Origin of the sequence: Methanothermobacter wolfeii, from assembly GCF_025397995.1 — an archaeon.
Classification (GTDB): Archaea; Methanobacteriota; Methanobacteria; order Methanobacteriales; family Methanothermobacteraceae; genus Methanothermobacter; species Methanothermobacter wolfei.
This window is the reverse complement of sequence record NZ_CP104550.1, coordinates 454070-566845: the sequence shown is the minus strand read 5'-3', so window position 1 is coordinate 566845 and position 112776 is coordinate 454070. Positions and strand designations below refer to the sequence as shown.

Genomic DNA, 112776 nt, shown 5'->3' with positions numbered 1-112776 from the left:
TGACACAGCAGCCATCACCTGGTTTTCAACATAATAATCAGGGTCATAGTCCATTCCGGCGGCGTCCTCAACAGGAACCGCCCTCTGACTTATGGGACCCCTCCCCTTCACAATGATGTATCTAACTATGGAGCCCGGTTCGATGCGTCTTCCCCTCTCAAGGGACCTCTTTGCGGCTATCACATGGGGGCCTATCTGGCGGTACTCAGAGAGCTTCCTTGTGATCTGGGTGTGGATAACAAGGTCATCCATCTCAATCTCACCGCTCTTTATCCTCTTTACAACTTCCCTTATGATTTTCCTGGCCTTTTCAGGTGAACCATCCTTTAGAAGTGCCAGAAGTACTTTTCTCTGAGTCTTTTTAGCTATGGGTGCCCAGTCACGCCTTACAAGTTCAAGTCCCTTTGCAACAATCGTGTCATCTTCAATGAGGGCGTACCTCTTCTTGGTGACAAAGAAGCCCCTCCTGTAGAAGCCCTCGAACTCTAGCTCCATACCCTCGGGGAGGTTGCTGTTGATGTAGCTGAGAAATTTTTCAACCTGGGAGAGTATTTCACCCTCCAAGTCTTCCCTCAAAATAAACACCCTGCAGATTCAGAACACTGGAGAGTATTTACACCCTCCACTGCCTATTCCCTGATGAGAACCCCGTTTATAACACCGTCCTGGCCAGGCCTTGATGTTACCCTGACGTTTCCAAGGTCTGTTTCAACAACAGCACCCTTTGTTATGATGTTCCTCCTTACAAAGTGGGGGTTTGCGGTGTTCTCTATAACATTCCTTATCTCTGCAACCTCAACCTTTCCTGTTTCAGGGTCAACGACGTTTATCCTTGTATCGGCTGCAAGCCTCACCTTATGGTTACCTCCACGTGTCCTTATCATCCTGACGCGCCTGTCACCAATCTTTGTCTCGGCAGGCTCTCTGCCCAGTTCATATTTCCTTTTACCACGGTTCATCTTGGCTCTTCCGCCGCTTGGTTTTTTCATTGACTTACCTTGCCAAATTGCCATTATTTCACCTCATAATCATTCTATGTCAGAATCAGTAAAACTGAGTTGAGCTTCTGGCTCAGTATAGTATAATATAAATCCCTCATTTAAAAAGATTGTGCTTCCATGAAAGGTTTTATATCATCAGCAAGATACCTTAATCAGCAAGAGATGCAAAGGTGAATCTATGAAAATCGGCATGTCCCATGGTGCAGGCGGAGAACTGATGCAGGACCTGATATCAGATATAATATTATCAAACATCAGGAATACAAGGGTTAACGGGGGAGTGGGCCTCGAAGACCTTGATGATGGTGCAAGCATACCCCTGGGTGAATATGAAATAGTCATAAGTACAGATGGTCACACCATTGACCCCCTCTTCTTCCCTGGAGGGGATATTGGTAAAATAGCTGTTGCAGGGACCGTGAATGACATATCTGTGATGGGTGCAAGGCCCATTGCAATTGCAAGTGCAATGGTCCTCAGTGAAGGTTTCAGGGGCGAGGAACTTGAAAGGATAGTCCGGTCCATGGATGCCGTCTCAGAGGAGACCGGTGTATCCATCATCACAGGCGACACCAAGGTCATGGAGAAGGACAAACTCGACAGGATGATCATAACAACCACAGGGATAGGTGTTGTGAAGCGTGGCGAGATAGTAAGGGACTCTGGACTGCGGCCAGGTGACATGATAATCCTCACCGGAAGCGTCGGGGACCATGGGATGGCCCTCATGGCATTCCGTGAAGGCTTCGGCTATGACACCGAACTCGAATCAGATGTTGCGCCGGTATGGGAGATGGTTGAAGCCGCCCTCAGCACCGGCGGTGTCACCGCAATGAAGGACCCCACCAGGGGTGGTATAGCCAATGCACTCAATGAACTCGCAGAAAAGTCTGGTGTGGGTATGGTTGTTGAGGAGGAGAGGATCCCTGTTAAGGAGGAGGTCCTGGCTGTTTCGGAGATGCTGGGTATAGACCCCTATGAGGTTGCAAATGAGGGCAAGGTCATCATTGGCGTTGACCCTGAATATGCTGATGAAGTCCTCGATGCAATCAGGAAGACCAGATATGGAGGGGAGGCCCAGATAATCGGTGAGGTTAACAGCGAGCGACATGTGATCCTTGAAACACGCCTTGGAGGCAGGAGAATCCTTGAGGCCCCCGTGGCCGATCCGGTGCCGAGGGTCTGTTAAGTTTTATGGTGGTGTCTTCATGGAGGAACTTACAAAGAGAAGGGCCTATGCATTCATCATAGATTTCCTGATTGTAACCCTGATTATGTACGCCCTGACCATCATAGTCTACCCCTTGGTGCTCCTGGGAGGCTTTTTTTCAGTCTACGGTTACTGGTTTATCCTCCTGGGGATTGTCACACTCCTATACTTCAGCTACCTTGAGTACCGTGGAGGCACCCCTGGTAAGAGGCTGCAGAAGCTTACCGTTGTCTCAGAGGAGGGTGAACTGAAACCCTGGCAGGTGGTTGTAAGGAACCTTTCAAAGGTGCTCTGGATTCCTCTCATCCCTGATATCCTCATTGGATACTTCACCTCCTCATTGAGGCTGATGGACTCCCTAGCAGGCACAGGGGTTGTGATGGCTGAAAGGGTTAAGTAAATTGGGAGAAAGCCTCATGGGCTGGGTGAAGAGGATAAAGTGTGGATCATGCCACCGATCCATGGCCATGAAACTGAAACCAGCTGAAGGGAGATGGGATTGAAGGAAAAGGTTGATCTCCGCGGTTACATCTGGGATCTTCTGAAGAGGAGGGGTATTAGCAGAAGACCCCATGGCCGCATACCAGACTTCACCGGATCATGGGATGCTGCCCGGAGGCTTTCAAGGACCATCGAATGGAAAAGGTCTGTTAGGGTGTTTTCATCCCCTGATTCTGCACAGCAACCTGTAAGGGAGCTTGCCCTGAGGTGTGGAAAGGACCTTATAATGCCAACACCCAGAATAAAGGATGGGTATCTCTTCATATCCCATGAGGTCCCTGATAAGCGTGCTGCGTCAACCATACAGGGTGCCTATCGTTACGGTTCATCCATTAGGGATTTCCCCAGGGTTGATCTTGTGGTTGAGGGATCCGTGGCCGTTGATCTGAGGGGTAACCGCCTTGGTAAGGGTGGTGGCTACGGCGACCGGGAGCTCCATGAACTGAGATCCCAGGGCGCCATTGACAGCAGGACACCCGTGGCAACCACCGTTGATGAACTTCAGATAGTTGAATCGGTGCCCTCCGAGGAGCATGACGAGAAAATAAACATGATCGTAACCCCCCTGAGGGTTATAAGATTATTCCTTGATGAGAGGATACCCATCGTGAGGTGAAAACGTTATTACCCTAAGAAAACCGGTGGATGCTCATCATCAGATGGTTATTAAGATACGGATGCCCCCACATATAAACCATCCACTCCAACAATCCCATGATACCGGGAATCCGGGAGAACATGGAAAAAATGCTCTACTTTAAATACCAGCAGATACAATATCATACTGTGCTGATTTTTAATTATTTTTCTGCGGTGGCAGGAATAGTTGACAGTCCGGTCAGGTCCTCAATTATACTCTGCCAACTGGCAGTTTAATAATTGATAATCGATTTTTAAGAATTTAAGGAAGATAAAATGATAGGATTAGAATTCAGTGAATTTGACATCTCAGGGGAGGTTAACAGGGCCCTTGAGGATATGGGATTTGAGAGGACAACTCCGATCCAGTCAATTACGTTACCTGTTACACTTGATGGTATGGACGTCGTTGGAGAGGCCCAGACAGGGACCGGGAAGACCGCGGCATTCTCCATACCTATACTTGAAAATCTTGAACCTGAAAGGGTTGTCCAGGCCCTTGTGCTCTGCCCGACCCGTGAACTCTGTCTCCAGGTCTCAGAGGAGATCAAAAGGATAGGGAAATACATGAATGTCAGGGTGCTTGCTGTTTACGGTGGTCAGAGCATAGGTAACCAGATATCACAGCTCAGGAGGGGTGTCCATGTGGTTGTTGCAACACCCGGAAGACTCCTGGATCACATTGAAAGGGGCACCGTGGACCTTGGAAGTGTCTCAATGCTGGTGCTTGACGAGGCAGATGAGATGCTCAACATGGGCTTCATTGATGATATTGAAAGGATACTAAAGAATGTCCCTGAAAAGCGCCAGACAATGCTCTTTTCTGCAACCGTGTCAAAACCAATACTCAGGATCGCCGATAGGTACATGGACAAACCTCAGGTCATGCGTGTTGAGAAGAAGCACAGCCCTAGAATAGAGGAGTTCTACTTCAAAACGAGGGAAGAGGATAAAATCGAACTCCTTGACTGGATAATCTCATCAAATGACATTAAAATGGGCCTGATATTCTGTAACACCAAGAAGAGGGTTCAGAGACTGCGGAAGCAGCTGGAACGTATGGGTTACTCTGCAGATGAGATCCATGGGGATCTTTCACAGTCCAGGCGTGAGCGTGTCATGGACCGGTTCAAGAAGGGACGTTTCAACCTCCTTGTTGCAACTGATGTTGCAGCCAGGGGTATACATGTACCCGATGTTGAGGCCGTGATAAACTATGATCTCCCCTTTGAGAACGAGTACTACCTCCACCGTATCGGGCGTACCGGACGTGCAGGTTCAAGCGGAAAATCATTCACCCTTGTTGTTGGAAGGGAGGTTCACCGACTCAGGAGAATCCAGTCCTTCACAGGAAACAGGATAAAGAGGAAGAACATGCCTACGAGGGAGGAGATACGGAGGGACTATGAGAGGGACCTGAGGGAGATCCTCAGGAAGAACCTTGAATCAAAGAGTTACACCGACTCTGAACTCATAGGCGACCTCAGGGGTGAGGGCTACAGTTTCAGGGATATCTCCCATGCCCTCCTGGATGTACTTGAATCCTCAAAGTGAACTCCCCCCAACCCCTTTCATCCCGGGATTAACAATCAACCGGTTGACAATCACCACCCCCTACTTATTTTTCATGCGCCCATGAGCCTCCATGACAGGTTAACGGCAGATAGTATTACTTTTTCCATGAATACCTCCTGAGAGTAATAAAAGATTTTATATATTGAAGATTCAAAATGGTTCTAATGGTGATGATATGAAAAGGGTTCTAATGGTGATGATATGAAAAGGTTCCTTATACTCCTGATTGCCGTGGCACTGGTACTCAACATTTCAGGTCATTCAGTGGCGCACCCGGGCCACGGATACTACATTGAAGAGCCATCCGACCCAGGTGATAAGACATCAGACACATCAACTTCAACGTCCTCAGGCACATCAAAGAACTCTGCTACATCAACAACCGGCAGGTCTTCATCCTCAAAACCGGCCACCGTCAGCCATGAAACAGGTTCCACAGTTAAAGATCCGGTGGAGGTTTCAGATCACGGAGAGCAGAGCAAAAAGAACGAAACTTCCTCAGATAGGAATGAGAGCCGTGAAGAAAACATCACAAGTGATAATAACCATGTAAATGGCGGCTATGGATTTATACCTGCTGTAGCAGGGCTCTGCCTTGTTTTTGGTTTAACCGCCCTGAAATTTCCAAGAAAATGAAACATCCCCCTCATGGAGGTTGATTGATTGCATATACCCGACGGAATCATACCATTATGGCAGTCCGCAGTCTACTGGGCTGTGGCCCTCATTAACATAGGCATATTCTTCTATATATTCTCAGATAAACCCGGAAAGGATAGGAGAATGGTTGCAACAGGACTCTTCGCGGCTGCAGCGGCGGCTGTCTCCTCAGTATCTGTACCCTCACCCCTGGGTGTCCCGGTGCACTTCTTCCTCATACCCCTTGCAGCCATAATCCTCGGCCCCATGACAGCGGTCCTTGTCGCCACACTCTGCCTCATCATCCAGTTCTTCATACTGGGGATGGGTGGAATCACGAGTATGGGTGCCAACATCCTCACAATGGGTATCGGGCTTGGAATAGGCACATACGCTGTTTACAGGGTTGCCAGTGAACTTGACGGTACACTGGCCGTCTTCTCAGCCACATTCCTAGGTATAATGGCTGCAGCCGCACTTCATATCCTGATACTCCTTGCAGCCGGTGTTGCCGGTCCTGAGATACTCATGGCAACCCTGATACCCTTCTACATATTCGTGGCTGTGGTTGAGGGCGCTGCCAACATATTCATAGTCTCATTCCTTGAAAGGGTGAAGCCGGACCTAATAGCAATGGAGAAGGTGTAGGTGATTGGATGAAAGAGGCGTTCACTGTACTTTTAATGTTCCTCCTTGTTGGTGGCGTGGCTGCCCATGGAATCGAGATAACACCCGAGTCCTTCATTGTAATAGCCGATAACTCAACAGGAAAACTGGCGCGTTCAGTGGCCGATGAAACAGGGGTCAACGTAACCGTCTACAGGTTCCAGAGCGCCGCAGACGTTGAACATGAACTTGAACATGCCCTGGGAAACCCCAACAAGAAGATACTTGCAGTTGCCTACCAGGAGACGGTTAAAGAATTCCTCAACAGGCACCCTGAGCTTTCCGACCGTGTGGCCTACTGCAGTGCAGATGAAAACTCCATAAGGGAGAACCTCCTTAAACTGGACTCTGCAGATGTGGGTGCCGGGAGTGACTTCCTCACACCCTTCTCATCAGGGGCCCTCATAGGGGTTATACTCGGGATGGTCCTAGGTGCCCTGTGGATGAAGAGGAAGATATCATGATGTTTATTCAAGGCCCCACTTCCTTCTGAATTTAATTTTCTCCTCAGCATTCATCCAGTGGCTGCCATCACAGAAGGGCTTGTTTTCAGATAGCCCGCAGCGGCAGAGGGTGACCCTGTTCCTCACCTCATAGATGGTTCCATCGGATGATTCTATGGGTATGCCCCCGCGGACCCAGAGGGGCCCCTCACACTTCTTCTGCCTGTCATGTACAACCACGATGGACTTTTCAAAGTCCCTCTCATAGGGTTTTCCTGTTTTCCTGTCCCAGAGGACCAGCCTCCCGGATGGACAGATCATGGCCTCCTCGATGGCCATCTGGATGCTCTCAGGGTCTCCCTTCTTTAAAAGTTCCCTTATACCTCCTGCCCTGAGACAGAACCTTGAGTGGTCGCAGAGTTCCGGGACATCTGTAAGTTCAAGGTCCCCTGAACTGAAGACCCTGGCCCTTTCAATGTAGGGCTTCCTTGATGCGGTCTCTGTACCGTCAAAGCCTGTTTCAAGGTGTGTACCGTCACAGTAGGGTTTGTTACCTGATTTTCCGCATCTGCAGAGAACATATTTCTCCTTCAGGGGGAACTTTCGCTTTTCAACAAATTCCCTTGTATGTCCCGCCTCATCGGTTACTATAACCTCCTCGTAGAGGGGCACCGACCCCTCAACAAGGTATGGTCCGTCCTTAAGAACCTTTATCCTTTTCATGCGCATCATTCCTCCTGGCTATTGCGGCGAATATGCCTATAAAGCACAGGACACCAAAGATCAGGAAGCATATCCTGGTGCTCTTTATAAGGAGCTCATAGTTGGCGGGTGAGATGGGGACCCTTCCTATGAGGAAGGCGAAGATAAGTGTAACAATACCTATGCTGAAGGCCTGACCGATAAGCCTCATTGAACTCACGGTTGCAGATGCTATTCCATAGTCCCGCCTCTCAACGGACCCCATTATCGCATTGGTGTTGGGTGATGAGAAAAGTCCAAACCCGAGGCCAAGGATCAGCAGTGACAGTATTATCATGGCAACGGGGGTTCCCCTTCCAAGGAGGCTCAAGCTTATAAGGGCCACCGATATTATTGCCATGCCCAGACCTGCAAGTGTCTGGGGGTTGAACCTGTCAGAGGCCCTCCCTGCAAGCGGTGCAACCAGGGCCATGACAACAGGCTGTGTTACGAGTATAAGGCCGCTTGAACCCGGGTCAAGTCCCTTGATGTACTGGAGATGATAGCTTAGAAGGAGGGAGACTGCAAATGTGGCGCTGTAATTTATAAGGGCCGCGAGGCTTGAGAAGGCGAACCTTAAATTTTTAAATAGTCTGACATTGAAGACAGGGCTTCCTGAGGCAAGCTCCATCCTCAGGAACACCAGAAATGCCACAACACTCATAAGTATCATTATCGCCCCAATCATATCAGGGAGGGCTGAGAAACCGTACATGAGGAGGAAGAGGAATATGCAGTAGGTGATTGAACCCGGGACATCGAATCTTTCACCTGCAGCATCTGCCCACTCACCCCTGATCCTGAAGACCGTCACCGCAAGCACCAGCAGTGTTAAGGGAATAGTTACAAGGAATATGCTCTGCCAGCCAAGGAACCTTGTGAGGAAGCCTCCAAGGACCGGACCCAGTGATAGGCCTATGTAAACCGCCGCCGTGTTTATACCTATGGCCTTACCCCTCTCCATTGGCGGGAAGACCCTTGTGAGTATGGCAAGGCCCGTTACGAAGATCATTGCAGAGCCCACACCCTGAATTGCCCTGAATATTATGAGGGCGACCGCAGAGGGTGAAAGGGCTGAGAGTAGTGACGCCAGGGTGAATATGATGTTGCCGTAGATGAATATCCTCTTCATGCCATAAATCTCGGATAACCTACCAAAGGGGACCGCAAATATGGCCGCGGCAAGTAAAAATGCCGTGGGTATCCATGTCTGGAGTATGGCATCAATCCGGAACTGAAGCGCTATAACGGGTAGAGCCACGTTGATGGAAGAGCCCATGAAGGGTGTTAGAAATGATGAAAGGGTTGCCGCAATAAGAACGTAAAGTCTGAGTGATCCCTCAGTTTCGCCATTCAAATGTAATCCCTCCAGATGAAACTGGTTATTACTATCAGCCGGGGCATTTAAATAATTTCTCTGGAGGTGAAAAATAGAAAAATTTAAAAAAGAAGTTGGAATCCTGATAATTTCCCATTCTAAAATAAAAGGTGGTTAGAATCTGACGGGGGCCTCCATACCCGCCATCTTAACCCCTGTGAGGGCCGATGCCTCAACGGTAAGGGCCCTGAGGTCATCCTTTTCAAGTTTGCTCACGTCTGTGTTACCTGCCTGCTGGGTCAGCATGCAGACCTCCTCAGTCATGGCCTCTATGTAGCGTGCAACGTTCTTACCTGCCTCCACATAGTCAAGGCGCTTCCTGAGGCCAGGGTCCTGAGTTGCGATACCCTTCCTGCATGTTCCCGTGTAGCACATCTGGCAGACCCGGCAGCCGATTGATACAAGGGCTGCTGTTCCTATGTACACTGCATCAGCCCCCAGGGCTATGGCCTTTGCAACATCCGCCCCGCTCCTTATACCTCCAGCTGCAACGAGGCTGACCTCATCCCTGAGGTTGACCTCCTTGAGGGCCTCGTCGGCCTCCACAATAGCGGCTATGGTGGGTACGCCTGAGTGCTCGGTTACAACGTCGGGTCCGGCACCCGTACCCCCCTGCATACCGTCCACCACGACGATGTCTGCACCCGCCTTTGCAGCTATCTTTACATCGTCACTCACACGACCGGATGTGAATTTGACCATTATAGGGACCTTCCAGTCTGTTATCTCACGGAGCTGGGATATCTTCATGCTCAGGTCTTCGGGTCCAACGATGTCCATGTGCCTTGCGGGGCTGAGGGCATCTGTGCCCTCGGGTATCATCCTTATCCTTGACACCTCGGCAGTCACCTTCTCTGCAAGGAGATGGCCTCCCATACCTGACTTGGCACCCTGACCTATCTTTATCTCAATGGCGTCTGAACTGTTAAGGTACTCTGCCGATACACCGAAGCGTCCTGATGCATACTGTGCAATTAGCTTTGATGCGTACTTCCTCTCTTCAGGGAGCATTCCGCCCTCACCGGTGTTTGTCGCGGTGCCGGCGAGGCTTGCGCCCATTGCAAGGGCTATCTTGGCCTCCTTGCTCAGGGCGCCGAAGGACATGGCGGCTATCATTATGGGCGTGTCAAGTTCAAGGGGTTTCTCAGCGAACCTGTCACCCAGGACGACTCTGGTGTTGCAGGGCTCCCTGTACTTGTCTATCGGTGGCCTTGAAACCTGTGCCGGTACAATGACAAGGTCATCGAAGGTTGGTATGCGCCTCACGGCACCGCAGCCCCTGACCTTGTAGGTGCCCTCCCTTGACTTGCGCTGTATCTCAAGGAGGTCTGTGAAGGACCAGACGTTTCTCCTGTCCTCGGGTACAGCGTTAACCTCTATGGCCTTGTTTGGACACATCTCTTCACATATACGGCACCCTACACAGTTTTCATGTCTTAAGGGTACAGGTTCACCGTTTATTATCTCGTAAACATCATGCGGACAGTTATTGTAGCATGAATAGCAGTTTGCGCAGAGTGACTCGTCCCTGTTGTCGCACATGTACCAGCAGCAGCCGGGACGGTCAAAGTTCCTCTTACATACCTCTTCCTTTCTCTCAACTTTAAAAGGCATATCAATCCCCCTCCTCCTTCAGGACCCTGAAGATAGGACATGCTGAGTACTTTGTGCCTGCAGCCCCCACTATATCCTCAGGATCCTCTGCCAGTTTCGGTACCGGTTTCCATGGTCTCTCAGCCTCTTTATCAACCACGATGGCTCCGTCAACCATCCCTTCCTTCACTGCAAAGGCCAGCAGTGCCGTTGCAACACCACCATCCTGTCCCCTGAACATGGGTGCCCTTGCAGAGAGTACCTCCATGTACTCGCCCAGGGGTTCTGATGCGGATTCACGGCTTACTATGCTGTCGGGTACATAGGTCCTTGGACAGGCAAGGTAGCAGATGTTGCAGCCCGGCGGGCATTCTCCCCTGACCTCCGGTTTCCTGTCCTCTATCCCTATTATGTCCTCGGGGCATGATGCCAGGCAGGCCCCGCAGAGTACGCATGCACCCACATCGATTACATCAGAGCGGAGGTCATCGAACTGGTAGTCCTTCACCTCCTCGGTGTATTCATCGTCGGGCATCACGCGCCAGTACATGACCGGCCTTGCAACGGACTCCCTCATCTTTATCTCCTCAAGGTTCTCCTCCTTCTTTCCTGCTGCAAGCTTCTCAAGGAGTCTGAGTCCGCTGTCCTTTATGGGTTCCGTCTCGATGTACCCTGCCTTTCTTGCCTTTTCAACAAGTTCAAGGCCCTTATCCGTCCTTATTATGATGGTTGACCATCCCTCGGGTGAGCCAACTGACCCTACTGATATATCTGACTGTTCTGATGCGAAGTCCATGCATACCGCGCAGCTCTTCCTCATTGCGGACCTTGCCCTTTCAAGGGGCACCGCCACGGTGCTTCCATCATTGAGCCTGAACCAGAGCTTCCCCTTCTCTATCCTGCACTCTGAAACATCAGCCAGATCCACACCCTCCTCCATGGCAAGCTGACTGAGGTAGGTGTATGAGAAGTTCTCCATGCAGAAGAGCCCTATTTTGATTTCAACAGGGAATTCTTCGGTGTAATTTTCCATGAGGGCTGCTGCGGTTATCTGGCAGGGTGTCCCAGCCATCGCATACCTTGATTTGCTCATTATCCTTCCTCCGATTCTTCACCATAAAATGGCCTTTTACTCCTTGGAACTATCTTTCTGAAGGCCCTGTAATCATCATCCTCCAGGTCGAAGCCATATCCTGACAGTAGTTCCCTCAGTTCATCCTCCTCCTCAGGGGTTATCCCTTCAACCTTCGCGTTCTTACCGAGGCTTTTGATCTCTCCGCGGACATAGATCTTCCCCCTTATGATGGATTCCCCTGCATCCTCTGCAAGGTCCCCCAGGACCACTATCCTGCCGCCCATCATGAAACGACCTGTCATGAAGCTCGAGTTACCGCCGATTATGATGGTGCCGTTCTTCATTATCTCCCCGGTCCTTGAACCGGCATCTCTCCTTACTACTACGGTTCCGCCGTATATTCCCTGACCTGCACCGTCACCGGCGGAGCCCTCGATGATGACCTCACCCTCTGTCATGTTATCTGCAGGGAACCATCCTCCATTACCCTTTATGGTCACCCTTGGACCGTGGATCATTGTGGCGGCGAAGTATCCTGCCGATCCATCAATGATGAGTTCAACATCCTCTGTGAGGCCGGCTCCCAGGTAGTGCATTGCATTGGGGTTTCTGACTATTATCCTGTCATGGTTCGGTGCAAGGCTCTTTATCTCCCTGTTAACCTCCCTGGGGGTCTTTGATTCAGCATTAATTATGGCTTCCATCATACTATCACCTATATCTCGTACACCCTCACCTCTCCGGGGGATATCTGTTCAACCTCGGTGGTGTCCATTACCTCCCTGAGGGATACCTCCTCGGATGCCACGGCAAAGACCTCATCGTTTTCTGCCATGACCCCTGGCCTGAGGCCCAGCTGGTCCTTGGCTATTCCAACACCCTGAGGTGTCCCTACAATGTATGAGAAGGGACCGTCCATGTCCTTCACGGACTGTTCAAGGGCTTCTTCAAGGCTGTAGCCTGATGCCAGTTTATCTGCCACGTAGTGGACTATGCACTCCGTGTCGTTGTTTGTCTCGAATATGTGGCCCTTCCTCTCAAGGGGTTCCCTTATCTTCCAGTAGTTTGTGATCTGGCCGTTGTGGACAACTGTTATGTCAGGGATTATGTAGCTCTGGAAGGGGTGTGCATGGTAGCGGTCGACTATGCTCTCTGTTGAGAACCTTGTGTGGCCTATTGCATGTGTCCCCTTCTTTGACCATGTATCGTATCTGTCAGCTATTTCAAGGACCGATCCAACGTCCTTTATCATCTCAAAGGAGTGGCTTCCATTGAGGACCATGACGTCTTCAAGTTTATCTATGTCCATTATGAGTGGTTTGAGCTGTGAGAATGATTCGAGCTGGATCCTGCAGCGGTATATTATGTAGTTTTCAACTGATGGGATGATCTCATCTGCCCTGATGGGGCTTACCGTTTCAACAGCTTCCCTGACAGTGTCTAGGAGGCCTGGTTTTTCCCTGACCTCAATGTTAAGAAGGTACTCGTTTTCCTCAAGTCCGAGTCCCCCGTATATTGAGAATCCTGCTGAATCAGGTCCCCTGTGCTGCAGTGCATGGAGCATCCTTGTCATGTCTGCTCCCACAGGGTGAAGTTTCCCATCCTTGTAGACCACTCCTGCTATTCCACACAATTTAATACCTCCTTTATAAAGTATTCATGAAGCCCTGTGTCCTCTCCAAGTTCAGGGTGGAAGGCCAGCGCCATGTTGCATCCCTCCTTCACGGCGATGATCTTATCGTTGAGCCTTGACAGTACCTCAACTCCCTCACCGGTTTCGGTGACGGCAGGTGCCCTTATGAATATTCCCCTGATTTCCCTCCCAAGTATCTCTATTTTTTCTTCAAAGGAGTCCCTCTGTCTTCCGAAGGCGATCCTCTTAACCTTCATGTCTATGAGTCCCAGGAGGGGCTGCTGGTAGTCTGTTTCCCTTGCAAGGAGGATCAGCCCTGCGCATGTTCCCATGACTGGTTTCTTTTCCCTGATTATGACGTCCTTTATTCCTGTCTCCTCCATGAGCTTCCCTATGACGGTGCTCTCGCCCCCGGAGATTATTATTGCATCGGATGATGAGGCTTCGCTGGCTGTTCTCACCCTCACGGCCTCTGCATCTATACCCATCCTTTCAATGGCCTTCCGGGTCATCTCGAGGTGTTCAGAAACATCTCCCTGCAGATCAAGAATACCTATCCTTATCATGCTGTCTCCTTTTAGAGTTTTTAAGTAATCTTTTAAACACAGGACCATATAAAACTACCGGAAAATAATTGCCGGCTACTGTTTTTTTCTGAACTTCAGATCCCACAAAGAAACTCGGATGTGCAATGTTCAGAAATCAGGTCTTGAATAAACTTATAATTGAACAATTATATAAAAGTTTCCATGGGCCTCTTCCATCAACGGTATGATATGCCATAGATACATTCTATGGATGTAATAAAAAAACTGATGAACCGACCATCAACAGTATGATGTGCCATAACCCCGCCAATGGTTAAGGGATGAAGGAAAAATCGGATCATCACAGGACATCCAGAAAGGGAACCATAAAAATACCAAGGAGCAGAGTTTCAGTGACTCCTCCTTCCACTAACGCGCCTCTGACGGAACCATAAGAAAAACGGTATTAGCACCCATAAACAACCGGAAGGGCAAGTGGATGAAGAGCCCGCCCCCTACAGTGACAGTGTTATCCGCACAGAACATGAAGGGTCAGGGAGGGTCAGGGGGAGGGGAAACTCAGAGTTCATCTTCAAGAAACTCCATCACCCTGTAGGTGGAGCTTTTAACATAATCAGCAGCCTCCCTGAAGGCTTCCCTCTCATCCCTGTCCATTAACACAGGTACAACACCCTCAATACCTTTTTTGCCAAGTTTAACAGGGATCCCCAGGCACACGTCCCTTATACCATCAATTTCACCCTCCATGAGGGTTGATACCGTGAGTATCCTTCTCTCATCATTCAGTATTGTTTTAACTATGTTTGAGATTGCAAAGGCAGGTCCGTACTCGGTGGCCCCCTTCTTACTTATGATGTTGCTCCCTGCATTGATGACCTTATCAATGGTCTTTTTAAGGTCAAATCTCTTGTAGCCAGAGAAGTAATCCCTGCTGGAATAGTGTTCAATTGGTATTCCTCCAATGGAGGTGGAGCTTATCAGGGGGACCATGTAGGGGCCGTGCTGCCCTATAACCCTAGTGTGGACCTCACTGACATGGACGTTGAAGTGCCTGGCCATGTAGTTCTTTAGGCGAAGGGAATCCAGGTGGTTGCCAAGGCCAAAGACCCTGCTTGGATGGAACCCTGAATACCTGAGGGCCACATATGTCATCACATCGACGGGGTTGGTGACGACAAGTATAATTGAATCGGGGGCGAACCTTGCTATCTTCCTTGCGTATTCTGCCACTATTTTTCCATTCTGAAATCCTAGGTCATCCCTGTCCATCTCTGCCGTCCTTGGAACCCCAGCTGTTATTACAACTATCCTCGAACCATGAATGTTCTCAATATCTGCGGAGTTCTCAAGTTTGACAGATACGCCCTTGGCTGCAAGGGCATCGCTCATATCAAGAACCTCTCCGATGTTCTGCTCGAGGCTCTCCTCCCTTGATATAAGGTGAAGGGTATTGACGGCCTCTTCCTCTGCAAGACAAAGTGCTGTTGCCCTTCCAACACGCCCTGTTGATCCAATTATACTAACCTTCAAATAAGCGCCTCCTAATGTGTTTCAAGGTAATTAATGGCCACATTTTTTGCAAAACCGCTTCCAGTCTCTGCCAGTTTCTCCATTTCAACCTTAACCTTCTCTCCACCGATTTGTTCAAGTGAACGGGCGGCTCCACTCCTTACAAATCCACTGTCATCTTCAAGGAGCCCGACAAGGGGTTCAATGGCCCTTTCATCCTTAAAGTTCCCTATGATCCATGCTGCAGCGCCACGTATCTTCCAGTCATCACTTGAAAGGCTCTCAAGGAGAGGTTCAAAGGCCTCCTCCCCCATCTTTGAGAGGGCAGTTGAAACTTCACGCCTCACCCACTTGTTCTCATCTTCCAGTGCCCTGATAAGTGGCTCCACGGCCCGGGGGTCGCCTATATTACCCAGGGCAGCTGCAGCACCCCTCCTTACAAGTTTATTCTCGCTGTCAAGGGCCTCAATGAGCTGATCAACCGCTGGTTCACCTATCTCTGAGAGAAGCTCAACAACCTGCACCCTCATATGTTCATCATCTTCCTTCAGCTGCTCAATGATCCTTTCAATGTTCTCTCTCCTCTGCATATTATCAACCTCATATGAATTATGTTAAAATCTATACAAATAGTTGCCGTGAAGTACTCAAAACAGGAAATGGGATCCTGATGAACTAACTACATCCTGCTGAGGGTGTTTATGATCTTCATGGTAACCCTCTCGGCATCATCAAGTTCCAGAGATCTGAATGTTGCAAGGGCCTCCTTAAAGACCCGGTAGAGGTTTTCACGTTCATCCATGATGAAAAGTACTATCCCTGTTATAACACGCGAAACAGCAAGTCCCTTCATGTCACCGGTCTCCTTAAAGAGCCTGCTGGACCTTTTAATGAACCTCAGGGCATCATCAATCCCTCCCTCCTCGAGTTCATGCTTTCCAGTAAGCAGGTTGAGGACGGCCCCTGATGAACCATCACCAATGACCGCCGCAGATTCAAGGTTATCCCTCAGGAAATCCATGTCCCTGCAGCTCCATGCATCCCTGTATGTTTCAAACCCATCCACGAATTCAAGGAGTTCATCAGAAAGCCTGAACAGGGTCTCTGCTTCAGATGAGACCTCCATGGCAAGTTTATCCTCAGCAGAGTCCTCAGATTCATTTTCATCTTCAATGGAGGATATGGCCTCCCTGATCTTACCTGCCTCGTATATCTTCTCCCTGATGTCATCTGCAAGTGGAGATCTGATCTCAGAGTAGATTGACAGAACATCAGAGTAGCATGAAAGGGCCCTTTCAAAGTCCCTCATGACCATGAACGAATCCCCGAGGAGTTCTGATGCATAGGCAATACCCTCCGGGAAATTAAGTTTCCTGTAGTTTTCAAGTGCGGCCTCAAAGTTCTTCGCAGCCTTCTGTGGCTCGCCACGATCAAGGTAGATCACACCTATATCTATGAGAACCTCGGCTTCATGTTCCTGATACTCATGGAGCTTCTGCTTGTAATGTTTGAGGGCCCCCCCTTTATTCCTGAGCGAATCAAATATGCTTAAAAAATTCAGCCGAAACATGCAAATCCCCCAGTCTATATTTATCAGGACGGAGTTAAATAGATATTCTATCTTTACTGTAGAGTACTTGAAGGACTTCAAAAAGATGCATGAATTTCCCCCAGTAGATCTTGAAGGTGTTATTAATGTACAGGATTACGGTTATACCCGGTGATGGTATTGGCGGTGAGGTTATGGATGCTGCCCTCACCGTGCTGGACGCTGTTGACCTTGAATTTGAATTTACACTGGCAGAGGCAGGAGACGGGTGCTTCAGGAGGTGCGGTGAGACAATACCCGATGAGACCATAAGGCTTGTGAGGAAGGCTGATGCAACACTCTTCGGAGCAGTTACCACCGTGCCGGGGCAGAAAAGCGCCATAATCACCCTGAGGCGTGAACTGGACCTTTTTGCGAATTTAAGGCCTGTAAGGTCTCTTCCAGGGGTTCCGTGCCTTTATCCGGACCTGGATTTTGTGATTGTCCGTGAGAACACCGAGGATCTCTATGTTGGTGATGAGGAGTACACGTCTGATGGTGCTGTTGCAAGGCGTGTTATAACCAGGGCTGCCTCCGAGAGGATTGTGAGGTTTGCCTTTGATTACGCGGTGGGTGATGGCCGCGGCGGTGTTACGGCCGTCCATAAGGCCAACGTCCTCAAGAAGACAGACGGCATATTCAGGGAAGTCTTCTACGAGGTCGCCTCCAGTTACCCCCAGGTGGAGGCCAATGACTACTATGTGGATGCCACAGCCATGTACCTCATCACACAGCCCCATGAATTCGATGTCATCGTCACAACCAACATGTTCGGAGACATACTCTCAGACGAAGCCGCAGCCCTGGTCGGAGGCCTCGGAGTAGCACCATCAGCAAACATAGGCGAAAAAAACGCCATATTCGAACCAGTACACGGATCAGCACCACAAATAGCCGGAAAAAACATAGCCAACCCCACAGCAATGATACTATCAACAGCACTCATGCTAAAACACCTCAAAAAACCACAAGAAGCCCAGAAAATACAGGAAGCACTTGAGAGGGTTCTGAAGAAGGGTGTCATGACCCCTGACCTGGGCGGGACTGCAACCACATCCGGGATGGCCGATGCTGTGAGGAAGGAAGTCCTTGAGCTGTAATCCTCAATGGATACTGTGGACAGTTACTGCCCCTGAATCACCGTGATTAAAAGGAAACCGTATTTTTCATCATCAAAAGAAGTTATAAAAAAGGGATATGCTGGAAGCTGCATATCACATTGAAAGGCATGAGATACCGCTTCACCCGGTTATCATGGTGCCTATTCCCTTCTTTGTGAATATCTCAAGGAGGAGGGAGTGTTTAACCCTTCCATCGATGATATGGGCTGATGAAACACCCTCATTGATGGCCTTTATGCATGTGAGGGTCTTGGGGAGCATCCCGCCCTCTATAACACCACTCTTTACAAGGTCGCTCAGTTCATCAACGCTTATCCTCCTTATGAGGGTTTCAGGGTTCGATGGGTCCTCAAGTATACCAGGGACATCCGTGAGGACTATTAGTTTCTCAGCGCCTATACCCGATGCTATCTCACCTGCAACGGTATCAGCGTTCAGGTTGAGGGTGTTGACGTTCCTGTCAACACCTATAGGGGATATGACAGGGATGTAACCGTTCTCCGTTAACATGTCGATTATTCCGGTGTCAAGGGATTCGATCTCCCCTACCAGTCCAAGGTCTATCTCCCTCTTCTCACCGGTCTCATCATCCCTGATCACGTGGGGCGCCTTCTTCCTGGCCAGGAGGAGGCTGCTGTCCTTACCTGAGAGGCCAACGGCCCTCCCGCCATGGTAGCATATCCTTGACACGATGCTGGTGTTTATCTTACCAACCAGGACCATCTTAACTATCTCCATTGTCTCCTCATCCGTAACCCTGAGGCCCTCAATGAACTCTGGCTGCTTACCCATCTTGTTCATGGCCCTTGAGATTTCGGGTCCTCCGCCATGGACAACAACAGGTTCCATGCCCACATACTTCAGCAGGACGGTGTCGCGGGCTGTTGAGTCCATGGCTGCATTATCTATCATGGCGTGGCCGCCGTACTTGATCATTATCTTCTTCTTATGGAATTTCTTGATGTAGGGCAATGCCTCCACAAGGATATTTACTGTTTTCATTTAAACACCTGATAGAATGATTCCGGTAAGTTAATCTAAATTACGTTGTATATTCTGCATTTATCCTCACATAATCATATGTGAGGTCACATCCATATGCTGTCGCGCCTGAACTTCCCGCTGCAAGGTCAACGATAATCCTTATCTCCTTCTCCTTCATTATCTCCTCTGCAAGTTCAAGTTCCCCTGTATCCTCAAAGGCAAGTATTTCACCCCTCCTGACCACCGTGACCGAACCCGCATCTGATTCCAGGGACACGCTGATATCATCAGAGTTAAATTCCGCGCCCGAGTAACCTGCAGCCGCAACTATACGCCCCCAGTTGGGGTCCGCTCCAAATATGGCTGTTTTAACAAGGGATGAACCTGCAATTGCCCTTGCAGCTTTACGTGCATCTTCACTGTCCTTTGCATTTACCACGTCCACCATGAAGGACTTTGTGGCTCCCTCCCCGTCCCTGGCCATCATCCATGCTAGTTTCCTGCATACCACCTTGAGGGCCTCCTGGAAGTTCCCATCCATCCTCCCTGACCTGCAGGTGGATGTTATTATTACCATGTCGTTGGTGCTCTCATCACCATCGATGATGAGCATGTTGAAGCTCTCATCAGCAGCCCTCCTGAGGGCCTTTTTAAGCTCGGAGGGTGTTGCATCAACATCCGTTGTTATGAATGCCAGCATGGTCGCCATGTTGGGGGCTATCATCCCTGATCCCTTGGCAACCGCACCTATACGTGCCTTTTTGCCATTTTTAAGTTCGAATTCCACTGCCACTTCCTTTGGATATGTGTCTGTGGTCATGATGGCTTCAGCAAGTTCACGGGATGCCCTGGGAGAATTTTCAAGTCTCCCTGCAGCATCATCTATGAGCCTCTCTATGATTTCCAGTGGCATCCTCCTTCCGATGACACCGGTGGATGCAACGGCAACATCATCCATGTCAACCGAAGCAGCCTCCGACACCCTCTCTGCCATCCGGACAGCGTCATCCATCCCCTCCTTTCCTGTGAAGCAGTTGGCATTACCGCTGTTTGCAACGATTGCAGAGAGTTTACCGTCCCTCATGACCTTCTCTGTGAGTTTAACCGGCTCAGCCCTGACGGTGTTTGATGTGAATATGGCTGCTGCATTTGAATCTTTACTGATGATTATTCCAACACCGTATTTGCCTTCACGGCAACCCGATGCAAGCACGCCATCAACGGCGCACACTCCACCATCTATAAACTTCAGTTCCATAAGCATCACTACCCTTTAAATCATACCCTTCAGCTTCAGGACAGGGTCGCGTGAACATCACCCCCCTGAAAAAAAGTTCACCGGGACCCCCATGTGTCAGTATGTTGTGTTGTTGGCGGATCCCTGTTCATTGACAACGTTGACTTCCCCATCGCCCCTGGCAGCATCCATTCCACGATCCTTTATACCCGTCATCGGCAGGGTGTTGGTGTTGCTGGGCACGAGCTGAGGGTTATCATTGCTAGAACTATTATTGACAGCAATATCCATAACGGTGCCATTGGAAAGACCTATTGCAATGCCCAGACCTGAGCCACAGCCAAAGGCGATGAGGGAAATCAGAAAGCCGATTATTATTCTGGCCTCAGTTTCAGGTCTCATTTTAACTCCCCTTATTAGTTTCAATTTAATATCTTAAATAGATTTCCAGCATCAAGCAGTTACAGCGTAGATGACAGCCAGTAGAATGGCTATTAAACCGAACTCCCAGTGTCCCATATTCCAGCCAAGGAAGGTCGCCGTGAATACGAATATGAATATCAGGAGCACAGCTGCCTTCCTGTTCATGAGGAAATCCATAACCGACCGTGTGAAGGGGGATGGGATAAAGTAGCCATAGATCCCATCTGCAACATCAAAGACCATGATGGATGTGGGGTTCCACAGCTTTATGTTATCTGCAAGCTGGGCCCTCTCCCCAGCCTCCCTCCGAGTCCTTCCTATACCCACCCTTATGTTGGCGCCGCTGTCCATCGCATGCCACGCAGAGTCGATACCCGCCCTGAGAGCCATGTCCTTGGTGGGGAAATTGGCGATTAGGTCATCCCCACCCTCCCTGTAGCCCTCTATCTTCCCGTGGCACTTCTTTTCCATGTAAACCTTTATATCATTCATGATCTCAACCAGGGTGTCGCGTCCATGCTCCTCTATGAACCCTGTTGAGTCCATCACGTCTATGAAGAGGTAGTTGTCCCTGTAGGAGGGCTCACCCCTGGAGGGTTTGAATTCGTTTGTGAATATTATTGCAAATTCCCCTCCAAGCTTTGTGAAGCCCACCCCCGGAACCTCACCTATCTCCCTGTTGAGGTTTATGGCCCGTTCAATTGCAGCGGCACCTGTCATCCCGGCAGCAGCCCTTACATTTATCCCCCTCTGGCTCCCTGCCCCTATAATCTTTATAGCTACCCTTATGGCGTCGTTCTTTGACAGGAACCTTGCAAGGACTTCCTTCGGGCTCTTCTCTATTATCTTCCCATGTTCACCGGTGATTATCTCTGCGAAGTCATCGGTTATGCGCCCGCCATCGAACACCTCAATGTAGAGGTAACGGTCGCTTCCCATGATTATATTGCTCAGGAGGGCGTATTCATCCACCCGGTTCTCTGCAGGTTTCAGTTCAATGAACTTCCGGTTCTCAGGCAGGTTTTCTGTTCCGATTTCCTTTGTGAGGTTGTCGAAGATGTTGCTGGTGTTTATATGGGCCCTTTTAATTTCTATGAGCATCGTCTTGGTGTAGTTCAGCATTTCAACGTATTCCCGTTCCGTGCTGTTCGTTGGCATGTACTTTGTGCCTATGCTCAGGACCCTGTATCCCAGGAAAAAACCAAGTACCTTGCGCATCAGGTAATCCATGACCATCAATCATTGCCTCCCTTCTCCAGAACTACCTCGAATTCTCCGGGTTTCTCAAGAAGCATGCTTGGTTTAACAGAGACTATGGGGAACCTCCAGGACCCTATCCTTGCAGCGATGGTGCTTGCTATGTTCCTTGAGTTCTTCTTAACGAAGCTGTAGTCATGGTCATTTATGGTTATGTTAACGTTGTGGGGGGCCTCCTCCATGACATCCTCAGAGTACATTATGTTGAGCTCAAAGGTCCCTGGTTTGAGGAATATGTCGTTCCTCACGGCCACCAGGGGCGCGTGGTCAAGCTTCAACCTGTCACCCACAGTCACCGCAATGTTTCCCGCATACTTTATGGCGTCCCTGTAGTCCCTTGGATGGACCAGGACGAATATTATGTAGTTGCTTGTCCTTTCAACCTCCTCAACCATGCTCATGAACTTCTCAAAGAGGGGGAGCTTCATGAATATTCCTTCAAGTTTGGGTTCAAGACCCTCCTCCTGGCTCCGGCTTATACGTTCAATTGCCTCCCTTGCTATGGCTATGCCGCTGAGTTTTTTACCCCTCTTAACCCTGTATGAGTCAATCCTTTTCTTCTCAAATTCCCTGAGGGCCTCGTTACATATCTTCTGAAGGATATTTTTAACCTTCTTTGGCTTTCCCGAGGTGCCTATGAGTATCTTCCCGTCCCTGAAGCTGTAGGGTATCCTCCTGCTGTTTATGTCCTGGAACTCATCTGTGTATTCCCTGAAGATGTCATTGGAGAGTATCTTCGCGTCCTCCTCCTCAGCCATCTTCAGTATGAAGTGGTCCGCGTTTGTACCTGAGGGTACCTGCTGGAATCTTCCCTCATCCAGAAGTTTTTTGAACCTTTCCTTATCATCTATCTCGTGTCTCAGTGATGCATCGGCAATGATGACCGGTTCATAGCCCAGTTTTTCAAGTTCTTCCACCGCTGCCAGTATGTTGTCTATACATGGCCTGTCCTCATCATTCTTCCTTGAATGGGCGACGTTTGATGCATCTATAATGACCCTCAAGTAACCACCTTTAAGATTATTGTGAACCCTTCAATCCCCTTAAATGCTGCGGGATGCCAGTTCCCTGCTCTCCCCCTGCACCTCATTGAGAACTATCCTTATGGAATCATCGGTAATATAATATGTATTGTATGAATTAATATCTTTACCCCTGAGTTTGAGGGATGATACTGTACCTGCAGTTACAAAGAAGGTGTCTTCAACCCTCCAGGCGTGGGGTACATGTTTATGGCCTGATATCACAAGGTCAGCGGCGCCATTTATTATTGACTGGAGCACGTCACCGGCATCTGCAAGGACGTTCCTCTCACGCCCCGTCTTCGGTACGGGTATTATGTGGTGGTGGAGTGCTATGACAGTCCTGTGATTCCTCCTGGAGGCCTTTTCAAGTTCCTCCTCCATCCATATCTGCTGGGACCTGCCTATCTTCCCGTAGTCAAGGTCAGGTTCGCTGCTGTCAAGGCCTATTATGGTGAGGTCATCCAGTGTGAAGGTCCCCTTCCTGTAGGTGAAGACCTCCTCGAAGGTCTCATTACCAACGTGCCTTGCATCATGGTTGCCTGGGACAAATATGTGGGGCCCCCTGAGGTCCTTGAGGTACTCGGCGGCCTGAAGGAACTCAAGGTAGTATCCGTTATCTGTAAGGTCACCGCTGATTACGGTGACATCGGGTTTAAGGTTGTTTATCTGCCTTATTGCCTCAAGGAGTATGTCCTCCTTGAAATTGGGTGCGCCCACATGCAGATCCGAGATATGGGCAATTAAAATCATCAGCTCAACCTCATAATGGCCTCTGCCAGGTCCCCTCCTGTTTCCTCAAGGACCCTGACAGCGTCCTCACGGCTTGCACCGGTCTGGTTCATGACAAGTTCAATGTCATCCTCAGGTATCTCGGGTTTCTCCTCAAGGGAGCGTTCCTTTGCCTTACCTGTAACCTGATAGGTCTTCTGTCCCATGAAGTCCATCACGTTGACCTTGGGGTTCCTGATCACGATCTCCTTCTTCTTGAGTTTGATTACAACCTCTTCAACGCCACGAAGGTCCTTCATGTCCATTCCCATCTGCTTCATGGCCCTCTGCATCTGTTTGAGCTGCTTGGGGTTCATCCCCATTCCGGGTATCATTAAAATCCTCCTTTCCTTGTTTTAACAGCCTGGCCATAGTTGAGGTCCATCATCTCCTCGGCGCAGAGAAGTGCCCTGCCCGTGGCCAGGAGTTCGTCACCTGCACTGACAATTAGAACTTCATCACCCGCCCTTATATTGACATCACAGTCTATTATAAATTTTGCAAATATACTTTTACCATTCCTTGCGAAAGGCTCGGAATCCTCATTCACCACAACCCTGTTGGCAGGGTACCCTTTCCCCCTGTGGAGCCTCACCGCCCCCTCCGCTGAAAGTACGAGGAGGCCGTCGGAGGCCCTCATGGTGCATATGAGCTTCTCATTCGTGTAGATATGTCTTATCTTCCCTGTCTTCCTGCTCCTCTCAATCCTCACATCATCATCAAAGAGTGCTTCCCCTGCACCCTCACCGAACTGGTAATCTGCAATCATCCTTATCCTCCTGAGGTCATCCACCAGGACATCGGCCTCCCCTCTGTACCCCGATGGAAACTCAACACCCAGATCCCCCATCAGAGACTCCTCAAGGGCAATCTTATCCCGGAACTCCGTGATGAGTTTCCTCAGGAATTCCTCTGAGTCAAGGTCCCTTAAGAGGGGGGCATCATTCTGTGCAAGGGGGTAGACCTGGTCAAGTTCAAGGGGGATGATACCGAAGGGTATGTCCAGAAAGGCGAAGTTCAATGAATCATCATTAAGGGGTTTCTCTGAAACGTACTTCACCTTCCCTAAGGAGAGATTTGATGAGTATGGCTTCTCAGGGGCCCTCATGATGAGGGTGCCGTCCCTGAGGTTTTCCCGGACCCAGCTGATGTGCCTGTGGACCTCCACGCGTCCAAGGGACTCTGGCCCAGTGTAGAAGAAGGCTGACCTCTTTGATCTTGGCTCAAACTTCTCAATGAGGTCAGCGTATGCTGACATCCTCCTGTACCCGTCAAGGAGTCTTGGATGGGCCCTGCAGCGCTCCTCAACAAGTTCCATGAGGCTGCCGTCGTATACCGCCTGTCTGACCTTCCTTATCTCAGCGAAGCTCACATGGAGGTTGTGTTCTGCTATGAGGTTTCTTCTATCCTCCTTATCCATCCCCATGAGTTCCTGGGGCGTGTGATCCATGCATACACTGCATGAGCATGGCATCTCCTGCATGTTCTCAAGTTTATGGGTGCCCTCGGTACTGAGGAGTCTGTCATCCTCTGCATAGAGTATGTATGCTGCTGAATCAAAGAGGTCGCAGCCCATTGAAACCGCCAGGGCGAATATCATTGGATGGCCCGCCCCCATGAGGTGCCTGGGCCTTGATGGTGGAAGCTCTGAAACCGATGAGAGGACCGCGTCCACGAGTTCCCTGTAACGGTAGGACTCCATTAGGGGTACGACGGCGCCTATTGGGTGGACTTCAACCGGCAGCTCTGCAAGGCGTGATGCGCAGTAACTCCTGAGGTCCGGGTGTGTTGATCCCTGAACCACCGCATTCAGCATCATCCTCTCACGGTATTCAAGGGCCTCCTCTGCCCTCTGAAGTGTAACCTCCACCTCCTTAAGGGCCCTCCTGTGGCTTACCCCTGGGGGTGTGGGTATGTCAAGGGAGGTCCCTATATCTGTTCCTATCTCATCCTGGAACATCACTATCTCATCATTGGTTACATCTATCTCACCGTACTCTGAAAGCTGAAAGGAACCTGAATCTGTCACCACAGGCCCCTTGAAGTTTATGAGTTTATGTACACCATCCCTGAGGGCCTTCTCCCTCAGTTCAGGGTTCCTGTAGATTATATACGAGTTTGTTATTACTATCTCGGCTCCATGAGCCCCGACATCAATTGTCTGTTTTCCAGGGTGGATTACTGGCATGAGGGCCGGTGTTTTAACCTTCCCATGCCCTGTTTCCAGTACACCTGTCCTTCCAAGTCCATCCTTAGATTTTATCTCAAACATCAGCATCAGTCCATGAAAACGTTAATCACGTATATCCGTTTTAATTGGCACAGCTCAAAGTGCCATCACATATATCGGTTCCATACTCAAACATCACAGCTCAAATCTCAAACTTCAAGTATCTATTTCATATCTCAAACATCAGCTACCTCAAAGATCTTAATCATTAGGGTATCTGTTTCCATAGGTAAAAGGTATCATCTAATTAAACACCCATAACCTCTTCAAGTCTCCGTCTCATCATGATGATCCTCTCCCCTGAATTCAGGGGCCCTTTCTCCCCGCAGCCACATATACATTCAGGGGACTGGGGACATATAATGTAGCATGCCTCCCTCCCCATACTATCCATTATACCTGCCCTTTCAAGGTTTCTTCTGACTCTACGCCCGTTTCTGTCCTCAGGGACGTTCCTTCCAAGGTATAGGGGTGTTTTGACGGCGGATGATAGTCTGGTAAGGTTTCTTGCAGCCATCCTATCCCTCCTCCGAATCTCAATTATTTCATCAGGGGCCCGTGAGAGTTCCGGGTCCCTGAAGGGTATTCCCGCATCACTGAGGGCTATCATCCTCTCATCAGCCCACCCCAGTGGTGTCTTTATCATCTCAGGGTCATGGGATGCCAGCGTACCCCCCGACCTTCTACCGAATACCGGACCTCTGCCCACATAGAGACCTGCCTCAAGGAGGGCTGCCCTGAAGGGGGCTGCTGAGGTGTAGGTTGCAATGACACCATCAGATTTTAAGAGCTCCGCCAGTATGCTGATGAATTCAACCGTGTAGAGTTCAGGGGCCCTCATGGGACTGAATGCATCAAGGAATATTGCGTCGTAGGATCCTGCTTCAAGTTCAGCCACCACCCTCCTTGCATCATCATTGTGGACCCTGATATGGATATTCTTAGGGACCCCCATGGTGGTCCTCACACATACAAATCCCCTCTCTATAAGAAACTCTTCATAGGCGCTCCTTACGATTTCATGGGCCTCTATGGGGGATGGTACAAGGAGGGCTGCTGCCATTGTTTCAGCTGAGATCTCTACCATGTCCACCTCAACCTCCGATGCCCCAGTATGGTCAAGGAGGGCTGCTGTATTGTAGCCGAGGCCCGAGCAGAGGTCAAGGACCCTGATCCTCTCAGCATCACTGGGGACTGCTGGTTTCACGAATTTTTCAAGGGATTCTGTTATTGCGCCGCTCCTCGTGTGCATTGCCTCGCCACCTGGTGATGATTCAAGGGTCCATGAGCCATCAGGTGTCCTTATAAAGTCCCCTGAAATCTTCCTCCATGCATCCTTCCTCCTGCTGACACCATCCCTGCATTCAAGTTCAAAGTAGTCCCTGATGGATTCAAGGACATCCCTCCTTGGTGTTAATGGCTCCATGGTATAATCCACCATCTCAAATAATAGGGCATCAATATAAAGGACCCCAAGATACCTCCTCCAGAACCAGTAAAAAAGCTGGATGAACTAGATTCTGGGCCTGTAGTGTGAAACTGAAAATTTTATCCTGAACTCGGTCCCGTCACCAACGGATACCTCCAGGTCCCCATCGAGCTGGTCCACAAGTCCCCTTACAAGCTGCAATCCAAGGGAATCTGATTCCTCTATTATGAAGTTTTCCGGCAACCCTGCACCGTTATCTGCAACAGTAAGAGTATATTTATCATCACCTTCAAGTTTAATAAGGATTTCGCCCCTGCCCCTGAAGGCATGTTTAAGTGAATTGGTTATGAGCTCGTTTATTATGAGTCCCAGTGGTATGGCGGTTTCAATGGGGACATTCAGCCGGGCAATTTCAGTTCTGTATCCTATATCCTCTGACCTGTAACCGTCCATGATGGAGGATACCAGCCTCTCAATATAGGTTCTGATGTCTATGCTGCTGATGTCCTCCGATTCATAGAGGAGTTCATGGACCAGTGCCATGGAATGGATCCTCCTTTGAAGATCCCTGAGGGCTGTTTGATCTGCGGTGTTCGCTGCCTGGAGGTTTATGAGGCTTGAGATTATCTGGAAGTTGTTCTTGACCCTGTGGTGAACCTCCCTGAGCAGAGCCTCCTTCTCATGGATGGTACCTATGAGTTCATCCTCATACTGCTTCCTGATGGTTATGTCATCGCATATCATCACAATGTCGCCTGTTGAGATCCTGTAGACCTGGACCTCAAACCACATACCCCTATATTCAACCTCCTGGCAGTGAAGCGGTTCCCCTGTTTCCCTGACCTTCCTCAGGGCGTCCATGAGAACCGATCCCCCTATTCCCGGGAGGGCCTCCGCAACAGGGTCCCCCTTTATATCCTCACATACAGCACCCATCATCCTCTCTGCGGCAGGGTTCATTGCCGTGACCCTGAATTCCCCTGGCTCCAGGGCAACTATGGCGCTGTTCATGTTCCTGAAGAGTTCCCTGAATTTCTCCCTGCTTAACATGAGGGCTTCCTCTGCAATTTTATGTTCATGCACATCCCTTAACCCGAAGACATAACCCATGATATCACCATCATGATAGATGGGTCTATCCACGTATTCAAGCCACCGGTATGATCCATCAGGTCTCCTGAGCCTGAATGTCACCTTGTGACCCTCATTTTTTCTAATTATAAGTTCCCGGATCCTTTCCCTGTCATCGGGATGTACGTATTCAAGGAATTCCAGGGCTGAGAGGCCCATGAGATGTTCATAGCCGTAGCCTGTGACCTTTTCTATTGAGGGACTGAGGTATCTGAATCTGAATTCACTGTCAAATTCACCGAGGCCGTCTGCCATGTGCTCGGTTAGAAGTGTGAGTCGGTCCTCCCGTCTCCTGAGTTTCTCCTCCATCTCCTTTATCTGGCTTATATCGGATCCTGTGAAGATTATTCCCACATTCTGTCCCCGGTCATCATTTATGTATCTCGCTGAGACCACCACAGGTATCCTGGTGCCGTCATGGACCCTTATCATGGATTCAACGGTTGAATCAATCATCCAATCTATTCCATCGGACTCGAAGAGATCGCTGACCTTCATGCCCTGGAGGGACCTGAAACCCGTTATCCTCTCCGCTGAGGGGTTTGCATAATTTATATTCAAGTCATTATCTGCAATTATGAGGAAATTATTCATGGTCCTCACAATATCCTCTGCAGCGGTTCTGGGGCTCAGGATGGGTATCTTGAACCTCATAACACCATAGGCTATGATTAAAACACCTATGGCTGCTGCGAAGCTGGTGAGTGAAGGAACAATGTATCCTATGATTGGAAGGAAGAAATCCGTTGCAAAACCTGAAAAAATTGGTATCATGAGACCCATGAAGAGGTATAATGTCTCACCCCTCCTTGAGGCAGGCGCATCAGCATAAAATTTTGCTGTCAGAAGGATGGCAAGGACACCAACAGAGAATCCCCAGAGGGTTGCAAGATCATAGAGAATTTTGTCCTCAGGGACCATGAAGGTCCATCCCCATGGACTCATAACAGGGCCTCCACTTATGAGTGGTGTTAAAAGTTCAATGGCTGCTATGATAAAGGATGGGACGTAGACTGCAGTAATGGCCCATCGGTTCATTCTACCCGTGAATACAAGGACCGCGTGCAGTATAACCGGTATTACAAGTGGCCAGAGGAACCCCATCTTAACCCAGAAGTAGGCCATCTTGTAGGACTCTGCCAGGTAGAGTCCAAGGTCAGTCAGTGAAAGGTATGATATGAGTACAGCGAAAATAAAGAGGAGCCTGTTAAACCTTGAATCAGGGTTCTTTACAAGTATATAGATCCCTGATGCCAGTGAAATCACAAAACCAGCTACTGAGATAGGGGCCATGAAGCTCATCAGGATACCTTTCAAGACTTAATTATGTCATTATTTATTTTTTCATAGATATATAAGTAAACCATCCACACCAGAGTTTAAACAGTGTTACTCTCTTATCACCGGGAGTAGAGTTCCCCAAGAAACATGAAAGGCTGATAAATATTATAAAAATGAACTCCTAATAAAATGAATAACAGTATTAAAAGTGAATCCCATGAAAATACTTATAGTCTCGGACTTCTTTGTACCGCATTACAGTGGAGGAGGAGAAAGAAGGTACTTTGAGATAGCCAGAAGACTTGTTGAAAGGGGACATGAAGTTGATGTGATAACAATGAGAATTAAGGGTGTCCCTGACCACGAGAAAATCCATGGAATCAATGTTTATCACCTTGGACCCGAAATCCATGCCCCTCCTGTAAGATCATCCATTGACTTTATCAGGTTCATGTTGGCAGTTTTCATGTGGATAATTAGAAGAAAATATGATATAATCGACGCTCAGACCTATTCACCCCTCATTCCATCCTTTCTTGCTTCAAAGTTAAGGAGAATCCCCATGCTTGCAACGATACACGATGTGAGTTCAGAAGGTCATGATCAGTGGATCCAGTCTTCATGGATAGCATCTTTACTTGAAAGGATCCTCATGAGGCTACCATATAATGGTATAATAACCGTTAGCGAGAGCACTGCCTCGGCCATCAGGGGGTTCCATGGCAGAAAAAAAGATGATATCCATGTTCTGCCGAATGGTGTTGACCTTGACCTCATAGATTCTGTAAGGGCGGATGAAGATAACAGCATAATATTCGTGGGTCGCCTAGCCCCACACAAGCATGTTGACCACCTAATAAATGTTTTCAGGGGCCTCAGCGCTCAATTCAAAGACCTCAACCTCAGAATAATTGGGGATGGGGTGGAGCGAAACAGACTCCTGAAGATGGTGGAGGATCCTGGTCTGGGTGAAAGGGTTTCCTTCCAGCACAGCCTCAGCTACCCGGAGGTTATCTCCAATATTAAAGGATCAAAGGTGCTTGTACTGCCATCCACAAGGGAGGGATTCGGCATCGTCCTTGCTGAAGCAGGGGCCTGTCGTGTTCCAGCAGTTGCATACAAATCAGGGGGTGTGGTTGAGGTCATCAAGGACGGAGTTAACGGTTTCCTGGTTGAACCCCTCAACATGGAGGAACTCCATCACAAAATAAGGAAACTCCTTGAAGATGATAAACTGAGGGAAAAGATGGGTGAGAATGGAAGAAGAATAGTTGAAGAAAGGTTCATATGGGACATCATCGTTGATGGCCTTGAAGAAATCTACATGCAACATATATAGGGTGACACGATGCCATCCGCCTATGTTATAACACCTAACTATAATGGACTTAAATTCCTGAGAAACTACTTCAGGTCATTACTTGAACAGACATACTCTGATTTTCGTATAATATTCATCGATAATGCATCCTCTGATGGATCCGTTGAATTCATAAAAAATGATTACAGGGAATATGTGGATGAAAGGATAGTTCTAATTGAGAATGATGCGAATATTGGTTTCGCAGCCTCAAACAATCAGGGGATAAGACTCGCCATGTCCGACCCTCAATGCAAATATATTGTCTGTCTCAACAATGACACAGTCGTGGACAGGGATTTCCTCAGAAACCTCATCCTGATGGCTGAACAGATAAAAGATGCTGGCAGCGTCCAGGCGAAAATGATATGGGGCTCCAGACCCGACCTGATCGATTCAGCTGGACTTGAGTACTCCATTAATGGTCTTGGGTTTAACAGGGGCGCCTATGAGCCGGCTGAAAAATTTGAATGGGAAACAGAAATATTCGGATGCTGTGCTGGCGCATGTTTATATAAAAGAGAAGCACTTGAAGATGTTGAGGTCGACGGGGAATACTTTGATGAGGACTTCTTTGCATACTATGAAGATTTTGATCTTGCCCTGAGACTGAGAATGGCAGGCTGGAGCTCATGGTATGCCCCTAAATCCACTGTCTACCACCATAAAGGGGGTACAAAAACATTTGTAAGTGATTTTACGATTTATCACAACTGGAGAAATTGCACCTGGACCTTCCTGAAAAACATGCCTGCCTCGCTAATTATAAGATATATTCCATTTTTCTTGCTTTCTGAGGTGATTCAGGTACTCATAAACCTTAAAAGAGGGAAAACTATAATACTAAAAGCCAAGTATGATGCATACCGAAATCTGGGGAGAATTATCAGGAAAAGGAAAAATATAAAGAGGACCTATGAATCTAACCTAAAAGAATTCCTTAAACTGAAGTGGAGGGTGAATGTACCCAAAAACTGAAAAGTGATCTGATTTTTTCACATGCCTTTCACAAAGAAAAAGAAACCAACCTCAAAACCACACCTATCCAAAAGTGTATGTGGAACCGCTGAATGTATAAAATCGAACCCTGAAAAGCTGTGAATTAAACCACAGTAACACACTTTGCAAGGTTCCTTGGTTTATCAGGGTCTATTCCGCGCTCAACACTCACATAATATGATAGGAGCTGTAGGGGCACTATGTAGACCAGTGGTGATATAACCTCATCCACACCCGGATCCATGCCTATAAAGTCATCCACCTCATTCCTGAGTGAAGCATCATCCCTGCTGCCGACGCCTATGACCCTGGCTCCCCTTGCCTTAACCTCCTCAACGTTGCTGAGGGTCTTATCATGGCACGGCCCCGGGGGTGCGACTGCAACGACAGGGACACCATCATCTATAAGTGCAAGGGGTCCGTGTTTGAGTTCACCTGCAGCATAACCCTCACCATGGATGTAGGTTATCTCCTTAAGTTTCAGGGCACCCTCAAGGGCTGTTGGATATGAGAACCCGCGGCCTATGAAGAAGAAGTCCTCAGCCTCAGAGTAGGCCCTTGCCATCTCCCTTATACCATCCTCATCCCTGAGTATCTCCTCCATGATGTCAGGGACCCCCTCAAGTTTCTCAACCAGATCATCAAGTCCCCCCATGGCAGCCACAAGCATGTAGATGACTGTGAGCTGGCTCACATAGGTCTTGGTGGCTGCAACACCTATCTCAGGACCTGCCCTTGTATAGAGGACGTGCTGGGCCTCCCTTGTGGCCGAGCTTCCGAGGACGTTCACTATGGCAAGGGTCCTGGCCCTTGAGTTAGCCGCCCTGATGGCGTTGAGGGTGTCTGCTGTCTCCCCTGACTGGCTTATGAAGACCGCAAGGGTGTCCTCGGTGAGGGTCCTTACGGAGTAGTTGAATTCACTTGCAAGGATGACATCGGTGGGGATTCCAAGGAGGCTCTCAAAGAGGTACTTTCCTACAAATGACGCATGGTAGGATGTTCCGCAGGCAACAAAACACACCCTTTTAACCTCACCGATCTCACTGACGATCCTCCTGACATCATCCATTTCCATGAGGGTGTCCCTGACGGCCCCTGGCTCCTCATGTATCTCCTTAAGCATGAAATGGTCATAGCCGGCCTTCTCCGCCATCTCGGGGCTCCAGTCAATGACATGGATATCCTTTCTGATGATGTTGCCCTCCATGTCCCTGACCCTGATCTCCGTGTCGATGATGGCCATCTCACCGTCATCAAGGTAGATGACCCTGTCCGTGTGGTTGAGGATCGCCGGCACGTCCGATGCGAGGAAGTACTCACCATCCCCCAGACCCGCTATGAGGGGACTCTCCTTCCTGGCCCCTATGATCCTCCCGGGTTCCCTTGATGATATCACTGCAATGGCGTAGGCACCCCTGAGCTTCTTTATGGCTGTGGCTGTTGCGGCTTCAAGATCCATCCCCTCATCCATGTATTTCTCTATGAGGTGGGGTATGACCTCGGTGTCTGTCTCTGACCTGAACCTGTGGCCCTCTGCCTCCAGCTCCTCCCTGAGCTCAAGGTAGTTCTCAATTATGCCGTTGTGGACAGCAGCTATCTCCCCTGTGCAATCAGTATGGGGATGGGCGTTCTCAGAGGTTGGGAGTCCGTGGGTTGCCCAGCGTACATGGGCGATGCCCACTTCACCTGGAAGGTCAGCCAGGTCCAGCCTTTCATCCACCTCATCGATTTTACCGCTGTCCTTCTTGATTTTTATTGATGGGTCAGCCGTTGCAATACCCACAGAATCATAGCCCCTGTATTCAAGCCTCCTGACGCAGTCAAGGAGCACCGGGGCGGCCCTGCCATCCTTAAGTATACAAGCCACAATGCCACACATTATTTCACCCTAGAAGCATGATAAATATAAACTGAATCGTGATATAACTCTAATAAGATTTACACCTATATAAGTCTTAGACAATAAATTAAATTTAAAGACTTAACCCGCGGCCGCCGTGTCCGGGAGAATCTCTTAACCCCAAGTGATAATATGAATGTGAAGATTAAAGGTCTGCTCTACAGTGGTAAGGCAAAGGATATCCTGGAGACAGATGACCCTGAAGTTGTTGCCATACGATTCAGGGATGATATAACTGCAGGTGACGGTGAAAAGAAGGACACCCTGGAGATGAAGGGGTACTACAACTCCCTCATATCAGCCAAGATATTCGAGGTACTTGAGGATGCCGGTGTGGCAACCCAGTACCTTGAACTCCATGAACCCGGATGTATCCTCGCAAGGAGGCTTGAAATGATCCCCCTGGAGGTCATAACAAGGAACATTGCAGCCGGGAGCATAGTAAGGAGGTTTCCCTTCAGGGAGGGTCAGGAGTTCAGACCACCCCTCATCCAGATGGACTATAAGAGTGATGAACACGGGGACCCCATGCTCAACGATGACATAATACTGGCCCTTGGCCTTGCAACCCGGGAGGAACTTGATGAGATACGGAGCATAACCCTAAGGATAAATGATGTGCTTACAGAGTTCTTCAGGTCCAGGAGCCTGGTGCTCCCCGACTTTAAACTTGAATTTGGGAGGGACAGTAATGGAGATATAAGGCTTGGGGATGAGATAAGCCCCGACACCTGCAGGCTCTGGGACATGGCCACCGGAGAACCCCTTGATAAGGACATATTCCGTCGCGGAGAGTCAGGTGTGGTCAGCGCCTACCGGAGGGTTGCTGAGATGATCCTCGACCCCGAGGACATTGAAAGGTGGAAGGTCAAACTGTAGAAGGTGATTCATGTGAAATTTCATGTTGAGGTCAGGATAAAACTCAAGAAGGGAATGCTGAACCCTGAGGCATCAACCATCCAGAGGGCCCTGGCCCTCCTAGGATACAGTGTTGAGGATACAGACACCATTGACATCATAACCTTCACGGTGGATGAAGACAGCCTTGAGGCCGTTGAGAAGGAGGTTGAGGATATGTGCCAGCGCCTCCTCTGCAACCCCGTGATACATGACTATGAGGTCAGCATAAGTGAGATGGAAGGTTGAAGGATGAAAGTGGGAGTTATAAGGTTTCCAGGGTCCAACTGTGACCGTGACGTCTACCATGTCCTGGAACTGGCAGGGGCCGAACCAGAGTATGTCTGGTGGGATCAGAAGAGCCTCGGACACCTTGACGCTGTTATAATCCCCGGGGGATTCTCATACGGGGACTACCTCCGTGCAGGTGCAATAGCCGCGATAACACCTGTTATGGACGCTGTCAGGGACCTTGTGAAGGAGGAAAAACCCGTCCTTGGAATCTGTAACGGAGCCCAGATACTGGCAGAGGTCGGCCTGGTGCCCGGTGTATTCACGGTCAACGAGCATCCCAAGTTCAACTGTCAGTGGACAGAACTGAAGGTGAAGACCACAAGGACGCCCTTCACCCGTCTCTTCAGGAAAGATGAGGTTATAAGGATGCCTGTTGCGCACGCCGAGGGCAGATACTACCATGATAACATCCAGGAGGTCTGGGACAACGACCAGGTGATCCTCCAGTTCCATGGTGAAAACCCCAACGGCTCCATGGATGGTATAACAGGGGTCTGTGACGAGTCAGGGCTGGTATGTGCTGTCATGCCCCACCCTGAAAGGGCATCAGAGGCGATACTGGGATCAGAGGATGGATTCAAATTCTTCAGGGGTATCATGAAGATCTGAGGTGATACCATGGTCGTTTATCTTGTGGGTGCAGGGCCAGGAGACCCTGAACTCATCACACTTAAGGCCATCCGTGTCCTTGAAAGGGCCGATGTTGTTGTCTATGACAGGCTTGCAGGTGAGGAGATCCTTGAATACGCCCCTGATGACGCCAGACTCATATACGTGGGCAAAAAACCCGGCGAGCACCATAAAACCCAGGAGGAAATCAACAGGATACTGGTTGAAGAGGGAAGCAGACACGAGACCGTTGTAAGACTCAAGGGTGGAGACCCCTTCGTATTCGGGAGGGGTGGTGAGGAGATCCTGGCCCTCAGTGAGGCAGGGATAGAAACCAGGGTCATCCCCGGGGTGACTTCAGCCGTTGGCGTCCCGACATCAGCAGGACTCCCGGTCACCCACAGGGGCGTTGCAACATCCTTCACCGTGGTAACTGGACACGAGGACCCCACCAAACCCGAGAGACAGGTGCACTGGGACTACAGGGCGGACACCCTCATAATACTCATGGGTGTAGGTAACCTGCGTGATAACATGGAGGAGATCATGAAGCACCGACCAGGGGACACGCCGGTCTGTGTAATCGAAAAGGGCACGACAAGTGATGAGAGGGTCGTCTTCGGGACGGTCAGTGACATAGCAGATAAGGACATCAGGCCTCCGGGAATCATAGTCGTGGGTGAAGTGGTCAATGTCTACAGGAGAATCATTAACTCCATGGAACCATGAAGGAAGGGTGTGGGAGAGACTATATCCCGGCCAGAGGTGAGAGAGACCATGCCAGAAGAAAAACCATTAAGCCTAAAGGGTATGAGGGTCGCGGTGACAAGACCTGCTGAGAGGTCAGCAGAGGCTGTTAAGATAATAGAAGATGCAGGTGGGGTGGCGGTTGTGGCACCAACCCTTGAACTGAAACCCGCAGCCACAGAATCCCTCCTTGAGGTATGCCAGAGGGCATCTGAATGGGACTGGATCATATTCACCTCACCAGCAGCCATCGAATCCCTCCTTGAGGCCTGCAGCGACTTCCCCCAGAGGCTTAATGAGAAATGCATGGTGGCCGTCATAGGGCCAAGGACAGGGGATGTGGCCTCTGAACATGGCATGAGGGTGGACCTTCTACCGGAGGATTACACTGCAGAGGGCCTCCTTGATGCCCTCTCAGAGCATGAACTTAAAGGTAAGAGGGTTGCTGTTCCAAGAACACTCTCAGCAAGGAAGGTGCTCCCTGAGGGTCTTGAGGAGATGGGTGCTGATGTATTCGTTGCAGAGGCCTACCGTTCAACCCTGCCCTCTGACAGGGGCCCTGCAGACGAACTCATCGATGGTATAATCAGGGGTGAGGTTGATGCGGTGACATTCACAAGCCCCCTTACGGTTGAAAACCTCTTCAGGATCGCCGGTGACCGGAGGGATAAACTCCTAGAGTCCATGAAGGGGATACATATAGCAGCCATAGGCCCCATAACCCTAAGTAAACTCTCAGAGTACGGGCTGGATGCCCTGACACCCGGGAGGTACACCGTTAAGGACATGATAACCGAACTTGCAAGGGCAGTGAATCAGTGAAATGCATGGTATGAGGGATGATAGGATGATAATATGGCCAGCTTATATTGATTCCAGAAAGTCAAGGAGTGAAGGTCGCAGGATACCCCTGGAGGATTCGGTTGAGGCCCCCAGTTCCGGTGAGATACTGAGGGCGCTCAGGAAGCTCCAGCTGGATGCCCGGATGGAGTCTGATAAATCCTACCCTGCATCATGGTGGGAATCCTCTGGAAGGGTGATCGTTGAATATGATGGCAGGAAAAAGGACATCCTCCTTAAGGTTGCAAGGCTGATAAAATCCCAGAAGAAGAAAAATAAATAGAATGACTCCAGGACCATAATCCACGAAGTAGGGAGAGATAAACTAGATGGACATCCAACTGAAAAGAGGCTTCTCAAGGGCAAGGGAGATGATTGAATCCTCAGAGAATGTAACCGTCTACAGTCACACCGACTGTGACGGTATAAGCGCGGCGACAATACTCATGAAGGTCCTTGAGAGGCTCGGGAAGGACCATGAGATAAACATAATCAACATCAACGAGATACCCGACATCGAACCAGGACCCGACCTCACGGTCTTCGCAGACCTTGGATCCGGTCAGAGAATCCAGGACATGATGAGGTCAGGCTCCAGGATACTTATACTGGACCATCATCCCCCCCTGAGGAAGAAGGACTTCACGGCACCGGCAGGTGAGCTACTGGAACTTAACCCCCTATTCTATGGTATGGACGGCTCAACCCATATCTCAGGTGGGGGAATGGCATACCTCCTTGCAAGGGAATTCGGTTACCGTGACCTGAGCTGGATCGGGCTCCTTGCAGCCGTGGGCGACATGCAGAACATCACCGAGGGTGCTATGGTTGGCCTCAACAGGGAGATACTCCATGACAGCATGGAGGCCTGTGTTGAATCATGGAAGGACCTCACCATATACGGGAGGCACACAAGGCCCATCGTGAATGCACTCTCATACTTCGGTGACGTGACCCTCCCAACAACCAACAACCCCAACGAGTGCATCGCAAGGCTCAGGAACCTCGGGATACCCCTTACGAATGGGGACTCCCAGAGGAGGCTCTGTGACCTGACAGATGAGGAGAAGAAGAAGCTCTTCAGGGAGATATATCAGATGATGGTCAACGAGGTCCCTGAAAGGTACCAAAGGTATATCCCGAGGCTCATACTGGGGGAGATCTATGAGCTGAGCTCTGAGGAGAAGTACAGTCCCTTCAGGGACCTTACAGAGTTCTCAACTGCGGTGAATGCCTGCAACCGGAACCATGAATGGGAGCTTGCGGTTGAGATCATTGGAGGTGACCGTGAAGGTAACCTTGAACGCCTCCAGGAAGTCCTGAGGGACCACAGGGCCTACCTTGCAGAGACAATGGAACGTATCATCCACGACGACCTCATAAGGAGCATGGAGAACCTCCAGTACTTCCACGCCCCTGATGTGAAGGTGTCGGTGACAGGGACAATCGCCGGCATGATACTCAGCTACGGTGACTGGAGAAAACCCATGATAGGTTTCAGTGAAACAGGAGACGGCCTTAAGGTTTCACTGAGGTGTTCACGTCTCCTTGCATTTGACGGCATCCACTTCGGTTCAATCATAAGGAAGGTTGCTGGTAAGGTGGGGGGTAGTGGCGGTGGCCATGCAACGGCCTGCGGCGCCTACATCCCTGCTGAAAAGGATTCGGAATTCCTTAGACTATTTAACAGAGCCATAGAAAATGAGAAGGTGAATAAATGAGGGCTTTCAGGAAGAAAGGGGATCTTACACGTTTTCAGGTGCTTAATGAAATAGCCCAGAACCAGCCCTATGTAAGGCAGAAGGACATTGCAGATAAGCTCGGGATAACCGTCCAGGCCGTGTCCGAGAACATAAAGGGCCTTATAGAGGACGGGCTTGTGGAAGCCGGCGGCGGGAGATCCCATTACAAGATAACCAAGAGGGGTGTTGAGAAGCTGAGATCTGAGGCGATGGCCCTGAGGAAGTACGCCGATGACGTGCTTGAGGCCATGAGCTCCTACAGGTCCGTGTGGCCGGCCATTGCATGGGAGGACCTCCGTGAGGGTGACCATGTGGAGCTCTTCATGGAGGGCGGGACACTCTACGCCCGTAGGAACGGGGATGGTGAGGCCTACGGTGTGGTCCTCCATGATGCCAGTGAGGGGGAGGATGTTGCCCTCTATGACCTTGGAGGCCGAATAAAGCTTGAAAGGGGGAAGGTCACCGTTGTCATCCTCCCGGGGATAGCCGACGGTGGCTCAAGGATGGTGGACCTTGAAAGGCTTAATGAAATATTAAAGGACAAGTACGACCGTACCGGTATAATGGGGACGGTTTCAAGGGCAGTTGCAGATAAACTCAAACTTGATGTTGACTTTGAATTTGCAACTCCCCATGCAGCCCTTGCAGCCGCTAAGAGGGGGCTTAACGTCCTTGTGCTTGCTGTTGGTAAGATGAGCCGCAGCATAACAAAAAAACTTGAGGATGAGGGTATAGAGTACTCCATTGAGGATGTCAGGAAAAAGGAATGATGTTATCAGGAAAAATCAGAGCCTGTAAACCTCATCAGGAGGCACCAGGCGGATTCCTGCATCCCTTAAAGTCCCTTCAAGGGTTTCAAGGTCCTCCGCACTCATGAAGAGTATGGCCTTATCCTTCTTCTCATGTACAAATGCATATATGTAGTCCAAGTTTATGTCAGAATCCTTCAGGACCTCCAGGATGGATGCAAGGCCCCCTGGCCTGTCATCCATCTCAACCGCAACAACCTCCTTCATTTTGACAACAAAGCCCCTCTCCCGAAGAACCTCTGCAGCGGTTTCTGGTTCGGGTACTATGAGTCTGAGTATCCCGAATTCAGACGTGTCTGCAAGTGAAAGAGCCCTGAGGTTTATACCAGCATCTGCAAGTGTGCTGAGGGCCTTCCACAGTCTTCCCTTCTTGTTCTCAAGGAATATTGATATCTGTTTAACCTTCATAGAATCCACCTTAAAGATTCCCCTTATCTATAAACTGTTCAACAACCACAGGATCACCTTAACTAAAGCTTCCTCTTATCTATAACCCTCACAGCCTTTCCCTGGCTTCGGGGTATGGTTCCTGGTTCAACCAGGGTAAGTTTAACCCTGAGACCTATCTCGTTCTCTATGAACTCCTCAATCCTGTTTCGTGTCTCCACCATTTTCTTTATATCATCTGAGAAGAGCTCCGGTGAAGTCTCAACCCGGACCTCCATTTCATCCATGAGGTGTGGCCTTGTAACTATGATCTGATAGTGGGGTTCGAGTCCATCTATCTTAAGGAGGGCCTTCTCGATCTGTGATGGGAACACTGCCACTCCACGGACCTTTATCATGTCATCCACTCTTCCGGTGATCCTTGATATTCTTGCAAGGGTCCTTCCGCAGCCGCATGGTTCATAGTCAATGGAGGTTATGTCCTTTGTCCTGAACCTGATGACCGGCATCCCAACCCTTGTGAGGGTTGTGAGTACCAGTTCTCCGCGTTCACCGGGTCCCAGCCTCTCACCATTCCCATCTATTATTTCAGGTAAGAAGTGGTCCTCTGCAATGTGAAGGCCGTTCTTCATGCTGCACTCCATTGCAACGCCGGGTCCCATGATCTCTGTAAGGCCATAGATGTTGAATGCAGGTGCCCTGAACCTTCTCTCTATCTCGGCCCTCATCTCCTCTGTCCACATCTCGGCCCCGAAGCCTATGGCCTTTATCTTTGATTTTTCAGGGTCAAATCCCTCCTCCTCTGCAATTTCAGAGAGGTAGAGGCCGTAGGAGGGTGTGAATATCAGTACCGTGGTGCCGAAGTCCTTCATTATCTCTATCTGTCTCCTTGTCTGGCCCGTTGAGATGGGGATCACCGTTGCACCTATCTTCTGTGCACCGTAGTGTACGCCGAATCCTCCTGTGAAAAGGCCGTAGCCGTGGGTGTTCTGTATAACATCGTCCTCGGTGAGGCCCATCATTGTAAGCCCCCTGGCAACCACCTCACTCCATATTTCAATGTCCTCCCTTGTGTAACCTGAAACCACTGGTTTTCCGGTGGTCCCTGATGATGTGTGGACCTCAACTATTTCACTCCTTGGAACGGCGAACATTCCAAAGGGGTAGACCTCCCGCAGATCATCCTTTGTTGTGTACGGGAGTTTAACTATATCTTCAAGGGTTTCTATGTCCTCGGGGTGGACGTTGTTCTCATCAAACTTCTCATGGTAGTAGGGAACGTTCTCGTAGGCCCTCTTCACGGTATCCTGAAGTCTTTTAAGCTGCAGTTCCTCGAGTTCATCCCTTGATATGCATTCCATTTCCCTATTCCAGATCATTCGAATCAATCCTGAATCAGTGCAACTGTAATGGTTTATGGTGCCCCTGAAAATAAATCTTACCCCGGGCCATAAGATCCCCAGGAGTATGGATCCCCTAAAAATGAACCATAAAAGACAGGTAGGGTACAGTTAAGCGCCCTGAAAGTGCCCATCAAAAAAAAGAAAGTTTTTTATTAAAAGAGGTCCTCGAAGCGCTTTTCAACTTCCTTCCAGTTGACTATGTTCCAGAAGGCTTCAACGTAGTCGGGCCTTACATTCTTATAGTCAAGGTAGTAGGCGTGCTCCCACACATCAAGGACCATTATGATCCTGAAGTGGGGTATCACGTTGACATTGTGTTTCTCTACCTGCATTATGAACAGCCTGTCGGTCCTCTGGCAGTAGGTCAGAACGGCCCATCCTGAACCCTCTGCACTTATAGCTGCCTGTGAAAACTCCTTCCTGAACCTTTCAAAGCTTCCGAAGTCCTTTTTGATGTATTCCGCAAGTCTTCCTCCGGGTTCCCCTCCGCATTCAGAGGCGGGTCCCATGTTGCCCCAGAAGAAAAGGTGCAGTACGTAGCCCCCTACGTGGAATGAGAGTTCCTTGAGGGCTGCCTTGATGTCCACCTCTGAGTCGTTCTCCCTTGCCCCGTCAAGTTTCCTGAGGAGTGCGTTGGCACCATCAACGTAGGCCTGGTGGTGCTTCTGGTGGTGCACCTTCAGCTGCTCCTCTGATATGTAGGGTTCAAGGGCATCATACCCATATGGCAGTTCAGGTAGTTCATAGAATTTTTTTCTCCATCATATCACCCCCATCATATTTCCCGGTGGCAGAGCCACCAGTCATAGCATTCGTATTCCTCCTTCCTCTTCCTTGCGGTTTCAACATCAGAGGCAGGAGGTACTATTACGCGTTCACCTATCAGCCCGTTATCAGGCCAGTTGGCGGGTGTTGCAACACCCTCCTCGTCTATGACCCTGAAGGCCCGGATCATCCTCAGGATTTCAGGGATGTTCCTTCCAAGTTCCTGTGGATAGTAGAGTATGGCCCTTATGATCCCCTCAGGGTCCACCACGAAGACGGCCCTCACCGTGTTTGTGGGCCTTGCAGGGTGTATGAGTCCCAGGGTGTCTGCAACCCTCCCTGTGTCTGCAATAACAGGGAACTCGATCTCAACTTCAAGGTTTTCCCTTATCCATTCGATCCATTTTATGTGGGAGAAGACCTGATCAACGCTCAGGCCCACAAGTTCACATTCCATCTCCCTGAGTTCAGGGTATGCCTCCTGGAATGCCAAAAACTCCGTTGTGCATACCGGTGTGAAGTCTGCAGGATGGCTGAAGAGGATGAACCAGCGTCCACTGAATTCCTTGGGGAGCTTCATCATCCCGTGGGTTGTCTGAACCTCCATTTCAGGGAACCTGTCACCTATGAGGGGCATCCCCCTCCCCTCTTTCTTTATCTTTCTGAGTTCGTATATCTTCTCACCCATAGATTAACCCCCATCATTCATCTGCTGATTATCCTATATATCCTTTTCTGTTTGTTTTTGTTCCCATAGATTAACCCCCATCATTCATCTGCCGGTTGGTTATAGACTCGCTGGCCCAGTTCAGAGTCCAGCATGAGGAGTGCGCTTGGTGAGTCCGCTGCAAGGCGTACCTTCTGGAGGACCGCCCCTGCAGATTCCTCCTCCTCAACCTGTTCAGCCACAAACCACTGGAGGAAGTTGTTTGTTGCATGGTCCCTCTCAGAGACCGCCAGGTCCACCAGGTCGTTTATGAGTCCGGTGACCTTCCTTTCATGTTCAAGGACGTGCTTTGACACCTCAAGGGGGGACTCCCATTCGAAGGGTGGTTTCTCTATCTCATCAAGGACAACCCTGGCCCCCCTCTGGACCAGGTAGTCGTAGAACTTCATGGCATGGGAGAGTTCCTCCTGTGCCTGTACGCGCATCCAGTTTGCAAATCCTGGCAGGTCTGAGGCCTCATAGTAGGCTGCCATTGCAAGGTAGAGGTATGCTGAGTAAAGCTCAGCGTTTAGCTGCCTGTTAAGGGCCTCCTGCATACTTTCACTTACCAAAATATTCACCCCCTAATTCACTTATCTTAAGTGCAAGTTCATCCAGTCCCTCAAGGTCTTCATCCCCTGGAAGGCCCTTCACAAGGACCGGGTCAAGGTATTCAAGGTTAAGGCGGGAGAGTATGCCCTTAACCTCAGATTCAATCCGGGTGCCCCATCCATAGGATCCTACGACTGCGGCGTACTTTATGGGCGGCCTCATGGCGCCTGTAAGGTAGAGTGCTGCTGCAATCTTAGGGTGGGGCCCGGTGAGTACCGTTGGTGATGCTATAACAAGGAATGATGCATCCACCAGTTCCGTTAAAAGTTCACCGGAGTCTGCTGATGCAACGTTTAGGGGTCTCACACTGACATCATGCTCCATGAGGGCCTCTGTGAGTCTTGATACCATTATCTCGGTGCTCCCATGCATGGTGACATGGAGTATGACCGTCTTTCCTGAGCCCCCTGAGGACCAGTGGCTGTAGGCATCCATTATCATCCCGGGCTCCATGATGAGGGGTCCGTGGGATGGTGCGATGATGGATATGTCAAGGTCTGATATCTTCCTGAGGTTGGACCGGACCATCTGAGGGAAGGGCATCATTATATGGGCATAGTACCTTCTGGCCTCCCTCAGGATTTCTCCGGGTCTTTCCTCCATGAGCTCTGATGTTGCAAGGTGGGATCCGAAGAAGTCGCAGCTGAAGAGTATTCCCTCCTCCTCAAGGTAGGTTACCATGGTGTCCGGCCAGTGGACCCATGGCGTTACCCTGAATTCCAGGGTCTTATCCCCGAGGGAGAGCTTCTCACCGTCCTTTATGGCCCTCATATCCCCTCTGAAGTCCAGGAGATTCTCAAGGAGTTCAAGGCATGGTGCGGTTCCGAGAACCTCAGCATCAGGGTACCTTTCTATGAGTTCAGGGAGGGCTCCTGAGTGGTCCTGTTCTGCGTGCTGTGATATTATGTAGTCTGGTTCCACTCCCACCGAATCAAGGTTTTTAAGAAGTTCCCCTGCCCTTGAGGGCTCGGTGGTGTCTATGAGTGCTGATGCACCGCTTCCCCTTATGAGGTAGGAGTTGTAGCTTGTACCCCTGGGGATCTCCACGAGTTCATCGAAGGTCCTGCGATCCCAGTCAACCGTGCCAGTATAGTAGACCCCGTCAGCTATCCTTTTGACGGTCATTTAATCCATCTTCTTGAACTGGTCCTTTCCAACGCCGCACACAGGGCATACCCAGTCGTCGGGGAGTTCCTCAAAGGGTGTTCCTGGTTCTATACCTGAATTCGGGTCTCCCTCTTCAGGGTCATAGATGTAACCGCACATCTGACACACGTATTTATCCATTCAGTCACCTCCAGTCTAATCCAGTGGTTTGAACATTTTCTTCTTTGCACCGCATGACGGGCATCTCCAGGTATCGGGGAGTTCCTCGAAGGGTGTTCCCGGTGGAGTGTCTGTCCTTGGCTCTCCCTTTTCAGGGTCGTAGATGTAGCCACATATCCTGCATTTGTACCGCTTCACATTCAACACCTTGTGAATTTCCTTGGTCTATTTTATTATCCTTCTAAAATTTATAATTATCCAATCCATTCAGAACAGAAGGTTAATTAGCCAGGAAAAAAATGTGGTTTTTTCAGATACTGCCTTCATTTAAGTAGTGGTGACAAGCCAGGATTGCAAAAAAATGTATAAAGTTCTACACACTCACCGTGAACCAGGGATCCATGTGACAATCCAGGGCCTGCACAAAAAATTTATGGGCACTGAAAAGTGGTTATTCATTAAAAAGAGCCTATGAAGGTTCGGGAACTTAACTCAGAAATAAAAAATGGGTTTTTCAGTCAAGGTATTTCATCCTTACAACGTTGAAACCCACAACGCATCCAACAAAACCCATCCTGAGGTAGGGGCTTACGGGTGCATAGACTGCAATGGCAAGTATCATGACCCCTACGAGGGTGTGGGTTAGAAGGTTCTTCCAGTCTGTAAGGTATGCCTTTATTCCACCCAGAATCTTTCCCAACATAACACCTCATATATCAAATTTTGATATATCAGATTATAAAATACCAGTATATATAGTTTGCCATTACCCCTGAAAAGATGAAAAATTAGGGTTCACTTCACCAGTAAAACAGGTACCGTGACCGTCTTGAGGGTCGTCTCAGCCACGCTGCCCATGAGGATCTTCTCAAGACCTGACCTTCCATGGGATGCTATAACAACAAGGTCCGCCCCTGTCTTATCAGCAATCTTCTTCATGTCATGGGCCGGACTCCCGAATACAAGGACCTCATCGACCCTGACACCTGCCTCACGCCCCTTCCTCTGTACTGCCCCGAGAATCTCCTTACCCTCCTCCTCAAGGACCTCAAAGGGGTAGATCAGCTTCTCATCAATAACATGGACGGCCACAACAACCGCACCGAGGCGCCCGGCAAGTTCAATGGCAATATCCTCAGCCCTTGCAGCGTATTCAGAGCCATCCGTTGGAACCATTATCTTCTCAAACATCCATTCCACCACGTTTAGATCAATCAACACGCCTCACATGATCCCCTATAACAAACTCCTTACCCCCAACATGGAGCACAGGCTTCACAGCCTCAACATCAAGTAGACCATCCTTCATGCACCCTGAGGGTACTGATGCACTGACAACACAACCCGTTATCAGGTTATGGTCACCGATCTCACTTATCCTCAGGAGTTCGCATTCAAGGTGCCCGGCAGCCTCCACTATCCTTGGGGGCTTCACCTTCTCTGATGGAATCCATGTAAGTCCTGCTGCCTCAAGTTCGTTCTGCCCTGCGGGCATGCTCTCTGCGGTTATCCACATCTTATCAAGTATCGCGGCGGGTGTTATGTTCATGACAAACTCATGGGTCTTCTCGATGTTCCCTGCCGTATGGTGGCCCGGTGCAGATGCAAAGGCAACAATCGGCGGGTTAATGGAAACTGGCATGGTGAAGGAGAAGGGGGCCGCGTTGATGTTCCCCTCCTCATCCACGGTTGTTACAATCACCGTGGGTCTTGGTGTCAGTATTCTGTGGGCATTTTCAACCGGAAAATCTTCAAAATCCATTCAATCACCCCTTAACCTTCTGAAGGTATCTTGCATGACTCCTGTTAACAAATTCATCACACAGTGCCCCTGGTTCACCATCCATGACCAGCCTGCCATCCTCAATCATCACGGCCCTGGTGCTGAGCTCCCTTATAAAGTCAACATGGTGGCTCACCATTATGATGGTTGTCCCGAACTCCATGTTTATCCTCTTAAGGGAGTTGGAGACCACCCTGAGTGTCAGGGGGTCAAGGTCCCCGAAGGGCTCATCAAGTATGAGTACATCGGGTCCTGATGCAAGGACAAGGGCAAGGGTCGCCCTCACCTTCTCACCGCCGGATAGTTCATAGGACCTGCGGTCAAGTATCTCCATTGGAAGGTCCAGTGCCCTGAACACGGGTTCAGCATACCTTTTAACCTCCCTGTCAGGGAAGCTGGGGAAGAGATCCTCAAGTATCTCAGGTGAAAGGCCGAGCTTCTCAAGGCGCTGCCGGGCCTCTGTTTCAGGCAGATCAGTGAGCTGGTAGAGGACGTCCAGCACCTGGTCGCTTATACCCAGCTCCTCAGCCCTCTTCCTTGCCTCATCAACAACATGCTCCCCCTTAACACCGAGCCTTGCAGCTATCTGGCTCCTTATGGTGGCATGGTGTGTGAGGGCGAACTCCTGGTGCATGAAGCCCATCTTCCTCCTTATACCCATCCGCATGACACCGGGCTCGTGCATGTTAACCCATTCACTGTTGAGCCTGAACTCCACGGTGCCGCTGTCAGGGTAGTCGAGGCCTCCGATCATCCTCAGGAGAACCGTCTTACCGGCCCCGCTCGGCCCTATTATCGAGACTATCTCACCCTCATTTATGTCAAGGTTAACATCCTTCATCTCAAGGACCTCACCACCCCTCAGGAGGACGAACCTCCTTGAAATATCGCGGACCCTGAGAATCTTCCTGTCAGAGGCAGACGGTTTATAATCAACCGGGGCCTCCATGTCCCCCATGAACTCCTCTATGATCCTGGAGGGTTCCCCCTCATCGATGATGCGCCCATCCTCCATGAGAACGACCCTGTCTGCAAGGTACTCGTGGACCTCGGGCAGATGGGATACCAGGACAACCGTCACTCCCAGTTCCCTGTTGATGTTCTTTATGGCATCAAGTATCTCCTGCTTCGTCCTTGGACAGGACATGGTGGCGGGTTCGTCCAGGAGGAGGACCCTGGGCTTCTTTGCAAGCTGCCTGGCCATGATGAGCCTCTGCTTCTCACCGCCGCTGAGGACCGGTGCGAAGTGATCCGCCTTATGATCCAGTCCAACTATCCTGAGGAGTTCCATGGCCTCATCACCGAACTCGTCAAAGGCGTACTCGAAGTCTGTCATGGACTCATCACCATACCTTGCAGCGTAGAGTTTCCTTATAACGTTCTGTATGGCTGTTTCAGACCAGAGCCCGAAGGACCTCTGGAGATGGATGGCTGTCTTCTTCTTGAGCTTTGAAAAATAGTACTGACTGGATGATGCCTCGACGGTCACATCATCAAGGGTTATTCTGCCTGAATCAAAGGGTTCAACACCCCTGAGGATCCTGAGTAGGGTTGTTTTCCCTGACCCGCTCATGCCGATTATCCCGAGGATTTCACCCTCCTCAACTTCAAGGTTAACGTCCGAGAGTGCCCTGAATTCCTCTCCATTTTCAAGTTTATAGGTCTTTGTAAGGTTTTCCACCCGTATCATTGAATCACCTGCAATCCCTGATCCTGAAGATTTTTATCCCATGAGTATATAATCTAGAATCATTATATTTCTAATAGTTTTACTGACATAATAACCTTTATGCGGTGATATCAATGAGGGGATTGCTGGTTGGAAGGATGCAGCCATTTCACAGGGGGCACCTGCAGGTCATTAAAAGGATACTCAGGGAGGTTGATGAACTCATAATATGCGTCGGGAGCGCCCAGCTGAGCCACAGCACCAGGGACCCCTTCACCGCAGGTGAGAGGGTTATGATGCTGACGAAGGCCCTCAGTGAGAACGGAATCCCCGCATCAAGGTACTATATAATCCCTGTGCAGGACATTGAATGCAACGCCCTCTGGGTGGCCCATATAAAGATGCTTACACCACCCTTTGACCGTGTTTACAGTGGAAACCCCCTTGTCCAGAGGCTTTTCAGTGAGGACGGCTATGAGGTTACAGCACCCCCACTTTTCCACAGGGAAAAATACTCCGGCACGGAGGTCCGGAGGAGGATGCTTGATGATGGTGACTGGCAGTCACTCCTCCCTGAGTCTGTTGTGGAAGTTATAAATGAGATAAGGGGTGTTGAGCGCATAAAACACCTTGCACAGAAGGAACTGAGTGAACTTGTATGATGCTGGATAGAACATCCCTAACCGAATGAACCGATATGAGGTGCCATGAATGATCGTTAAGGTGACAGATGAAGCAGGATCCTTCAGGATGGAGGATCTCATCGAACATTTAAAGAAGAGCCCCTACCTTGATGAGTGCGGAGCAGTGTTCACCTTCGAGGGAATCGTCAGGGGAGTGGATGATAAGAAAACAGAGAAGCTCGTGCTGAGGACCCCTGACCCAAAAAGAACCCAGAAGGGCCTTGAGGAAATTGTGGAGGACGTTAAGAAGAAGTACCCTGTCAGGGACGTGGCCGTTGTCCATTACATCGGCGAATTCTACACCTCAGACACCCTCTTCATGGTCGCGGTTGCAGGTCCCCACCGGAGGGAGACCCTTGATGCCATGGCGGAGATAATCGAGAGGACAAAGCATGAGCTTGACTTCCAGAAGGAGGAATACACCGACAGCGGGAAGAACATCATCATGTCCGGGGGTTAAGGGGCTGTGATCTGATGAAGTTCATAAGGGACAGTGTCCACGGCAACCTGAAGCTCAGTGAATTCGAGGTCAGGGTTGTGGATACACCCCAGATTCAGCGGCTCAGAAGGATAAAGCAGCTGGGATTCACCAGCCTCATCTACCCTGGAGCCAACCATTCAAGGTTCGAACACTCCATAGGTGCCATGTACCTTGCATCAAGGCTTGGAGAGCACCTTGGCCTCAGTGAGGAGAAGACTGGTATTCTGAGGCTGTGCGCCCTTCTCCATGACGCCGGCCACGGTCCATTCTCACATGTATCCGAGGGTGTACTTGAGAGGTCCCATGAGAGCCTGACCCTTGAACTTGTAGGGGAATCAGAGCTCTCAGATATAATATCTGAGGAATACGACCCTGCCCAGGTGATGAGCATACTCAGGGGTGAGGGTGTCCTTGGTCAGGCCATCAATGGAGAGCTTGATGTGGACCGGATGGACTATCTCCTCCGGGACTCCCATTACACGGGTGTGGCCTACGGTATAATAGACGTTGAACGACTGATATACAATATGAAGATGGAGAACGACCTTGTCCTTGACAGGAAGGGTGTTCAGGCTGCGGAGTCAGCTCTGCTTGCAAGGTACTTCATGTATCCCAGCGTCTACCAGCACCACACCACAAGGATCGTTAACTCAATGTTCAGAAGGTGCCTCAGGAAGCTCATAGACCAGAAGGAGCTGGACGCATCAAGGATCTACATCTATGATGACATGGACCTCATAGTGATGTGCAGGAACCATGAAGGATTCATAGGGGACATGATGAGGAGGCTGGACAACAGGGACCTCCTCAAGATGGTTGAATCCGTTAAACTGAATGAACTCGAGGACCCCCACCGTGTCTTCAAAATCACGGAAACCGAGATAAAGAGGGCTGAAGAGGAAATCGCAGAGGACATGGACCTGGACCCTGACTATGTTATCGTGAACCTTCCCAAGTACCCTGCCTTTGATGAGATGAGGACCCAGGTATCTGTGGGGGACTCCATAGTCAACCTGAGCCACATATCAAGCCTTGTAGGGGCCCTGAAGGAGGCCCGGTTCAACCATGCAGATATCTGCGTCTACGTGCCAGGGGAAAATGTGGATTCATTCAGGGACTTCAGCCTCCATGACTACATGGACCTTCCTGAAAGAAGACCCTCCCATCCAAGACAGCTTCGCCTGACGGTCCCGGATTACCTTAAATTCAGGTGATGATGCATTATGGAGGGTTCCCCTTCAAATCAAAAAAAGTCGGGAAAATGTCCCTGTAAACATGTGGTGAAGGTCACGGCGGGCGGGGAAGGTGAAGGTTAAACATTAAGGTAGTGATATGGATGATAATAGTTGCCATGACAGGAGCAAGCGGCGTTATTTACGGTGAAAGGATCCTTAGGGCCCTCAGGGACCTCGACCAGAAGGTTGGCCTTATGATAACAGACACCGCCAGGGAAATAATCCGCTATGAACTTGGTAAGGAACCTGAGAGCCTTGAAGAGTTGGCTGATGAATGCTTCGATGCTGATGACTTCACATCCCCGGTTAACAGCGGCTCATCACCCTTCAGGGCCATGGTGATAGCTCCCTGCACAATGAAGACCCTCTCATCCATTGCAAACGGCTATGCAGGGAACGCCCTCACCAGGGCCGCCGATGTATGCCTCAAGGAGAGGAGGAAACTGGTGGTTGTGCCAAGGGAAACACCCCTCAGGAGCGTTCACCTTGAAAATATGCTGAAGATTTCAATGGAGGGCGGTATAATCCTCCCTGCAATGCCTGGATTCTATCACAGACCAGCATCCATTGAAGAGGTGGCTGACTTCATAGCAGGGAAGGTCCTTGATGTCCTTGGAATAGAGAACCAGCTATTCAGGAGATGGACCGGTGACATTGATCAGAGGAAGCCTGAAGGTGATATGAGTTGATACCCGATGATGAGTTCATCAGGGACCCCCATGTCCCTGGACCCACAAAACTTGAGGTCAGATGCCTTGTAATGTGCCTTGCCGGTCTCAGGGGCCATGAGGTTGCGGTTGATGTTGGATGCGGAACAGGCGGGATAACCCTTGAACTTGCAGAGCGCGCCTCAAGGGTCTATGCAATTGACAGGGACCCCAGGGCCATCAGCATCACAGGAAGGAACCTTGAGAAACACGGACTCGGCGACAATGTCAGTTTAATGAACCTTGATGCTGTCGAGGCCCTTGAGGGCCTTGGGGAAATTGACCTTGCAGTCATAGGCGGGAATGGAGGGGAACTCAGGAGGATACTTGAACTTGCATCCGAGAGGCTCAGGGACGGTGGACGGATCATTGTAACCGCCATACTACTTGAGACAAAGTACGAAGCGTTAAGGTGCCTCAGGGACCTTGGATTCGAGGTGGGGATCACGGAGGTCAGTGTCTCCAGGGGCCGGATGCTTGATAGGGGAACCATGATGGTGGCCCAGAACCCCATCTCAATAATATACACCCTGTGAAAACCGGAATCATGTCCCTATTAAAGTGATAAATACTCAATGGTGATCCTATGGGAAAGCTGAACTGGAAGGTTAAACTCTCTGCACTCCTAATACTTGTTTCGGCCTCAATCTACCTCATAATATACCTGATCTTTCATAAACCCGAAACAGAACTTTTCTACATCGGCATAGACCTTGCATTCGTACCCCTTGAGATACTGATTGTTGTCATCGTGGTTGAAGCCGCAATATCCTCAAGGGAGCTTGCAGAAAGACTTGAGAAACTGAACATGGTTATAGGCGCATTCTTCAGTGAACTTGGAACAGAATTCCTCAGGGAGGTGTCCGGATATGAATCCATGAGCGGAAGAATCGCATCCATGCTCAGGATAGACACTTCATGGGAGAGCAGGGACTTCAGGGAACTGGGTTCCAGGATAGCTGACATGGAGTTCAGATTCAAGCTTGGCTCACCTGAAACCATCAAACTCATGGAGTACCTTAAAGAATTCCTTATATCCCGGAGAGGATTCCTTCTCGGCCTCCTTGAGAACCCCAACCTCCTTGAACATGAGAGTTTCACGGATATGCTCTGGGCTGTCTTCCATCTTATGGAGGAACTGGAAGCAAGGGATGATCTTTTAGGTCTTCCGGATACAGATTACCAGCACCTTGCAGGTGACCTTACCAGGGCGTACTCTGGGGTTGTCAGTGAATGGGTGAGGTACATGGAACACCTCAGTGAAAACTATCCATACCTCTTTTCCCTTGCAGTCAGGAAAAACCCCTTCAACCCCCGGGTGAAGGTTGAAATAACAGAGTGAAACCCACATAAACCCTTACCCCACCAAGGAAAGGGGCTTGAGGTCAGCTGATGGTCCATGGAACCCCAGGATTCTTCATAAATAAATTAAAAATTTTAATATTGACATTAACTGAAAACAAAATCGTATAACTTATATATTAGGAGAAAGAGATTATAGAAAAACTCCAATGGTTGGTATCCATGGATCGTTTGACCCTTGAGCAGTATAGGGAAATGGTTAATGAGATAATTGAATTTAAGAACATATACGGGTCTCTTCCCGACTATGCGCTTGTTGATGGAAATAAAATTCATAAAGAAAACTACATCGACATGATTGAGCGCGTTAACAAATTTGTTCTTGAAATGGGAAGAAATCCACGCACAGTAGACATCAGATCCTGAGATCCTCCGGACGGTTGAAGTTCCTGAAACTTTCAAGGGACGGATCCAGTCTGATGGCCGGTACAGGGCAGGAGTTCACGGATTCAATGAGCTCCCCTACCCTCCTTTTATTTCTGGATAAGAGTAGCCTTATGTCTCCCCTGAGACTCCTTGAGTAAACCGCGTGGAGTGGTTCCAGCCTCCCCCCATTTTCAGGTACTATCACATCACACGAAGACCCCATCTCAGAGAAAACAACCTTCATGTTAACCAGGAATTCCCCTGTAATAAGGGGAGAGTCACAGGGTACAAAGAGGGCTGCCATGGTTGAGATGTTCTCAAGTCCCGTAAGTATACCCCCGAGGGGTCCGAGGCCAGGGACCTCATCAGTAAGCAGGCGGATGGATGGATCAAGGATATCGGCATACATTCCCATCTGGTCTTCATCACGGAATACTGCAAGGACCTCCTGGAAGTGTTCCATGAGCCCCCATGAGATCCTTACTATGAATGGTTCTCCCTCAATTTCAAGGAGGCCCTTCTCGGCACCCATCCTCCTTCCCATACCCCCACAGAGGATTACTGCAGATTCAAGTTCAGGTCCCGTCATGAAAAAGAGAATTATTTTAGTGTTGGATAGTTCGGGCTCTCATTGGTTATGAGAAGGTCGTGGGGGTGGCTCTCCTTGATACCGCTTGAGGTTATCCTGACAAGCCTTGCCTTCTCCTTCATCTCATAAAGGTTCGCTGCGCCGCAGTATCCCATGGATGCCCTGAGACCTCCTATAAGCTGGAACAGCACCTCATTCACCGTGCCCCTGTAGGGTACAACACCCTCAACACCCTCAGGGACGACCTTGGTGTGCTTCATGTGCCCCCTGGGTTCCTGGAAGTACCTGTCTGTACCGGCACCTATGCCCCCGGTCATTGCACCCAGGGACCCCATTCCACGGTACTGTTTATATTTACGGCCGTTCATGACAACCACATCCCCCGGGGCCTCATAGGTACCTGCAAGGAGGTTGCCGAGCATCACACAGTCTGCGCCAACTGCTATGGCCTTTGCTATGTCACCGGAGTACCTTATCCCTCCGTCCGCTATTACAGGGACATCGTACTCTGCTGCAACATCAGCAACCTCGGCGATGGCTGTGAGCTGGGGCACTCCCACCCCTGCGATTATCCTTGTGGTGCACATTGAACCGGGACCTATGCCCACCTTGAGGCCGTCAACGTCCTGTGCGATGAGGTCCTCGGCGGCCTCTGCAGTTGCAATGTTACCCACTATGAGGTCTGCGTCTATCTCCCTCTTCATTTTCCCGGCATTCTTAACAAGGTTCATGTTGTGTCCATGGGCGCTGTCAATGGCCAGTATGTCGGCGCCTGCCTCATCAAGGGCCCGGGCCCTTTCAAGGTCAAAGGGTCCTGTTGCAGCCGCAACCCGGAGGTAGCCCTCAGGGTCCCTTGAGGCGTTGGGGTACCTTTTCCTTTCAAGGATGTCCTTCATCGTCAGGATACCCACTATCCGGCCGTCCTTGACAACAGGCAGTCTTTCAACCTTGTTCTCATATGCAATGTCAAGGGCCTCTGAAGGGGTTATTGATTCATCCACAGTCACAACGTCCCTTGTCATGACCTGGTCGACCTTCCTGTCTGCATCTGAGTTGAATATCGGCTCAATGTCCCTCCGGCTTATGATTCCTATGACCATTCCATCCTCAACCACCGGAAGTCCGCTTATCTCCTCCTGATCCATTATCTCATGGGCTTCCCTCAGGGTTGAATCAGGGGAGATGGTTATAACGTCCCTTATGGTAAGTTCCCCTGATCTTTTAACCTTCTTAACCTGTTCAACCTGGTCCCTTATGCTCATATTCCTGTGGATGACCCCGATACCCCCCTCCTGTGCCATGGCTGTGGCCATCTCGTACTCAGTGACCGTGTCCATGGCGGAGCTTATGATGGGTATCTTGAGTTCAATGTTCCTTGAGACCCTGCCGCCGGTTTCAACGTCCTTTGGTTCCACATATGATGCCTGGGGAAGAAGGAGGAAATCATCAAATGTGTAACCGGTTTCTGCTTCCTTTAATTTTTTCAGATACATGCTACCCTCCCACATAATTCAGAGGCTGTTTATAAGCTCCTTAAGTTCCCTTACAGCGTCCCTGTGAATCCTGCCTGTGTTACGGTCTCCGCCGACGCATGCAGCCCCCCTGATACCAACAACATCGCATCCAATCTCCTTCAGGGGCTTCAGGTGCTCCCTTCCAACCGAACCTGCAAGGGCTGATTTCAGGCCATGTTCAGATGCCATTGAAACGAATGATTCAAGTTTATCCATGTCCATGAAATCAAAGAGTGTTTTACCATCCTTAACTGCAGTGTCAAGCATTGCAAGGTCGGCTCCGGAGTCAGCCGCCACCCCTGGTATCTCCATGGGATCAACTGCACCGACACGGTGGGCGTCTGCATATCCTGCCGCAACGACTATCGCGTCTGATTCATCCTTCACGGTCCTCACAACGTTCTTCATGACATGCACCGCCTCATCATAGTTCCTTGTACCGTAAAGGCCCACCTTTATGTAGTCTGCCCCTGATACAAGGGCACCCATGGCTGCAAGTGAAACCGTCCCTGGCTTGTAGGGTACATCACCCAGGGTTGCGCTTACCAGCATGTTATCAGGGGTCATTTCACGGACCTCCCTTATCACCCATGGGAAGTTAGCCCCCAGGGAGCCCTCGGATGGGTTCTTAACATCAACTATGTCTGCACCGCCTTCTATGGCTTCAAATGCCTCTTCAGTGTTAATTGGACTTATCAATAGAAGCAATTCAATAACCTCCTGGTAAAAATTATGGAATGATATTCCCGAGAAACCATGACATGATAATTTTTATTTTATTTAATGGAGCACCCTTTTATATCTTTCTTTTCAGAGGGGTGAACCCCTTTTCCTGATCCTCTCAGCTATCTCCCTGTGGGCCCTCCTGCTTAATCCCTTCCTCTGACACTCGGCCCTCACCATCTCAACCAGATCGGCCGTTGGCAGTGACACCGGACATTTCTCGCTGCAGAGCCTGCAGAGGGTGCACATGTAGAGCCCTGACTCCACAGCACCCTCCCCATCATCAAGGTAACGCCTGAGCACGGCACCCCTACCTCCAAGGTATCCCCTGTACCCGAAGCGGTTCCCGACTGACCCGTAGACGGGACAGCTGACTATGCAGCTGCCGCAGCCAATGCAGAGGAGTGACTCGGCCGGTGCAGATGACCTCCCGTTATCGAGGGCTATTGCAACAACCCTGTCCGGGCCATACATTCCCCTTATGAGCATTTTTTCTATATCCGCAGTTTTGGATGGCCCTGAGATTACATTTATGTAGGATGGGACCCTGGTACCTGTTGCATAGACCGTTTCAAGTTTCACAACCGATACGGCATCCTCAAGGGTGGGTACCAGCCTGTCAATCCCGAAGACCATGATGTGGGTGTCCATCAGTGAGAGTCTTCCAATGTTCCCCTCGTTATGCACGATGACCGCTGACCCGTCATATGCCGCAACCGAGTTGGCTCCCGTGATACCGGTACTGCAGGATTCAAGCCGTCTGAGGACATCTGATTTAACCGCTGCCATTATCTCAAGGGGATCATCAGCCACATGGACCCCCATCTTCTCCCTTACAATCCCTGCTATTTCACCGGTGCTGAGGTGGAGGGCTGGTCCCACAGGGTGCGCGGGTCTGCTTTCCCCTGCCAGCTGCAGTATACGGTCCCCCAGGTCTGTTTCAACAACCTCCATCCCCCTATCCCTCAGGTGCCCTGAGAGTCATATCTCTGAGAGTGCGTTTGATTTTGACTTTGCAACAGCATCCTCACCCGCCACGATCCCTGATATCAAGCTACATGCCTCATCAGCATCCGCTGCAAGGTGAAACTCAACACCATTTTCAGTGAAGGTCTTCCTGGCAGTCCTCAAGAGTTTATCCATATTCCTGACAGATTCCTCCCTGATTCTGGTGACCCTGTCCCTGAGTTCCTGGATTTCAGGTTCATCAAGGAGTTTGAGGCGTCTTTCATCAAGTTTCCTGAAGGACTTCTTCATCTGGATTATGCTGTCCTCATTCATTTCCATGCCTCCCCCTAAGGGCCCTTTCCATGAGTTCTGTTATGTCAAGGACCTCGACTGTGTCTGATTCAAGGTTGAGTCTGCAGAAGGGGCATGCCGTGCACAGTACATCCGCACCTGTCTCCTTGGCCTCCTTAAGGCGCTCAGAAGCCACCTTATCTGATATTTCCGGGTGGGCTGACCTCACACCTCCACCGGCACCGCAGCACCTTGAATCCGCCCCATGGTTCTCCATCTCAACAAGTTCAGCGAATTTACCTATAAGTTCCCTTGGGGCCGATGTCTCTCCTGTGTGCCTTGAGAGGTGGTAGGGGTCATGGTAGGTTACCCTGATGTTGATTTTATTCAGATCCAGTCTCCCCGATTCAATGAGTTCCAGGAGGAGCTGTGAGATATGCTTCACCCTTACAGTGTACCCCTCCCTGGCGTAGTCTGTCTTAATGGTCCTGTAACATCCGGCGCATGAGACAACAACTTCACTGTCGCCGAGCTTTGCTGCGGTATCATCCATCTGTCTCCGGGCCTCTTCAAGGAATCCTGTTCTAAGTAGAACAGAACCGCAGCATGTTTCATCATCAAGTACCCTGTAATCAACCCCGGCCTCCCTGAGGAGTGATTCTGTGGCATCCGAGATGCTTTTAAGTTTCTCCCTTGCAAGACATCCCCTGAAATAGATTAGCATTCCCATTCTCCTTCCATTCTACCTGTTAAACATTGATTTAATCTAGAACCACATGGCACCTCATCCACTCAAGCAAACATTCATCATGAACGGGGCACTGCACCTATTCATTCCCTTTATGGTGGGTGACCTCCATGAGGATTTCCTCAAGTTTTTCTCCTATGGCGTCTGCACTGTATCCACTGAAAACCTCAGCCCCCTCTGAGCTGAGTCTTGAGCGGAGCTTACTGTCTGAGAGCAGGAGTTTGAGTTTATCCCTGAGGTCCCTCCAGTCAGAGGGCTTGAAAAAGAGGCCTCCCCTTCCCTGACTTGCCTCCACCACGGGGGGTATCTCTGCAGCAAGGAAGGGTGTGCCGCAGCCCATGGCCTCAACAACCACTATCCCGAATCCCTCAACAACGCTCGGAAGGCAGAAGACCCATGACTCTGCAACAACCCTCAGGACATCCTCGTGTCTCTCAACAAATCCCAGGAACTCCACGTTCTCATCCGCACCCTCCTGGAGTGCAAGTTTCCTGAGGCTCTCCTCAAGGGGTCCTGTACCGATTATCCTGCACCTTATATCTGGGAATTCATCCCTGAGATCTGCAACCGCCCTTATAAGGTCCTGTATCCTCTTATACTCCACAAGCCTGGAGACGCAGGAGACCGAGGGGCCGGGTGTCCTTTCAACCTTCGGGGCCCTGAAGTCCACCATGTTGTGGACAGTTGACACCCTCTGCCAGGGGTACCTTTCAAGGACCTTCCCTGCCGTGTACCCTGACACCGTGATTATCCTGTCAAATCTTCTTGTGAGGGTGTACCTTTCAAGTACCTCACCCAGGATCCCGGATAATCCAATGTTCTTTATCCATTCACCGAGCCAGACGTCATGGTAGCGTGCAACCGCGGCGGCATTCCTCCTCTCTGCTATCCACCATGCGACGGGGTGGGTTATGAAGTTGTAGCCTATAACCACGTCAGGGTCCAGTTTAAGACCCCTCCTCAGGGCTGAAGCCATGAATCTGAGCCTCCCTGTGATGGAGCCCGCCTGGACGTATCTCCTTTCGGGTCCGCACACCATTACCTGCATGTTCCCTGCTGTGTAGTCCCCGGGGTTTTCAGGTGTTCTTGATGTCAGGACCGTGACCTCATGTTTCTCGGATAGCATCCTGGCCTCATTGTAGGCGCATGCCTCGGCCCCTCCCCTGATATCAAGGTCCTCGCCACCTGGAAAGTACTCTGTTACAATGCATATCCTCATCCAAACCACCTGAATAGATGGAGTTCTTGTATCTTGATGGAATATTCCCATTTACACTCTGGAGAGGATCAAGTATGCTCCCTGTCTTGATGGAATCCATCATCATCTGAACTAATCAAGTATGTATCCGTATCCACAGAACCCTTATCCATCCACTTCAAGGGGGAGCCGGCTCCGTCTGAAGGACAGGATTCCAGTGTGCCTCCAATCTGTAAACATTCAATCATCTCTCTTATCCCTCAGAGCTATCTCATGGACCAGTTCAGTTATCTCCTGCCTCAGGGCCTCTATCATAAGGTAAATTCTGAATAGAAGGTAGTATGCTCCAAGTATACCTGCTATGAGGAGGAAGTCGAGTCCCCTTCCAATTCCAAGGAGATTGGCTATCTTCGTCGATGATGCAGGGTTCAGGGAGAAGAATATCATTGAGAACCAGAGGATCAGCCAGAGCAGAAGGCCCCCAGGTGATGTCCTGGCCTCCCTGAACCTTATAAGTGATATTATTATGCCAGCTATCCCTACAACTATTCCAATAACCTGATATATCATTTAAATCCTCCTGAAGAGATCCAGGACGAGCTTAAGGAGTATCCGGATCCCCACAGATGTGTTAGTACCCTTGGCTATGGTTTCAGGCGTGTATATCGTTTTTATGTTCACCTCTAACATTTTAAGGTTCTTCCTGCCTATTTCACCGATTATCTCAGAGGAGACACCGTAACCCACATTTCTTATATCAAGGAGGGATGCTGCCTTCCTGGTGAATGCCCTCAGCCCTGACTGTGAATCCGAGACCCTGCAGCCATAGAAGATGAGGGTGAGGATGTTCATGATGGCGTTACCCATCCTCCTTGATACCGGCATCTCACTGAAGTCCCTGCTGCCTATAACAACGTCTGCTCTGCCATCAAGAAGCGGCTCCAGAACACCACTGATGTCGTCGGGGTCGTGCTGTCCATCGGCATCAAATGTTACGATGTAGTCGGCCCCCTCAAGGAGAGCCGCCTTTATACCGGTCCTGAGGGCTGCTCCAAGCCCCACATTTATAATGTGAGTGTAGACCGACACCTCCCTGCTTCTGGAGGATATCCGCCCCAGTATCTCAGGTGTTGAGTCCCTTGAGCCATCATCAACCACAAGGACCCTGTAGCCCCTTTCAAGGAGGGATCCGACAACACCTTCAACCGTCTCCTCCTCATTGTATGCGGGTACAACAACCATTACCTTCCTGGCCACATCATCATCCATGGAATTCCCTTGAAGTAAGTTCATTTCATCTTCATTGCAACTGATGCCACCTTTCTTCCAAGATTACCTGCTGTTTCAAGGCCCTGGGCGTCCTTCTCCGTGTCTCCCCTGGCTCCGCCGACACCTGTTCCGCCGTAGTGTGCGGTTGGGGCGGTATCACCCACCACAACCGCCTCGTGGATCAGGAAGAAGTTGTGGATGTCGTTGCATGCTGTCTCCTGTCCACCGTTCCTTGAACCCCCGACGGTGACCGCCCCTCCAACCTTGTCTGAGAGCCTGAAGCCACTCCTGAGGGGTCTTGTGCGGTCCATGAACATCTTTGTCTGGGCAGTAACCGAACCGAAGTATACAGGGCTTCCTATGATTATACCGTCTGCAGATGCAGCCCTTTCAATCACATCATTGAGGTCATCGTCAATGGCGCATTCACCGGCCTTCTTGCATGAATCACATGCCCTGCACGGGTTTATATCAAGTCCCGCAAGCCTTATAAGTTCAGTTTCAGCACCACAGTCTTCTGCAGCCCTTAGTGCCTCCCTTAGAAGTATCTCGGTGTTACCGTTTTTCCTCGGGCTTCCACAGATCCCTACAACCTTAACCATATTCATTACCTCCATAAGCTGATATCAGAGTGGACCCACGTCCGGTTTGCCCTCACGCATACCCATACCCGCCTGTCTGGTCATCTTCTCAGGTTTGAACAGCATCATGATGAGGTTCCGGGCATGCTCCCTTGCCCTGTTATCTGCAAGGGCCTTGAGCTCCTCGGGGTCCTCCTCCTCATCTTCATGTACAAAGACCTCAAGTATATGTCTGTTTGTCATGAGCTGTGCCTGTATAAGGCCTGTTGATGCTTCATGGGCGCATATCTTGTCCTTCTCTTCCGGTCCCGGCATCCCCAGGGCCATTACAATCTCACACCCCTCCTCCTCTATCAGTTTCTTGCATGCAACAGGAAGGTCCTTTATCCCGGGGACGGTCCTCCTTATTATCTTTATACCTGTCGTGTGCTTCTTAAGTTCATCGATTGCAGCGCCACCCATATCGTACCTTGCGAATGTGGTGTCACATATACCCACCCTTATCATGGTATCACCTCTCTACCTCAACCTTTCACGGAGCTTCCTCCGGGCCTCACCGATCGTGAGGGGATAGTCACCGAACTGGATGTCGTCCTCCTTCTGGAGTATCTCAATGAGGTGTGCTATCCGTGGGAGGCGGAGGTCCGCGCCCCTTACCGTCTCTATGTCCGAGAAGACACTGTGGGGTGTGCCCTCACTGATTATCTCACCATTACTTATTACATACACCCTGTCAGCATACAATGGTGTCATGTCAACGTCATGGGTTGATATTATTATGGTCATCCCTGCATCGTTGAGTTCATGGAGAAGTCTCAGTATCTGTGATGCCCCCCGGGGGTCAAGGCCGGAGGTTGGCTCATCAAGGACCATTATCTCAGGTTCCATTGCAAGTATGCAGGCTATTGCAACCCTCTTCTTCTCACCGCCGCTGAGGTGGTGTGGGGGCCGGTCCTCATATCCGGCCATACCAACCCTCTCAAGGGATTCCCTGACCCTTCTTTCCACCTCATCCTCAGGGAGCCCCATGTTCAGGGGTCCGAAGGCAACGTCTTCAGCAACCCTTGGTGCGAATAACTGGTCATCAGGGTTCTGGAATACTATCCCCACCTTCTGACGGACCCTTGAAAGTCCTGATTTGCTGTAGTCGATCTCCTCACCATCCACCACCACCTTACCGGAGGTTGGTCTCAGTATCCCGTTGAAGTGAAGGAAAAGTGTTGATTTACCGGCGCCGTTGGGGCCAAGGAGGGCTATCATTTCCCCCTTCTCTGCATGGAAGTTTATTCCCCTGAGGGCCTCTGTGCCATCCGGATAGGTGTATGTGATGTCCACTGCCTCGATAATCCTCATGTTCACACCGTCATCATTGTTGGATTAACTATTGAGTTACTCTAATTTAAGTGTGCAGCACCATGGTGCATCAGAAGAAAAAGTTCAGAAGATGGTTAACCTTGAGGTTAAGATTACGCCAAGAACCAGGAGTCCGTCGAAGAGTAGAAGAAGGGCCAGTTCCCCTGGACTTGTGGATGTCTGTTTCCCCATGGAAGGGAGGTTTCCCTGGTAGCACCTTGACTCCATGGACCTGTAGAGTGCCTCGCCACGGAGCCATGACCTTATAAAGAGGTTCCCTGCAAGCAGCCCAAGGGACCTGTAGGAGTTCCTGATGCCGCTGTATCCGAGTCTGGTGTCCTGGGCATGGTACATTACAGACGCCTCCTCAAGGAATATGAATACTGACCTGTACATGAGGAGGGCTATCTCGGTGAATGCCCTGGGGACCCTTAGTCTTTCAAGTTCCTGGAAGATCTCATTGAGGGGTGTTGTGAGGGCAAGGAATGCGAGGCAGGTGAAACCCCCCATTATCCGTGAGAATACCAGTAAACCTGTGTTCAGACCATCACTGTAGACTTTAATACCCATCAGGCTCCAGACGGGGTTAACACCGAAGAATAAAGCCATGAGTATCAGTGTGAGCAGTCCGAAGCCTGCCGGGACTGCTGCGAATTTCAGGTAGTAAGCTGGAGGGATGTCTGCAAGTAGGAGGATGATGAGGGTCATGAGGACTGCGACAGTAAATGGGATCAGCGGAGTGGGTGATGCCAGGGATATTATCATGGTGATGAGGGCCAGGGCCATTTTAAAGGCTGGGCTGGTGTTTCTGAGTCCGTTGGTATGTGCATAGTAATCCACAGAGACGTTCATGTGCATGTCCCCATAAAATGTTTTATTCGGAGGCTCCGCGCCCCCTGTAGTATCCGAAAACGTACCCTATTATGAGTGCTCCGATGGCTGCCTGGACAGCGAAGAGGAGACTCTCTATCTCACCGCTTGGAGGTTCCCATATAGGTTCAAACCATGGTTCATAGCCTGTTTCGGCTATGGCGTCACCTGCACTGTCATCCGCACCTCCAAAGTAGCCCTCCTCCTCGCCAAGGCCGCTGTAGATTATGAGGGGGAGTACGCTTATTATAACAACAGCAAGGATCATCACTAAGTGTCTCTTCTCCATTTTTCAGGCCTCCTGTCCTGGTGATGGTTTCCCTATTAACTGGAGTTTCTCCATGATGTCGGGTTTGAGCTTAAGTATGTTCTCGAATATGACAACCGTCAGGAGTCCCTCTGCAACTGCCAGGGGGAGCTGTGTGTAGGCGAATATCACCATGAACTTCATCAGGGCCTCTGAGAAGCCAGGGATCGGGAATGCCATGGCCAGCTGAACCGAGGTTGTGACGTAGGTCATGATGTCCCCGAGGAACGCTGCGAGGAAAACAGCAACCGAGGATGAAAGGCCCTTACCTGCCAGCCTGTAGATGCCCCATGCAAACACTGGGCCGACGATACCCATTGAGAAGACGTTTGCCCCCAGGGTTGTGAGTCCGCCGTGGGCAAGGAGAACAGCCTGGAATATAAGTACGATGAGTGCCATTACAGATGTGACTGCGGGTCCAAAGAGCACCGCCCCGAGACCGTTACCCGTGGGGTGTGAGCAGCTCCCTGTTACCGATGGTAGTTTAAGGGATGATAGTACAAACATGAATGCACCGCTCACTGCAAGGAGTGGTTTTGTCTCTGGATTCTCATCCGAAATCCTGATTATCCTCATGATACCGTAGATTATAACCGGTGCTGAGATAAGATACCAGAAGAGGCACCACTGCCATGGTAGAAATCCTTCCATGATATGCAATTTATCACCTTCTTGAATCCTGTTAAAGTAAAATTTAATATCTCAGTATATAATATTTTCTATTAATTCTGATGTTAATTAAAGGTTTCTTGAGAGCCGGTGTCCCTGAAAGAAGGAACTCCCAGAGTAGTTAAAACACTTAATAGAGGGGACATCCAATAATTCACATCATGGATGTTAAAAACAGGATTATACTGGCAATGGACCTTATGGACCTTGATGAAGCACTGAGGGTCGCCGAGGATGTTTCAGGTTACATCAACACCATCAAGATCGGCTACCCCCTTGTCCTGTCAGAGGGTCCGGATGTAATGGGTGCCTTCAGGGAGAACTTTGACTGCAGGATAATAGCTGATTTTAAGGTTGCGGATATTCCAGAGACCAATGAGAAGATATGCGCTGCAACATTCAGGGCAGGGGCCGATGCAATCATAGTCCATGGATTCACGGGACCTGACAGCGTGACATCCTGCATGCAGGTTGCGGATGAAATGGGAGGGGATATCTTCCTCCTTACCGAGATGTCCCATCCAGGCGCCGAGATGTTCATACAGGGTGCCGCGGATGATATTGCAAGGATGGGGGTTGATCTGGGCGTCAGAAACTTCGTGGGACCCTCAACAAGGATAAAACGTCTTTCAAGGCTGAGGGAGATAATAGGTGATGACTCCTTCCTGATATCTCCTGGTGTGGGTGCCCAGGGCGGTGACCCGGCAGAAACACTTGAATTCGCAGATGCCATAATCGTTGGAAGATCAATTTACCTTGCAGATAACCCTGAAGCCGCTGTTAAAGGGATAATAAAATCAATAAAGGGTTGAACATCCCCCATTTCCCAACCTGACCTTTTCCTTCATGAAGGGACCGCCCATAATGACAGAATGCCTTTATCTGCAGCTTCAAAAGTACCTGTTAAAGGAACCTAAGACCCTTTATGGATGCTGATCCTGCCTGCAAGTTCATAGGCTGCCTCAAAGAGCAGGAAGAATATAAATGTTTCGGGTCTGAAGCCCGTGCCCGCAGCCATCCCGCCCAGGGATAGAAGAGCAAGGATGGCTACCGCAATTTTAAGTGAAAATCTGTATCCAAAGAATATTCTGAAAAAGGATCCCCTGCTGTAGATTCTAGGGTTGTCGTTTCCATATTCATCGATGTATGCTGCTGCCGTGCACACGGCAAACCCTGGAAGCCAGAGACCTGGAAGACCGCCAGCTACAATAACCGAGATGAAGACCATCGCCGCGAGGATGTGGCTCGGACAGTCTATCTTGAGTGAGAGAAGAGTTCCCATGAATATCCCGAGGAACAGGGAGGCTGCGTCAGGGTCATTGAGTGCCAGGACCCCCACTGAAAGACCGCAGAGGCCCCCTGCCATTAGGCCCTGGAGTCGCTTCCCTGAAACATCCTCTGAGTCATCAGCGGTTTTCATCAGAAATCCTGAAACAGGATAGAGGATCCAGTACATACAATCACATCATAATTCTGCACGGGAGAGGGCCCCTGTAAGTATCAGAGGGAAGAGTGCCGTTGCATCACCTATCACGGTTACAAGGTTTGATCCTGCCCTGGCCTTTGCCCATGACTTTGCCTCCTCAAGGGGGGCCCCGCTGAGGCTTCCTGTTTCACTCCGGTCCATGGTTATCTGGACCGCGGCATCAACACCGCCCCTCAGGATGGTGGATGCCAGGGTGTAGTGCTTTGGGAGGCCCCCGCCAAGTATAACCGCACCTATCCTCTCTGAGCTGAAGACAAGGTCTGAGAGGCTGTGCATGTCCCTGACAGCGTCAAGGCACACCCTGTTATCCTGGGTGTACATCCAGAGCTGAAGTCCCAGCATGCTGTCAATGAGTCCCGGGGCATAGACAGGGACCCCCCTCTGATGGGCTGTTGCTATTATCGATTCATCATCGGATATGTAACCCCCGATTTCATGTAGCAGTTCCTGGATGGAGAGGTGGGGCTTTGAGCTGAATATACATGAGAATATTTCCTGTATATTTGATTCAAAGACTTCAAAGTCCTCTGACCTTGTATATACATCACCTATACGTCCTATTCCCTCTTCATGGAGCCTTTCATCATCAAAACCGCGGCCCCTGTAGTGTGCACCCCCGAAGGCCTCCAGGAGGTCATGAGTTATGTTGGCCCCGCTTGTGATGAGGGCGCTGATTATGCCCTGATCTATCATGTCCCTTATGATGCTCCTCATACCTCCAGGGACAAGGGGTCCTGCGACGCTCATGAATATGGCCATTTCATCGTCAAGGATCATCCTCTCAAGCAGCCGGGTTGCCCTGTAGACCCTGCCAGCGCCCAGGACACCTGAACGGCCCATCTCCGCTATAAGGTCAGTTATCTTCATTTCTGGTGTAATCTTCATGTGATTAACCTTCAAAATAAACACTCCTCAATTATATGATGGAATAAGCAGAATTCATGGGGCTTGAACTATCATCAGCCCCGTCATAGGATATGGTTTTAGGGTTTATAAACCTTGTATCAGATCCCTGAAAAATCAGTCAAGTCCTGCAATACTATCCAGGATGTCTGTGCGTGTTATGATTCCTGCAGGTCTCCCCTCCTTATCAGTGACAATAAGGCGGCCGATTTTATGCTTGTTCATGACCTCTATTGCATCGGATATCATCATCTCGGGTTCCACGGTTATAATGTTCTTTGACATTATCTCGGATACCTTCAGTTCCTCTTTATCCTCTGCTATGGATGATGTTATATCACTGAGGGTGACTATACCCATAACCCGGCCTTCCTCAACTATCGGCGCCCCCTCTATTCCAAGGGATGAGAGTTTTGCTGCGGCCTCCTTTACCGTCATGTCAGGGTCAAGGGTTATAAGGTCCTCTGTTGCAACTTCCTTGACTGTCCTTTTGGGTATGCTCCTTATTGCGGTGGTGTCAAGGAGTATTATGTTGTCCATGTCATCCCTTCCAACCACGACGCCGTCAACAACGAGTTTGTTGACTGGTGTGGGGCCTATCCTTACCCTGTCACCGAGATCAAGTTTTCTTATGCTCCCCACCAGTTTTATGGCGGCCTCGCATTCACCGGGATCAGGTATGCTGGTGAACTCTATCTTTGCCACAGAAAGATCATCTATCCTCTCACCACCCCTGTATATCGGTACGGCTGTTTCCCTGCCTGTAGATGAGATGTTGAGGTGATGGTAGGCCTTTATGGTGGGTTTGTATCCGCCCCTGGGCCCTGGAACCCCCTTTACCAGTCCAAGGCTGCGCAGGGACTGCATCTGATTTCTTATTGTCCCTGGGTTGCGGTTCATTATCGCGGCTATCTCCTCCCCCTTTATGGACTTTCCGCCTGAGTTCCTGTAGAGGTTGATGAGTGTCTGGAGTATCTCCTTCTGAACAGAGGTAAGCATTCTAACACCTGAATCTATTATGAATAATAATTATAATTTATTATTAATATGTTTTTTTATCATAGACACCTGATTCTGATAATCTGTTAATCTTCATCAAGTTTTTTGTCCCTCCTGAAGTATATGCAGTGAGAAGGGTTTCCCGGACCCCTTGGATGCCTGCAGTACATCTTAACCTCCATGGTATCCTCAAGAACAGCCTCACATCGATAAACACATTCCGGACATTCACTGGTCGTTGATATTATTCTGTATCCTTCCATTGACTTCATAATGATCCTCTTAAGAAAGATAACCATTTTATTTACATTCCATCCTAATATATATTGGGGGTGTACTGTTGGCTGATAATCTAAAAATCCGGGGCACGATAAATTGGGGGAATGCAGGTGTCTATCAGGAAAAAACAGGAAAGTATAGCATCAATGGTCTACAGTGACCTTAAGGAAAAAGGTCTGGCCAGGGAGGAGGATAAAGAAATCTGCATGCAGGACATAAGGTACCATCTCCAGTATCTTGACGAGGCCGTTAAAAATTCAAGTCCCGCACTCTTCAATGACTATGTGCTCTGGGCTGATATACTTCTATCAAACCTTGGACTCCCAGAAGAATGCCTGAAAGGCTCCCTGCAGAGCATCAGGAATGCAATACTGGCCCTTGATCCTGAATCCGCAGAACCCGCATCGGAATATATTGAAGAATCCCTTAAAATCCTTGAAATGGAGCGCTTGTCAGAGAGTTGCATTACCGAGCAGCCCCTGAAGGAACTTGCAGAGAAGTACCTTGAACTTGTCCTCAGCACAGAGGCGGGGAAAGCCAGAGAGCTCATACTTTCATCCCTTGATTCCGGTGTGAAGGTCCATGACATCTACCGCTATGTTTTTGAACCGGTACAGCATGAGATCGGAAGGCTCTGGCAGATAAATCATATCTCGGTTGCCCATGAACACTACTGTACATCTGTGACACAGATGATCATGTCAGAACTCTACCCATATATCTACAGGGCTTCCGAGAGGAAAGACCTGAAGCTTCTTGCCACCTGTGTAAACAATGAGCTTCATGAAATTGGAATAAGGATGGTTAGTGACTTCTTTGAGATGAATGGCTGGGACTCTGTTTATCTTGGATCAAACACGCCCCCCTGACATAACGGGGATGGTAAGTGAAACAGAACCTGAAGTCCTGGCAATTTCCGCAACAATGACATTCAACATAGGCCATGTGAAGGAAATAATAGATAAGGTAAGGGAACTTGATCCGGAACCGGCTGTAATGGTAGGAGGCTATCCCTTCAACATCGACACTTCCCTCTGGAAAAAGGTTGGTGCCGATATGCATGCAGTTAACGCATCAGGAGCAGTGAAGGTGGCTGAGGAGTTCCTAGAAGTCGGATGAGATTCCAGGTTCAGAAAAAATGGTTAAAACGGGTGCTCTAATCACGAGACCCCTTAAACCCTTGGTTATGCTATGCGCCGGTTAAAAAAAAGGTGAGATCTATGGTAGATGTTAAAGGACTTTTCCTGATCATGGACCATGGCGGCATCATTGAGAAAATTGTAAACTATGGGGTAAATATTCCGCTGCAAAGGGGCTCTTTTCTTAATATACTTGACACTGCATGTCATGAAAAGGCCTCAAGATTTATAAATGAGATCAGAAATAAAAAAGCGGCCTATGACTGGGAAATGAACTTGAAAAACCTTGAAATGTATCATTTTTCCGGTTTCAGTGACGGAGAAAGGATTTATGTTGCTGGTTCGCCTGAAAGGGAGGGTATGATAAAGATATACCGTGCAGTTGAGATTGATGCGCCGTGGAGGGGTGGTTTAACGCCCTCAAAAAAGGCAGATGTCAATATTGAACTTTTCAATGAACTCACAAGACTGAACAATGAGCTTTCAGCAGCACGAAGAGAACTCTTAAAGAAGAATACTGAACTTGAAAGGACCCTTAAAGAAAAGGAAATGCTTCTGAGGGAAATAAATCACAGGGTCAAGAACAACCTCATGATCATATCAAGCCTCCTGAACCTGCAGTCAAGGTATGTGAAGGATCTTGATGATCTCATGCTCTTCAAGGAGGCCCAGGCAAAGGCCAGATCCATGGCCCTCCTCCATGAGAGACTCTACCGTTCAGGAAAACATAAGAGAGTTGAATTCGGAGAGTACCTCCGGGGACTTTTAAAGGACCTCTATTACAGCTTCACTCATGAAAAGAAGCTTAAGCTTGAAACTCATATAGATGATGCTGAACTTGATATAAACACCGTTGTTCCGCTGGTCCTTATATTGAATGAACTATTCACAAATGCTGTGAAACATGCTTTTCCAGGTGAATCTGAGGGAACGGTGAGCGTATCATTTAAGAGGATGAATGGAACCTACAGGCTTGAATTTAAGGATGATGGTGTTGGGCTGCCGGAAGGTTTTGACTGGGAGACCTCATCGACAATGGGGATGCGGATCATAAAGAGCCTCGCAGAACAGTTAAACGCTAATTTAAACGTTAAATCTGATAACGGGACCTGCTTCTCCATTGAATTCAGGGACTGGAAATGTTGAGTATCTTCCACGTTCAGGAGCCGCATGAAAAATAAATTAATATGAAATCATAATCTTTAGAAGATAACCCTGAAGGAACAGTTAACATGGTTGGAAGCGTTTATATAATCGCGGTCCGTGCATTGATTGAGGACAGTGAAGGGAGGATTCTCCTTATAAAAAGATCATCAAACTCCAAGACAAACCCCTCAACATGGGAACTGCCTGGAGGTAAGGTGGGTGCGGGTGAATCCATTGAGGAGGCCCTTAAAAGGGAGGTGAAGGAGGAGACAGGCCTTGAAATTACTCCCCACCAGGTTGTGGGTGTTGCTGAGCAGAAGTTCCCGGTTATAAATGCTATACACATCATAATGAGGTGCGGTGCCGGTGGAGAGGTGGAACTGAGCCATGAACATGAGGGCTTTGCATGGGTTGAGCCGGGGGACATTGGCAGTTATCAGCTGGCAGACTGGCTCAAAGATTTTATGGAGAAGAACCTGAATCAAGGAACTGTTGAAGAGGATTCAGGGCTTAAAAGAATTATTGGTTTGATGAAGGGGTTCAGGAGGTGACTCAGTCAAGGGAAACCTTCCTGACCTCTATTTTGCAGGTGCCTCCGGCACAGTACTCAAAGACGTATCCACAGTTACTGCACTTTATGGCGCCTACGATTTCCTGGTCCTCAGGTATCCCTGCTTCTTTAAGCTTCTCCTTTTTCTGCGGGTATTTAACTGTTGAAACATCCTTATCCACAGCTCCGCACTCAGGGCATGGTTTCTTCAGATCCTCGACCCTCATAACATCACCTGTTCGTATTCTATAAAACAATATGTACCTTCCATCATATAAAGGTTCACATACAGATAACACTACGGTGATAGATATGGAAGTCCTTGAAGCCATAAAGACAAGACGCAGCATAAGGAAGTACCAGGAAAGGGATGTGCCCGATGAACTCCTGCAAAGGGTCCTTGAGGCTGGGATGTGTGGACCATCAGCAGTGGACCAGCGGCCCTGGCACTTCCTGGTGGTAAGGGATAAGGAGATGCTCAGGAAGATCCCGGAGGTGCACCCCTACGGTGCAATGGTGAAGGACGCACCGGTTGCAATAATAGTATGCTGCGATACAAGGCTTGAAAGGTTCCCTGGTTTCTGGGTACAGGACTGCTCAATCGCATCACAGAACATCCTCCTTGCAGCCCACTCCCTGGGACTTGGAGCAGTATGGACAGGAGTATACCCCCTTGAGGACCGTGTTGAGGGTATAAGGAAGCTCTTCGGGATACCGGACCATATCATCCCCTTCTCAGTAATACCCATCGGATACCCTGCAGAAGACCCGGGTAAAAGGGACCTCTTCGACCCCGACAGAATACACCATGAAAAATGGTAGTTAAACTCCAAGCTTTAGATGATCATGGAATATGATAGATAAAGAAACCTCAAATGACCCATAATGGTATCTGATATCTGCACAGATTCAGTGGTCGGCAGGTTAAAAAGGGACCGCAAGAGATTTGAAAAAGAAGTAGGATAATTCAGCACATCAGGTGAAATTATGAAGAAGATAATTCTAGGATTGCCAAAGGGTAGTTTGAATAATGTTAACAGGGGTAACACCTACAGGCTCTTCACAGACGCCGGCTATGAAGTTAAGGGATATGAGCCCGGCCGTGAGGAGAACGAGATTGAGATAACAAATGACCCCGAGATAAAGGCCTATCTTACAAGGCCCCAGAGCGCCCCCGTTGAACTGAACCGCGGGATGCTTGATATTGCAATAATAGGAGAGGACTGGGTCCGGGAAGAGTCCATAAACAGTGGTGATGAAAGCATAAAAAAGATAGGTGACCTTGACTATGGCCAGACAAGGCTCATAGTTGCCGTGCCCATGGACGACCCCTACAGTTCCCTCGAGGATTTCTTCCTGGAAAACAGGGAACGTGAAACCCCGATACTCTGCTTCACAGAGTACCCCAACCTGACAAGGGACTTCTTCATGAAGAACCCCGGCTACAGGGAGGTCTTCGGTGACAGCATCCCCGTGGTTCAGATAAGGGGACTCCGGGACGGTGACAATGAGATGGTCCAGATAATAAACTCAGACGGTGCAACCGAGGTCTACATCGCCAAGGGCGCCGACCTCATAGTGGACAACACCCAGACAGGCAGCAGCCTACGAAAGGCGGGTCTCAAGATAATAGACACCATAATGGAGTCAAGCGCAGGCCTGTATGCTGGTCCATCATGCACCGGTGAAAAACTGGAGAAAGCCAAGATGATATTCAAGCAGCTCTACGGGGCGACCAAAGCCCGGAAGTACTTTGATGTTAAGTTCAACATAGCAAACCACAGGGCCGGTGATGTGGCTGAATTCCTTGTATCTAAGGGTTACTGTTCAGACGAACCAACAGTTGTAAGTGGCAGTGAATTCTCACAGATAAACGTCCTCATAGAAAAGAACAGATTTCCTGAGATGCTCGAAGAGATAAAGGGATTCGGTGCATCGGCCATAGTCAGGGAAAACGTGAAACAGTACATAGAATAGTTAAATATGGGGTGTGGATGTGCTGAACTTACAGATCCCCACCCTCAATTGAAAATTTTTCATTAAAAGGTGTATAAAATAAAAAATTTACTCTGAAGCCCTCTCTTTTTTGAGGATGCTGTTGAGTGACCTCAGCAGTTCAAGGTCCTCCTCAGAGTCTAAACTTGCTGTCTTGTTCTTGCTCCCACAGTGGGGACATATCTCGTTTCCATCAATCCATGGTTCACCACATATCATGCACTTCTGTTCTATCTCAGGAACCAAATTATCACCATTCCAGTAGATCAGAAAAAAATCTGGACTTAAATGTAGACCCTCATCTTATATAACATTTTCTGAAAAACTATTTTAGAATTATGAAAGATAATATCAGTTCAGCTGATAGCTTGCAGCTGAACAAAATTTTTCTTCTTGCAGCTGGTATATTAATTTTTTCAGTGGCGATAGGTGATGTCAGCGCAACGGAGATATTCCTCACCTCAGACTGCATATCCTGTAATAAAACATGTGACGTTGAAAGCCTCAACATCATAGCTGAATCCATAGAAAAACAGAGCGAGCACACTGTCAAAGTGGACCCCCTCGCCCCGAAGCCTGGTGAATGGGGAAGAGCCGTGTCCAGTGCACCTGATAATGGCGTGGCGATTTATCTTGCAGCCTCCTGTCCAGGGGCAATGATGGAGGTTGCTAAGCTTGCCAGCGTATCCTCAAAGGGCGTCATATTCATCAATACAGCAGCCTCGACCTTAAAAAAACCCCTTTCATTAGAAGGGCATGGGATGATAACTTCTCAAACAAGTACTTTGCAGGTATAAAGGACCCCTACAGGTTCCTTACATCTGCAGGTGTGATGATAATACAGCCCAATGTTGACTGTCCTCATGGGTCCTGGGAGGATAAGTGCCGGTTCATAGCATCTGAGATAATCAGGATACTCTACGAGAAGCCTGCAATTACATCATGCAATGGAAGGTTCTATAACACCCAGCTGATAGCATACCACAGCGTTGACCCTGCAAGGATGGCTGTGGTGGCTGATGGATATACAGGACAATCCGTTCCGGAAGAAACTGAAGAGTAGTTACTATGGCTACAGCCCCCATAAATTCCTCCTCATGGTCACAGAATATATGAACGGACCCATAAGGCCCCTGAATGTTAAAGGACCCCTTAACCCCCGTGTAAAAACCACCTTCAGGGGGTTACATCTCAAGAAAGGAATACCGAAGCATTGCAAGAAACATTAACAGTTACATGAGGAGGTATCTCAGGGCCCCCCCGCTACATAAAGCTCGGTGAAAAGGTAATGGGCTACAGGACGCTCCTCAAGATGTACTCTGGGATTGTAAAAACCCACACGTCCCATAAGAGGATGCAGCTCCCATCTTCAGTAAAAATCCAAATTCTTTATTTTCATTTTTTTAGACTGCTGAATCCCATGAGACACTATCTCCCCAAGGAAAAAATCCATTTCATGTTATACCCTGCCAACAGGGGCCATGTAGATGGCAAACTCGTCATCACCGTCAACGCCAAGGACCTCATCAAGGTACTCCTGGTCATAGGCTCCAACAGCACATGTACCCACCCCTATGGCCTCACATGCAAGGTAGAGGTTCTGGCAGACGTGACCCGCGTCCATGAGTATCACCCTGTGGGCTGCAAGGCCATACCTCCACTCCATCCGGTAGGGTACGGTGGTCCATATGAATGTGACAGCAGATTCACCCGTGAACCTCTGATGGAAGGAAGCCTCAATTATCCTCTCTGAGAGCCCTTCATCACGGTATTCAACCATCAACCTGTGTGTTGATGGGATGTACCTGTAAAGTCCCTGATCCAGTCCATCAACATTGAAGACTGCAAGGTAGGTTTCGAAGGTGTGTCTGCATCCCGCAGAAGGCACGTTCCTGAAGGCCGTGTTACCGGATACCATCCTTATCCCCTGTGTTGCCCATAGAAGGAATGAGAGTTCCTCAAGGGATACTGGGGCGTCCCTGTAGCTTCTTCTGCTCATCCTGTTCCTTATGCAGCTTACGATGTTAACGTCAATGACCTCGGCCCAGTCACGGACCGGGAGATCGATAAGCTCTGCATCGGATGGCACCGGTTTTTCAAATGGTGGTGCCTCAACACCCATGCTCTGTGGCGTCCTTGAGAAATCTATTCTTTTCCTTATACTGTCCTTGAGGAAGTAGCGGTTCCTTTCAATTTCATTCAAGTCAAGTCACCTCCAGTCAACATGCAGGGACTCTCAAATTGATCCATGTCTGACTAAACCTTTACAAGGATCTCATTTTTCCTCATAAACCCTGGTACAGCAGGGTGGTTGTACTGCGCCACTATGAATCTTGACCCTGGCTCAATGGAATTTTTCCTGAGCCACTCCCTGAGTTCAGCTATCTTCTCCCGTGCCATCCTGCTGTTAACCCTGCCTGAAAACCTGTAGGCTGCCATGCGCTGATTCCTCTCCTCCCTGAAGCTTATACGATCATCCACCGGTTCCGGGAGTGTTTCAAGGGTATATTTTGATGGCATGGTAAATGATATCCTGTAGGTGCCCTCCTCCACATCATCAGGGACCTCCTCTGTAACAGGGACTGCCATGGGTATCCTCTCAGAGGAGCCCCTCTCAACAATGGTCACCGGTGATGTCATAGGGAGTTCCTCCTTCCTCCTGTTGTTCCCGAATATGTAATCTGCAAGTATTGAAAAACCCTTCAGCAGGGCATCCCTGAAATCCCCCTCAACATCAACCTGGGCCAGTATGTATCCAGGGTAGAGTCTTACTTCAAATTCTCCATCCTTCACTTCAACATGATAATCCGGACTCTCGGTCAAGATACAGCCCCCCATTATGATATTTTATATATCCCTCCCCATATATCTAGTTACATGATGTGGATAGTGCATGCATACTGTGATCTCTGCATGGCAAAACACCCTACCATATGGGTGACAGGATAGAGGAGTGTCCATGTGGAGGCGGTTACGTTGTTGAGGAGATAATAGAGGTCTGAAAATGAATTTAGAGGAAATTCTGGCAGAATGTCCTGTCTGCGGGTGCCGGGACAAGGTTGTTAAGAGGAGATTCATGGATGAACATAAATCCAGGACATCCATGAAGGAGATCGTCTGTGAAAAGTGCGGCCATGTCTTTGAGACTGCAGATTAGGTGATCCCATGGCGTTTCATGTTATGATCATCCCATCCATGAACTGCCCCTCCGACTGCAGTTACTGCTGGGGCGTGGACCGTGACTCAAAGGTCATGGACATTGAAACCATAAGGGATACCGTTGAATGGCTCCGTGGATTCAGGGATGAACCTGCAACCTTCACCTTCCATGGAGGGGAACCCCTCCTTGTAGGTTACGATTTCTACCGTGAGGCCCTCAGGCTCATATCAGAGGAGCTCTCATTTCTAAGACCTGCCTTCGCCATACAGACGAACCTCTGGCTCATGACAGATGAACTGGCAGAACTCTTTGCAGAGTACAGCATACCCATAGGTTCAAGTCTTGACGGACCTGAAGAGCTCAACGACTTCCAGAGGGGTGAAGGATACTTTAAGAAGACCATGAGGGGCTATGAAATAGCAAAGAGGCACGGCCTGAAGGTCAGCTTCATAAGCACATTCACATCCTATTCAATAAAGAGGAAGGAGGAGGTCTTCAACTTCTTCCTTGAGAACCGGATGAACATGAAGCTCCACCCGGCCCTCCCCTCCCTTAAAAGTGAGGATCCTGAGGAGTGGGCTATAGGTGCAGAGGAGTACGGTGAACTTCTCCTCTACCTCCTTGATGAGTACCTTGAACACTTCCATGAGATTGAGATACAGAACATTGACCATTTTGCCAAGAGTTCCTTCTTAAGGCGCGGAGTCGTATGCACCCATGCAGACTGCATCGGCAACACCTTCGCGGTGGACCCATACGGCGACATATACCCCTGCTACCGCTTTGTTGGGATGAAGGAGTACATAATGGGTAACGTGTCTGACAGGCCCTCCATGGAGGAACTGGAGGAAAGTGAAGCCCTTAAATCCCTTTATCAATGGAGGGGGCTTGTTGATGAGGAATGCGGGGACTGCGAGTTCTACAGGTTCTGTCTTGGCGGCTGCCCCTACAATGCCGTGACCATAGAGGACGGGAGGATGAGGATTGATGGTGTTGACCACCAGTGCGAGGCCTAGAGGATGATCTTCACCGAAATCAACAGGAGGGCTAACCGGGAATTTCTTGAGTCAGGGATCCTTGGAGGAGAGAAAAAGAAGAGAGGACATGGGGTCCTCGATATAATGATGAAATAAGGGTCTTAAAATCAAAAAAAAGGAAGCCCTTGATATGAGGCATTCCCTTAAAACAGGTTTCAGTTTTTGGTCTCACCTCGGCCATAATAACAACCCTTGGCCTTATGGTTGGACTGCACTCAGGAACCCATTCAAGACTTGCGGTTATCGGAGGGGTTCTGACGGTAGCAGTAGCGGATGCCTTCTCAGATGCCCTTGGAATACACATTGCTGAGGAGGCCGAGGATAAACATACACACCTGGAGGTCTGGGAGTCCACCATCGCAACCTTTGTAACAAAGTTCTTCTTTGCAATCAACCTTCATTATCCCTGTCCTTCTCCTGGCCCTTCATGCTGCCATTATTGTATCTGTAATCTGGGGATTGGTCCTTCTGGGTGTTCTAAGTGTTCATATTGCCCGTTCGCAGAACGCCCCTGTGATCCGGGTCCTTGGTGAGCACCTGGTAATGGCCATCATCCTGATAATAATAACACATTACACAGGAGACTGGATCTCCTCAACCTTCGGTTGATTATAAATTAAAAAGGGACTATATGAACCAAGAATAACTCAAAAGCTAGAAGTATCCGATAGAGTTCATTATCTCCCTGTATGACAGGCCGCATGCCATGTCCAGGGCATCGCTGATGTATCTGTCATCACCCTCAAGGACCCATTTCCTCCAGAGAATGGCTGCCTCTTCATGAGTTTCGCCCTCGGTGTAAGCCATTCCTGGTTTGATCATCATCGCCCTCAGTTCATAGAGGGTGTGGAAGTAGCGACTGGACCCGCCTGATGTGTGGGGACCGCATACGCCATCGGATATGTAGTGGCTTGCAACACCAAAACAGTAGCTGGCATACCTGTAGTTGCCTGACTCGTAACTGATTTTTCCCTGGTTTAACCAGAAACTGGCCTTCTGGGTAGTGTAGGGATAGGTGTGGTATTTAAAATCAAAGAATACTGTGTCGGGGTCATCTGCACCGTTCTTCATCTCATCAAGGCTGAGCTTTGACCTTACATCTTCAGGCATTGCATGGTAGACGCTCTCTGCGATTTCATGGTGATTTTTTATGGACCATGCATGTGCACCCTGAATCTGGGACGCTGCAAGAATAAGGACTGCGGCTAGAATGATGAATCTCATCTTAACCTCAGTGAATTTAATAAAAATTATTTTAAAAAGAGTTGGCTCTTCGGTTATATAAATCTATGTGTGATAATACGTTCCAGGTCTTAACAGTTATACTGAATGTCTTCTTTCCACGGCGAAAGTTGAAAAAATACGTTCATGTTACTGGAGTTATATGAATCCATGTGCACATACATCATAAAATACGTTCAAGTTTCATGTTACCGTTGCATCTGTAGACCTCTGCGGCAACTCCAAAGGCCTCTATACGTGTCCTTACTGAATCAACTGACCTCTGGGGGCTATGATCCAGAATCTTTTTCCATCGGTGCTTGCGAATCTTTTCCATTTTCTCATATCAGGATCATCAGTCAGGATCTCAACTATTATCTCATCAGCACCATTTAATGCGTGGACATCAGGCATGAACCCCTTAAGGGTTCTTGGCCTTATTTTCTTCTTGCCGTTATTTATCTTCACATCGTATCCCCTGCTCCTGAGGTGTTCTGTAACTGTTCCTAAAATATTAAGGTATTCTGAATCCATCTTATTGTAGTTTAAAGGTTTTTTAAACATTTCAGGCCCCTTAAGTCTTTTTCCGGTTTCAGTTTTATTATACTTTAAAGGTTTTTTAAACATTTCAGGCCCCTTAAGTTTTTTCAGACAGAATCCTGAAGAATTCTTTCTGAACATTGTATATAGTATTGTCGAAGGTTGTATAAATACTTATAGGGTTCTGGGTTTATGATACAAAAACTATATATGTATCCAGATTATAGTAAATATTGGTGATTTTGATGGGTGTGCTTGATGATGAAACCATTAAGATGAGGTACATTGAACTTGTCAGGAAGGGGATAATCGAAGGGGATGAATGCGCCTCCTATGCAAACAAGGAGGATTTGAAGCCGTGCATGAAGCGAAAGGTGGCTGAATTCGATGACTTCTTTGTACCCGGCACCGTCCTTATAAGTGAAAAGGCATCCTACAGGCTGAGGGTCGGGTACCCTATGGAATGAACCCTTCATTTTTAACTTAATTCCCCAGCATTAAATTCTTTTTTACCTGGAAAAATCGCACTCCAGAGGTTATGAAAGCTCTGGAATCCTTTAATAACTGCAGTAACCGGACAGAAAACCTCTAATCATATGCTGGCAGGCATTCTTTCACTCCCCTGGAAGTGTTCATATTATTACAAGTTTACCTGCATCCGTAATGAAATACCTGTCAAACATCTCTGACTGCTTTACAAGTCCCATCTCAATTAGCCCCGCAAGGTGTTTGTAGACCATTGCCCTTGAAATTCCAACTTCCCTTGATATCAGGACCGCATTCAGGCTTTCATTTTCAAGGGCCTCAAGTATCCTAAGTTTAGTATCAGATATATCGAGCTTCAGGGGCGGCATTCTCACTGCAGAGTCAGCAAAGCATGTGTAAACAGCGTCGACACATTCCCTGTAGCCTATAAACGAAAGGATGCTACCGAGACCGCTTCCATCAGCCGCCACATAAACCTCCCCATGTTTTTTAGCGCCCCTGATAACTTCAGAAATCTTTTTAGCCGCTTTAACAGGGTTCTGTGTGCCAATTACAATCACACCTCCCTTTATGAACTTCTCAAGGCATGAATCATTGAAATTTTCAGACTGGACAGATATCAGGCCATCGATCTGGGTCTTCATTGCAGCATCAAAGAGGCACCTTCCCCGCAGGTTACTTACAAGGGTCTTCATTATAACCACCATAGACTATTCTCATTATAATGTATAATATTCTCTTTATCATATTTATCCTTATACCCCATGTTTTCAGAAATGGGAATCCTTAAATTATGATGATTTGAAGATGTTTCATTAAAGAGCAAAAATAACAGGGGATGTTAGATGACTGTTCAGGAATTGAAAATTGCCGGTGATGACCTATCAACAAGGGACATCAACAGAAAGATAAAGGAAGCCCTCAACGAGAACATAAGACGGTTCAGCATAGAGAGCAACGCTGAGCTTGATTCATCGTTGTGGGCATAAGGGAGGAAGCAGAATTCATCCTCAATGGAAGGTTCGGTGACTTCGTGGGAGCCCTCAACCACGGTCCAAGGATAGAGATCCACGGGAAAACCGGTAGATACGTTGGTAACAACATGACCTCCGGTGAAATAGTGGTCCATGGAAACGCCGATGACGGTGTTGGCTTCGGTACCTACAATGGAACAATAGTGGTCCATGGAGACGCCGGAGACGGCATCGGTCAGCTAAACAAGGGTGGTGTGATAATCATCGAAGGTGACATAGGAGACCTTGCAGGCCTCTACATGCTGAGCGGGGACCTTATAATAACAGGTGACGCCGGTAAAGACCTTGGTGACTGGATAATCGGCGGGAACATATACGTGGCCGGAGACTTTGAAACAGGGACAAATGCAAAGGTTGTTGAACCTGAAAAGGAGGACGTTGATAAACTTTCAGCACTCTTCAATCAGTATTCCGTGGATGCCTCACCAGAAGAATTCAAAAAGATACAGAGAAAGGAGATACGTCCCTTCTATGGATAGGTGGTTTAAATGGTGCAGATACTCTTAACAGAACCTGAAAAATGTGATGGATGTAACGAGTGCATAGAATCCTGTGAAAAGGTCCTTGGAAAGAGCGCCCTGTTCCTGAACAAGATGGACAGCGGATACCATGCAATTGTCTGCCAGCAGTGCATTGACCCATCCTGTGCAAGGGGCTGCTTCAGGGACGCCATAAAGAGGGAAAACGGCACCGTGAGTATTGACCAGGAATCCTGTGTTGGCTGCAAGCTATGCATGCTCATGTGTCCAATTGGAGCGATAACCTACACAGAGGATGGTATGGTTAAGTGTGACCAGCAGTGCATCCAGAACCCCGGCGACACCCCTGCATGTGTGGCTGCATGTGAAAAGGGCTGCCTTGAAGCCATGGACGTCATGGACTATGTGAGCGACATCCAGAGGGGCTTTGAAGTTAAAACACCGGGTTCCAGTTCAATCACACCATCATCACCATCATCAGACCTTGCAGCTGCAACACAGGGCCTCTGTGTGTTCTGCGGGACCTGTGAAATCGTATGCCCAACAGACGCCATAGAAATCGTTGATAACAGTCCTAAGATAGATAAGACAAGGTGTATAATGTGCGGATCATGCCTTGCTGCCTGTCCGGTACTCCTGCCCACAGGGGCCGGAAGCATCTGGGACCCCAGGACAATCGCGGATATCAGGTACACATCCAAGGCAGGAAAGTACGTCCTGAGGGGTTTCGGTACCGAGAGGAGGCTCCCTAACTTTGATAACATCATTATCCTCCCAGCACAGGCATCAATCCCACCGGTGGACAAGTACAGGGAACCATGTAACACCAGCGTCGTCCTGGGTGACAGGTATGCCGAGGAACCGCTGGTACTCCAGACCCCGGTACTGATTGCGGGTATGTCCTTCGGTGCCCTCAGCAAGGAGAGTAAACTGGCGATGGCCAAGGGTTCGGCCATGGTTGGTTCCTGTGCAAACACGGGTGAAGGTGGAATGCTTCCAGAGGAAAGGGAGCTTGCAGACAAGCTCATGGTGCAGTACTCCAGTGGAAGGTTCGGTGTGTCCTCTGACTACCTGAACGTCGGGGATGCCATTGAGGTTAAAATCGGACAGGGGGCGAAGCCAGGGATGGGGGGTCACCTCCTTGCAGAAAAGGTGAGCCCTGAAGTTGCCAGGATCCGTAGGATCCCCGAGGGTACAGACGCCCTCAGCCCGGCACGTTTCCTTGACGCCACAAGGGAGGGTGACCTTGCAAAGCATATAGAACTCATCAGGGAGGTCACAGACTGGAGGGTTCCGATTGTTGTGAAGCTGGGACCCGGCCGTGTATATGAGGACGTTCAGATCGCTGCAGAAGCCGGTGCAGATATAATATCCGTTGACGGTATGGAGGGAGGTACCGGTGCTGCTCCAGAGGTCGTGATTGAACATACCGGTGTACCAACACTCGCAGCCCTTGTACAGGCAGTTAACGGCCTCAATGACATCGGACTCAAGGAAGAGGTGGACCTCATAATAACCGGAGGTATAAGGAGCGGTGCAGATGTTGCCAAGGCAATGGCCATGGGTGCCGATGCCGTATACATAGGTACCGGTGCGATGATTGCCATGGGCTGCAGGGCATGCCGCATGTGCTACACAGGCAAGTGCCCCGTTGGTGTTGCAACCCAGGACCCTGTCCTCAGGAAACGCATGGACGTTGACCTTGCAGCAAGGAGGGTTGCAAATTACATAAAGTCCATGACTGAGGAGGCCAAGATGCTTGCCCAGCTTGCAGGACACGACGACATACGGAAGTTCAGTCCAGAGGACCTCCGTGCACTTGACACCAACACGGCAGCCATCACTGGTTTAAAACTCATAAACCAGTGATTCAACACCATTTTTCCGCCTCTGAAATCTTCTGCAAATAGAAACCACAAATCAAATTTTATTTTAAGGGCTTATCCATGTCTCATGGCATTGGTTCAGCAGCGTATTTTCTAGAGTGGAGTTTTATGATAAAGCATTTTGAAACAAGTCTGATGGGCTTGTGATGGTTATCCGTGATATTAGTGGAGTTTTATGATAAACCATTTTGAAACCGCATCCATAGGGACACCTTTCCTCCAGGGAGCAGAGAAAGGGCAGGGCATATCGGTTCAGTATTTGCTTTCCCATCAATTCAGGCCATCATCATGCCTGAACAGTAACTCGGCGGCGCTGGCGCTTTCTCATCAATGTAACTACAGCAATGGTATTGCCATGACGTTCATCCTCTCCCTTTTCCTGGAGGGAATGGGAACGGAGGCCGTGAAAAAATAAAATATTTAGGGTTCTGATGTCAGGTACACGTAGGTCATGGCTGCCAGGACCGCTCCAGCTATGGGTCCTATGACGTAGATGGGGAAGTACTTCCAGAGGTTTGTACCTGCAAATATCATGTCATTGAGGTATGGTCCGAAGGTACGGGCCGGGTTCAGTGAACTTCCGCTGATGTTACCCAGGGTCGTGATTATACCTGCAACCGTGAGGCCTATTATGATCCCTGCAAAGCCCTTTGGGGTCCTCTCATCCACGGCGATGCCCATTATTGTGATCATGAGAAGGAATGTTCCCACTATCTCTGCAAGGAGTGCCTGCCAGTAGCTGATTCCCGGGAACGGTGCTGTTGCACCTAGCCCTCCGACTGTGGCTGCTGCCGGACCCGCACATTGGAGGAATATGAAGCTACCGAAGGCTGCTCCCATGAGCTGTGCGATTATATAGGGCACAACATCCCTTCCCGGAAACTTCCTGACCGACCAGAGGCCGATGGTCACCGCAGGGTTTATATGGCACCCCGAGATGTTACCCATGGCATATATGCTTGCAGCTATTGCAAAACCGAATGCAAGGCCCACTGCAACCCAGTCACCGAGTCCGCCCAGCAGGCCGATGCCGATGTTGAAGGGGTTCGGGGCCGTGCCGCCGGATGCTATCATCAGGGTTATTGCTGCTGAGCCGGCACCGAAGAATACAAGGAAGAAGGTGCCTATAAACTCGGCGATGCACCTCTTTGTAAGGGATACCATCCTAGTCCTCCTTCATCACGTTATAACAGTAGGGACAGAGTATCCTTGGAAGTGTGCCCTTGACCTTCTCTGAGGGGAAGGGATAACCTCCACTCCAGATCTCAATCTCCTCCCTTATTGCGTGCTCGGTGCAGAGACCCATACCGCAGACTATGCATATTGCAACAGCATCGGTATCCTTTCCCTGCTCCGCGCAGACATAGCATTTCATATAATCACCAGAAAAAATTGATTGTGGAAGCTATACAGCTTCTCTCCACTGGCAGTGGTTGTGTCTGAAGTCCACGAGAGCTGCTCCTGCGCAGTTCTTGCATGTCCTTGCCGGTGATGCTGCACTCTCCTTGTGGAGTGCAATTATGTTGGTCATCAGGGTTGCTGTGACCGGTTCACTTGTGAGGAGACATGGATAGTCAGCAAGTCTCATCAGGGCTGAGAACCTCACTGTTATTGCGCAGGCAGGGTATGTGTAGCGCTGAGGGTTCATTATAACCTCGTTTTCGTGTATCGGTGAGAGGTCAACCTTGTAGTCACCGACCATGGGTTCAAGCGGACCCTCTGCTCCGTTAAGCATTCTCCTTGCCCTATCCAGGTGTGTCCATCCACGGTATATCATGTCCATGAAGTCACTGTTGTGGAGTTCAGCTGCAGCACCCCTTGTTGGGTAGAGCTGGACATAGTTGTGGAACCTCTTTGTGAGAAGGTCAACGACTCCTATGGCATTGAAACCGTCAAGTTCAAGTATGTACTCAACGGCGCATGCTGATGATCCCGTTGCAAGGCTCAGCACGTCATATTCACTCTTAAATGATGATACTGCGCTGTTGAGGGTGCTCTCCATGACATCGGTGGTTGCCTCGATTATGGCCATGACCACATCATCCTTGCACATGTTGTAGGTGGACTGGGCTATGTGGTGTGATATGTCACCAACGCAGTATGCAGGTACCGTGAGTATGTTGCCGTAGTGTACGCCGTCATCAATTGCGACCTTAACAGTTCCTTCCATCTCCTTCCTGTAGCGGGACATGTACTCCCTTACATCAAAGGATTCATGACCATGATCGTCCATGAGCTTTGCCTGGGCTTCAACAGGTTCCTGGTAGATGTATTTCACCATCTCTATTTCCTTCTCTGCTGCCTCTGCAGCGGTTGCCCCGTTTTCAATTTCATTTGCGAATACCTCTCCGATACCATAGGAGGTGTTCATACCCCATGATTTTGCTGAGAGGATCGCCTGCTTGTGCATTTCGGGTATGTCTGTCTCCCTGAGGATCCTGTTCACCACGTTGCTTGTGCTACCGGGCATGAGGGCGAAGTCAACCACACATGTTGGGCCATAGAATCCTCCGTACCTTCTTATTGCCTCCCTTCCTATGAGGGCCTCTGCCCTTCCTATTGCATCTATGAATGCCTCAAGGCTCTTCTCAAAGTCGCTGTCCTCGTCCCTCAGTATCTCGAGGACCACAGGTGTCTGGTAGTGTTCGACGAAGGGGTCGTCCTCTGGTCTTATGGTGTCTGTAAGGCTGTCCAGTATCTCATAGTGGGCCTTCACTGAGTTTTTGTGCAGGTTTATCACCGCCTCGCTCTGGTCTCCTGCAGCCTTCATTTCCTGCACAACGTCCAGGTAGGCCTTCGTATCCCTTATTTTAAACTCTTTTCCCCTGTTCTTTTTTATGGTCTCCACATCGGCTTTCTGGGCCATCATGGCCTCTTTTACCATTTTTTCGTACAACTCAGCCATTAGATCACCTTCGGTAGAACTGCCCTGCCCTTAGAAGGGTACACAGATTCCACCAATATTAAATAGGTCATCTACATTAATATCAGTTTCTAAATGTTACAAGACAAAAGCTTTAAATAGCAGCTATTTTCTAAAAAAACTTCAATTTATAATGATTATTAATTAAAATTTTTCTGTTCATGTGGCAAATGTGAAGTACCTGCAGGTACATATATCCACTGTGGTGATGACATGCAGGTTGACTTCAGCATGGAGAACATCAGAAGGTGCCTCTGTCTTGAGTGTCCCGTCCAGAGGGAAAGTCGGTGCGTGAGGGATAAGAAGAAGATAATGCTACTCATAACCCAGCAGGACCTTGACAGCGCCATGCGCATGGACACAGACAGGGTTCCAGGGGTCTACTGTTCCACAGGAAGGGCCATTTGCAGGGATATAGATCCACATGAAGAGTGCCTCTGCAGTGGGTGTGAGGTATGGAAGGAGCACATATTATCTGAAAGTGATGTGTCTGACTATTTCTGTATCAAAAAGATATCGAGGTAAAGGCTACAAGATAATCAAAAAACGCCTTATCAGAAAATAGAGCGAACGACATGGAAATAGAGTAATAACATTCTACAAGTATGAAGTCACATATAAATTGGACGGGAAAGGATACCCCATATACGTGCATGGATGGAAGCACATATAAAGTAGACAGAAATCCCAAACCAGACTGTGGCAAAATCAGAGAGGGTTGCATGGAGATTATCAGTGGCATCGGAACCTTGTATAACACTCTTAAAGGCAGGAATGACATTTAAACACTGCAGGAGGCCTGCTCACAGGTTCTTACCTCATAAAAAAGGTATCAGAGATATATGATGGATACTGGGGAAAATAATCCTCAACTCTACTAAAGATGATGACAATGAAAAATAAGAAGCCCCAATCATTCACCATATTTATGGCTACTCTTGCATAATTGCTGCAGTATATGTAATTCTATGAATCATCCCATAAACTTGAAATATCCCCAGGCATTATAGCCGTCATCTTCATAATGATGAGAACAATACTGGATGGTGTCCTGGAGGTGAGATCCTGGTTACTCGACATTTCGGTGTGTGTACTGACTATCATATCCATTTTTCATGGCAACCTCCATCAATATCGTGAAGAACGCTAAAGCAGCCAATCGTCACCACACTTGTAATGGGCATATCTGATTTTGGAGGTCATACCAACTTAAATACAGCATCATGCAAATGGATTCTTTAATAGTGTTAAGCATCCAATAATTCATTGAAATCTCCTGTTTCCCCCTCCATCTTTCCTTATTTGCTACTATTACCTCGGAGGCGAGCTGAGTGATGTTTAAAGGCCTCCTTTTATGTGATTAATACATTAACATAGCACCGTAATATATATATGAGTTTTTCTTATAGATTTATTATCAACCTGATATGTGGTGAATAGTGGATGAGAAAGTCGTGTCTTTTGGGTTTGCTGATCCTCTTAACACTCGCAGTATCTTTTAACGCTGCTGCGGCCGCACAAACCCCACGGGATAACAGCAGTAACTCCACGAATCCCATGGACTTATCCACAGCAGATAACTTGGAAGAGAACTTCACGGATCCAGCAGAGTTCACTATAGACGATAACATCACAGCAGATACCACCGGCGTGGTCCTGCAGACCAGGAACTACACCTGCGGACCGGCAGCACTCGCCACACTACTCCAGAAACTTGGAATAAACACAACCGAGGATGAACTCGCAGACCTCGCCGGCACCACAGAAGACGGAACAACAATGCAGGGCCTCCTGGAGGCGGCAAAGGCCAAGGGCGTTAACATGACAGGCATGAAACTGAACATCACAGAACTCCACGAGAACATGATCGCATATACAATGAGTGATGGTGTGGGACACTACACCCTCATCAGGGAAGTCAACAATGAAACCGTTAAACTAGCAGACCCCACCATGGGAAACATAGAAATGTCACTGGAAGAATTCCAAGAAATCTACACAGGATACGCCCTCATAATCAAGAGCAGTGATAACACAGAAGCAATGGAAAACAGAACGGCATCAGACAACCAGACAGAACATGAAATGAATCCAATGAATATCTCAACAGATCAGCCAATACAAGGCACAGACTCAGCTAAAATCCTCAGCACAGAGGAAATGCAGAACATTAGAGGCAAGTTGTGGTGGCTTCCTATTACATTATATGGTTTGGGTAATATAATAGTCACTGTCAGGGATAAGTATGTGCCGCGAAAGTACTGGAAATACTGTGCATATCACCCGCCAAATAAAAGAGTGAAAGCATACTTGGGGCGTGATCACTGTATACATTATGTAGAATACTAACCATCCAACCAATTATTTTAAAAGAGGAGAAAAATTATGAAAGATAAAATGTTTATATTAACGTTGCTGGCGGTTTTTGCCATAAGCGCGGCTGTAGTTTTATCAGGGTGGATGCAGGGGGATGAGCTGGCCCCATTCTTCTATATTGTCTCAGGAAACGCTATTAATTCAGCAGCTTATATCCTCATTTTAGATGTCATGGTTATACTGTACATGACCGGTTTGAATAGGGTTATCAAAGGTCTTGGTGGATGCTATGATCATTGCCTTACCAGGACACTACTGATCAGCGCGCTGTTCACACTGGGATTCAACCTCATAGGTTTAACAAATGCCATCCTCACAAAAACACCCATCAACAAAAATGTTGTGGGGGCCACATGCGTCGCGCTTACAGTAACCGCCGCCGCATATATCGTCTTTACAGTGCTAATCATCAAAAGACCAGTAACTGATCCAAAGACTGAGAAAAGCCATCAAAAGCATTATTAAAATACAGCGAACAAAAAACAAAATGGAAGCCCAGATCTTAAACATCTAAGATGAATAAACATGGATGTTACAACAAAACCGCGGAGAACACAGCGAATAGAACCCCTCAGCACAGAGGAAATGCAAAAGATCATTGGTAAAAACTGGAAGTACCGGTTGAAGAAGAAGGGTAAATGGCATGGTAAGGAGTTTAACTGGTGGAAAGTTTATTACTGGGCTGCTGTTGCGGGGACAGTGTACGGTGGCCCATGGGGCAAAGCTGGCGCCCTTTATCTCATGTTTGAACCCTCAGAAGGGCGTTATTATCGTACACATTGTGGGTGGTGGTATTAAAGTACCACCATTTTTCTTATTCAGGAGGTTTTTATAATGTCTGATGAAAGGAGGAATAGAGATTTGAGATATTTTTTAGGCATATTCACGGTTTTTATGGTAATTTCATTCCTTTATGTGTTTGATGTCCATGGAGCCTCGGAGTTAATGGTTTTTCTGATGATGCTTGCCATGCTCTCCCTCTATGGTTATAGAACTTCAAATCGACACAATAAATGGCAGCTTAAAGTTTTTGTTGAGACGGTCCTCACAGCACTCTTCCTCTACATCATACTGGTACTTCAACCAGCATTAAACACCTTAAACTGGTATGTAGCCATCGGATTACTGACAACACTCTTCCTAATCAACGCGCCTCAACTGAAAACTTTCCTAAGAACCGCCACTAAAAACAAAGAGACTTAGGACCCCCCATTGAGGATTGGGAATCTACTGGGATAACTGTACATTATTCCCACAGTTTGAGTGGAGATATGGTTGGCATATTTTATAGTCCACATTATGAGAGGAGAATACTTTGCTATTCAAAGGTGAATTAGGATGACATTTTGTCCTGACCGGATATTTTATAGCGCATTTCAGCATGAAAGGGGAAGAAAATGTTAATATGATAGTGGTGGCCCTAACATTATGTATTATGAATCTGGTGGAGTTTGTGGTCAAAGGCCCCGCGGGGACATTATTAGGTGGCCTCAGCCCCTTCTGGCTAATATGCCTTTGCCTCGGATCCTTCTTCATAACACTAATATTGATGACACTGGGATTATTCGCGAAGATTAAACCAAAAGCATCTTGACCCTCCAACCAGCATTTCCTATCGGACCTTTACATTGACAAGCACAAAAGAGGGGGATCCAAAAGCTAATAGAATCAACGACCAGTAAAATTAGGGGAGATGCAAGAACGTCAAAGGCAAAAGACCATATAAGCACGGATAGAGATCAAATCGCGAACATAGCAGATAAAAAGTCCTAAGCAGAGAGGAAATGCAAAAGATCATTGGTAAAAACTGGAAGTACCGGTTGAAGAAGAAGGGTAAATGGCATGGTAAGGAGTTTAACTGGTGGAGAGTCTACTATGGGTGTGCCTGGGTTTGTGTGACGCTAGGTTACACAGATCATCCAGTGGGTAAGTTTTTTGGTTTATTAGGGACAGCTTACTTAGGTACTATAGGAACAGCGCATGTTAATGAGGGATGGTGGACATATACCTAATTATTATTTTAATTTTAGGGAGTGGAAGAAGTATGTTTGAGATAAGTGAAAAAAATGAAAAAAGAATAACATTACTTTTGTGCGTGGTATTTTTTGGCATTTTTTTATACATAGAATTTAATTTTTTCCAATATTTAGAGTTAAGATTGTTAATGTTCATGTTAATGATACTAACTTTCTATGGATACATCAGACTTCAAAGTATTTATAATAGTCCTGGAAGAAGATTAAAACTCTTGTTTTACACAATATTTTTGGCTTTATTTTTTTATATAGTAGTATTAACCCAACAGCCATTATCACTAAGAACTATTATGACTGTAGTGGCTATAGCGGCGTTAATTTTACTTACATTTGATCAACAAAGAAGGAAATAAACTTTTGACATATATAAACTTAATTTGGCATAAAGTTGGAAAATATGTAATTGGCGGCACTTTAGTTGGGGTTGTATAATAGGTTTGTTTCTGATGCTTGCATGGTTGCCTGGTGGTTGGGCTACACACTTGAAGAGGCATATTAGCAATTTGGAGTGGTTGTGCCTATTTATAGGAATGATACCTCATAACATCAAAACTTTGATTTTTTTAGATATGAAAAATTATTTCACTTTTTCAACCTGCTGGGCTTTGGTGTTATAGCTTTAGGAGTATTTAATGATCTGGAAGCTATTTAGGTTGGAATCCTTGGGGTGAGCTGTTTCTGGAGTCGGTATTACAGTTACAGGGGCTGCAGGTAAAAAAATGGAACAACAACGTACAGATTAGCAGAGGCAATTATGTTAAGGAACACCAGAAAAAAATGAAGGGAGAACATGATCATGCAACATTACAAATAAAACAACCCCCAAAATCCTCATATTTATATTTTTCGTCCCTAAAAGAGATAGTAATCTTTTTATACTATAATGTATATCATATTTTTGTGGTGGTTTGTTATGAGGAGGTTATTGTTTCTTCTGGCAATCCTCTCTTGTTTCTGTCTTTTGGGCAGTTCTTCAGCTGTGAGTTTATCCTATGATGAGATTTGTGACGTTTCAAAGCTGATCGGAAACTACACTGCACAAAATGGGAAAATACCATCACAGGTTGTGATTAACGGTAAGAATGTGTCGGCAGACGACTACCTCTACGCCTCATCCTCGACCATCATAAACCTTGATCAGGGTAGGAGAGTTGGCTTGTCATTCAATAGTATGGCCTCCCCGCCCAGTCCAAGTGGAACAGGAACAGGAACACTCCAAAAAGCAGGATACTTGCAGGTGGCAAAGAATGTTAAGGCTTTCATGGAATCCTATGGGAGGTCGCCGAATTATGCCAGCACAGCCATTGGACAAGTCCGCCCAGAAAGCCTAATATATGCCAATGCAAGGATAATAAACTTCTACAACAGCACAGGAAGACTACCAAACTATGTAACAGTAGAATATGTTACAGGTAAGGCCGGAACCCTGACAAGGCCAAGGGCAGACTACACCTACACAATACAAGGCTATAATGTCCAGTTCCAGGATAAAAGTACAGGGACAATACAATACTACAAATGGGACTTCGGAGACCAAAGCACAAGCACCCAGAAGAATCCAGTACACGCCTACAAACCAGGAACCTACAAAGCAACCCTAACAGTCCAAGGCTATGGCATAACAGACACGAAGACTATGACATTGGAGGTTATGCTTGCAACGGTCCATGTTAATTCCACGGCAACATCCTCTGGGAAGCCCCTAAATTTAACATTTAAAATTCCGCTCAATGACACGGTTAAATGGATTAGTATAGGGGCTATATCTTCGGGCCTATTCAATGAAACAATATTCCTTGTGGAGGATGGCATAGCATACAAACTAGCCGAGGTCACTAACCCATTCTACCAGGCTAACAGCCAGAGTCAAAGAGAAATAGTCTGGCAAGTCATAGCTGGCCTGAACAGACTCATAGAAATTTACACAAAGCTCGGAGCAGAACCTCAAGTGAATGAATATCTCAACAACTTCAATTTAACCCAGGCAGAAAAGACATTCATACTCACAAACTATAACAAGTGCATAGACCCTTTACAGGTCAGTGTGGAGTATCCCGGCGAGGAAAAGGTGACAATAGCCAATATAACATTCCCAGGGAACAAATCAACAAGAACACTCCTCCTACTCTACACAAACGGCCAATACATACACCCACCAGGAGAAACAGGACCCAATATCATAATAAACGACACTCTCATCTGGGAGGCTAGCAACTACGACGCCATCATAACCTACACCCTCGCCACAGGGAAGATAACAAACCAGACATTACAAAAGTGGCTAAACAGGACATACGAGCCCGGACCATTAAAGGCAGCCTACGGAACATTCCTAACAGGCCTTGAAGTAATATACCTCCACGATCTCATCGCAGAAGAAGCAGCCACGCGCTATAATGTAACATGGACCAGGACCATGCCAGTGATGGTCTCAGCAGGAGACCACAGCCCAGCGACATGGATAAGCCTCGAATGCAACCACAACATGGCCGTGAAAGCAGAAGGCACACCTGAAAACATTAAAGCATTCAATTATGCGAGAACATCAGCTATAAATCCAATAGAATACTATGTGATGAGGCCCTCTTCCCAGGATCAGACCCCACAAGCGCGCCCACAACAGGAATAGGCCTAACACTCCTCAATGGCGGGTCACTAAACATCCTCGAAAGCGAGAATTACACGCTTATCAGTGACGGGCAGGGAAGATACCTCATCATAGACCATGCAACAGGGATAGTAAGGGACATGATCTATGCTTTCATGGGAGCATACTGCTACTACCACCAGCAAACAGAACTAGCCAAAAAACTTGGGAATGAAATTTTGAATGGGAGTGGTTGGTGGAAATTTATTGGTGTTGCTGGTGTTTCAACAGCCGAGGCTGCTGTGCTTGAACTGGGTGTGCTTTCAGCCCCAGAAACCCTTGGTTTGAGTTTGGCTGTTACCCTGGCCACATATATTATCATGGAGCATCCTGAATGGCTACCATACATCAAAGACGCCGCAATAATGACACTACTACTAACACCAGGTGGTCTGCCAACATTCATCACCTACACATTACTAACAGGAGACACAGAACCAATACAAAACTATCTTGAAATACTATCAAGACAGTCAGACGGATGGACCCGTAGAATGGTAAATGAGTATAGAGAAGCCGTAGATACTCTAAGGGCGGTTAGCAGTGGTAGTGTTGGTGGCGATCCCGACGATATAGAAAGGGCTATAAATAATTTAGGTAAATTCATGAGGGATGAATGGGAGCTGTTCAAGGAGGCTTTAAAGGATGGGGATGTTGTGGGCGCCATAAAACATGGAGGCACTATAATAGGCACCGGAATGGGCGTTGTGGCCCTGTTAACATATGAGAATCGCGAGGCGATAGAGGCATGCATACTAGGATTCAAAAACTACCTGGAAAAGAAGTTGAGAGAGGCTGGAGCATGAATCCCCTTAAGAAGATAAAGGATTGGATAGCCAGGGGAAAGGCTGGATGGCACCTCAGCGGGGGCCGATCAAGCCTAAAACAGGGAAAATACAAAGAAGCTCTTAAAGAATTCAGGAAAGCCCTCAAGGCGAGTCCAAACGACCCGGAAATCTTGCACTATAATGCAATGACACTACTAAAACTCAAAAGACCAGAGAAAGCCTTAAAATGTTATGAAAAAATCCTCAAAAACAATCCAAAACTAGCAGAAGCATGGAACAACAAAGGAGTAGTCCTTAAAGAACTTAAGAGATATGATGAGGCATTGGAATGCTATGAAAGGGCACTACAAATAGATCCACAAGACGATGGAACATGGAACAACAAAGGAGCGCTCCTTGACACAATCGGTAAACCTGAAAAAGCAATAGAATGCTATGAAAAAGCCTTAGAAATAAACCAAAAAAATGCAAAAGCATGGTATAATAAAGGTAACGGATTACGCAGTCTCGGAAAATATGAGGAGGCATTGGAATGCTATGAAAAAGCATTACAGATAAACGCAGAATTCGTAGAGGCATGGTACAACAAAGCACTAATTTTTGAAGAACTTAAGAGATATGATGAGGCATTGGAATGCTATGGAAGGGCACTACAAATAGATCCACAAGACGATGGAACATGGAACAACAAAGGAGCGCTCCTTGACACAATCGGTAAACCTGAAAAAGCAATAGAATGCTATGAAAAAGCCTTAGAAATAAACCAAAAAAATGCAAAAGCATGGAACAACAAAGGAGTAGTCCTTGAAGAACTTAAGAGATATGATGAGGCATTGGAATGCTATGAAAAAGCCTTAGAAATAAACCTAGAAAACGACGAAACATGGGCTAACAAGGGAGTACTCCTCAGGAAACTTGGAAAATATGAGGAGGCGCTGGAATGTTTTGAAAAAGCCCTTGAAATAAACCCAGAATTCGCCGATGCATGGGAATGGAAAGGTATAATCCTGGAAGACCTCAAAAAACCAGAGGAAGCCCTGAAATGCTACGAGAAAGCCCTCAAACTAAACCCCCAAGACAAAACACTATGGTACATGCAAGGAAAAACACTACAAAAACTTGGAAAACACCAAAAAGCCAAAAAATCCTACAAAAAAGCCCTGAAAATAGACCCAGAATACAAAAAAGCCAAAAAAGCCCTGAAAGAACTCCAAATGAAAGGCTAAAGTCACTCTTAGGATAACAGCACAGCAAACCTTTGAAGGCTTAAAGGACAACGCGAGAAAAGCCTTCAAGAGGCCTTATTAGCCCAATACAACCCGCCCCACACAATCCCATGACCTTTGGAAATCATCAGTTATGGCCTGGTGGGTCAGGGCCTCATAAGAGTTAACATGGCAGCATACGCAACAACAATAGCCTACATAGACTCCAAACTCAACAACATTACAGGTAGCATCAAAGAATTTATAGTGGAACATCAAACATACATTTCAAATGATTTTGTTGAATATATGCTTCCAGCAGTAATATATGTATTATCGAAATCTGGTGGTGGGGTAATACTTCAGCCAGTTGGTTTGTGTATGGCTATAGGCAATGGGATACTCGATTTTAGGGATCATTATCTCCCAGAGGAATATTGGAAATATATTGCATATCATCGTACATGGGCTCATGGTTATGAGCTTAGGGCTTATGTTGGTGAGGATCATTGTATACACTATATTGAAATACCGAAGGACCCTGATGGTACTCTACGGTGGGATGAAGCAGTATATATTTAAGGTGGTGGTTTGTTTGGATTGATAAGCTTTATGTGCTGATTATCTAGGTGTTGGTTTCAGTGGCAGATCTACTAAGTTGTGTTTGGTTTTGGCTTTGAGGTGATTTGTGGTGGGGTGATTGGAGAAAAAGGATGGGTGGTTCTATGTTAGGTTTAAGAATAATCATAGGCTGTATACTTTTTATGTTAGTATTTATAGGTTGTATATTACTGATATTAGGAGGTTTAGGAGAACGGGAAAAGAGGTTGGATTTTCTCTTATATGGGGTTATAGGTGGTGTGTTGCTTGCCATTGGATCTTTTTTCCTTGGGGGGGATGTGGGGGCTTTCACATTCCTCATAATCTCTTTCATCTTCTTAAATAAGATAGGGAAACTTAAGATGGAATGGTTAGCCAAATCCTCCATAATACTAGCATACATCTTTGCTTTAACAATGATAATCTTAGACAGAATATTAATAGGTATTTTTGCTCTGATAGTCGCAACCCTTTTAATCAAAGAATCCAATACTTCAGTATGAAGGATCCCATTGCATACAACATGGAATGCCGAAGAACCCTGATGGTACTCTACGGTGGGATGAAGCAGTATATTGTTAGTGAGAAGGGTCTTTTTTGGATTATGAATCTTTGTTTGGGAAGGTTTATTTTCTTATTTGTGTTGATATTATTTTATATTTTGTTGGGATTAGGCATTTTAATGGTTTGGTTCCAATAGCGGCCCTTTTAACCGTGTTTATTTATTTCCTTTTATTCTGGTTGCACTTCTTCGTGGATGAGTTGAAGGGAAAAAAAGAAGAAATAAGATGGATGATTGCCATAATCCTTGCATTAATTATATTCGGAACATAAAGAGGAGTTATCATGTTGCCAAGATGAAGGGGGATGTTAAGGTTTTTTTCATTTAATAGACATAAAACAGGAATATTATGGGAGCATACTACACCAACAAACAGAACTAGCCAAAAAACTTGGGAATGAAATTTTGAATTGGAGTGGTTGGTGGAAATTTATTGGTGTTGCTGGTGTTTCAACAGCCGAAGCAGCTGCACTTGAATTGGGTGTGCTTTCAGCCCCAGAAACACTAGGTTTAGGCTTGGTTATTACCCTGGCTCTAATTATTATCATGGAGCATCCTGAATGGCTACCATACATCGAAGATGCTATGATGATGAGCATGCTACTTTCACCTGGTGGTTTGTCAACATTCATCACCTACACACTACTAACAGGAGACACACAACCAATACAAGAATTAGCAAAAATAATACCTGACAAGGAATGGAAGAAAAGAATTACAAATTGGGGGGAGCTTCCTCAAGTGAATGTCCCATCATCCCCAGACCCTGATGATATAGGAAGGGCTATAAATAATTTAGGTAAACTCATGATGGATGAATGGGATCTGTTCAAGGAGGCTTTAAAGGATGGGGATGTTGTGGGCGCCATAAAACATGGAGGCACTATAATAGGCACTGGGATGGCTATTGGAAGCCTATTGGCCTATGAGAATCGTGAAGCAATAGAAGCCTGCATACTAGGATTCAAAAACTACCTAGAAAAGAAGTTGAGAGAGGCTGGAGGATGAACCCCCTTAAGAAAATAAAGGATTGGATAGCCGAGGGAAAGGCTGGATGGCACCTTGCTGGGGGCCGATCAAGCCTAAAACAGGGAAAATACAAAGAAGCCCTCAAAGAATTCAGGAAAGCCCTCAAAGCAAGACCAAACAACCCAGAAATCCTCCACTACAATGCAATAACACTACTAAAACTCAAAAGACCAGAGAAAGCCTTAGAATGCTATGAAAAAATCCTCAAAAACAATCCAAAACTTGCAGAAGCATGGAACAACAAAGGACTAGTCCTCAAAGAACTTGGGAGATATGATGAGGCACTAGAATGCTATGAAAAAGCACTAAAAATAAATCCAAAGTATGCAGGAGCATGGAACAATAAAGCACTAGTCCTCAAAGAACTTGGGAGATATGATGAGGCACTAGAATGCTATGAAAAAGCATTACAGATAAACCCCAAACTTGCAGATGCATGGTACAATAAAGGCTCCGTTCTAATTTACCTTAAAAAATACAAAAAGGCACTAAAATGTTTCGAAAAAGCCATAGAGCTAAATCCAAAAAATTATAGAGCTTGGGGAACTAAAGGAATAACATTACATAACCTTAAGATATATGAAGAAGCATTAAAATGTTATGACAAAGTTCTCCAATTAAATCCACAAGATGATAAAGCTTGGAACAACAAAGGACTAGTTTTCAATGAACTTGGGAGATATGATGAGTCACTAGAATGCTATGAAAAAGCATTACAGATAAACCCCAAACTTGCAGAAGCATGGAACAATAAAGGAGTAGTCCTCAGTGAACTTGGGAGATATGAGGAGGCACTGGAATGCTATGAAAAAGCCCTGGAAATAGATCCAGAAGACGACAAAACATGGAACAACAAAGGACTAGTCCTCGAAGAACTTGGAAAATATAAGGATGCGCTGGAATGCTTTCAAAAAGCCCTTGAAATAAACCCCGAATTCGCCGATGCATGGAAATGGAAAGGCATAATCCTAGAAGACCTCAAAAAACCAGAGGAAGCCCTGAAATGCTACAAGAAAGCCCTCAAACTAAACCCCAAAAACAAAACACTATGGTACATGCAAGGAAAAACACTACAAAAACTCGGCAAACACAAAGAAGCACTAAAATGCTATGAAAAAGCCCTGGAAATAGATCCAGAATACAAAAAAGCCAAAAAAGCCCTGAAAGAACTCACCATCCAAAAAAATCAACCATAAACCCAAATCCCAGGATCAAAACCTCCGCACAACAGGAATAGGCCTAACACTCCTCAATGGCGGGTCACTAAACATCCTCGAAAGCGAGAATTACACGCTTATCAGTGACGGGCAGGGAAGATACCTCATCATAGACCATGCAACAGGGATAGTAAGGGACATGATCTATGCTTTCATGGGAGCATACTGCTACTACCACCAACAGACAGAATGGGCTCGGGAACTTGGCCAAGCCATAATATCTGAAAAGTTAGATTCGCTCTTGGATGGTAATGGCACAGTAAACCTTGAAGGTTTAGATGATAGTATCAAGAAGGCTTATATTGGCCTTGTAATCTCCATGTACATTGCCCTGGAAGGTCCAATGGCTTTCGTTGATATCCTCAATTATGCTCTTGTGGAGGGATTTATAGGACTCAACATGGCAGCATATGCAACAATAATAGCCTACACAAGCCTCCTAAACATCACAGACGATATCAAAAAATTCATCATAGAACACCAAACATACATCTCAGAAGATACTGCTCACTGTTTGATCCAGGTTTTGGCATATGTGTTAGTAAGGTATGGTGGTGAAATATTTCAACCAATTGGATGGTGTATGCGGATAGGTGATGGCATACTTACATTTAGAGATCATTATCTTCCCCAAGAATATTGGAAGTATATTTCGATTCATCGTACCTGGATTTATGGTTATGAGTTGAGAAGTTATGTTGGTGAGGATCATTGTATACACTATATTGAAATACCGAAGAATCCTGATGGTAGTTTGAGGTGGGAGGATGCAGTATACATCTAAGCTTTTTCAGTTTTTGGCGTATTTTACGATCCGCGGCAACTATATGGGGCTAAAATTCTCAAACGAACCCTAATGGGGTAGTCTAAGTGGATGATATAGGAGGTGTCTTTTCTTGGATTATGAATCTTTGCTCGATATACTTTATTCCCTTCTTTGTCTCGATATTATTTTATTTTCCATTGGAATTAAACATTTTAATGGTTTGATTCCAATAGCAGACCTTTTAGGCTTGTTCATTTTTTCTCTTCTATTCTGGCTCCAATTCAAATTGAAGGAAAGAGAGGATGAAATACGATGGTTAATGGCCATAACCTTTGTAGTAGGCTCGTCCTTTTCCTGGATGGCAACAGCACTGTAAACCTTGAAGGTTTAGATGATAGTACTAAGAAGGCTTATATTGGGCTTTGTAACCTCCATGTACCTTTCCATCCTAAACCCTCTTTTTCGATTATGTAGGGCCAGCCTCATAGGACTCAACATGGCAGCATATGCAACAATAATAGCCTACACAGGCCTCCTAAACATCACAGACGATATCAAAAAATTCATCATAGAACACCAAACATGCATTGGAGGGGACATTATAGATGGGATTCTTTTTATATGGAGTTTAAAAGAGCTTAGTAGTGAAGGTGTCACCTTGGCAAGTGGTATTTTTTCGATTGCTTCTCTACTATTAGCAGAAGGTGATTTAATTGTGAATGTAAGAACGAATTATCTTCCAACTGAATATTGGAAATATGTTTCTTACCATAGAACTTGGCGGCATGGTTATGAACTTAAAATTTATGTTGGCGAAGACCATTGCATACACTACATTGAAATCCCAAAGAACCCAGATGGTACTTTAAGATGGGATGAAGCAGTGTATATCTGATTAGGAGGATGATATGATGGTAAAGTACATTTTTTATTTTAGTTATTTCCTTTCTTATTTTACTGCTGCATTGGTTGTGGTTAGTCTCCGTTTCCCCTATATTATCAGCAAATTAATTGTCTATTCCATTTACATAGTGAACATGTTTCTCTTAATTTACCTATTAGGCAAGGATGAGTTGGGAAAAACTGAAAATGAAACTGTCAGAGCACTTGGAGGCTTGCTTGTAATTATAGGCTTCTTTGGCCTTGCATAAAAGAAAAGCAGCCCCCCACGCCCAAAAAAACTGGAAAATCTTAGAAAAAACCTATAAAAAATATCACAACTCATGATAATGTTGAAGTCTATGTGGATTTACATTCCAGGATATCCTCAATTATGCTCTTGTGGAGGGATTTATAGGACTCAACATGGCAGCATATGCAACAATAATAGCCTACACAGGCCTCCTAAACATCACAGACGATATCAAAAAATTCATCATAGAACACCAAACATGCATTCTAGAGGATGTTTTCCATGGTATATTAGATATTGCAACTGTTGCCGGTGTCACTGCTGTTATGGGTCCTTTGGGTTTTATAAGTGTGATAGTGGCTGAAGGTGATTTGATTTTAAGGATACGGACTCATTATCTTCCCCAAGAATATTGGAAGTATATTTCGATTCATCGTACCTGGATTTATGGTTATGAGTTGAGAAGTTATGTTGGTGAGGATCATTGTATACACTATATTGAAATACCGAAGAATCCTGATGGTAGTTTGAGGTGGGAGGATGCAGCATACATCTAAGCTTTTTTATTTTTTGGGGTCGTTATCGTGTTTTACAATTTTGTTGGTTTTACTGTTTACGGGTAGTAGGTTGGCTTTACTGCCTACTAGGCCTGAACTACCTATTATATTGTTAACGTGTCTTTTACTGGGAAATATGTTTTTGCTAATCTATTTTCTGTCGAAGAAGGTGTTCAGAGGCGAGGAAAAAGGTGTGCTCGAAACACTTTTTGTTATAATGTCCCTAATAGGTGTACTTCTCCTTTCTCGGCTATATCATTGAGGAGCGTTAAACCCAACAACAAACCAACAAATCAACACCAAAATAAAGAGGTTCAGGGCATTTAGCCTCAGATAGCAGCCCCTTTTAAGTTTTTATTCAGCTTCTACTTCTTTGCGGGATGACCTGAAAGAAATGGATCAACCCCTACACTAGGCATACTCGAAAGGGGAACATAGAAGGATATTAGGTTGCCAAGAAGGAACTGAATATCAAAATTTTCTTCTTGCTTGCCTTCACATGTTTTATTCGTTATATAGGGCTATAGCGAAGTTAGGACCCTGGCGCAGGACCATCCTCAGGGGAGAAGATGCCCTGAATGACCGGAAAGTGACGGCCACATATATACCGGTCAATCAAAATAGAAGATGTTAGAGGTGAAAGTTATTCTCATATCCCACATATCCATAAGCGACGTGATAACCCTACTCACACCAACATGTAACTTCAGGTGCAGTTACTGTTTCTTCAGGCCCATGGGGTGCAGATCGTACACTCCATCCAAGGTGGCGGACGTTATCATTGATGTTATGGCTGAATCAGACACCGACACTGTGCTCATTGCAGGGGGTGAACCCACACTACAGTCCGATCTCCCGGAGCTCACAGAGATCCTACACCGAAATGACCTCAGGGTGATCCTTTCAACCAACGGCACCAGGAGGGATGTCATAGAGAGGTGCGCCCTTGATGAGGTGCACGTGGACCTCAAGGCCCTTGACGATGAAAAGCACAGAAGACTCACAGGATCATCAAACCGGGAAGTCCTTAGGTGCATAGAGGCCCTTGCATCCTCAGATGACTTCCTCCTTGAAGTTGCAACCGTCTTCATCCCCGGTATCGTGGATGTTGATGAGATTGAGGATATAGCATCATTCCTCTCCCCACTGAACGTCAGTTACAGGATAACCGGTTACATGGAGTACGGTAACGAACTCGGGGCACCCCGACCAGGCCCTGAACTGATCATGGAGGCTGCTGAGGTGAGCAGGAAGTACCTGGACCATGTTACAACATCCCTTGATTTCCGGAGGCACAAACCAAGAAAGAAGATAATAACTGACCTCAGGTAGCCCAACGGTCCCCCACCATGATAGTACGAGGGTATGGCCTGGAAAAATCGCAAAGTTTTTTTAAGATGAACCTGATTATTTATAATATCGAGGTTGGGGACGATGAAGACAGAGACTTTATCTGTAATTTCACTTTTCCTTCTTGTCGCTGGAATCTTCGGGGCTGCGGCAGAAAATGACACCGTGAACAACACAACGGGCCTTAAAAATGCATCAAAGGGCCCCACTGTTCAGCCCCTTTCAGTTGCTGTATCGGTAACGGCTGAACCATCCACGGTAACCCTGGGGACCGTTTACCCGGATGGTGTTGAGAGGAGCTATACGAACATCGTGAACGTAAGGGTCCGTTATTTCCTGTCATCGGGAGATACACTTTCTGTAAGGGCCTCCGGTGACATGATAAACACTGCAAACAGCTCCCAGACGATCCCCCTTTCAAATCTTAAATTCAGCACGCCTTCTGTGGCCAAGAGATCATTCACGACCAGCAATTATGTTATAGCAACATACAGCGGTCTTTTTAATTTTTGGAGTCCTGTAGAGGTTCCCATGAGTCTATACATAACGGTACCCCCCTACACTGACCCCGGAACTTACTCTGTTACACTGATATACACTGCAACATGACATGGACTTTGCTGTCCTCTGTCTTCCCTGGAGGCCTGTACACTGATACACCGCATACCATTGAACCTTGCTACCTCCTTCTTAAACACCCCTATCCCTCACAATGATATTACACCGCAACATAAACATCAAAAAACTGTTTTTGTGACTCCTGTCACTGATTCATAGTCTATGAGTTTCCATGGTCACAAAACTCGAAAACTTTTATATGATCTATGGGAGAACTAATTCTATCAATAAAATCGGTGACTTGATATGAAAGAAAAATTAATGGGGATAATCCCACTGATTGTTGCACTTATGTTTGTGGTGGGAATCGGGACATTCAGTGGACCATCCTATGCTGCAACCGCAACCCAGACTGTGACAGTGACAGTTCCTGAAGCTATCTCAATACAGGTTCCAGATGTAAACTTTGGAAGTGTAGCTGCAGGAAGTACAGGGACAAGCCCATCCTTCACTATAAGTAACACGGGTAACGTTAAGATAGACCTCTACGTCAGGGCCGATGCTTCAGCATTCACAAGTCCAACCGCAACAGACACCATAGGAATTGAGAACTTCAGCATATTCAGTAATGTAACCGGAAGCTATCTAACCTTCCTAACGAGCTCACAGAAGATATATGACAACATGAACAAGGCACAGCAGGGAACTGGTAACCCAGCAACATGGAGTACAACTCTAAGACTCACAGTACCATCATTCACAGAGGACGGTGTCTACACCATAACAAACACATACACCGCAGTTAAACACAACGGAGCAGCACCTTCACCATAAACATTCAATTTTTTAAACTACCCCCTTTTTCTATTTATAAAATAAATTTTTAAATACCCTTAAATTAGACTCTTTCTATGGAAGGTTGATACCATGAAGCTAAGGAACATAACAGCCCTCTTAACGGTCATACTTATTTTCGGCTCCATTGCACCATCAATTGCAACCGGACTCTGGGCCTCACCTGCAGAGTTCCGCTACAATCTCCAGCCGAATGGATCTGTAAGCGGTGAGATAACGGTGAGGAACACTGGGAAGGAACCGGTCAACGTCACCCTTGAGAAGAAGAGGCTTCTGATGGACAGCGTAAACCTCGTCTACTCTGATAGGGGGATAGCAGAGTGGATAACCATTGAGGGCAACACCACATTCATAATGAAGCCCGGTGAATCCAGGAAGGTCAGGTTCACGGTAAACGCGCCATCAAAGATCAACTACCTTGATGCCGCCGGTGCGGTGGTGATAAGGGGTGTCCCCCTCCAGAACACCACCAGGGGACAGATACAGATAACTCAGGGAGTTGAACTGGTAATCCCCATCTACGTTGGTCTGCCAGGACCTATAATAGAGTCACTGAGGCTCCTTGAACACCGGGCACCCTCAGTACTTGTTAGTTTCATGCCAGGGAAGTTCACCTACCTGCTCCAGAATAACGGTACGGTGCAGGCCAACATGACAGGAAACATAGAGATCAGCGGTATAACCGGGAAACAGAGGGTTCCCATCTCAGGTGTAGTCTACCCTGAAGACAATTACACCCTCATGGAGACCTGGAAGCCTGGATGGCTTGAGTTTGGATTATACACCGCCACCACAGAGATCAACTATGGACGTTACCATCAGACCAGGACAATAAGGACCACCGACACAATCCTCGTGATACCCGCATGGCTGATAGTTCTCCTTGTCCTTGGAGCCACGGTCTGGGTGATCCGCAGGAAGGGAATCGAACCTCCAATCTCAATAAAGGTTGAGAGGAAAAAATAACTTCCTTTTTTTATTTGTTACCAGATAGTACCCCCAGGATACAATAAGCTGCATATGGATGAATCCTTACCCCTAATGGTCCTCGGAGCTTCTTCTCCCGGCATGTAATTCTAAAAAACCTGATCCTGCTGCATTGATTCCCCAGATTTTAGTGCTTCTTTCTAAAGTGACGCTTTTAGTTTGTTCATTCATGACCAGTCCATGCCATGGCTACCTGATATGTTCCTCCACAATGCATGAAAAAGGTATCAAGTGAGATAATCACCTTAAGGCTGAAAAGGGTCCCATGAATCTGATTTCACTGAAACCCCCAGAGCGCAGCCTGGAGTGATCCTCTATTTCCTCACATCACCCCCACTTTAAACTGCTTAGTATTACAACACCCCTGATTAACATGGAAATAGTAATAATAAATATTTATATGTTAGTAACATCATTATTTTTAATGATAAAAGATTTAAGGAGGTGAAATGTTATGGGAAGACAGTATTTCATGGTTTTCATGGTTCTTCTCTTTGCTGTTGAACTGACAGGTTCGGTGAGCGCAGTGGATACAAACTGTGAGGTGGGAATCAGGGTAAATTATGAATACGCCGATGATAATGGCAATATAAATCCTGATACCCAGGAATTAACAGATGGTAACGGTATAAAGGTGAACTTCACCACGACATTTGACCCTGCAGCCAATATGACAAAAATCAAATTCAACTATGAAAACATAACCGAAAACACAGTGTTCACGGTAAAAATCAGGGCCCCTGGTTACAGGGAACTCTCACACACGTTCAAGTTAGCCAGCTACGGCACAGGATATGCAGCCCATCTATCACTGCAGATGAACGCCACCGACGCCTACAAACGCGGAAGGGAAATAACAAAGAAGGCCGATCAATTGCTGAACTTCACAAAAACAGGTGAAGTCCTTGTGATAACAACAGCCGGAAGCGCCTACTACAAGAACCAGACAACGGAAGACGTCCTTGAGGGTATACTGAACCAGGGACGTGGAATAATAAGCTATGGTAAAGGAAATCTGCTGATGCTCAGGAAAACCAGGCTTGACCCGCTGGACTTTGCATTCATAGTGAGGAAGGGCAACGACCTTATACTGGCCTACTTCAAGAATGCAAGTATGACACCCCTGTATGTAGGGACTGTCAGCCAGAATATGACCCTCACACAGTACCAGACGCTACAGAAAAAGCTGGGAGATGACACATTCCCCATAGCAAGCCTTGCCAATGCATGGGCCATCGGACTATCACCGGACATCCTACGGGAAGCAGCATTCCATGGACACGTCTGCATGGGAACAATATGCGGATACGCCATGATAGAAACACTCCTCAAATATTATCCGGCGACAAATGAATTCGGCCTCCCCCTTGAGGGTGTAAGTTACCAGGTTATCGGTGTGCCCGGCGGCTCAGATGACGACGTATTCATATACGCCATGGACGCAACACCCGGTAAAAGGGCCTACGTTGGATTCAACACAACCGAAGACACAAACATCGTGGGTTTCATCAGATGGAATTCAAAGACAAAGACGGGTACGCTTATCATAATGGCCTACAACCTCCAGGAACTTATAAAGAAATACAAACAGGAAACCTGTGAAACAGCAGTATCCGAACTTAAATTCAATACATGGGCTGTTAAAAAACTTAAAACAAACCCCGAATCCCTTGTGGATATCCTCTACGCATTCGACAATCTCACAGAGGAACAGGTGCACTATCTCATGGGATATGAACCAAACAAGGGAAACACAACCGTCGCAGCAGCCGGCCTTGACCTCAACTACATCCTCAACCAGACAAACCTGATAAATGCAACCCCCTCAAGCAGAACCTACAGTACAGGTACTCTAACATATGACGACTTGAGGAACATCGGTCGACTTGCAGCAGAGAAGGCTATCGAACTCTTCCGAGCCATCGGCATAACACTTGAGAGGGATGACTATCAGTTATTCGTCCTCACATCAGCGGGTTACGTCAGGCTCAACGGTCAGGACACCAGTCCTGTATGGGATGGGATCTACGACGTCCTTGGATCAAGACTCAGCAGAAAGACCCTCCTTCCTGTGCACGCACCACTCTGGGGAAACCTTAAATTCGACTTCTGCCTAGTTAACGGTACACAGAAGATAATCAAATCAATCTACTACAACGTAACAAGTGGAACATTCACTGTTCAGAATTCAGCTAGCTACATAATAGAGGAGGTACTTCCATATGATCCTCCCTTCGATGTGCTGATGGGATGGCTCTTCCATAACCATGTCTGTGGTGGAAGCTCACCCGGTTACCTGATAGCAGACTATATCTTCAACAATTACCCCAAGGGTGAGAATGAGAAGTACATCTACGTCACGACACTCGACAACTGTAAGGACGATATACTCTTCATGCTCCTTGGTGTTTCAGCTGGACAGGGAACCTATGCAAACCAGAGGCTTACAAGTGAGGAGACAACACTTGAAACAACAGGCGGGGGAATGAACGGAATGGTGGGCTACATCATAGTATGGGATGAGAAGACCAACACAGGAAGGGTTGCCATCATCACATGGCAGAGTCCACGATTCGTCCCGGGATCCAACAGCTATGAGGAGTACATCCGACTCTACAAGCATGACTGCTCATCACCGAACCTCGTCTCATTACCTACCGTCAGTACAGCGGCAGAGCGACTGATAAACCGTGAGGAACTCGGCATACTCCTTGCAGGCGGAACAGGATCCATGAATGCACTTCAATACATCTTCAGCATCCCCGCCAACAGGACCCTGGCTGACCTTGTACAGGTGGACAATGGAGGATCACATGATGGAAACCAGGGCGGTGTTCCTGGTGGTGTGCCCGGCGGTTCAACAGGTGGTGTTCCCTCAGGATCATCTCATGGTGCTACAGGAGGACATGCCGGTTATTCTCCAGGTGAGGATATCAGCGCCACCCCTGCAAGTGTTAGTGCAGCATCCGAGGTCTCAGAGGAATCTTCAGTTGAAGGTAAAAGGGTCTATGAGGTTAAGAATGCAACCTCCCCCGGTAGCGACAGCGGTTCATCAGCATGGTACGTCTACGGTATCGTTGGTGTCCTTGCTGCAGCAGGTCTCGTGGCATTCGGGTTCCTGAAAGGCGGAGCAGGAAAATAGAACCATTTTTTATCTAATTTTTTATTTTAGCTACAGCACCAGAAAACTTCCTTTTATCAACTTCAAACCTCCGAAAGGCTTATACATGTGAATATATAGACTTACATGTGGAGTTTTTAACATGAATTTGAAGGGTGTGTCCTTAATACTTGTGCTTGTCATGCTACTTACACCCTCCGCCTATGCATGGAAGACGGTGACCCACTACGACACCGCACAGGTCATCTACGAGAAGCTGCCATCCTCCAAGAAATTAAAGCTGAATGTTAACGTCATGGTTGACGGATCCAACGACCCCGATGAAAAGTTCCATGCCACGGTAAGGCACAGCTTCCCAGGAGCTTCACCGAAGCTAAGAAGTGGCTTGACCGTGGCAGGAGCGCCTACAAAAACAGGAACTACAGGTATGCAAGCTACTGTTTTGGTGTTGCAAGCCACTACATAACAGACACCTTCTATGCACCTCACTGTGTGAGCAGGGAGTCCTCATCACTTCATTCAAGCTACGAGAGGCAGGCAGCATACCTTAAACCCAGGATAAGTTACATGTCAGGAGATCTCTATACACTTATGCAGCGCGGATACCTCAACGGAAGAAACAACTGGTCAGCCTGGACCCGGACAAGGAGCCCGTCAATAGTCCAGAGGGACCTCAACACAGGTACAAGTGTCGCCTACATTGCAATAAACAGGGCAATGAATTAAAAAAATAATTATTTTTTTATTTTAAAGGTCTGGAGAAGTTACCTCTTCAGATAACCCCTCCACCACCACACACGGTTCTTTAACTCAGAAGCTCAGCTCAGATAACCTCTCCATAGCCCTCACAGTGTTCTTGAGGGAGTTGAAGGCCGTGAGACGGAAGTAACCCTCACCGCTTGGACCGAACCCGACGCCCGGTGTTCCAACGACCTCCGCATCATTGAGGAGTCTGTCAAAGAACTGCCATGAGTCCATACCCTCGGGTGTCCTGATCCATATGTAGGGGGCGTTAACACCACCATAGTACCTTAAACCTGCCTTCTCAAGGCTCTCCCTTATTATCTTAGCGTTCTCCATGTAGTAATCGATTGATTCCCTTATCTCCCTCTGGCCCTCAGGCGTGTAGACAGCCTCCGCAGCCCTCTGGACCGGATAGGATACTCCGTTGAACTTGGTTGTCTGGCGCCTGTTCCAGAGATCCTTCAGGGCGTGCATCTTTCCCTCACTGTCAGGGACCTCAAGCTCCTCGGGCACCACCGTGAAGGCACACCTTGTACCCGTAAAGCCCGCGTTCTTTGAGAAGCTCCTGAATTCAACCGCAACCTCCCTCGCACCCTCTATCTCATAGATACTGTGGGGTATGTTATCCTCCTGTATATAGGCCTCGTAGGCTGCATCAAAGAGTATTATGCTTCCAGCATCCCTTGCATAGTCAACCCATTCCGCAAGCTGTTTATGTGTCAGGGCTGTTCCTGTGGGGTTGTTGGGATAGCAGAGGTAGATGAGGTCAACCTTCTCCTCCGGCAGAGGGGGTATGAAGTCGTTCTCCTCTGTGCATGGAAGGTAAACGAGGCCCTCATATCTTCCAGACTCATCCATGGGTCCTGTTCTCCCTGCCATTACATTGCTCTCAACGTATACCGGGTAGACGGGGTCTGTGACTGCAACCACGTTGTCTAGTCCGAAGATCTCCTGGATGTTTCCGGTGTCGCACTTGGCACCGTCGCTTATGAATATCTCATCCGGGGTGACATCAACCCCCCTTGAGGCGTAATCGTTCTCTGCAATGGCTTCCCTGAGGAAGGGGTACCCCTGTTCCGGTCCGTATCCCCTGAAGGTTTCCTCACCGGCCATCTCATCCACGGCCCTGTGGAAGGCCTCCACAACTGCCCCTGGAAGGGGCCTTGTCACATCACCTATACCCATCCTGATTATATCTGCATCAGGGTTTCTGGTCTGGAATTCCTCAACTCTCCTGTTTATCTCAGAAAAGATGTAACTGCTTTTAAGAAGCAGGTAGTTCTCGTTTACAGTCACCATGATCTAATACCTCCCGAAGGATAATCCATAAGAATATTATCATGTAGTCCTGGGGAGCTAATAAAAATTGCTGTACCATCCCCCGGATGAACCCCCAACCGATAAAACTGATTCAGCGTGCAGCACTCACCGGATCAACATACATGAATGCAATTTCCATACAAATCTATTCAAATAACTGCAGTACTCACCGGAAACAATAAATTACCCCACCACATCCAGTCAGTCCACGGAATGGTCTCTATTACCGAAAAATGTTAAAAAAGATGCCCTGATAAACCGGATCACCTGTGGGCGTAGTAGAATATCATTCCATCATCAAGGGAATCCAGGCGGGCGAAGCCGAACCTTTCAAGCTGTACAACATCATCCACCTCAAGCACCGAGGCGTCGGCTTCAATGACCCCTGAAAGAAGTGATGCGTCGGGCATCACCACCCCTGCCTCGATGGCGGAGTCTGCCGGGACCCAATGTATCATTGAAGCACCGAGTTCACGCGCCTCATGGATGCCCTCACTGTGGTACCTGAGCTCACCATCCTCATAGATCACGTTAACAGCATCTATGAGCCTGAGGGGTCCCTCCTTAAGGTCCTCCCCTGGCAGGTAGACCTCCCAGGTGAGTTCAAGTACACGGTTCCCCATCTCAGGGTGGTCAGGGTGCAGGGGCCTCTCAACCATCACAGGCCCCGGCAAACCCTTTATTTCAAGTTTAACAGGCTCCGCGGCGAAGAAGTACCTCCTTGCGGTCCCCTCGAGGATGGTCCTGTTGAGGCCGTGGATCTTCTTCCAGCTCATGGTTGAGTCTGCTATCTTCACCCCGATTTCTATCATGAGCTTCCTCAGTGCCTCCGGCCTTATACCCCTCCTTGCAACTGCACGCAGGGTTCCGAGGCGGGGGTCGTCCCAGCCGCTGTAGAGGCCCTCCTCTATACCCTTACGGGCCCCTGAAGTGCTGAGGGCTATGTCCTCCATTTTAAGGCGTCCGTAGTGTATGAATACAGGGGGCTCCCATCCAAGGTGCTTGTAGAGGTACTCCTGTTTTTCACTGTTCGCCAGGTGGTCCTTGCCCCTGAGCACGTGGGTGACGCCCAGTAGGTGGTCGTCCACTGCAACCGAGAAGTTCATCATGGGGTAGACCCTGTACTCTGATCCGGTGCGCGGATGCTCCGCCTCAACTATCCTCATGGCAACCCAGTCCCTTATGGCAGGGTTGGGGTGTTCAAGGTCTGTTTTCACCCTTACAACAGCTGATCCCTCCGGCATCTCGAACATCTCATGCCAGCGGTTAAGGTTCTCCTTAACCCCCAGGTCCCTGCATCTGCATGCCTCTCCCCTGTTTTTAAGTTCCCTGAACTCCTCAGGGGTGCATGTGCACACGTAGGCTCCTCCCTTCTCAATGAGCTTCCCTGTGTATTCATAGTAGGTTTCCATTCGGTCGCTCTGTATCACGGTCTCATCCCAATCCACGCCGAGCCATTCAAGGTCCTCAGGGATCATCCTGTAGGCCTCAGGGTCAACCCTCCTTGGATCAGTGTCCTCTATCCTCAGTATAAGCCTGCCCCCGTATTTCCTGGCGTATTCATGGTTGAGGATGGCCGCCCTTGCATGGCCTATGTGGAGGGGGCCGCTGGGGTTCGGGGCGAACCTCAGGACCACCTCTTCACCTGCATCAGGGAGGTCCCTGAGGCCCTTCCGCTTCTTCTGTTTCCTCTCCCTTATCTGAAGGCCGAGTCTATCCATTTCATCCTTCTGTTCAGCCGGCTTCATGGAGTTAACCCTCTCCACAGCGGCTTCGACCGCGGCTTTCACCTCCCCGGCCCTTTTCCTGAGTTCGGGTTCATTACTCATTATGGCTCCCATGACAGCGCCGGGACTGGCCTTCCCCTTATGTTTAACCGCATTCATGAGGGCATACCTGTAGGCAAGGTCCTCCACCCTATCACCACCTAGTGTTCCCTTTCAAGGACGAAGTCAGCTATCCTCATGAGGGCTGCCCTTGCATCGGAGTCTTCAAGAACCATCAGGCGTTCCTTGGCCATCCTCACATGGTCCAGTGCAACTTCATGGGCGTAGTTGATTGAATCGTAGCGTTCAAAGATCTCTATGGCCTCTGATACAAGTTTCTGGTCCTTTGCCTGGAGGATGGATATCAGTCTCTCCCTGTCCTCGGCGGATGCCCTTTCAAGGGCCTTGACAACCATGAGGGTCATCTTACCCTCTGCTATGTCGCTGCCTACGGGTTTCCCCAGGGATTCCTCGTCACTTACAACGTCAAGGTAGTCGTCATGGATCTGGAATGCCAGTCCTATGAATTTACCGTAGTCCTCCAGGGCCGAAACCTCCTCAGGGGTTCCTGAACCCATTATTGCACCGGCCTTTGTTGCTGCGGCTATGAGGGCTGCGGTTTTCTTGTAGATCATCTCCATGTACTCTTCCTCTGTCACATCGAACTTCTCCTCGAATCCCATGTCAAGGGCCTGGCCCTCACATATCTTGACGCATGAGTCAACAACCACTGCAAGGGCCTCCCTGACCATGGAGGGGTCCCCGTTTTTTATAACGGCCTCGAAGGCCTTGGAGAAGAGCACGTCCCCTGCCAGTATCGCCATCGGTTCTCCCCAGATCACATGGACCGATGGCTCACCGCGCCTCATCTCATCATCATCCATTATATCGTCGTGGATGAGTGAGAATGTGTGGATGAGTTCTATGGCTGCCGCGACGCCTGCAGCATCATCCAGGTTGCCTCCAACGGCTTCACAGCTCAAAAGGGCCAGTGACGGTCTTATCTTCTTACCGCCTGCTGTTATCAGGTGCTCCGAAGCCTTCAGGAGTGTTTCGGGTGTTATGTCCCTGATGACTTCCCCTATTTTTTCATCAGCTAGGGCAGAGTACCTTCTGAGAATATCGGTCACTTCCATCATCATCGGATACCTCCATTAAAAACCTGTGCCTGTCCGTTCCTCAGTATGTGGATGTCGTTACCCAGCTTGTATCCTTCCTCCTCAGCCACCTCTGCATAGGCAGAGAGCATGTTCAGGTCACCGTGGGCCGGTATTATGTGCATGGGGTTAAGCATCCTTATGAAGTCCCTGTGGTCCTCCCTGCCTGCGTGGCCTGATACATGGGCGTTTGTATAGATCCTTGCACCGCTGGAGGCCAGTCTGCGCTCCATGAGGTTCCTGTTTGCCACGTTCATGGGGTTCGGGATGACGGGGGCTGATATTACCACGTTATCCCCCCTCTGTATCCTGAACTGGGTCTTTGCATTGGCTATCCTCGGGAGGAGGGCGTCGGGTTCCCCCTGATGGCCCGTTGTTATGAGGAGGTAGTCCTCGCGTTTCGCCTCTGCACGGGCAAGGGCCCTGTTAACTG

The 112776-nt window shown here is 48.2% G+C and carries 134 protein-coding genes and 2 pseudogenes (2 of these 136 only partly in view); 68 read left to right on the top strand and 68 right to left on the bottom strand.

The genetic code is table 11. From position 1 onward, the window contains the following. Together polB2 and N5910_RS03260 are read right to left on the bottom strand one after the other, a co-directional pair. On the bottom strand, positions 1-579 hold the 5' portion of the coding sequence (gene polB2, locus N5910_RS03265) for a DNA polymerase PolB subunit 2 (protein ID WP_370518342.1). It extends 90 nt beyond the left edge of the window; only the first 579 of its 669 coding nucleotides appear in the window; it begins with the start codon at positions 577-579; the stop codon falls past the left edge of the window. A gap of 50 nt (positions 580-629) precedes the next feature. Then, on the bottom strand, positions 630-1013 hold the full coding sequence (locus N5910_RS03260) for a 30S ribosomal protein S8e (protein ID WP_074358701.1): 384 nt from the start codon (positions 1011-1013) through the stop codon (positions 630-632). A 166-nt stretch (positions 1014-1179) separates the two neighbouring features. On the opposite strand from N5910_RS03260, the gene hypE reads away from it, so the two are divergent. The 7 genes from hypE to N5910_RS03225 all read left to right on the top strand — a co-directional run bounded on the left by hypE (position 1180) and on the right by N5910_RS03225 (position 6695). Continuing rightward, positions 1180-2190 carry a hydrogenase expression/formation protein HypE gene (gene hypE, locus N5910_RS03255; protein ID WP_191216436.1) on the top strand — a complete coding sequence of 337 codons (1011 nt, stop codon included), beginning with the start codon at positions 1180-1182 and terminating at the stop codon, positions 2188-2190. Between the two features lie 19 nt (positions 2191-2209). Further along, positions 2210-2611 (top strand): RDD family protein, encoded by a 402-nt coding sequence (locus N5910_RS03250; protein WP_074358699.1) that lies wholly within the window; start codon positions 2210-2212, stop codon positions 2609-2611. A 93-nt stretch (positions 2612-2704) separates the two neighbouring features. After that, positions 2705-3328, top strand: coding sequence for a 5-formyltetrahydrofolate cyclo-ligase (locus tag N5910_RS03245; RefSeq protein ID WP_074358698.1), 624 nt, complete (start codon positions 2705-2707; stop codon positions 3326-3328). Between the two features lie 299 nt (positions 3329-3627). Further along, positions 3628-4905 carry a DEAD/DEAH box helicase gene (locus N5910_RS03240; protein WP_074358697.1) on the top strand — a complete coding sequence of 426 codons (1278 nt, stop codon included), beginning with the start codon at positions 3628-3630 and terminating at the stop codon, positions 4903-4905. Positions 4906-5127: 222 nt separating this feature from the next. Next, entirely contained in the window at positions 5128-5562 is a 435-nt protein-coding gene (locus N5910_RS03235) for a hypothetical protein (protein WP_074358696.1), read from the top strand. A gap of 27 nt (positions 5563-5589) precedes the next feature. After that, positions 5590-6213 (top strand): energy-coupling factor ABC transporter permease, encoded by a 624-nt coding sequence (locus N5910_RS03230; RefSeq protein WP_261599770.1) that lies wholly within the window; start codon positions 5590-5592, stop codon positions 6211-6213. A gap of 8 nt (positions 6214-6221) precedes the next feature. Beyond that, positions 6222-6695: a hypothetical protein gene (locus N5910_RS03225; protein WP_074358694.1), complete on the top strand. Its 474-nt coding sequence runs from the start codon at positions 6222-6224 to the stop codon at positions 6693-6695. A gap of 3 nt (positions 6696-6698) precedes the next feature. Here N5910_RS03225 and N5910_RS03220 read toward each other — a convergent pair whose 3' ends face one another. The 10 genes from N5910_RS03220 to N5910_RS03175 form a co-directional block, all read right to left on the bottom strand. Further along, complete coding sequence (locus N5910_RS03220; protein ID WP_390893151.1) at positions 6699-7403, bottom strand: CDGSH iron-sulfur domain-containing protein; 705 nt, start codon at positions 7401-7403, stop codon at positions 6699-6701. Then, on the bottom strand, positions 7375-8772 hold the full coding sequence (locus tag N5910_RS03215) for an MFS transporter (RefSeq protein ID WP_191216435.1): 1398 nt from the start codon (positions 8770-8772) through the stop codon (positions 7375-7377). The genes N5910_RS03220 and N5910_RS03215 overlap by 29 nt, the downstream gene beginning before the upstream one ends. A 135-nt stretch (positions 8773-8907) precedes the next feature. After that, complete coding sequence (locus N5910_RS03210; RefSeq protein WP_191216434.1) at positions 8908-10407, bottom strand: glutamate synthase-related protein; 1500 nt, start codon at positions 10405-10407, stop codon at positions 8908-8910. A 1-nt stretch (position 10408) separates the two neighbouring features. Further along, positions 10409-11479, bottom strand: a complete 1071-nt coding sequence (locus N5910_RS03205; RefSeq protein WP_191216433.1) for a Coenzyme F420 hydrogenase/dehydrogenase, beta subunit C-terminal domain — start codon at positions 11477-11479, stop codon at positions 10409-10411. Further along, positions 11479-12168 (bottom strand): GXGXG domain-containing protein, encoded by a 690-nt coding sequence (locus N5910_RS03200; protein ID WP_261599769.1) that lies wholly within the window; start codon positions 12166-12168, stop codon positions 11479-11481. The genes N5910_RS03205 and N5910_RS03200 overlap by 1 nt, the downstream gene beginning before the upstream one ends. Before the next feature lie 8 nt (positions 12169-12176). Beyond that, positions 12177-13094: a class II glutamine amidotransferase gene (locus N5910_RS03195; protein WP_191216431.1), complete on the bottom strand. Its 918-nt coding sequence runs from the start codon at positions 13092-13094 to the stop codon at positions 12177-12179. Next, positions 13082-13660: a pyridoxal 5'-phosphate synthase glutaminase subunit PdxT gene (gene pdxT / locus N5910_RS03190; protein WP_261599768.1), complete on the bottom strand. Its 579-nt coding sequence runs from the start codon at positions 13658-13660 to the stop codon at positions 13082-13084. The genes N5910_RS03195 and pdxT overlap by 13 nt, the downstream gene beginning before the upstream one ends. 540 nt (positions 13661-14200) lie before the next feature. After that, positions 14201-15172 carry a malate dehydrogenase gene (locus N5910_RS03185; RefSeq protein ID WP_074358686.1) on the bottom strand — a complete coding sequence of 324 codons (972 nt, stop codon included), beginning with the start codon at positions 15170-15172 and terminating at the stop codon, positions 14201-14203. Between the two features lie 11 nt (positions 15173-15183). Further along, entirely contained in the window at positions 15184-15741 is a 558-nt protein-coding gene (locus tag N5910_RS03180; RefSeq protein WP_261599767.1) for a HEAT repeat domain-containing protein, read from the bottom strand. Positions 15742-15830: 89 nt separating this feature from the next. Beyond that, entirely contained in the window at positions 15831-16721 is an 891-nt protein-coding gene (locus N5910_RS03175) for a tetratricopeptide repeat protein (RefSeq protein ID WP_261599766.1), read from the bottom strand. A 125-nt stretch (positions 16722-16846) separates the two neighbouring features. Here N5910_RS03175 and aksF point away from each other — a divergent pair, with 125 nt between their 5' ends. Further along, positions 16847-17839, top strand: coding sequence for a homoisocitrate dehydrogenase (aksF, locus tag N5910_RS03170; protein ID WP_261599765.1), 993 nt, complete (start codon positions 16847-16849; stop codon positions 17837-17839). 141 nt (positions 17840-17980) lie between these two features. Here the strand turns inward: aksF and argB are convergent, their stop codons facing one another. From argB to N5910_RS03120, 10 genes are all read right to left on the bottom strand, one after another. Continuing rightward, positions 17981-18862 (bottom strand): acetylglutamate kinase, encoded by an 882-nt coding sequence (gene argB, locus N5910_RS03165; RefSeq protein WP_191216430.1) that lies wholly within the window; start codon positions 18860-18862, stop codon positions 17981-17983. Between the two features lie 40 nt (positions 18863-18902). Then, positions 18903-20102: a bifunctional ornithine acetyltransferase/N-acetylglutamate synthase gene (argJ, locus tag N5910_RS03160; protein WP_191216429.1), complete on the bottom strand. Its 1200-nt coding sequence runs from the start codon at positions 20100-20102 to the stop codon at positions 18903-18905. Between the two features lie 96 nt (positions 20103-20198). Beyond that, on the bottom strand, positions 20199-20483 hold the full coding sequence (locus N5910_RS03155) for a hypothetical protein (protein WP_074358681.1): 285 nt from the start codon (positions 20481-20483) through the stop codon (positions 20199-20201). 51 nt (positions 20484-20534) lie between these two features. Beyond that, positions 20535-21740: a hypothetical protein gene (locus N5910_RS03150; protein WP_261599874.1), complete on the bottom strand. Its 1206-nt coding sequence runs from the start codon at positions 21738-21740 to the stop codon at positions 20535-20537. Further along, a complete protein-coding gene (locus N5910_RS03145) occupies positions 21740-22765 on the bottom strand; it encodes an NYN domain-containing protein (protein WP_074358679.1) in 1026 nt (341 codons plus the stop codon). The genes N5910_RS03150 and N5910_RS03145 overlap by 1 nt, the downstream gene beginning before the upstream one ends. 39 nt (positions 22766-22804) lie before the next feature. Continuing rightward, entirely contained in the window at positions 22805-23536 is a 732-nt protein-coding gene (locus N5910_RS03140; RefSeq protein ID WP_074358678.1) for a metallophosphoesterase family protein, read from the bottom strand. Beyond that, on the bottom strand, positions 23536-23889 hold the full coding sequence (locus N5910_RS03135; protein ID WP_074358677.1) for a nascent polypeptide-associated complex protein: 354 nt from the start codon (positions 23887-23889) through the stop codon (positions 23536-23538). Before N5910_RS03135 ends, N5910_RS03140 begins: the two co-directional genes overlap by 1 nt. Continuing rightward, entirely contained in the window at positions 23889-25826 is a 1938-nt protein-coding gene (gene tgtA / locus N5910_RS03130) for a tRNA guanosine(15) transglycosylase TgtA (RefSeq protein ID WP_261599873.1), read from the bottom strand. Before tgtA ends, N5910_RS03135 begins: the two co-directional genes overlap by 1 nt. Positions 25827-26031: 205 nt before the next feature. Then, positions 26032-27210 carry an MnmC family methyltransferase gene (locus tag N5910_RS03125; RefSeq protein WP_261599764.1) on the bottom strand — a complete coding sequence of 393 codons (1179 nt, stop codon included), beginning with the start codon at positions 27208-27210 and terminating at the stop codon, positions 26032-26034. 87 nt (positions 27211-27297) lie between these two features. Further along, complete coding sequence (locus tag N5910_RS03120; RefSeq protein WP_261599763.1) at positions 27298-29646, bottom strand: PAS domain S-box protein; 2349 nt, start codon at positions 29644-29646, stop codon at positions 27298-27300. 196 nt (positions 29647-29842) lie between these two features. Between N5910_RS03120 and N5910_RS03115 the strand changes: the two genes are divergently transcribed. Together N5910_RS03115 and N5910_RS03110 are read left to right on the top strand one after the other, a co-directional pair. Next, entirely contained in the window at positions 29843-30964 is a 1122-nt protein-coding gene (locus N5910_RS03115; protein WP_261599762.1) for a glycosyltransferase family 4 protein, read from the top strand. A gap of 9 nt (positions 30965-30973) precedes the next feature. Continuing rightward, entirely contained in the window at positions 30974-31963 is a 990-nt protein-coding gene (locus tag N5910_RS03110; protein WP_261599761.1) for a glycosyltransferase family 2 protein, read from the top strand. Between the two features lie 124 nt (positions 31964-32087). Here N5910_RS03110 and glmS read toward each other — a convergent pair whose 3' ends face one another. After that, the gene (glmS, locus tag N5910_RS03105) at positions 32088-33863 is read right to left on the bottom strand and encodes a glutamine--fructose-6-phosphate transaminase (isomerizing) (protein WP_261599760.1); all 1776 of its coding nucleotides are present in this window, start codon (positions 33861-33863) and stop codon (positions 32088-32090) included. Between the two features lie 153 nt (positions 33864-34016). Between glmS and purC the strand changes: the two genes are divergently transcribed. The 8 genes from purC to N5910_RS03065 are packed head-to-tail and all read left to right on the top strand — an operon-like array spanning position 34017 to position 39783. After that, complete coding sequence (purC, locus tag N5910_RS03100) at positions 34017-34763, top strand: phosphoribosylaminoimidazolesuccinocarboxamide synthase (RefSeq protein ID WP_261599759.1); 747 nt, start codon at positions 34017-34019, stop codon at positions 34761-34763. A gap of 12 nt (positions 34764-34775) precedes the next feature. Next, entirely contained in the window at positions 34776-35030 is a 255-nt protein-coding gene (gene purS, locus N5910_RS03095) for a phosphoribosylformylglycinamidine synthase subunit PurS (protein ID WP_074358668.1), read from the top strand. Between the two features lie 3 nt (positions 35031-35033). After that, positions 35034-35684, top strand: a complete 651-nt coding sequence (gene purQ / locus N5910_RS03090) for a phosphoribosylformylglycinamidine synthase subunit PurQ (RefSeq protein ID WP_074358667.1) — start codon at positions 35034-35036, stop codon at positions 35682-35684. Positions 35685-35693: 9 nt separating this feature from the next. Then, the gene (cobA, locus tag N5910_RS03085) at positions 35694-36413 is read left to right on the top strand and encodes a uroporphyrinogen-III C-methyltransferase (RefSeq protein WP_261599758.1); all 720 of its coding nucleotides are present in this window, start codon (positions 35694-35696) and stop codon (positions 36411-36413) included. Positions 36414-36461: 48 nt separating this feature from the next. Then, a complete protein-coding gene (locus N5910_RS03080) occupies positions 36462-37253 on the top strand; it encodes a uroporphyrinogen-III synthase (protein WP_084531163.1) in 792 nt (263 codons plus the stop codon). A gap of 10 nt (positions 37254-37263) precedes the next feature. Next, positions 37264-37554 (top strand): signal recognition particle subunit SRP19/SEC65 family protein, encoded by a 291-nt coding sequence (locus N5910_RS03075; RefSeq protein ID WP_074359722.1) that lies wholly within the window; start codon positions 37264-37266, stop codon positions 37552-37554. Positions 37555-37600: 46 nt separating this feature from the next. Next, on the top strand, positions 37601-38992 hold the full coding sequence (gene recJ / locus N5910_RS03070) for a single-stranded-DNA-specific exonuclease RecJ (RefSeq protein ID WP_074358665.1): 1392 nt from the start codon (positions 37601-37603) through the stop codon (positions 38990-38992). Further along, on the top strand, positions 38989-39783 hold the full coding sequence (locus N5910_RS03065; RefSeq protein WP_074358664.1) for a DUF7839 domain-containing protein: 795 nt from the start codon (positions 38989-38991) through the stop codon (positions 39781-39783). Before recJ ends, N5910_RS03065 begins: the two co-directional genes overlap by 4 nt. Before the next feature lie 15 nt (positions 39784-39798). Here the strand turns inward: N5910_RS03065 and N5910_RS03060 are convergent, their stop codons facing one another. The 12 genes from N5910_RS03060 to N5910_RS03005 form a co-directional block, all read right to left on the bottom strand. Beyond that, complete coding sequence (locus tag N5910_RS03060) at positions 39799-40230, bottom strand: ACT domain-containing protein (protein WP_261599757.1); 432 nt, start codon at positions 40228-40230, stop codon at positions 39799-39801. 62 nt (positions 40231-40292) lie between these two features. Then, positions 40293-41588, bottom strand: coding sequence for a phenylacetate--CoA ligase family protein (locus tag N5910_RS03055; protein ID WP_074358662.1), 1296 nt, complete (start codon positions 41586-41588; stop codon positions 40293-40295). Positions 41589-41764: 176 nt separating this feature from the next. Then, positions 41765-42343: a superoxide dismutase gene (locus N5910_RS03050; RefSeq protein ID WP_074358661.1), complete on the bottom strand. Its 579-nt coding sequence runs from the start codon at positions 42341-42343 to the stop codon at positions 41765-41767. 44 nt (positions 42344-42387) lie between these two features. Next, positions 42388-43065, bottom strand: a complete 678-nt coding sequence (locus N5910_RS03045) for a peroxiredoxin (protein WP_074358660.1) — start codon at positions 43063-43065, stop codon at positions 42388-42390. A gap of 80 nt (positions 43066-43145) precedes the next feature. Continuing rightward, the gene (locus N5910_RS03040; protein WP_074358659.1) at positions 43146-43655 is read right to left on the bottom strand and encodes a ferritin; all 510 of its coding nucleotides are present in this window, start codon (positions 43653-43655) and stop codon (positions 43146-43148) included. After that, the gene (locus N5910_RS03035) at positions 43645-44820 is read right to left on the bottom strand and encodes an FprA family A-type flavoprotein (RefSeq protein ID WP_074358658.1); all 1176 of its coding nucleotides are present in this window, start codon (positions 44818-44820) and stop codon (positions 43645-43647) included. The genes N5910_RS03040 and N5910_RS03035 overlap by 11 nt, the downstream gene beginning before the upstream one ends. Then, positions 44821-44982, bottom strand: a complete 162-nt coding sequence (rd, locus tag N5910_RS03030) for a rubredoxin (RefSeq protein ID WP_074358657.1) — start codon at positions 44980-44982, stop codon at positions 44821-44823. Positions 44983-44997: 15 nt separating this feature from the next. Next, positions 44998-45159 (bottom strand): rubredoxin, encoded by a 162-nt coding sequence (locus N5910_RS03025; RefSeq protein ID WP_074358656.1) that lies wholly within the window; start codon positions 45157-45159, stop codon positions 44998-45000. Between the two features lie 316 nt (positions 45160-45475). Then, positions 45476-45661, bottom strand: a complete 186-nt coding sequence (locus N5910_RS03020; RefSeq protein WP_074358655.1) for a hypothetical protein — start codon at positions 45659-45661, stop codon at positions 45476-45478. Positions 45662-45756: 95 nt separating this feature from the next. Further along, entirely contained in the window at positions 45757-46152 is a 396-nt protein-coding gene (locus tag N5910_RS03015; protein ID WP_074358654.1) for a universal stress protein, read from the bottom strand. 19 nt (positions 46153-46171) lie between these two features. Beyond that, positions 46172-46723 (bottom strand): flavin reductase family protein, encoded by a 552-nt coding sequence (locus N5910_RS03010; RefSeq protein ID WP_074358653.1) that lies wholly within the window; start codon positions 46721-46723, stop codon positions 46172-46174. Positions 46724-46727: 4 nt separating this feature from the next. Next, positions 46728-48434 (bottom strand): ABC transporter ATP-binding protein, encoded by a 1707-nt coding sequence (locus N5910_RS03005; protein ID WP_074358652.1) that lies wholly within the window; start codon positions 48432-48434, stop codon positions 46728-46730. 113 nt (positions 48435-48547) lie between these two features. Here N5910_RS03005 and N5910_RS03000 point away from each other — a divergent pair, with 113 nt between their 5' ends. The 7 genes from N5910_RS03000 (at position 48548) to N5910_RS02970 (ending at position 53247) form a co-directional block, all read left to right on the top strand. Beyond that, the gene (locus tag N5910_RS03000; RefSeq protein ID WP_074358651.1) at positions 48548-49075 is read left to right on the top strand and encodes a nicotinamide-nucleotide adenylyltransferase; all 528 of its coding nucleotides are present in this window, start codon (positions 48548-48550) and stop codon (positions 49073-49075) included. Positions 49076-49124: 49 nt separating this feature from the next. Beyond that, the gene (locus tag N5910_RS02995) at positions 49125-49556 is read left to right on the top strand and encodes a molybdenum cofactor biosynthesis protein MoaE (RefSeq protein ID WP_074358650.1); all 432 of its coding nucleotides are present in this window, start codon (positions 49125-49127) and stop codon (positions 49554-49556) included. A gap of 14 nt (positions 49557-49570) precedes the next feature. Then, positions 49571-50791, top strand: coding sequence for an HD domain-containing protein (locus tag N5910_RS02990; protein WP_074358649.1), 1221 nt, complete (start codon positions 49571-49573; stop codon positions 50789-50791). Positions 50792-50913: 122 nt separating this feature from the next. Beyond that, a complete protein-coding gene (locus N5910_RS02985; protein WP_074358648.1) occupies positions 50914-51501 on the top strand; it encodes a UbiX family flavin prenyltransferase in 588 nt (195 codons plus the stop codon). After that, positions 51498-52055, top strand: coding sequence for a precorrin-6Y C5,15-methyltransferase (decarboxylating) subunit CbiT (gene cbiT / locus N5910_RS02980; RefSeq protein ID WP_074358647.1), 558 nt, complete (start codon positions 51498-51500; stop codon positions 52053-52055). The genes N5910_RS02985 and cbiT overlap by 4 nt, the downstream gene beginning before the upstream one ends. Positions 52056-52105: 50 nt before the next feature. Then, positions 52106-52861 carry a hypothetical protein gene (locus N5910_RS02975; RefSeq protein WP_261599756.1) on the top strand — a complete coding sequence of 252 codons (756 nt, stop codon included), beginning with the start codon at positions 52106-52108 and terminating at the stop codon, positions 52859-52861. Positions 52862-53043: 182 nt separating this feature from the next. After that, positions 53044-53247: a pseudomurein-binding repeat-containing protein gene (locus N5910_RS02970; protein ID WP_074358645.1), complete on the top strand. Its 204-nt coding sequence runs from the start codon at positions 53044-53046 to the stop codon at positions 53245-53247. On the opposite strand, the gene N5910_RS02965 is transcribed toward N5910_RS02970, so the two are convergent. The 14 genes and pseudogenes from N5910_RS02965 to cbiM form a co-directional block, all read right to left on the bottom strand. Beyond that, positions 53237-53836, bottom strand: a complete 600-nt coding sequence (locus N5910_RS02965) for a molybdenum cofactor guanylyltransferase (RefSeq protein WP_074358644.1) — start codon at positions 53834-53836, stop codon at positions 53237-53239. The two genes, N5910_RS02970 and N5910_RS02965, sit on opposite strands and share 11 nt — an antisense overlap. An 11-nt stretch (positions 53837-53847) precedes the next feature. Then, positions 53848-55329 (bottom strand): IMP dehydrogenase, encoded by a 1482-nt coding sequence (gene guaB / locus N5910_RS02960; RefSeq protein WP_074359721.1) that lies wholly within the window; start codon positions 55327-55329, stop codon positions 53848-53850. An 18-nt stretch (positions 55330-55347) separates the two neighbouring features. After that, positions 55348-56058, bottom strand: a complete 711-nt coding sequence (locus tag N5910_RS02955; RefSeq protein ID WP_074358643.1) for a (5-formylfuran-3-yl)methyl phosphate synthase — start codon at positions 56056-56058, stop codon at positions 55348-55350. Between the two features lie 102 nt (positions 56059-56160). Beyond that, positions 56161-57354 (bottom strand): annotated as a pseudogene (locus N5910_RS02950) (LUD domain-containing protein). After that, positions 57347-58036 (bottom strand): (Fe-S)-binding protein, encoded by a 690-nt coding sequence (locus N5910_RS02940; protein ID WP_191216414.1) that lies wholly within the window; start codon positions 58034-58036, stop codon positions 57347-57349. Before N5910_RS02940 ends, N5910_RS02950 begins: the two are co-directional and overlap by 8 nt. Positions 58037-58139: 103 nt before the next feature. Then, positions 58140-59279, bottom strand: coding sequence for a glycosyltransferase family 4 protein (locus tag N5910_RS02935; RefSeq protein WP_261599753.1), 1140 nt, complete (start codon positions 59277-59279; stop codon positions 58140-58142). A 219-nt stretch (positions 59280-59498) separates the two neighbouring features. Further along, positions 59499-59828: a DUF2304 domain-containing protein gene (locus N5910_RS02930; RefSeq protein WP_074358640.1), complete on the bottom strand. Its 330-nt coding sequence runs from the start codon at positions 59826-59828 to the stop codon at positions 59499-59501. Further along, positions 59829-60527 carry a glycosyltransferase family 2 protein gene (locus N5910_RS02925; protein WP_074358639.1) on the bottom strand — a complete coding sequence of 233 codons (699 nt, stop codon included), beginning with the start codon at positions 60525-60527 and terminating at the stop codon, positions 59829-59831. Positions 60528-60547: 20 nt separating this feature from the next. Continuing rightward, positions 60548-61129 (bottom strand): flavodoxin family protein, encoded by a 582-nt coding sequence (locus N5910_RS02920; protein WP_261599752.1) that lies wholly within the window; start codon positions 61127-61129, stop codon positions 60548-60550. 24 nt (positions 61130-61153) lie between these two features. Next, positions 61154-61612, bottom strand: a complete 459-nt coding sequence (gene ribC / locus N5910_RS02915; RefSeq protein ID WP_261599872.1) for a riboflavin synthase — start codon at positions 61610-61612, stop codon at positions 61154-61156. 15 nt (positions 61613-61627) lie between these two features. Beyond that, positions 61628-62461 carry an ATP-binding cassette domain-containing protein gene (locus N5910_RS02910; RefSeq protein WP_074358637.1) on the bottom strand — a complete coding sequence of 278 codons (834 nt, stop codon included), beginning with the start codon at positions 62459-62461 and terminating at the stop codon, positions 61628-61630. An 84-nt stretch (positions 62462-62545) separates the two neighbouring features. Next, complete coding sequence (cbiQ, locus tag N5910_RS02905) at positions 62546-63313, bottom strand: cobalt ECF transporter T component CbiQ (protein WP_261599751.1); 768 nt, start codon at positions 63311-63313, stop codon at positions 62546-62548. Positions 63314-63335: 22 nt separating this feature from the next. After that, positions 63336-63620, bottom strand: coding sequence for an energy-coupling factor ABC transporter substrate-binding protein (locus tag N5910_RS02900; protein WP_074358635.1), 285 nt, complete (start codon positions 63618-63620; stop codon positions 63336-63338). A gap of 3 nt (positions 63621-63623) precedes the next feature. Then, positions 63624-64298 carry a cobalt ECF transporter S component CbiM gene (cbiM, locus tag N5910_RS02895; protein ID WP_261599750.1) on the bottom strand — a complete coding sequence of 225 codons (675 nt, stop codon included), beginning with the start codon at positions 64296-64298 and terminating at the stop codon, positions 63624-63626. A gap of 170 nt (positions 64299-64468) precedes the next feature. Between cbiM and pyrF the strand changes: the two genes are divergently transcribed. Continuing rightward, positions 64469-65119 carry an orotidine-5'-phosphate decarboxylase gene (gene pyrF / locus N5910_RS02890; RefSeq protein ID WP_261599749.1) on the top strand — a complete coding sequence of 217 codons (651 nt, stop codon included), beginning with the start codon at positions 64469-64471 and terminating at the stop codon, positions 65117-65119. A 101-nt stretch (positions 65120-65220) separates the two neighbouring features. Here pyrF and N5910_RS02885 read toward each other — a convergent pair whose 3' ends face one another. The 4 genes from N5910_RS02885 to N5910_RS02870 all read right to left on the bottom strand — a co-directional run bounded on the left by N5910_RS02885 (position 65221) and on the right by N5910_RS02870 (position 67967). Further along, positions 65221-65727 (bottom strand): hypothetical protein, encoded by a 507-nt coding sequence (locus N5910_RS02885; RefSeq protein ID WP_238337968.1) that lies wholly within the window; start codon positions 65725-65727, stop codon positions 65221-65223. A 45-nt stretch (positions 65728-65772) separates the two neighbouring features. Then, on the bottom strand, positions 65773-66693 hold the full coding sequence (locus tag N5910_RS02880) for a deoxyhypusine synthase (RefSeq protein ID WP_074358631.1): 921 nt from the start codon (positions 66691-66693) through the stop codon (positions 65773-65775). A gap of 120 nt (positions 66694-66813) precedes the next feature. After that, positions 66814-67695 carry a CBS domain-containing protein gene (locus N5910_RS02875; RefSeq protein WP_074358630.1) on the bottom strand — a complete coding sequence of 294 codons (882 nt, stop codon included), beginning with the start codon at positions 67693-67695 and terminating at the stop codon, positions 66814-66816. A gap of 86 nt (positions 67696-67781) precedes the next feature. Continuing rightward, complete coding sequence (locus N5910_RS02870) at positions 67782-67967, bottom strand: hypothetical protein (RefSeq protein ID WP_074359718.1); 186 nt, start codon at positions 67965-67967, stop codon at positions 67782-67784. 117 nt (positions 67968-68084) lie between these two features. Here N5910_RS02870 and N5910_RS02865 point away from each other — a divergent pair, with 117 nt between their 5' ends. The 4 genes from N5910_RS02865 (at position 68085) to N5910_RS02850 (ending at position 70810) form a co-directional block, all read left to right on the top strand. After that, a complete protein-coding gene (locus N5910_RS02865) occupies positions 68085-68843 on the top strand; it encodes a cobalamin B12-binding domain-containing protein (protein WP_261599748.1) in 759 nt (252 codons plus the stop codon). 10 nt (positions 68844-68853) lie between these two features. Then, positions 68854-69093 (top strand): cobalamin B12-binding domain-containing protein, encoded by a 240-nt coding sequence (locus tag N5910_RS02860; RefSeq protein ID WP_261599747.1) that lies wholly within the window; start codon positions 68854-68856, stop codon positions 69091-69093. Positions 69094-69194: 101 nt separating this feature from the next. Next, positions 69195-70259 carry a sensor histidine kinase gene (locus N5910_RS02855; protein WP_191216408.1) on the top strand — a complete coding sequence of 355 codons (1065 nt, stop codon included), beginning with the start codon at positions 69195-69197 and terminating at the stop codon, positions 70257-70259. An 86-nt stretch (positions 70260-70345) separates the two neighbouring features. Beyond that, positions 70346-70810, top strand: coding sequence for an NUDIX hydrolase (locus N5910_RS02850; protein ID WP_191216407.1), 465 nt, complete (start codon positions 70346-70348; stop codon positions 70808-70810). Position 70811: 1 nt separating this feature from the next. Here N5910_RS02850 and N5910_RS02845 read toward each other — a convergent pair whose 3' ends face one another. Next, positions 70812-71036 (bottom strand): TIGR04165 family Cys-rich peptide, encoded by a 225-nt coding sequence (locus N5910_RS02845; protein ID WP_191216406.1) that lies wholly within the window; start codon positions 71034-71036, stop codon positions 70812-70814. Between the two features lie 85 nt (positions 71037-71121). Here N5910_RS02845 and N5910_RS02840 point away from each other — a divergent pair, with 85 nt between their 5' ends. Together N5910_RS02840 and hisG are read left to right on the top strand one after the other, a co-directional pair. Continuing rightward, positions 71122-71631, top strand: a complete 510-nt coding sequence (locus tag N5910_RS02840) for a nitroreductase family protein (protein ID WP_261599746.1) — start codon at positions 71122-71124, stop codon at positions 71629-71631. A 165-nt stretch (positions 71632-71796) separates the two neighbouring features. Then, the gene (gene hisG / locus N5910_RS02835) at positions 71797-72786 is read left to right on the top strand and encodes an ATP phosphoribosyltransferase (RefSeq protein WP_074358625.1); all 990 of its coding nucleotides are present in this window, start codon (positions 71797-71799) and stop codon (positions 72784-72786) included. A gap of 87 nt (positions 72787-72873) precedes the next feature. Here the strand turns inward: hisG and N5910_RS02830 are convergent, their stop codons facing one another. After that, on the bottom strand, positions 72874-73050 hold the full coding sequence (locus tag N5910_RS02830; protein WP_261599745.1) for a toprim domain-containing protein: 177 nt from the start codon (positions 73048-73050) through the stop codon (positions 72874-72876). Positions 73051-73142: 92 nt separating this feature from the next. Between N5910_RS02830 and N5910_RS02825 the strand changes: the two genes are divergently transcribed. From N5910_RS02825 to N5910_RS02815, 3 genes are all read left to right on the top strand, one after another. Then, positions 73143-73601: a hypothetical protein gene (locus N5910_RS02825; RefSeq protein ID WP_074358624.1), complete on the top strand. Its 459-nt coding sequence runs from the start codon at positions 73143-73145 to the stop codon at positions 73599-73601. A gap of 35 nt (positions 73602-73636) precedes the next feature. Next, on the top strand, positions 73637-73867 hold the full coding sequence (locus N5910_RS02820) for a hypothetical protein (RefSeq protein ID WP_238337965.1): 231 nt from the start codon (positions 73637-73639) through the stop codon (positions 73865-73867). A gap of 125 nt (positions 73868-73992) precedes the next feature. Then, complete coding sequence (locus tag N5910_RS02815; protein ID WP_074359716.1) at positions 73993-74085, top strand: hypothetical protein; 93 nt, start codon at positions 73993-73995, stop codon at positions 74083-74085. Between the two features lie 178 nt (positions 74086-74263). Here the strand turns inward: N5910_RS02815 and N5910_RS02810 are convergent, their stop codons facing one another. Further along, positions 74264-75007: a SagB/ThcOx family dehydrogenase gene (locus N5910_RS02810; RefSeq protein WP_074358622.1), complete on the bottom strand. Its 744-nt coding sequence runs from the start codon at positions 75005-75007 to the stop codon at positions 74264-74266. Positions 75008-75060: 53 nt separating this feature from the next. After that, on the bottom strand, positions 75061-75627 hold the full coding sequence (locus N5910_RS02805) for an SOUL family heme-binding protein (protein ID WP_074358621.1): 567 nt from the start codon (positions 75625-75627) through the stop codon (positions 75061-75063). 181 nt (positions 75628-75808) lie between these two features. Here N5910_RS02805 and N5910_RS02800 point away from each other — a divergent pair, with 181 nt between their 5' ends. Continuing rightward, positions 75809-75961, top strand: coding sequence for a TIGR04165 family Cys-rich peptide (locus tag N5910_RS02800; protein ID WP_084531153.1), 153 nt, complete (start codon positions 75809-75811; stop codon positions 75959-75961). An 8-nt stretch (positions 75962-75969) separates the two neighbouring features. Further along, positions 75970-76980, top strand: coding sequence for a TIGR04083 family peptide-modifying radical SAM enzyme (locus N5910_RS02795; protein WP_261599744.1), 1011 nt, complete (start codon positions 75970-75972; stop codon positions 76978-76980). A 31-nt stretch (positions 76981-77011) separates the two neighbouring features. Here N5910_RS02795 and N5910_RS02790 read toward each other — a convergent pair whose 3' ends face one another. From N5910_RS02790 to N5910_RS02780, 3 genes are all read right to left on the bottom strand, one after another. Next, the gene (locus tag N5910_RS02790) at positions 77012-77395 is read right to left on the bottom strand and encodes a hypothetical protein (RefSeq protein WP_261599743.1); all 384 of its coding nucleotides are present in this window, start codon (positions 77393-77395) and stop codon (positions 77012-77014) included. Positions 77396-77655: 260 nt separating this feature from the next. Continuing rightward, positions 77656-78225: a zinc dependent phospholipase C family protein gene (locus N5910_RS02785; protein ID WP_074358620.1), complete on the bottom strand. Its 570-nt coding sequence runs from the start codon at positions 78223-78225 to the stop codon at positions 77656-77658. Positions 78226-78486: 261 nt separating this feature from the next. Continuing rightward, positions 78487-78903 carry a hypothetical protein gene (locus N5910_RS02780; protein ID WP_261599742.1) on the bottom strand — a complete coding sequence of 139 codons (417 nt, stop codon included), beginning with the start codon at positions 78901-78903 and terminating at the stop codon, positions 78487-78489. A gap of 104 nt (positions 78904-79007) precedes the next feature. Between N5910_RS02780 and N5910_RS02775 the strand changes: the two genes are divergently transcribed. Then, the gene (locus N5910_RS02775) at positions 79008-79229 is read left to right on the top strand and encodes a hypothetical protein (RefSeq protein ID WP_074358619.1); all 222 of its coding nucleotides are present in this window, start codon (positions 79008-79010) and stop codon (positions 79227-79229) included. Positions 79230-79394: 165 nt separating this feature from the next. Here the strand turns inward: N5910_RS02775 and N5910_RS02770 are convergent, their stop codons facing one another. Beyond that, the gene (locus N5910_RS02770; protein WP_074358618.1) at positions 79395-79943 is read right to left on the bottom strand and encodes an ArsR family transcriptional regulator; all 549 of its coding nucleotides are present in this window, start codon (positions 79941-79943) and stop codon (positions 79395-79397) included. Positions 79944-80093: 150 nt separating this feature from the next. Here N5910_RS02770 and N5910_RS02765 point away from each other — a divergent pair, with 150 nt between their 5' ends. The 4 genes from N5910_RS02765 to N5910_RS02750 all read left to right on the top strand — a co-directional run bounded on the left by N5910_RS02765 (position 80094) and on the right by N5910_RS02750 (position 83062). Continuing rightward, positions 80094-80237, top strand: coding sequence for a hypothetical protein (locus N5910_RS02765; RefSeq protein WP_261599741.1), 144 nt, complete (start codon positions 80094-80096; stop codon positions 80235-80237). Then, positions 80228-80761: a GltB/FmdC/FwdC-like GXGXG domain-containing protein gene (locus tag N5910_RS02760; RefSeq protein WP_261599740.1), complete on the top strand. Its 534-nt coding sequence runs from the start codon at positions 80228-80230 to the stop codon at positions 80759-80761. The genes N5910_RS02765 and N5910_RS02760 overlap by 10 nt, the downstream gene beginning before the upstream one ends. A 9-nt stretch (positions 80762-80770) precedes the next feature. Next, positions 80771-82630, top strand: coding sequence for a glutamate synthase-related protein (locus N5910_RS02755; RefSeq protein WP_261599739.1), 1860 nt, complete (start codon positions 80771-80773; stop codon positions 82628-82630). A gap of 192 nt (positions 82631-82822) precedes the next feature. Next, positions 82823-83062 carry a hypothetical protein gene (locus N5910_RS02750; protein ID WP_261599738.1) on the top strand — a complete coding sequence of 80 codons (240 nt, stop codon included), beginning with the start codon at positions 82823-82825 and terminating at the stop codon, positions 83060-83062. A 5-nt stretch (positions 83063-83067) separates the two neighbouring features. Here N5910_RS02750 and N5910_RS02745 read toward each other — a convergent pair whose 3' ends face one another. Genes N5910_RS02745 through N5910_RS02735 form a run of 3 tightly spaced genes read right to left on the bottom strand, consistent with a single transcriptional unit; the run spans position 83068 to position 85552 of the window. After that, positions 83068-83811 carry an MIP/aquaporin family protein gene (locus tag N5910_RS02745; protein WP_261599737.1) on the bottom strand — a complete coding sequence of 248 codons (744 nt, stop codon included), beginning with the start codon at positions 83809-83811 and terminating at the stop codon, positions 83068-83070. Between the two features lies 1 nt (position 83812). Beyond that, complete coding sequence (locus tag N5910_RS02740; RefSeq protein WP_261599736.1) at positions 83813-84022, bottom strand: DUF2180 family protein; 210 nt, start codon at positions 84020-84022, stop codon at positions 83813-83815. Positions 84023-84052: 30 nt separating this feature from the next. After that, a complete protein-coding gene (locus tag N5910_RS02735) occupies positions 84053-85552 on the bottom strand; it encodes a DUF2193 domain-containing protein (RefSeq protein WP_261599735.1) in 1500 nt (499 codons plus the stop codon). Positions 85553-85783: 231 nt separating this feature from the next. On the opposite strand from N5910_RS02735, the gene N5910_RS02730 reads away from it, so the two are divergent. From N5910_RS02730 to N5910_RS02600, 26 genes and pseudogenes are all read left to right on the top strand, one after another. Beyond that, entirely contained in the window at positions 85784-86095 is a 312-nt protein-coding gene (locus N5910_RS02730) for a DUF2769 domain-containing protein (protein ID WP_010875739.1), read from the top strand. Between the two features lie 918 nt (positions 86096-87013). Then, positions 87014-87919: a C39 family peptidase gene (locus N5910_RS02725; protein ID WP_261599734.1), complete on the top strand. Its 906-nt coding sequence runs from the start codon at positions 87014-87016 to the stop codon at positions 87917-87919. Between the two features lie 36 nt (positions 87920-87955). Next, positions 87956-88411, top strand: coding sequence for a hypothetical protein (locus tag N5910_RS02720; protein WP_010875734.1), 456 nt, complete (start codon positions 87956-87958; stop codon positions 88409-88411). 60 nt (positions 88412-88471) lie between these two features. Beyond that, entirely contained in the window at positions 88472-88744 is a 273-nt protein-coding gene (locus N5910_RS02715) for a hypothetical protein (RefSeq protein ID WP_010875733.1), read from the top strand. 36 nt (positions 88745-88780) lie between these two features. Continuing rightward, positions 88781-89149: a hypothetical protein gene (locus tag N5910_RS02710; RefSeq protein WP_010875732.1), complete on the top strand. Its 369-nt coding sequence runs from the start codon at positions 88781-88783 to the stop codon at positions 89147-89149. A 178-nt stretch (positions 89150-89327) separates the two neighbouring features. Next, on the top strand, positions 89328-89540 hold the full coding sequence (locus tag N5910_RS02705) for a hypothetical protein (protein WP_010875731.1): 213 nt from the start codon (positions 89328-89330) through the stop codon (positions 89538-89540). A 1355-nt stretch (positions 89541-90895) separates the two neighbouring features. After that, positions 90896-92611 carry a pseudomurein-binding repeat-containing protein gene (locus N5910_RS02700; protein ID WP_261599733.1) on the top strand — a complete coding sequence of 572 codons (1716 nt, stop codon included), beginning with the start codon at positions 90896-90898 and terminating at the stop codon, positions 92609-92611. Between the two features lie 134 nt (positions 92612-92745). Continuing rightward, complete coding sequence (locus N5910_RS02695; RefSeq protein WP_261599732.1) at positions 92746-93435, top strand: hypothetical protein; 690 nt, start codon at positions 92746-92748, stop codon at positions 93433-93435. Then, positions 93378-94643: a tetratricopeptide repeat protein gene (locus tag N5910_RS02690; RefSeq protein ID WP_390893150.1), complete on the top strand. Its 1266-nt coding sequence runs from the start codon at positions 93378-93380 to the stop codon at positions 94641-94643. The genes N5910_RS02695 and N5910_RS02690 overlap by 58 nt, the downstream gene beginning before the upstream one ends. Before the next feature lie 168 nt (positions 94644-94811). Beyond that, positions 94812-95204, top strand: coding sequence for a hypothetical protein (locus N5910_RS02680; RefSeq protein WP_261599731.1), 393 nt, complete (start codon positions 94812-94814; stop codon positions 95202-95204). A gap of 143 nt (positions 95205-95347) precedes the next feature. Then, positions 95348-95725 (top strand): hypothetical protein, encoded by a 378-nt coding sequence (locus N5910_RS02675; protein WP_238374214.1) that lies wholly within the window; start codon positions 95348-95350, stop codon positions 95723-95725. Positions 95726-95819: 94 nt separating this feature from the next. Beyond that, the gene (locus tag N5910_RS02670; protein ID WP_048060734.1) at positions 95820-96056 is read left to right on the top strand and encodes a hypothetical protein; all 237 of its coding nucleotides are present in this window, start codon (positions 95820-95822) and stop codon (positions 96054-96056) included. Between the two features lie 133 nt (positions 96057-96189). Further along, a complete protein-coding gene (locus tag N5910_RS02665; protein ID WP_261599730.1) occupies positions 96190-96792 on the top strand; it encodes a hypothetical protein in 603 nt (200 codons plus the stop codon). Continuing rightward, positions 96789-98009, top strand: coding sequence for a tetratricopeptide repeat protein (locus N5910_RS02660; protein ID WP_261599729.1), 1221 nt, complete (start codon positions 96789-96791; stop codon positions 98007-98009). The genes N5910_RS02665 and N5910_RS02660 overlap by 4 nt, the downstream gene beginning before the upstream one ends. A 175-nt stretch (positions 98010-98184) precedes the next feature. After that, the gene (locus N5910_RS02655) at positions 98185-98814 is read left to right on the top strand and encodes a hypothetical protein (RefSeq protein WP_238374213.1); all 630 of its coding nucleotides are present in this window, start codon (positions 98185-98187) and stop codon (positions 98812-98814) included. Between the two features lie 112 nt (positions 98815-98926). Further along, complete coding sequence (locus tag N5910_RS02650; RefSeq protein WP_010875720.1) at positions 98927-99172, top strand: hypothetical protein; 246 nt, start codon at positions 98927-98929, stop codon at positions 99170-99172. Positions 99173-99292: 120 nt separating this feature from the next. Continuing rightward, complete coding sequence (locus N5910_RS02645) at positions 99293-99691, top strand: hypothetical protein (RefSeq protein ID WP_013295926.1); 399 nt, start codon at positions 99293-99295, stop codon at positions 99689-99691. A gap of 16 nt (positions 99692-99707) precedes the next feature. Further along, complete coding sequence (locus N5910_RS02640) at positions 99708-99947, top strand: hypothetical protein (RefSeq protein ID WP_013295925.1); 240 nt, start codon at positions 99708-99710, stop codon at positions 99945-99947. Between the two features lie 154 nt (positions 99948-100101). Next, positions 100102-100485, top strand: coding sequence for a hypothetical protein (locus N5910_RS02635; RefSeq protein ID WP_013295924.1), 384 nt, complete (start codon positions 100102-100104; stop codon positions 100483-100485). Positions 100486-101121: 636 nt separating this feature from the next. After that, positions 101122-101817, top strand: coding sequence for a radical SAM protein (locus N5910_RS02630; protein WP_261599728.1), 696 nt, complete (start codon positions 101122-101124; stop codon positions 101815-101817). 102 nt (positions 101818-101919) lie between these two features. Beyond that, positions 101920-102444 (top strand): hypothetical protein, encoded by a 525-nt coding sequence (locus N5910_RS02625; protein ID WP_074358610.1) that lies wholly within the window; start codon positions 101920-101922, stop codon positions 102442-102444. A gap of 255 nt (positions 102445-102699) precedes the next feature. Next, a complete protein-coding gene (locus N5910_RS02620) occupies positions 102700-103227 on the top strand; it encodes a hypothetical protein (RefSeq protein ID WP_261599727.1) in 528 nt (175 codons plus the stop codon). A gap of 93 nt (positions 103228-103320) precedes the next feature. Beyond that, on the top strand, positions 103321-104214 hold the full coding sequence (locus N5910_RS02615; protein ID WP_074358608.1) for a hypothetical protein: 894 nt from the start codon (positions 103321-103323) through the stop codon (positions 104212-104214). 475 nt (positions 104215-104689) lie between these two features. Then, positions 104690-107377 carry an FmdE family protein gene (locus N5910_RS02610; protein WP_261599726.1) on the top strand — a complete coding sequence of 896 codons (2688 nt, stop codon included), beginning with the start codon at positions 104690-104692 and terminating at the stop codon, positions 107375-107377. A gap of 411 nt (positions 107378-107788) precedes the next feature. Next, positions 107789-107848 (top strand): annotated as a pseudogene (locus tag N5910_RS02605) (zinc dependent phospholipase C family protein); the annotation flags it as partial. Continuing rightward, the gene (locus N5910_RS02600; protein WP_238337960.1) at positions 107849-108082 is read left to right on the top strand and encodes a hypothetical protein; all 234 of its coding nucleotides are present in this window, start codon (positions 107849-107851) and stop codon (positions 108080-108082) included. An 84-nt stretch (positions 108083-108166) separates the two neighbouring features. Here N5910_RS02600 and N5910_RS02595 read toward each other — a convergent pair whose 3' ends face one another. The 4 genes from N5910_RS02595 to N5910_RS02580 all read right to left on the bottom strand — a co-directional run. Next, a complete protein-coding gene (locus N5910_RS02595; protein WP_202879485.1) occupies positions 108167-109402 on the bottom strand; it encodes an LL-diaminopimelate aminotransferase in 1236 nt (411 codons plus the stop codon). A 281-nt stretch (positions 109403-109683) separates the two neighbouring features. Beyond that, positions 109684-111306 carry a glutamate--tRNA ligase gene (gene gltX, locus N5910_RS02590; protein WP_074359712.1) on the bottom strand — a complete coding sequence of 541 codons (1623 nt, stop codon included), beginning with the start codon at positions 111304-111306 and terminating at the stop codon, positions 109684-109686. A gap of 41 nt (positions 111307-111347) precedes the next feature. Further along, complete coding sequence (gene idsA / locus N5910_RS02585; protein WP_074359713.1) at positions 111348-112325, bottom strand: short chain isoprenyl diphosphate synthase IdsA; 978 nt, start codon at positions 112323-112325, stop codon at positions 111348-111350. Then, on the bottom strand, positions 112325-112776 hold the 3' portion of the coding sequence (locus N5910_RS02580; protein ID WP_074358606.1) for an RNase J family beta-CASP ribonuclease. It continues 901 nt past the right edge of the window; the window shows 452 of its 1353 coding nt (coding positions 902-1353); the start codon falls outside the window, past its right edge; it ends in the stop codon at positions 112325-112327. The genes idsA and N5910_RS02580 overlap by 1 nt, the downstream gene beginning before the upstream one ends.

Bases quoted from the DNA above. Each gene is read 5' to 3' on its own strand.
- N5910_RS02855 (WP_191216408.1), top strand. From the start codon at position 69,195: ATGGTAGATGTTAAAGGACTTTTCCTGATCATGGACCATGGCGGCATC.
- N5910_RS02625 (WP_074358610.1), top strand. From the start codon at position 101,920: ATGAAGACAGAGACTTTATCTGTAATTTCACTTTTCCTTCTTGTCGCT.
- N5910_RS03010 (WP_074358653.1), bottom strand. From the start codon at position 46,723: ATGGATTTTGAAGATTTTCCGGTTGAAAATGCCCACAGAATACTGACA.
- N5910_RS03055 (WP_074358662.1), bottom strand. From the start codon at position 41,588: ATGATCTGGAATAGGGAAATGGAATGCATATCAAGGGATGAACTCGAG.
- N5910_RS02750 (WP_261599738.1), top strand. From the start codon at position 82,823: ATGATAAACCATTTTGAAACCGCATCCATAGGGACACCTTTCCTCCAG.
- N5910_RS03225 (WP_074358694.1), top strand. From the start codon at position 6,222: ATGAAAGAGGCGTTCACTGTACTTTTAATGTTCCTCCTTGTTGGTGGC.
- N5910_RS02785 (WP_074358620.1), bottom strand. From the start codon at position 78,225: ATGAGATTCATCATTCTAGCCGCAGTCCTTATTCTTGCAGCGTCCCAG.
- N5910_RS03140 (WP_074358678.1), bottom strand. From the start codon at position 23,536: ATGATTTTAATTGCCCATATCTCGGATCTGCATGTGGGCGCACCCAAT.
- N5910_RS03115 (WP_261599762.1), top strand. From the start codon at position 29,843: ATGAAAATACTTATAGTCTCGGACTTCTTTGTACCGCATTACAGTGGA.
- argJ (WP_191216429.1), bottom strand. From the start codon at position 20,102: ATGGAACTGAAGTTTATAGATGGTGGAGTGTGCGCCGTTGATGGCGTG.
- N5910_RS03210 (WP_191216434.1), bottom strand. From the start codon at position 10,407: ATGCCTTTTAAAGTTGAGAGAAAGGAAGAGGTATGTAAGAGGAACTTT.
- N5910_RS02920 (WP_261599752.1), bottom strand. From the start codon at position 61,129: ATGGTTAAGGTTGTAGGGATCTGTGGAAGCCCGAGGAAAAACGGTAAC.
- N5910_RS02770 (WP_074358618.1), bottom strand. From the start codon at position 79,943: ATGAAGACCCTTGTAAGTAACCTGCGGGGAAGGTGCCTCTTTGATGCT.
- N5910_RS03065 (WP_074358664.1), top strand. From the start codon at position 38,989: ATGAGGGCTTTCAGGAAGAAAGGGGATCTTACACGTTTTCAGGTGCTT.
- gltX (WP_074359712.1), bottom strand. From the start codon at position 111,306: ATGAATGCGGTTAAACATAAGGGGAAGGCCAGTCCCGGCGCTGTCATG.
- N5910_RS02640 (WP_013295925.1), top strand. From the start codon at position 99,708: ATGGTAAAGTACATTTTTTATTTTAGTTATTTCCTTTCTTATTTTACT.
- N5910_RS02825 (WP_074358624.1), top strand. From the start codon at position 73,143: ATGAAAGATAATATCAGTTCAGCTGATAGCTTGCAGCTGAACAAAATT.
- N5910_RS02990 (WP_074358649.1), top strand. From the start codon at position 49,571: ATGAAGTTCATAAGGGACAGTGTCCACGGCAACCTGAAGCTCAGTGAA.
- N5910_RS02940 (WP_191216414.1), bottom strand. From the start codon at position 58,036: ATGCTAATCTATTTCAGGGGATGTCTTGCAAGGGAGAAACTTAAAAGC.
- N5910_RS02970 (WP_074358645.1), top strand. From the start codon at position 53,044: ATGGATCGTTTGACCCTTGAGCAGTATAGGGAAATGGTTAATGAGATA.
- N5910_RS03015 (WP_074358654.1), bottom strand. From the start codon at position 46,152: ATGTTTGAGAAGATAATGGTTCCAACGGATGGCTCTGAATACGCTGCA.
- N5910_RS03075 (WP_074359722.1), top strand. From the start codon at position 37,264: ATGAGGGATGATAGGATGATAATATGGCCAGCTTATATTGATTCCAGA.
- N5910_RS02910 (WP_074358637.1), bottom strand. From the start codon at position 62,461: ATGAGGATTATCGAGGCAGTGGACATCACATACACCTATCCGGATGGC.
- N5910_RS02995 (WP_074358650.1), top strand. From the start codon at position 49,125: ATGATCGTTAAGGTGACAGATGAAGCAGGATCCTTCAGGATGGAGGAT.
- N5910_RS03245 (WP_074358698.1), top strand. From the start codon at position 2,705: ATGGGATTGAAGGAAAAGGTTGATCTCCGCGGTTACATCTGGGATCTT.
- N5910_RS02725 (WP_261599734.1), top strand. From the start codon at position 87,014: ATGAGAAAGTCGTGTCTTTTGGGTTTGCTGATCCTCTTAACACTCGCA.
- N5910_RS02720 (WP_010875734.1), top strand. From the start codon at position 87,956: ATGAAAGATAAAATGTTTATATTAACGTTGCTGGCGGTTTTTGCCATA.
- purQ (WP_074358667.1), top strand. From the start codon at position 35,034: ATGAAAGTGGGAGTTATAAGGTTTCCAGGGTCCAACTGTGACCGTGAC.
- N5910_RS02975 (WP_261599756.1), top strand. From the start codon at position 52,106: ATGGGAAAGCTGAACTGGAAGGTTAAACTCTCTGCACTCCTAATACTT.
- argB (WP_191216430.1), bottom strand. From the start codon at position 18,862: ATGAAAACAGTAAATATCCTTGTGGAGGCATTGCCCTACATCAAGAAA.
- N5910_RS02715 (WP_010875733.1), top strand. From the start codon at position 88,472: ATGGATGTTACAACAAAACCGCGGAGAACACAGCGAATAGAACCCCTC.
- N5910_RS02870 (WP_074359718.1), bottom strand. From the start codon at position 67,967: ATGAAGTCAATGGAAGGATACAGAATAATATCAACGACCAGTGAATGT.
- N5910_RS02700 (WP_261599733.1), top strand. From the start codon at position 90,896: ATGAGGAGGTTATTGTTTCTTCTGGCAATCCTCTCTTGTTTCTGTCTT.
- N5910_RS02800 (WP_084531153.1), top strand. From the start codon at position 75,809: ATGAATTTAGAGGAAATTCTGGCAGAATGTCCTGTCTGCGGGTGCCGG.
- N5910_RS02690 (WP_390893150.1), top strand. From the start codon at position 93,378: ATGCATACTAGGATTCAAAAACTACCTGGAAAAGAAGTTGAGAGAGGC.
- N5910_RS03200 (WP_261599769.1), bottom strand. From the start codon at position 12,168: ATGATGGAAGCCATAATTAATGCTGAATCAAAGACCCCCAGGGAGGTT.
- N5910_RS03240 (WP_074358697.1), top strand. From the start codon at position 3,628: ATGATAGGATTAGAATTCAGTGAATTTGACATCTCAGGGGAGGTTAAC.
- N5910_RS02660 (WP_261599729.1), top strand. From the start codon at position 96,789: ATGAACCCCCTTAAGAAAATAAAGGATTGGATAGCCGAGGGAAAGGCT.
- hisG (WP_074358625.1), top strand. From the start codon at position 71,797: ATGAAGAAGATAATTCTAGGATTGCCAAAGGGTAGTTTGAATAATGTT.
- aksF (WP_261599765.1), top strand. From the start codon at position 16,847: ATGTACAGGATTACGGTTATACCCGGTGATGGTATTGGCGGTGAGGTT.
- N5910_RS02735 (WP_261599735.1), bottom strand. From the start codon at position 85,552: ATGGCTGAGTTGTACGAAAAAATGGTAAAAGAGGCCATGATGGCCCAG.
- cbiQ (WP_261599751.1), bottom strand. From the start codon at position 63,313: ATGAACGTCTCTGTGGATTACTATGCACATACCAACGGACTCAGAAAC.
- N5910_RS03180 (WP_261599767.1), bottom strand. From the start codon at position 15,741: ATGCAGAGGAGAGAGAACATTGAAAGGATCATTGAGCAGCTGAAGGAA.
- idsA (WP_074359713.1), bottom strand. From the start codon at position 112,325: ATGATGGAAGTGACCGATATTCTCAGAAGGTACTCTGCCCTAGCTGAT.
- N5910_RS02860 (WP_261599747.1), top strand. From the start codon at position 68,854: ATGGTAAGTGAAACAGAACCTGAAGTCCTGGCAATTTCCGCAACAATG.
- N5910_RS02620 (WP_261599727.1), top strand. From the start codon at position 102,700: ATGAAAGAAAAATTAATGGGGATAATCCCACTGATTGTTGCACTTATG.
- N5910_RS02795 (WP_261599744.1), top strand. From the start codon at position 75,970: ATGGCGTTTCATGTTATGATCATCCCATCCATGAACTGCCCCTCCGAC.
- N5910_RS02740 (WP_261599736.1), bottom strand. From the start codon at position 84,022: ATGAAATGCTATGTCTGCGCGGAGCAGGGAAAGGATACCGATGCTGTT.
- pdxT (WP_261599768.1), bottom strand. From the start codon at position 13,660: ATGATAAGGATAGGTATTCTTGATCTGCAGGGAGATGTTTCTGAACAC.
- N5910_RS03205 (WP_191216433.1), bottom strand. From the start codon at position 11,479: ATGAGCAAATCAAGGTATGCGATGGCTGGGACACCCTGCCAGATAACC.
- N5910_RS02820 (WP_238337965.1), top strand. From the start codon at position 73,637: ATGATAATACAGCCCAATGTTGACTGTCCTCATGGGTCCTGGGAGGAT.
- N5910_RS03260 (WP_074358701.1), bottom strand. From the start codon at position 1,013: ATGGCAATTTGGCAAGGTAAGTCAATGAAAAAACCAAGCGGCGGAAGA.
- N5910_RS02780 (WP_261599742.1), bottom strand. From the start codon at position 78,903: ATGTTCAGAAAGAATTCTTCAGGATTCTGTCTGAAAAAACTTAAGGGG.
- N5910_RS03250 (WP_074358699.1), top strand. From the start codon at position 2,210: ATGGAGGAACTTACAAAGAGAAGGGCCTATGCATTCATCATAGATTTC.
- N5910_RS02925 (WP_074358639.1), bottom strand. From the start codon at position 60,527: ATGGATGATGATGTGGCCAGGAAGGTAATGGTTGTTGTACCCGCATAC.
- N5910_RS02935 (WP_261599753.1), bottom strand. From the start codon at position 59,279: ATGAGGATATGCATTGTAACAGAGTACTTTCCAGGTGGCGAGGACCTT.
- recJ (WP_074358665.1), top strand. From the start codon at position 37,601: ATGGACATCCAACTGAAAAGAGGCTTCTCAAGGGCAAGGGAGATGATT.
- N5910_RS02730 (WP_010875739.1), top strand. From the start codon at position 85,784: ATGCAGGTTGACTTCAGCATGGAGAACATCAGAAGGTGCCTCTGTCTT.
- N5910_RS02705 (WP_010875731.1), top strand. From the start codon at position 89,328: ATGAAAGGGGAAGAAAATGTTAATATGATAGTGGTGGCCCTAACATTA.
- N5910_RS03220 (WP_390893151.1), bottom strand. From the start codon at position 7,403: ATGCGCATGAAAAGGATAAAGGTTCTTAAGGACGGACCATACCTTGTT.
- N5910_RS02645 (WP_013295926.1), top strand. From the start codon at position 99,293: ATGGCAGCATATGCAACAATAATAGCCTACACAGGCCTCCTAAACATC.
- N5910_RS02710 (WP_010875732.1), top strand. From the start codon at position 88,781: ATGTCTGATGAAAGGAGGAATAGAGATTTGAGATATTTTTTAGGCATA.
- N5910_RS03175 (WP_261599766.1), bottom strand. From the start codon at position 16,721: ATGTTTCGGCTGAATTTTTTAAGCATATTTGATTCGCTCAGGAATAAA.
- N5910_RS02755 (WP_261599739.1), top strand. From the start codon at position 80,771: ATGGTGCAGATACTCTTAACAGAACCTGAAAAATGTGATGGATGTAAC.
- N5910_RS02965 (WP_074358644.1), bottom strand. From the start codon at position 53,836: ATGACGGGACCTGAACTTGAATCTGCAGTAATCCTCTGTGGGGGTATG.
- N5910_RS03110 (WP_261599761.1), top strand. From the start codon at position 30,974: ATGCCATCCGCCTATGTTATAACACCTAACTATAATGGACTTAAATTC.
- N5910_RS03080 (WP_084531163.1), top strand. From the start codon at position 36,462: ATGCCAGAAGAAAAACCATTAAGCCTAAAGGGTATGAGGGTCGCGGTG.
- N5910_RS02985 (WP_074358648.1), top strand. From the start codon at position 50,914: ATGATAATAGTTGCCATGACAGGAGCAAGCGGCGTTATTTACGGTGAA.
- N5910_RS02775 (WP_074358619.1), top strand. From the start codon at position 79,008: ATGGGTGTGCTTGATGATGAAACCATTAAGATGAGGTACATTGAACTT.
- rd (WP_074358657.1), bottom strand. From the start codon at position 44,982: ATGGATAAATACGTGTGTCAGATGTGCGGTTACATCTATGACCCTGAA.
- N5910_RS03045 (WP_074358660.1), bottom strand. From the start codon at position 43,065: ATGGGTGAGAAGATATACGAACTCAGAAAGATAAAGAAAGAGGGGAGG.
- N5910_RS03135 (WP_074358677.1), bottom strand. From the start codon at position 23,889: ATGATACCCGGAATGGGGATGAACCCCAAGCAGCTCAAACAGATGCAG.
- purC (WP_261599759.1), top strand. From the start codon at position 34,017: ATGAATGTGAAGATTAAAGGTCTGCTCTACAGTGGTAAGGCAAAGGAT.
- N5910_RS03120 (WP_261599763.1), bottom strand. From the start codon at position 29,646: ATGAGCTTCATGGCCCCTATCTCAGTAGCTGGTTTTGTGATTTCACTG.
- N5910_RS02885 (WP_238337968.1), bottom strand. From the start codon at position 65,727: ATGAAAACCGCTGATGACTCAGAGGATGTTTCAGGGAAGCGACTCCAG.
- N5910_RS02900 (WP_074358635.1), bottom strand. From the start codon at position 63,620: ATGGAGAAGAGACACTTAGTGATGATCCTTGCTGTTGTTATAATAAGC.
- tgtA (WP_261599873.1), bottom strand. From the start codon at position 25,826: ATGTTTGAGATAAAATCTAAGGATGGACTTGGAAGGACAGGTGTACTG.
- N5910_RS03150 (WP_261599874.1), bottom strand. From the start codon at position 21,740: ATGGTCATGGATTACCTGATGCGCAAGGTACTTGGTTTTTTCCTGGGA.
- N5910_RS03155 (WP_074358681.1), bottom strand. From the start codon at position 20,483: ATGAGACCTGAAACTGAGGCCAGAATAATAATCGGCTTTCTGATTTCC.
- N5910_RS02680 (WP_261599731.1), top strand. From the start codon at position 94,812: ATGGCAGCATACGCAACAACAATAGCCTACATAGACTCCAAACTCAAC.
- N5910_RS03060 (WP_261599757.1), bottom strand. From the start codon at position 40,230: ATGAAGGTTAAACAGATATCAATATTCCTTGAGAACAAGAAGGGAAGA.
- N5910_RS03005 (WP_074358652.1), bottom strand. From the start codon at position 48,434: ATGATACGGGTGGAAAACCTTACAAAGACCTATAAACTTGAAAATGGA.
- N5910_RS02745 (WP_261599737.1), bottom strand. From the start codon at position 83,811: ATGGTATCCCTTACAAAGAGGTGCATCGCCGAGTTTATAGGCACCTTC.
- N5910_RS02930 (WP_074358640.1), bottom strand. From the start codon at position 59,828: ATGATATATCAGGTTATTGGAATAGTTGTAGGGATAGCTGGCATAATA.
- N5910_RS02875 (WP_074358630.1), bottom strand. From the start codon at position 67,695: ATGCTTACCTCTGTTCAGAAGGAGATACTCCAGACACTCATCAACCTC.
- N5910_RS02695 (WP_261599732.1), top strand. From the start codon at position 92,746: ATGGGAGCATACTGCTACTACCACCAGCAAACAGAACTAGCCAAAAAA.
- guaB (WP_074359721.1), bottom strand. From the start codon at position 55,329: ATGTATCTGAAAAAATTAAAGGAAGCAGAAACCGGTTACACATTTGAT.
- N5910_RS03035 (WP_074358658.1), bottom strand. From the start codon at position 44,820: ATGACCGTCAAAAGGATAGCTGACGGGGTCTACTATACTGGCACGGTT.
- N5910_RS02635 (WP_013295924.1), top strand. From the start codon at position 100,102: ATGGCAGCATATGCAACAATAATAGCCTACACAGGCCTCCTAAACATC.
- N5910_RS02765 (WP_261599741.1), top strand. From the start codon at position 80,094: ATGACTGTTCAGGAATTGAAAATTGCCGGTGATGACCTATCAACAAGG.
- N5910_RS02675 (WP_238374214.1), top strand. From the start codon at position 95,348: ATGTTAGGTTTAAGAATAATCATAGGCTGTATACTTTTTATGTTAGTA.
- N5910_RS03125 (WP_261599764.1), bottom strand. From the start codon at position 27,210: ATGGAGCCATTAACACCAAGGAGGGATGTCCTTGAATCCATCAGGGAC.
- pyrF (WP_261599749.1), top strand. From the start codon at position 64,469: ATGGATGTTAAAAACAGGATTATACTGGCAATGGACCTTATGGACCTT.
- N5910_RS02840 (WP_261599746.1), top strand. From the start codon at position 71,122: ATGGAAGTCCTTGAAGCCATAAAGACAAGACGCAGCATAAGGAAGTAC.
- N5910_RS02615 (WP_074358608.1), top strand. From the start codon at position 103,321: ATGAAGCTAAGGAACATAACAGCCCTCTTAACGGTCATACTTATTTTC.
- N5910_RS02850 (WP_191216407.1), top strand. From the start codon at position 70,346: ATGGTTGGAAGCGTTTATATAATCGCGGTCCGTGCATTGATTGAGGAC.
- N5910_RS03000 (WP_074358651.1), top strand. From the start codon at position 48,548: ATGAGGGGATTGCTGGTTGGAAGGATGCAGCCATTTCACAGGGGGCAC.
- cobA (WP_261599758.1), top strand. From the start codon at position 35,694: ATGGTCGTTTATCTTGTGGGTGCAGGGCCAGGAGACCCTGAACTCATC.
- N5910_RS02610 (WP_261599726.1), top strand. From the start codon at position 104,690: ATGGGAAGACAGTATTTCATGGTTTTCATGGTTCTTCTCTTTGCTGTT.
- N5910_RS03235 (WP_074358696.1), top strand. From the start codon at position 5,128: ATGAAAAGGTTCCTTATACTCCTGATTGCCGTGGCACTGGTACTCAAC.
- glmS (WP_261599760.1), bottom strand. From the start codon at position 33,863: ATGTGTGGCATTGTGGCTTGTATACTTAAGGATGGCAGGGCCGCCCCG.
- N5910_RS02655 (WP_238374213.1), top strand. From the start codon at position 98,185: ATGGGAGCATACTGCTACTACCACCAACAGACAGAATGGGCTCGGGAA.
- N5910_RS02845 (WP_191216406.1), bottom strand. From the start codon at position 71,036: ATGAGGGTCGAGGATCTGAAGAAACCATGCCCTGAGTGCGGAGCTGTG.
- hypE (WP_191216436.1), top strand. From the start codon at position 1,180: ATGAAAATCGGCATGTCCCATGGTGCAGGCGGAGAACTGATGCAGGAC.